The sequence below is a fragment of the Paenibacillus sp. NPDC056933 genome (assembly GCF_042674385.1).
In the GTDB taxonomy this organism is placed as follows: domain Bacteria; phylum Bacillota; class Bacilli; order Paenibacillales; family Paenibacillaceae; genus Paenibacillus.
The window spans coordinates 1798485-1913827 of sequence record NZ_JBHUQN010000001.1; the positions used below are offsets into that span (position 1 = coordinate 1798485).

Annotated in this window: 117 protein-coding genes (2 of these 117 cut by a window edge); 100 read left to right on the top strand and 17 right to left on the bottom strand. The window is 45.1% G+C overall.

Annotated elements, in window-relative coordinates:
* From ACFTRD_RS08240 to ACFTRD_RS08505, 54 genes are all read left to right on the top strand, one after another.
* Window positions 1-626: the 3' portion of a phosphotransferase family protein gene (locus ACFTRD_RS08240; protein ID WP_379378694.1), read on the top strand. The gene continues 154 nt to the left of window position 1, outside the view; only the last 626 of its 780 coding nucleotides appear in the window; the start codon falls outside the window, past its left edge; the stop codon is at window positions 624-626.
* A 191-nt stretch (window positions 627-817) separates the two neighbouring features.
* Entirely contained in the window at window positions 818-1564 is a 747-nt protein-coding gene (locus tag ACFTRD_RS08245; protein WP_379378696.1) for a class I SAM-dependent methyltransferase, read from the top strand.
* A 230-nt stretch (window positions 1565-1794) separates the two neighbouring features.
* Window positions 1795-2280 (top strand): AAA family ATPase, encoded by a 486-nt coding sequence (locus ACFTRD_RS08250; RefSeq protein WP_379378698.1) that lies wholly within the window; start codon window positions 1795-1797, stop codon window positions 2278-2280.
* A gap of 79 nt (window positions 2281-2359) precedes the next feature.
* Window positions 2360-2761 carry a GNAT family N-acetyltransferase gene (locus tag ACFTRD_RS08255; protein WP_379378700.1) on the top strand — a complete coding sequence of 134 codons (402 nt, stop codon included), beginning with the start codon at window positions 2360-2362 and terminating at the stop codon, window positions 2759-2761.
* 143 nt (window positions 2762-2904) lie between these two features.
* Window positions 2905-3990, top strand: a complete 1086-nt coding sequence (locus tag ACFTRD_RS08260) for a CHAP domain-containing protein (RefSeq protein WP_379378702.1) — start codon at window positions 2905-2907, stop codon at window positions 3988-3990.
* Between the two features lie 65 nt (window positions 3991-4055).
* Window positions 4056-4628 (top strand): hypothetical protein, encoded by a 573-nt coding sequence (locus ACFTRD_RS08265; RefSeq protein ID WP_379378704.1) that lies wholly within the window; start codon window positions 4056-4058, stop codon window positions 4626-4628.
* A gap of 119 nt (window positions 4629-4747) precedes the next feature.
* The gene (locus ACFTRD_RS08270) at window positions 4748-5743 is read left to right on the top strand and encodes a serine hydrolase domain-containing protein (RefSeq protein WP_379378706.1); all 996 of its coding nucleotides are present in this window, start codon (window positions 4748-4750) and stop codon (window positions 5741-5743) included.
* 209 nt (window positions 5744-5952) lie between these two features.
* The gene (locus ACFTRD_RS08275) at window positions 5953-6498 is read left to right on the top strand and encodes a GNAT family N-acetyltransferase (protein WP_379378708.1); all 546 of its coding nucleotides are present in this window, start codon (window positions 5953-5955) and stop codon (window positions 6496-6498) included.
* A 250-nt stretch (window positions 6499-6748) separates the two neighbouring features.
* On the top strand, window positions 6749-7273 hold the full coding sequence (locus tag ACFTRD_RS08280; RefSeq protein ID WP_379378710.1) for an HAD-IIIA family hydrolase: 525 nt from the start codon (window positions 6749-6751) through the stop codon (window positions 7271-7273).
* Window positions 7274-7370: 97 nt separating this feature from the next.
* The gene (locus tag ACFTRD_RS08285) at window positions 7371-7937 is read left to right on the top strand and encodes a GNAT family N-acetyltransferase (RefSeq protein ID WP_379378712.1); all 567 of its coding nucleotides are present in this window, start codon (window positions 7371-7373) and stop codon (window positions 7935-7937) included.
* Window positions 7938-7961: 24 nt separating this feature from the next.
* Window positions 7962-8435: a GNAT family N-acetyltransferase gene (locus ACFTRD_RS08290; RefSeq protein ID WP_379378714.1), complete on the top strand. Its 474-nt coding sequence runs from the start codon at window positions 7962-7964 to the stop codon at window positions 8433-8435.
* Window positions 8436-8649: 214 nt separating this feature from the next.
* Window positions 8650-8865 (top strand): class I SAM-dependent methyltransferase, encoded by a 216-nt coding sequence (locus ACFTRD_RS08295; RefSeq protein WP_379378716.1) that lies wholly within the window; start codon window positions 8650-8652, stop codon window positions 8863-8865.
* Window positions 8850-9425 (top strand): class I SAM-dependent methyltransferase, encoded by a 576-nt coding sequence (locus ACFTRD_RS08300; protein WP_379378718.1) that lies wholly within the window; start codon window positions 8850-8852, stop codon window positions 9423-9425. The genes ACFTRD_RS08295 and ACFTRD_RS08300 overlap by 16 nt, the downstream gene beginning before the upstream one ends.
* A gap of 78 nt (window positions 9426-9503) precedes the next feature.
* A complete protein-coding gene (locus ACFTRD_RS08305; RefSeq protein WP_379378720.1) occupies window positions 9504-9989 on the top strand; it encodes an NUDIX hydrolase in 486 nt (161 codons plus the stop codon).
* Between the two features lie 15 nt (window positions 9990-10004).
* Window positions 10005-10427, top strand: a complete 423-nt coding sequence (locus ACFTRD_RS08310) for a GNAT family N-acetyltransferase (protein WP_379378722.1) — start codon at window positions 10005-10007, stop codon at window positions 10425-10427.
* 264 nt (window positions 10428-10691) lie between these two features.
* Window positions 10692-11114 (top strand): DUF1801 domain-containing protein, encoded by a 423-nt coding sequence (locus ACFTRD_RS08315; RefSeq protein WP_379378724.1) that lies wholly within the window; start codon window positions 10692-10694, stop codon window positions 11112-11114.
* Window positions 11115-11148: 34 nt separating this feature from the next.
* A complete protein-coding gene (locus tag ACFTRD_RS08320) occupies window positions 11149-11580 on the top strand; it encodes a GNAT family N-acetyltransferase (protein ID WP_379378726.1) in 432 nt (143 codons plus the stop codon).
* A 75-nt stretch (window positions 11581-11655) separates the two neighbouring features.
* A complete protein-coding gene (locus tag ACFTRD_RS08325) occupies window positions 11656-12534 on the top strand; it encodes a class I SAM-dependent methyltransferase (protein WP_379378728.1) in 879 nt (292 codons plus the stop codon).
* 132 nt (window positions 12535-12666) lie between these two features.
* Entirely contained in the window at window positions 12667-13068 is a 402-nt protein-coding gene (locus ACFTRD_RS08330) for an NUDIX hydrolase (RefSeq protein WP_379378730.1), read from the top strand.
* Between the two features lie 18 nt (window positions 13069-13086).
* Complete coding sequence (locus tag ACFTRD_RS08335; protein ID WP_379378732.1) at window positions 13087-13239, top strand: NUDIX hydrolase; 153 nt, start codon at window positions 13087-13089, stop codon at window positions 13237-13239.
* Window positions 13236-13697: a GNAT family N-acetyltransferase gene (locus ACFTRD_RS08340; RefSeq protein WP_379378734.1), complete on the top strand. Its 462-nt coding sequence runs from the start codon at window positions 13236-13238 to the stop codon at window positions 13695-13697. The genes ACFTRD_RS08335 and ACFTRD_RS08340 overlap by 4 nt, the downstream gene beginning before the upstream one ends.
* Before the next feature lie 58 nt (window positions 13698-13755).
* On the top strand, window positions 13756-14310 hold the full coding sequence (locus ACFTRD_RS08345) for a GNAT family N-acetyltransferase (RefSeq protein WP_379378736.1): 555 nt from the start codon (window positions 13756-13758) through the stop codon (window positions 14308-14310).
* 29 nt (window positions 14311-14339) lie between these two features.
* Complete coding sequence (locus tag ACFTRD_RS08350) at window positions 14340-15212, top strand: hypothetical protein (RefSeq protein ID WP_379378738.1); 873 nt, start codon at window positions 14340-14342, stop codon at window positions 15210-15212.
* Window positions 15213-15268: 56 nt separating this feature from the next.
* Window positions 15269-16075 carry a GNAT family N-acetyltransferase gene (locus ACFTRD_RS08355; protein WP_379378740.1) on the top strand — a complete coding sequence of 269 codons (807 nt, stop codon included), beginning with the start codon at window positions 15269-15271 and terminating at the stop codon, window positions 16073-16075.
* 26 nt (window positions 16076-16101) lie between these two features.
* Entirely contained in the window at window positions 16102-16380 is a 279-nt protein-coding gene (locus ACFTRD_RS08360) for a hypothetical protein (RefSeq protein ID WP_379378742.1), read from the top strand.
* A 12-nt stretch (window positions 16381-16392) separates the two neighbouring features.
* Complete coding sequence (locus ACFTRD_RS08365) at window positions 16393-17190, top strand: phosphotransferase (RefSeq protein ID WP_379378744.1); 798 nt, start codon at window positions 16393-16395, stop codon at window positions 17188-17190.
* Window positions 17181-17687, top strand: coding sequence for a GNAT family N-acetyltransferase (locus ACFTRD_RS08370; protein ID WP_379378746.1), 507 nt, complete (start codon window positions 17181-17183; stop codon window positions 17685-17687). Before ACFTRD_RS08365 ends, ACFTRD_RS08370 begins: the two co-directional genes overlap by 10 nt.
* Window positions 17688-17708: 21 nt before the next feature.
* Window positions 17709-18077: an NIPSNAP family protein gene (locus tag ACFTRD_RS08375; protein ID WP_379378748.1), complete on the top strand. Its 369-nt coding sequence runs from the start codon at window positions 17709-17711 to the stop codon at window positions 18075-18077.
* A gap of 169 nt (window positions 18078-18246) precedes the next feature.
* Window positions 18247-18783 (top strand): GNAT family N-acetyltransferase, encoded by a 537-nt coding sequence (locus ACFTRD_RS08380; protein ID WP_379378750.1) that lies wholly within the window; start codon window positions 18247-18249, stop codon window positions 18781-18783.
* A 403-nt stretch (window positions 18784-19186) separates the two neighbouring features.
* The gene (locus ACFTRD_RS08385; protein WP_379378752.1) at window positions 19187-20251 is read left to right on the top strand and encodes a polysaccharide deacetylase family protein; all 1065 of its coding nucleotides are present in this window, start codon (window positions 19187-19189) and stop codon (window positions 20249-20251) included.
* A gap of 135 nt (window positions 20252-20386) precedes the next feature.
* A complete protein-coding gene (locus tag ACFTRD_RS08390; RefSeq protein ID WP_379378754.1) occupies window positions 20387-20941 on the top strand; it encodes a GNAT family N-acetyltransferase in 555 nt (184 codons plus the stop codon).
* Window positions 20942-21001: 60 nt separating this feature from the next.
* Window positions 21002-21478: a GNAT family N-acetyltransferase gene (locus ACFTRD_RS08395; protein ID WP_379378756.1), complete on the top strand. Its 477-nt coding sequence runs from the start codon at window positions 21002-21004 to the stop codon at window positions 21476-21478.
* Between the two features lie 173 nt (window positions 21479-21651).
* The gene (gene cysK / locus ACFTRD_RS08400; RefSeq protein WP_379378758.1) at window positions 21652-22587 is read left to right on the top strand and encodes a cysteine synthase A; all 936 of its coding nucleotides are present in this window, start codon (window positions 21652-21654) and stop codon (window positions 22585-22587) included.
* Between the two features lie 586 nt (window positions 22588-23173).
* Complete coding sequence (locus ACFTRD_RS08405) at window positions 23174-23710, top strand: alpha/beta hydrolase (RefSeq protein ID WP_379378760.1); 537 nt, start codon at window positions 23174-23176, stop codon at window positions 23708-23710.
* Between the two features lie 18 nt (window positions 23711-23728).
* Window positions 23729-24232, top strand: a complete 504-nt coding sequence (locus ACFTRD_RS08410) for an alpha/beta hydrolase (protein ID WP_379381238.1) — start codon at window positions 23729-23731, stop codon at window positions 24230-24232.
* Window positions 24233-24302: 70 nt separating this feature from the next.
* Window positions 24303-25241, top strand: coding sequence for a GNAT family N-acetyltransferase (locus ACFTRD_RS08415; protein WP_379378762.1), 939 nt, complete (start codon window positions 24303-24305; stop codon window positions 25239-25241).
* Between the two features lie 35 nt (window positions 25242-25276).
* The gene (locus tag ACFTRD_RS08420; protein WP_379378764.1) at window positions 25277-25798 is read left to right on the top strand and encodes a DinB family protein; all 522 of its coding nucleotides are present in this window, start codon (window positions 25277-25279) and stop codon (window positions 25796-25798) included.
* A 58-nt stretch (window positions 25799-25856) separates the two neighbouring features.
* The gene (locus ACFTRD_RS08425) at window positions 25857-27323 is read left to right on the top strand and encodes an amidase family protein (RefSeq protein ID WP_379378765.1); all 1467 of its coding nucleotides are present in this window, start codon (window positions 25857-25859) and stop codon (window positions 27321-27323) included.
* Between the two features lie 319 nt (window positions 27324-27642).
* Window positions 27643-28524 (top strand): helix-turn-helix domain-containing protein, encoded by an 882-nt coding sequence (locus ACFTRD_RS08430; RefSeq protein ID WP_379378767.1) that lies wholly within the window; start codon window positions 27643-27645, stop codon window positions 28522-28524.
* 22 nt (window positions 28525-28546) lie between these two features.
* On the top strand, window positions 28547-29818 hold the full coding sequence (locus tag ACFTRD_RS08435) for an ABC transporter substrate-binding protein (protein WP_379378769.1): 1272 nt from the start codon (window positions 28547-28549) through the stop codon (window positions 29816-29818).
* A 92-nt stretch (window positions 29819-29910) separates the two neighbouring features.
* On the top strand, window positions 29911-30816 hold the full coding sequence (locus ACFTRD_RS08440; RefSeq protein WP_379378771.1) for a carbohydrate ABC transporter permease: 906 nt from the start codon (window positions 29911-29913) through the stop codon (window positions 30814-30816).
* A complete protein-coding gene (locus ACFTRD_RS08445) occupies window positions 30816-31640 on the top strand; it encodes a carbohydrate ABC transporter permease (RefSeq protein ID WP_379378773.1) in 825 nt (274 codons plus the stop codon). The genes ACFTRD_RS08440 and ACFTRD_RS08445 overlap by 1 nt, the downstream gene beginning before the upstream one ends.
* 6 nt (window positions 31641-31646) lie before the next feature.
* The gene (locus tag ACFTRD_RS08450) at window positions 31647-34202 is read left to right on the top strand and encodes a hypothetical protein (RefSeq protein ID WP_379378775.1); all 2556 of its coding nucleotides are present in this window, start codon (window positions 31647-31649) and stop codon (window positions 34200-34202) included.
* A gap of 35 nt (window positions 34203-34237) precedes the next feature.
* Window positions 34238-35305 (top strand): beta-galactosidase BglB, encoded by a 1068-nt coding sequence (gene bglB / locus ACFTRD_RS08455; protein ID WP_379378777.1) that lies wholly within the window; start codon window positions 34238-34240, stop codon window positions 35303-35305.
* A gap of 476 nt (window positions 35306-35781) precedes the next feature.
* Window positions 35782-36639, top strand: coding sequence for an MBL fold metallo-hydrolase (locus tag ACFTRD_RS08460; protein WP_379378779.1), 858 nt, complete (start codon window positions 35782-35784; stop codon window positions 36637-36639).
* 260 nt (window positions 36640-36899) lie between these two features.
* Window positions 36900-37403 carry a DUF1648 domain-containing protein gene (locus tag ACFTRD_RS08465; protein WP_379378781.1) on the top strand — a complete coding sequence of 168 codons (504 nt, stop codon included), beginning with the start codon at window positions 36900-36902 and terminating at the stop codon, window positions 37401-37403.
* A gap of 65 nt (window positions 37404-37468) precedes the next feature.
* Window positions 37469-37912: a GNAT family N-acetyltransferase gene (locus tag ACFTRD_RS08470; protein WP_379378783.1), complete on the top strand. Its 444-nt coding sequence runs from the start codon at window positions 37469-37471 to the stop codon at window positions 37910-37912.
* A gap of 206 nt (window positions 37913-38118) precedes the next feature.
* Window positions 38119-38601 carry a hypothetical protein gene (locus tag ACFTRD_RS08475; protein WP_379378785.1) on the top strand — a complete coding sequence of 161 codons (483 nt, stop codon included), beginning with the start codon at window positions 38119-38121 and terminating at the stop codon, window positions 38599-38601.
* 60 nt (window positions 38602-38661) lie between these two features.
* Entirely contained in the window at window positions 38662-39141 is a 480-nt protein-coding gene (locus ACFTRD_RS08480) for a GNAT family N-acetyltransferase (protein ID WP_379378787.1), read from the top strand.
* 31 nt (window positions 39142-39172) lie between these two features.
* The gene (locus ACFTRD_RS08485) at window positions 39173-39703 is read left to right on the top strand and encodes a DUF6886 family protein (protein WP_379378789.1); all 531 of its coding nucleotides are present in this window, start codon (window positions 39173-39175) and stop codon (window positions 39701-39703) included.
* Window position 39704: 1 nt separating this feature from the next.
* Entirely contained in the window at window positions 39705-40514 is an 810-nt protein-coding gene (locus tag ACFTRD_RS08490; protein WP_379378791.1) for an HAD family hydrolase, read from the top strand.
* Window positions 40515-40686: 172 nt separating this feature from the next.
* Entirely contained in the window at window positions 40687-41235 is a 549-nt protein-coding gene (locus tag ACFTRD_RS08495; RefSeq protein WP_379378793.1) for a glutathione peroxidase, read from the top strand.
* 169 nt (window positions 41236-41404) lie between these two features.
* Window positions 41405-42265: an AraC family transcriptional regulator gene (locus tag ACFTRD_RS08500; RefSeq protein ID WP_379378795.1), complete on the top strand. Its 861-nt coding sequence runs from the start codon at window positions 41405-41407 to the stop codon at window positions 42263-42265.
* A gap of 57 nt (window positions 42266-42322) precedes the next feature.
* Entirely contained in the window at window positions 42323-43111 is a 789-nt protein-coding gene (locus ACFTRD_RS08505; RefSeq protein ID WP_379378797.1) for an acyl-[acyl-carrier-protein] thioesterase, read from the top strand.
* A 91-nt stretch (window positions 43112-43202) separates the two neighbouring features.
* Here ACFTRD_RS08505 and ACFTRD_RS08510 read toward each other — a convergent pair whose 3' ends face one another.
* Window positions 43203-45479, bottom strand: a complete 2277-nt coding sequence (locus ACFTRD_RS08510) for an FAD-dependent oxidoreductase (RefSeq protein WP_379378799.1) — start codon at window positions 45477-45479, stop codon at window positions 43203-43205.
* Window positions 45480-45631: 152 nt separating this feature from the next.
* Here ACFTRD_RS08510 and ACFTRD_RS08515 point away from each other — a divergent pair, with 152 nt between their 5' ends.
* The 10 genes from ACFTRD_RS08515 (at window position 45632) to ACFTRD_RS08560 (ending at window position 57052) form a co-directional block, all read left to right on the top strand.
* Window positions 45632-46399 carry a helix-turn-helix domain-containing protein gene (locus ACFTRD_RS08515; RefSeq protein ID WP_379378801.1) on the top strand — a complete coding sequence of 256 codons (768 nt, stop codon included), beginning with the start codon at window positions 45632-45634 and terminating at the stop codon, window positions 46397-46399.
* 182 nt (window positions 46400-46581) lie between these two features.
* Complete coding sequence (locus ACFTRD_RS08520; RefSeq protein WP_379378803.1) at window positions 46582-48402, top strand: cache domain-containing sensor histidine kinase; 1821 nt, start codon at window positions 46582-46584, stop codon at window positions 48400-48402.
* Between the two features lie 23 nt (window positions 48403-48425).
* The gene (locus ACFTRD_RS08525) at window positions 48426-49277 is read left to right on the top strand and encodes a response regulator transcription factor (RefSeq protein WP_379378805.1); all 852 of its coding nucleotides are present in this window, start codon (window positions 48426-48428) and stop codon (window positions 49275-49277) included.
* A gap of 172 nt (window positions 49278-49449) precedes the next feature.
* On the top strand, window positions 49450-50766 hold the full coding sequence (locus ACFTRD_RS08530; protein WP_379378807.1) for an ABC transporter substrate-binding protein: 1317 nt from the start codon (window positions 49450-49452) through the stop codon (window positions 50764-50766).
* A gap of 214 nt (window positions 50767-50980) precedes the next feature.
* Window positions 50981-51862 (top strand): carbohydrate ABC transporter permease, encoded by an 882-nt coding sequence (locus ACFTRD_RS08535; RefSeq protein ID WP_379378809.1) that lies wholly within the window; start codon window positions 50981-50983, stop codon window positions 51860-51862.
* Window positions 51863-51945: 83 nt separating this feature from the next.
* Window positions 51946-52776, top strand: coding sequence for a carbohydrate ABC transporter permease (locus tag ACFTRD_RS08540; protein WP_379381240.1), 831 nt, complete (start codon window positions 51946-51948; stop codon window positions 52774-52776).
* A 300-nt stretch (window positions 52777-53076) separates the two neighbouring features.
* Window positions 53077-53331 (top strand): hypothetical protein, encoded by a 255-nt coding sequence (locus ACFTRD_RS08545; RefSeq protein ID WP_379378811.1) that lies wholly within the window; start codon window positions 53077-53079, stop codon window positions 53329-53331.
* A 164-nt stretch (window positions 53332-53495) separates the two neighbouring features.
* Window positions 53496-54098, top strand: coding sequence for a nitroreductase family protein (locus ACFTRD_RS08550; protein ID WP_379378813.1), 603 nt, complete (start codon window positions 53496-53498; stop codon window positions 54096-54098).
* Between the two features lie 151 nt (window positions 54099-54249).
* Window positions 54250-55881 carry an S-layer homology domain-containing protein gene (locus ACFTRD_RS08555; protein WP_379378815.1) on the top strand — a complete coding sequence of 544 codons (1632 nt, stop codon included), beginning with the start codon at window positions 54250-54252 and terminating at the stop codon, window positions 55879-55881.
* Window positions 55882-56083: 202 nt separating this feature from the next.
* On the top strand, window positions 56084-57052 hold the full coding sequence (locus ACFTRD_RS08560) for an NAD(P)/FAD-dependent oxidoreductase (RefSeq protein ID WP_379378817.1): 969 nt from the start codon (window positions 56084-56086) through the stop codon (window positions 57050-57052).
* 94 nt (window positions 57053-57146) lie between these two features.
* Here ACFTRD_RS08560 and ACFTRD_RS08565 read toward each other — a convergent pair whose 3' ends face one another.
* Complete coding sequence (locus ACFTRD_RS08565) at window positions 57147-57338, bottom strand: hypothetical protein (RefSeq protein WP_379378819.1); 192 nt, start codon at window positions 57336-57338, stop codon at window positions 57147-57149.
* Between the two features lie 146 nt (window positions 57339-57484).
* Between ACFTRD_RS08565 and ACFTRD_RS08570 the strand changes: the two genes are divergently transcribed.
* The 6 genes from ACFTRD_RS08570 to ACFTRD_RS08595 all read left to right on the top strand — a co-directional run bounded on the left by ACFTRD_RS08570 (window position 57485) and on the right by ACFTRD_RS08595 (window position 62502).
* A complete protein-coding gene (locus ACFTRD_RS08570) occupies window positions 57485-58912 on the top strand; it encodes an FAD-binding oxidoreductase (protein ID WP_379378821.1) in 1428 nt (475 codons plus the stop codon).
* Complete coding sequence (locus ACFTRD_RS08575; protein ID WP_379378823.1) at window positions 58909-59469, top strand: MFS transporter; 561 nt, start codon at window positions 58909-58911, stop codon at window positions 59467-59469. The genes ACFTRD_RS08570 and ACFTRD_RS08575 overlap by 4 nt, the downstream gene beginning before the upstream one ends.
* Window positions 59470-59576: 107 nt before the next feature.
* Window positions 59577-59930, top strand: coding sequence for a DUF3243 domain-containing protein (locus tag ACFTRD_RS08580; RefSeq protein WP_379378825.1), 354 nt, complete (start codon window positions 59577-59579; stop codon window positions 59928-59930).
* Between the two features lie 300 nt (window positions 59931-60230).
* A complete protein-coding gene (locus ACFTRD_RS08585; protein ID WP_379378827.1) occupies window positions 60231-60797 on the top strand; it encodes a hypothetical protein in 567 nt (188 codons plus the stop codon).
* Window positions 60798-60953: 156 nt separating this feature from the next.
* A complete protein-coding gene (gene cyoE / locus ACFTRD_RS08590) occupies window positions 60954-61811 on the top strand; it encodes a heme o synthase (RefSeq protein ID WP_192266652.1) in 858 nt (285 codons plus the stop codon).
* A 208-nt stretch (window positions 61812-62019) separates the two neighbouring features.
* On the top strand, window positions 62020-62502 hold the full coding sequence (locus ACFTRD_RS08595; RefSeq protein WP_379378830.1) for a tetratricopeptide repeat protein: 483 nt from the start codon (window positions 62020-62022) through the stop codon (window positions 62500-62502).
* Window positions 62503-62536: 34 nt separating this feature from the next.
* Here ACFTRD_RS08595 and ACFTRD_RS08600 read toward each other — a convergent pair whose 3' ends face one another.
* Window positions 62537-63412 (bottom strand): LysR family transcriptional regulator, encoded by an 876-nt coding sequence (locus ACFTRD_RS08600; protein WP_379378832.1) that lies wholly within the window; start codon window positions 63410-63412, stop codon window positions 62537-62539.
* 164 nt (window positions 63413-63576) lie between these two features.
* Between ACFTRD_RS08600 and ACFTRD_RS08605 the strand changes: the two genes are divergently transcribed.
* The 3 genes from ACFTRD_RS08605 (at window position 63577) to ACFTRD_RS08615 (ending at window position 68551) form a co-directional block, all read left to right on the top strand.
* Entirely contained in the window at window positions 63577-64524 is a 948-nt protein-coding gene (locus ACFTRD_RS08605; RefSeq protein ID WP_379378834.1) for a DMT family transporter, read from the top strand.
* A 199-nt stretch (window positions 64525-64723) separates the two neighbouring features.
* On the top strand, window positions 64724-65749 hold the full coding sequence (locus tag ACFTRD_RS08610; protein WP_379378836.1) for a LacI family DNA-binding transcriptional regulator: 1026 nt from the start codon (window positions 64724-64726) through the stop codon (window positions 65747-65749).
* Window positions 65750-66004: 255 nt separating this feature from the next.
* Window positions 66005-68551, top strand: a complete 2547-nt coding sequence (locus ACFTRD_RS08615) for a beta-mannosidase (RefSeq protein WP_379378838.1) — start codon at window positions 66005-66007, stop codon at window positions 68549-68551.
* Between the two features lie 113 nt (window positions 68552-68664).
* Here the strand turns inward: ACFTRD_RS08615 and ACFTRD_RS08620 are convergent, their stop codons facing one another.
* Complete coding sequence (locus tag ACFTRD_RS08620) at window positions 68665-70659, bottom strand: beta-galactosidase (protein ID WP_379378840.1); 1995 nt, start codon at window positions 70657-70659, stop codon at window positions 68665-68667.
* Between the two features lie 192 nt (window positions 70660-70851).
* On the opposite strand from ACFTRD_RS08620, the gene ACFTRD_RS08625 reads away from it, so the two are divergent.
* Window positions 70852-71706 carry a helix-turn-helix transcriptional regulator gene (locus tag ACFTRD_RS08625; protein WP_379378842.1) on the top strand — a complete coding sequence of 285 codons (855 nt, stop codon included), beginning with the start codon at window positions 70852-70854 and terminating at the stop codon, window positions 71704-71706.
* A 159-nt stretch (window positions 71707-71865) separates the two neighbouring features.
* Here the strand turns inward: ACFTRD_RS08625 and ACFTRD_RS08630 are convergent, their stop codons facing one another.
* Together ACFTRD_RS08630 and ACFTRD_RS08635 are read right to left on the bottom strand one after the other, a co-directional pair.
* Window positions 71866-72540, bottom strand: coding sequence for a hypothetical protein (locus ACFTRD_RS08630; RefSeq protein WP_379378844.1), 675 nt, complete (start codon window positions 72538-72540; stop codon window positions 71866-71868).
* A gap of 42 nt (window positions 72541-72582) precedes the next feature.
* The gene (locus ACFTRD_RS08635) at window positions 72583-73104 is read right to left on the bottom strand and encodes a zinc metalloprotease (protein WP_379378846.1); all 522 of its coding nucleotides are present in this window, start codon (window positions 73102-73104) and stop codon (window positions 72583-72585) included.
* A gap of 225 nt (window positions 73105-73329) precedes the next feature.
* Between ACFTRD_RS08635 and ACFTRD_RS08640 the strand changes: the two genes are divergently transcribed.
* The 5 genes from ACFTRD_RS08640 (at window position 73330) to ACFTRD_RS08660 (ending at window position 77374) form a co-directional block, all read left to right on the top strand.
* A complete protein-coding gene (locus tag ACFTRD_RS08640; protein ID WP_192266662.1) occupies window positions 73330-74007 on the top strand; it encodes an SOS response-associated peptidase in 678 nt (225 codons plus the stop codon).
* Between the two features lie 182 nt (window positions 74008-74189).
* Window positions 74190-75320, top strand: a complete 1131-nt coding sequence (locus ACFTRD_RS08645) for an NADH-dependent flavin oxidoreductase (RefSeq protein WP_379378849.1) — start codon at window positions 74190-74192, stop codon at window positions 75318-75320.
* Between the two features lie 159 nt (window positions 75321-75479).
* Window positions 75480-76247, top strand: coding sequence for a DeoR/GlpR family DNA-binding transcription regulator (locus ACFTRD_RS08650; RefSeq protein ID WP_379378851.1), 768 nt, complete (start codon window positions 75480-75482; stop codon window positions 76245-76247).
* Window positions 76248-76266: 19 nt separating this feature from the next.
* A complete protein-coding gene (locus ACFTRD_RS08655; protein WP_379378853.1) occupies window positions 76267-76725 on the top strand; it encodes an OsmC family protein in 459 nt (152 codons plus the stop codon).
* A 58-nt stretch (window positions 76726-76783) separates the two neighbouring features.
* A complete protein-coding gene (locus ACFTRD_RS08660; protein WP_379378855.1) occupies window positions 76784-77374 on the top strand; it encodes a DUF2062 domain-containing protein in 591 nt (196 codons plus the stop codon).
* Here ACFTRD_RS08660 and ACFTRD_RS08665 read toward each other — a convergent pair.
* Window positions 77352-78281, bottom strand: coding sequence for an AEC family transporter (locus tag ACFTRD_RS08665; RefSeq protein ID WP_379378857.1), 930 nt, complete (start codon window positions 78279-78281; stop codon window positions 77352-77354). The two genes, ACFTRD_RS08660 and ACFTRD_RS08665, sit on opposite strands and share 23 nt — an antisense overlap.
* A gap of 214 nt (window positions 78282-78495) precedes the next feature.
* On the opposite strand from ACFTRD_RS08665, the gene ACFTRD_RS08670 reads away from it, so the two are divergent.
* The 13 genes from ACFTRD_RS08670 (at window position 78496) to ACFTRD_RS08730 (ending at window position 94461) form a co-directional block, all read left to right on the top strand.
* The gene (locus ACFTRD_RS08670) at window positions 78496-79578 is read left to right on the top strand and encodes a lactonase family protein (protein WP_379378859.1); all 1083 of its coding nucleotides are present in this window, start codon (window positions 78496-78498) and stop codon (window positions 79576-79578) included.
* Between the two features lie 419 nt (window positions 79579-79997).
* Complete coding sequence (gene hxlA, locus ACFTRD_RS08675; protein WP_379378861.1) at window positions 79998-80630, top strand: 3-hexulose-6-phosphate synthase; 633 nt, start codon at window positions 79998-80000, stop codon at window positions 80628-80630.
* A gap of 4 nt (window positions 80631-80634) precedes the next feature.
* Entirely contained in the window at window positions 80635-81198 is a 564-nt protein-coding gene (gene hxlB / locus ACFTRD_RS08680; RefSeq protein ID WP_379378863.1) for a 6-phospho-3-hexuloisomerase, read from the top strand.
* A 285-nt stretch (window positions 81199-81483) separates the two neighbouring features.
* Complete coding sequence (locus ACFTRD_RS08685) at window positions 81484-81846, top strand: winged helix-turn-helix transcriptional regulator (protein ID WP_379378865.1); 363 nt, start codon at window positions 81484-81486, stop codon at window positions 81844-81846.
* 391 nt (window positions 81847-82237) lie between these two features.
* Window positions 82238-84040, top strand: a complete 1803-nt coding sequence (gene pepF / locus ACFTRD_RS08690) for an oligoendopeptidase F (protein ID WP_379378867.1) — start codon at window positions 82238-82240, stop codon at window positions 84038-84040.
* Between the two features lie 107 nt (window positions 84041-84147).
* Entirely contained in the window at window positions 84148-84663 is a 516-nt protein-coding gene (locus ACFTRD_RS08695; protein WP_379378869.1) for a DUF2500 domain-containing protein, read from the top strand.
* A 241-nt stretch (window positions 84664-84904) separates the two neighbouring features.
* On the top strand, window positions 84905-86398 hold the full coding sequence (locus ACFTRD_RS08700) for a rhamnulokinase (protein WP_379378871.1): 1494 nt from the start codon (window positions 84905-84907) through the stop codon (window positions 86396-86398).
* 1 nt (window position 86399) lies between these two features.
* Window positions 86400-87161: a DeoR/GlpR family DNA-binding transcription regulator gene (locus ACFTRD_RS08705; protein WP_379378873.1), complete on the top strand. Its 762-nt coding sequence runs from the start codon at window positions 86400-86402 to the stop codon at window positions 87159-87161.
* A gap of 68 nt (window positions 87162-87229) precedes the next feature.
* Complete coding sequence (locus ACFTRD_RS08710) at window positions 87230-87958, top strand: (Fe-S)-binding protein (protein WP_379378875.1); 729 nt, start codon at window positions 87230-87232, stop codon at window positions 87956-87958.
* Window positions 87955-89469, top strand: coding sequence for a LutB/LldF family L-lactate oxidation iron-sulfur protein (locus tag ACFTRD_RS08715; protein WP_379378877.1), 1515 nt, complete (start codon window positions 87955-87957; stop codon window positions 89467-89469). Before ACFTRD_RS08710 ends, ACFTRD_RS08715 begins: the two co-directional genes overlap by 4 nt.
* On the top strand, window positions 89459-90184 hold the full coding sequence (locus ACFTRD_RS08720) for a LutC/YkgG family protein (protein WP_379378879.1): 726 nt from the start codon (window positions 89459-89461) through the stop codon (window positions 90182-90184). Before ACFTRD_RS08715 ends, ACFTRD_RS08720 begins: the two co-directional genes overlap by 11 nt.
* A 242-nt stretch (window positions 90185-90426) precedes the next feature.
* Window positions 90427-90987 carry a glutathione peroxidase gene (locus ACFTRD_RS08725; RefSeq protein WP_379378881.1) on the top strand — a complete coding sequence of 187 codons (561 nt, stop codon included), beginning with the start codon at window positions 90427-90429 and terminating at the stop codon, window positions 90985-90987.
* 300 nt (window positions 90988-91287) lie between these two features.
* Window positions 91288-94461, top strand: a complete 3174-nt coding sequence (locus tag ACFTRD_RS08730; RefSeq protein WP_379378883.1) for a bifunctional cytochrome P450/NADPH--P450 reductase — start codon at window positions 91288-91290, stop codon at window positions 94459-94461.
* Between the two features lie 183 nt (window positions 94462-94644).
* Here the strand turns inward: ACFTRD_RS08730 and ACFTRD_RS08735 are convergent, their stop codons facing one another.
* Complete coding sequence (locus ACFTRD_RS08735) at window positions 94645-95043, bottom strand: hypothetical protein (protein ID WP_379378885.1); 399 nt, start codon at window positions 95041-95043, stop codon at window positions 94645-94647.
* Between the two features lie 125 nt (window positions 95044-95168).
* Here ACFTRD_RS08735 and ACFTRD_RS08740 point away from each other — a divergent pair, with 125 nt between their 5' ends.
* Window positions 95169-95513 carry a hypothetical protein gene (locus ACFTRD_RS08740; RefSeq protein ID WP_379378887.1) on the top strand — a complete coding sequence of 115 codons (345 nt, stop codon included), beginning with the start codon at window positions 95169-95171 and terminating at the stop codon, window positions 95511-95513.
* Window positions 95514-95651: 138 nt separating this feature from the next.
* Here ACFTRD_RS08740 and ACFTRD_RS08745 read toward each other — a convergent pair whose 3' ends face one another.
* The 7 genes from ACFTRD_RS08745 to ACFTRD_RS08775 form a co-directional block, all read right to left on the bottom strand.
* Window positions 95652-97298, bottom strand: coding sequence for an MGH1-like glycoside hydrolase domain-containing protein (locus ACFTRD_RS08745; protein WP_379378889.1), 1647 nt, complete (start codon window positions 97296-97298; stop codon window positions 95652-95654).
* A gap of 24 nt (window positions 97299-97322) precedes the next feature.
* The gene (locus tag ACFTRD_RS08750) at window positions 97323-98639 is read right to left on the bottom strand and encodes an ABC transporter substrate-binding protein (protein ID WP_379378891.1); all 1317 of its coding nucleotides are present in this window, start codon (window positions 98637-98639) and stop codon (window positions 97323-97325) included.
* Window positions 98640-98718: 79 nt separating this feature from the next.
* Window positions 98719-99558, bottom strand: a complete 840-nt coding sequence (locus ACFTRD_RS08755; protein ID WP_379378893.1) for a carbohydrate ABC transporter permease — start codon at window positions 99556-99558, stop codon at window positions 98719-98721.
* A 5-nt stretch (window positions 99559-99563) separates the two neighbouring features.
* The gene (locus ACFTRD_RS08760) at window positions 99564-100478 is read right to left on the bottom strand and encodes a carbohydrate ABC transporter permease (protein ID WP_379381242.1); all 915 of its coding nucleotides are present in this window, start codon (window positions 100476-100478) and stop codon (window positions 99564-99566) included.
* A 123-nt stretch (window positions 100479-100601) separates the two neighbouring features.
* Window positions 100602-102164: a response regulator gene (locus tag ACFTRD_RS08765; RefSeq protein ID WP_379378895.1), complete on the bottom strand. Its 1563-nt coding sequence runs from the start codon at window positions 102162-102164 to the stop codon at window positions 100602-100604.
* Window positions 102139-103956: a cache domain-containing sensor histidine kinase gene (locus tag ACFTRD_RS08770; RefSeq protein ID WP_379378897.1), complete on the bottom strand. Its 1818-nt coding sequence runs from the start codon at window positions 103954-103956 to the stop codon at window positions 102139-102141. The genes ACFTRD_RS08765 and ACFTRD_RS08770 overlap by 26 nt, the downstream gene beginning before the upstream one ends.
* A gap of 109 nt (window positions 103957-104065) precedes the next feature.
* Window positions 104066-105355 (bottom strand): Gfo/Idh/MocA family oxidoreductase, encoded by a 1290-nt coding sequence (locus tag ACFTRD_RS08775; protein ID WP_379378899.1) that lies wholly within the window; start codon window positions 105353-105355, stop codon window positions 104066-104068.
* 124 nt (window positions 105356-105479) lie between these two features.
* On the opposite strand from ACFTRD_RS08775, the gene ACFTRD_RS08780 reads away from it, so the two are divergent.
* The 3 genes from ACFTRD_RS08780 to ACFTRD_RS08790 all read left to right on the top strand — a co-directional run bounded on the left by ACFTRD_RS08780 (window position 105480) and on the right by ACFTRD_RS08790 (window position 107661).
* Window positions 105480-106364, top strand: a complete 885-nt coding sequence (locus ACFTRD_RS08780) for an AraC family transcriptional regulator (protein ID WP_379378901.1) — start codon at window positions 105480-105482, stop codon at window positions 106362-106364.
* A gap of 254 nt (window positions 106365-106618) precedes the next feature.
* Window positions 106619-107065, top strand: coding sequence for a RidA family protein (locus ACFTRD_RS08785; protein WP_379378903.1), 447 nt, complete (start codon window positions 106619-106621; stop codon window positions 107063-107065).
* A gap of 5 nt (window positions 107066-107070) precedes the next feature.
* Window positions 107071-107661, top strand: coding sequence for a GNAT family N-acetyltransferase (locus tag ACFTRD_RS08790; protein WP_379378905.1), 591 nt, complete (start codon window positions 107071-107073; stop codon window positions 107659-107661).
* Between the two features lie 201 nt (window positions 107662-107862).
* On the opposite strand, the gene ACFTRD_RS08795 is transcribed toward ACFTRD_RS08790, so the two are convergent.
* Both ACFTRD_RS08795 and ACFTRD_RS08800 read right to left on the bottom strand, forming a co-directional pair.
* The gene (locus ACFTRD_RS08795; protein ID WP_379378907.1) at window positions 107863-109707 is read right to left on the bottom strand and encodes an IucA/IucC family protein; all 1845 of its coding nucleotides are present in this window, start codon (window positions 109705-109707) and stop codon (window positions 107863-107865) included.
* Between the two features lie 24 nt (window positions 109708-109731).
* Window positions 109732-111033 (bottom strand): MFS transporter, encoded by a 1302-nt coding sequence (locus ACFTRD_RS08800; protein WP_379378909.1) that lies wholly within the window; start codon window positions 111031-111033, stop codon window positions 109732-109734.
* A 233-nt stretch (window positions 111034-111266) separates the two neighbouring features.
* Between ACFTRD_RS08800 and sbnA the strand changes: the two genes are divergently transcribed.
* The 4 genes in view from sbnA to ACFTRD_RS08820 are tightly spaced (at most 42 nt apart) and all read left to right on the top strand, a layout consistent with a single transcriptional unit that may run on beyond the window.
* The gene (gene sbnA / locus ACFTRD_RS08805) at window positions 111267-112274 is read left to right on the top strand and encodes a 2,3-diaminopropionate biosynthesis protein SbnA (protein ID WP_379378911.1); all 1008 of its coding nucleotides are present in this window, start codon (window positions 111267-111269) and stop codon (window positions 112272-112274) included.
* A gap of 26 nt (window positions 112275-112300) precedes the next feature.
* Complete coding sequence (gene sbnB, locus ACFTRD_RS08810; protein ID WP_379378913.1) at window positions 112301-113320, top strand: 2,3-diaminopropionate biosynthesis protein SbnB; 1020 nt, start codon at window positions 112301-112303, stop codon at window positions 113318-113320.
* Complete coding sequence (locus ACFTRD_RS08815) at window positions 113311-114534, top strand: type III PLP-dependent enzyme (RefSeq protein WP_379378915.1); 1224 nt, start codon at window positions 113311-113313, stop codon at window positions 114532-114534. The genes sbnB and ACFTRD_RS08815 overlap by 10 nt, the downstream gene beginning before the upstream one ends.
* A 42-nt stretch (window positions 114535-114576) precedes the next feature.
* A protein-coding gene (locus ACFTRD_RS08820; RefSeq protein WP_379378917.1) for an IucA/IucC family protein crosses the window boundary here: on the top strand, window positions 114577-115343 show its start. It continues 1111 nt past the right edge of the window; the window shows 767 of its 1878 coding nt (coding positions 1-767); the start codon lies at window positions 114577-114579; its stop codon lies beyond the right edge, outside the window.

A 115343-nucleotide genomic window follows, 5' to 3' on the forward strand; every position in this document is an offset into this window, starting at 1 on the left:
ATGAGTGGTTATCAGAAGAATACAGGGTACTTCAATATCTTTACCATACGGGATTACCAGTGCCGAGAGCATATTTATATCATGTCGAGAATAAATCGAGATGGCTTTTAATGGACTATATTGACGGAATAAGTTTAAGAGAATTTCTATCTAAAGAGCCCGATCTCAAAGATAAAGAAAAAGCTATTTTTAACTTTGGACTTTGTTTAAAGAGAATACATGAATGTTCTTGCCCTAATGAATTAGTGAAAAAGGATCATCCTTGGTTAGATACAATGCTTAATAAAGCAGAATATAATCTAACTCACTTTGCTGTAGACGGATCAGAAGAACGACTTAAACGGTTGAAAGAAGTAAGGCCAAAACCAATTGATAACACTTTGATTCATGGAGATTTTACAATAGATAATGTATTAGTCAATGAATGCAATATAGTGGGAGTTATTGATTGGTCAGGGGCTACGTACGGGGATCCAAGATATGATGTAGCATTGGCCATTAGACCAAAATATAATGCTTTTGAAAATGAAAGAGACAAAGAAATATTTTATAACGCATATGGCAAGTTAAGAATATCTGATGAAGAATATAACTACTTCGAAGATGGAATATACAGCTTCTTTTAGTATCGCTTCGGAGCGTGCTCATCAGATAACACGATGTTCTGGATAGGATCCGGGCTAATTGACCTTGGTCCGATCGAGACTTTTCAAGGAAGTGCATTGCTCAAGGAGTGTTGTCTACAAGATCGATTACGAAGGGGCATTAAATTAACAAATGAGCAGTGAACAAAAATTATATTGAGGAGGTTAACAGGATGAATAAGCAAAGTGTTTATGAAACAAACAGTTCCTATTGGGATACAAAAGGAAATGACTTTTTAAGACCGATCGTGCTTCCTTTTTATGGAGCATTTGTCACAGAAGAAAAATGCCAACTTTTTGGTGATGTCTCAGGAAAAAAGGTTTTAGAGATAGGCTGTGGAGATGGTCAATCTTTGCAATATCAGGGAGAGCGTAAAGCAGCTGAACTTTGGGGGATGGACATATCGGAAAAACAGATTGAAAAGGCAACGCAACATTTGATAACGTGTGGTCTTTCAGCAAAATTGATCTGTTCTCCCATGGAAGAAGAATGTAACATCCCCGTGGATTATTTTGATTTTGTGTATTCGATTTACGCCATAGGCTGGACAACCGACCTTGAAGGTACTTTTTGTCGAATCGCTTCTTATTTGAAAAAGGACGGGATATTTATTTTCAGTTGGTCGCATCCAATTCACAAATGTGTTATTGAAGAAAATAATAGTTTGATTTTTAAAAAGTGTTATTTCGATGAATCCTGGTACTCGGTATCTCCTGATTTTTGTCAAGGCGAGCTAACTTTGTCTGATCGTAAACTATCAACCTATATCAATGCGTTGGCAAAAGCAGGGTTTGTTATTGAACAAATGATTGAAGAAACCGAGAATGAAATCATACAATTGCACGATGAGAATAATGATCTCGTAAAAAGAGCGAAGATGTTTCCTGTAACCTTCGTTATCAAAGCAAGAAAACTTTAAAATGAGCACATTTCGTCGCCAGGTAGTATATGTAAACGGAGATTTTAGGTTAATATTAGTTGCTCGCATTCCACAGTGGAGGCTGAGGTCCTATAGCGGTATCTTTGGAGCTTAGTTCTGCGGGATGAATTTCGAAGAGGAATCTCAACAGATGGCCCATTGGTTTAAAGAATACAGGAATGTTATAGTAATAATTGTAAACTATTTCAAATCGTAAAGGCGGAAATTCAATGAAGAAGTTACCTTTATTTATAGTGACCGGTGCAAGTGGAACAGGAAAAACGACTATTTGTTCTCTGATTCGCAATCTACTTCCCGGCTTTGATGTGTTTGATATGGATATCATTAATAATGTTGATTGGCAAATCGCCAAAGCTAATTGGTTGAGAATTGCTTATAGTATTTCTTTAAGTGGTCGTGGTACGGTTCTATGTGGCACCATGGTTCCTGAAAATATCGAATCAGCAGATCATAAAGATAAGTTTGATAAGATCTTTTATATAAACTTGCATTGTGATGATTTGACACGTGAAGGACGATTGAAGGCAAGAGGATGGGATGAAAGTGCAATTGAAGATCATAGGAAATTTGCCGGATGGTTAATACAGAATGCTGATCAAGCTTTTAATCCCCCAATGCCAACAATTGATACAACAAGTCTTCCACCAGAAGAAATAGCAAAACAAATTCAAAATTGGGTCATTAAGAATTGGTAATTAATATGAGAATGTTTACGTCATAAATAAGGAACATTACATATAATAGATCCAAAAAAATTATCTATGGGAGTTATTCATGGTAACGTTAAAATTACATACAGAGAAACCGATTCTACAATCTGAACTAATGGGTCTTTATCAAGATGCTGGTTGGTGGCCTAACCGAGATGAGAATGGAATATTACAGTTACTTGTAAGTGGCGTTGCAGTAGGAGCTTGGCAAGATGATATGTTAGTTGGTTTCTGTAGGTCTATTTCAGACGGAATATATCGGGCTTATATAGAAGATGTTGTTGTATTAAGTACGTACAGAAATAAAGGAATAGGAGAACTAATGATTAACAGACTTTTAGATGTATTGAAAGATATTGACGTTATAAGTTTGTTTTGTACAGATGATTTGGATGGTTTTTACGAATTGTCAGGATTTAAACGGACAAAGCAAATTGTAATGCATTATAAGAATCAAGGAAGTTAAAAGTCTAGTCAGAGAATAAGCAGGTGACATCATCTAAAATTAAATTCTTACTTCGGGGCTTATGCCCCTTGTCGTTCAATCTGACGAACGCCCAGCTTAAGATAAGAGCATTTAAACCTGCTTTAGTGATAGGAGGCGAAAGTTTGATTTCTGAGAAAAAGCTTAAACGGGTTGAACTTGTTCGTTCTCTTGTTCTTGAAATGCTACCTGCTACACAGAATATCTCCAAGAAAGAGGATGCATTGGTTAATCTTTTCGGGGTTTCTAGCTTCGCTTCTTTGCTTGCCATACGAAGAGAACATAGTTGGGAAATTGCTGCAATCGCGGGGTTGCTCCATGGTTTTTATTTCTATAAAACCGGAATCAAATACTTTCCTGGTCCTAACAGTGCAGATACGGTAAGACCGATTTTGCGCAGTTCCCAAATCTTTACCGACGAAGAGCTATCTGTCATTCTTCGATCGATCTTTTATCAAAACGATAAACATCGAGTCCATGGACCGTATGAAGAAATTATTAAAGACGCGATACTTATACAGATGTATGTTCAGAATCCAGGGAATCATTTTTCTGAAGTTGAGATAAATAGACTACAAAAAGGTTTTGTTGAATTAGGGATTCCAATAGAACAGGTAAAGGTGAAGTGCGAGAGCAATAGAGAAACGATAAACAAAAGTATTATAAATAGACGGCTTAAGTTGGCGGATTTTGCGGAAGCGCTTGCAGGTCGAGGGGTTATAGGAATTCCAGAGAATGAACACTATCGGGAAATATGCAAGTATTGGCCGGACTCGGATATCTATAAAGTACTGGAAGCAAATTGGTGTGCCGCATTCGTCTATCATTGCTGCATGCAGGCTGGCATCATAGTCCCTATTCGATACCCGAATCACAGTTATCGATTAGCTGGGGTTGGCGCGTGGTTGGATTGGGCTCAGCTACCTGAAACGAGTTTTTTATATCAAGATGGATATCATGGTTTTAAACCAAAGCGTGGTGATATTGTCATTTTTGAAAAGCTTCTATCCGATCATTCTCATGATCATATTGGAATTGTTTTGGCATGTGAGGGAAATCGATTATTGGTTGCAGAGGGTAACAGAGACAATGAAAACTTCTCCAGCGTTTGTTACAGGGATAGAGGGCACTGTATTTACGGATATATACGTATAGATGACAGCTATCAATTTCATTTTGATGGGGAATATATACCGATCCTTTCTAAATAATGTTTAGTAAAATAGCTTTAGAAATAATAGTGAGCTTAAATATTGTTTGAAAGGAGTGAATTACAATGAACAATTCTTGGACCATTTGTATTTCAGGAGAATATGACTTGAATTTTCTGATGTTTGTGGCTAGTGCATGTGGATTATTAACAGATGAGTTCGAAGAAGGTGTCTGGCCAAATAGTCAATTTTTAAATGTTGAGCGAACTAATGAAAAATTTAAAGAGCAATGGAAAGAGCTATGGAATCAGAGCATCTATAAAAAGGGCGAGCGGAAAAAGGGAAATCACCAATATTTAATTATAGATCCTCCTGATTTTTCAAAGATTAGAGAAGAGGAATTAAAGGCAGTGCTGATTAATATGTGGCCGTCATTCATTAAATGGTGGAACATGCCTGCTGGCGGTCAAATTGCAATGCATTACTGGGAAGCAAGCCCAGATCTTTTAGCTTTTGTGCAGGAATTCGAAAGTCAAGTCGGAAGAAAAATTAAGCCATTTAGGTTAGACGTCGATTTAGTATATACAGGCTTAAGAGAACCCATTGAAGTAAATGAACAATTTATAATCATGCCCATTAAATTTGAGTATTTATTGAAGCAGGATTGGTGGATAAAGAGGTTTAAGGAGCATTATTGAGTTTTTCGGGTAAGAGGAGAACGTCGTATAACGATCTCATGCTGCGGAGCGGTGAGAGTCCGAGAATATGAGAACGTTATCTTAAATAAATAAAAATAGTGAAGAAGGTGTACTTTCCATTGCTTAACCTTAAAATATCAAAAAATAAATCATTCATTGAACTGAATGATTATGTCTCGCACGTAAAGAATATAATATCTGCTACCGCTGCTGCGACCTTCATTATTCATCATGATCGTATCGTGAATGAATGGTATTCAGGAGTACATGACAATTCTAAAGATAGTCGATTAGTTGATGAGGAATCACAGTTTAATGTTGCTTCAGTTCGAAAGACATTTTTAGGGTTTGCTATTAGTCTTGCATTACATGAGGGTAAGGTCAGAAGCATAGATGATCTTGTTGTGGACTACTTGAATGATTTAGATAGGGAGGCATTAAGCCATATAACAATACGACATTTGTTAACCCACACTCATGGTTTAGGTGATCTGAATAATAGATTGTTTCTCCAGGGGACTGACTGGAAGTACAACAATATTGGTGTTAATCTGCTCATTGAGATTATTCGGAAACTATATAAGATGCCTTTGTCACAATTACTCGAAGAGCGTGTATTCTCGCCTATGGGTTTTAGACAAACTGGATGGAGAAAGGAATATAATGAAAAATTAGTATGGCTTAATGAACAATATAAAGATGATCAAGGCAATTATGCCAACTTATTTATTAGCACAAAGGAACTGGCATACTGGGGATATTTGCATTTGAATAGGGGATCCATAAATGGGAAGCAGATACTCCCTAAAGAAATATTCGAGCAAACGACCACTATTATTAGTCCTCCCCATCTGGAACAGCAATTGCCGAGAAACGGCTTTTTTTGGTTTGTGCAAGATGAACCACGTTCTTTGACAGAATTAGGTGATAAACTTCCATACGGTTCTTTTCAGTCTCTGGGTGCCACTGGCTGTGTATGTCTTGTCATTCCTAAGTGTAAAACTGTAGCAATAAGAATGTATAATCAGACCGGACAAAATCCATTAGGATACGATTATCTTGAGGATATCAGAACATTTGGGAACTTGGTCTGTAAGTACTTAGAAGATCTATAAACCGTGAACTTGGCTTAAATGATGTTAGTTATGAAGTAGTTTCATCCGAACCGACTAATCGTATCGTGGATTGGCATCCAGGGAAATTAAGTGATAATGATAAATTTTTGCTGAATGGGAATATATGTTCTGGTATAATTGGACTGAGAATAGTAAATCTCGTTTATCTAAATTTGATCAGGAATAAAAACAGTGGGGTGAGTGACAAGATGGAACAAAGGAATGCGCTAGAGGTAAGAGTTGAACTTTGGGACGAAGGAGATCTAGGTTTGCTTCGCCAATTAAATTCGCCTGAGATGACAGTACACTTCGGAGGACCAGAGACTGAGGAGAAAATCCTAGCTCGTCATAAGCGCTATTATGAAATCGCCCAAAATGGAACAGGGAAAATGTTTAAGATCCTCTTGCTTCCGCATCTTGAAGTCGTTGGTAGTGTAGGATATTGGAATCAGACTTGGAAAGAAGAATCTGTTTACGAAATAGGGTGGAGTGTTTTGCCGGAATTTCAAGGTAGAGGAATAGCGACAGAAGCAACAGCGAAGGCGATAGCTTCTATCCATTCTGAAAAGAAGAAACATAAATTCATTCACGCTTTTCCTAAAACCAGTAATCCCGCTTCTAATGCCATTTGCCGCAAGCTGGGCTTTTCGTATATTGGTGAGTGTGATTTTGAATACCCGATTGGGACTGTCATAAGATGTAATGACTGGAGGTTGTCAGTTGGGGAAAATGATAATAGATTTGGCTTATCCTAGTGGAGGCACCTATCACCCTGATATCCAACGTCACCGAGGATTCAGTAAAGAAGAGTAAATAATAGTGAGTCCAGCAACAGGGCAGACGAGAAATCATCTTTTTTTTGCTTGAGTTACTTCATATATGTAATAATATGGTTAGTTTGTATTTTATATTTGTTTGATTAAGGGATTTATACGAAATTTATAGATTAGATGTTGATACAGTTTCACTAACTGATTTTTGAGAAAAAAATACAAGGGGGATAAAATGAAGAATATCCAGGCAGTGTTTATTGACCGAGACGGCACCATTGGTGGAACAGGTCATTTTGTTCATCCAAGTGATTTTACACTTTTTGAAGGTGCTCAAAACTCTATAAACAAAATTAAACAAGTTGGATTGAAGGTATTCGCTTTTACTAATCAGCATAGAATTTCACGGAATGAAGCAACATTAGAAGAATTTAGATTGCAATTTGAGGAATATGGGTTCGATGATTCTTTTATTTGTCCTCATAGTGATCATGATAATTGTCATTGTAAGAAGCCCGAGCCTGGTATGCTTCTTGAAGCTGCTAAGAAATATGGATTAGATTTATCTAGGTGTGTAGTGATTGGTGATGTTGGTGATACGGATATGATAGCTGCACATACAGTCGGTGCTATTAAAATATTAGTTAAAACGGGATGGGGTGTACCATCATTGTTGGAATATAGGGATAAATGGAAAACGATTGAACCTGATTTCATAGCCGAAGATATTAATGAAGCTGTAAGATGGATACTAGAGTGAAAACAGGATACAACCCTAGAAGGTTAATTCTTGGATTATGCATTCCTTAAGAGAGACTATAAAGTTCATTAATTACTAACGAAAGAAGGATAACCAGATGATTACAATTCGATTTGTTTCAAATGGGGATATTCCACATATTCAAGCTATAGCTCATGAAACATGGATGTATACTTATAAAGGCATTTACTCTGAAGCTTACATACAAAATTTTCTAAGTAGAGCCTATTCAAATGAGAATTTAAGTCGATCTGTCGAGAGAGATCTTCAAAGTGCTAAACGGAGTTTTTTAATCGCTGAATTTAATGACGAAGTCGTTGGATATGCTCAAACAAGACAAGTAAATGAAGAAGAATACGAATTGCTAAGAATCTATATACGACCTGAATATCATAAAATGGGGATAGGTAAAGAATTCATTCAGAGATTCACTCAAATTTTAAATCCAATCAAGAAAATGTTCGCATGGGTAGGGAAAGAGAATCATATAGGAAGGGCATTTTATGAGAAGAGTGGATTTAAAGAAGTAGAAGAAATGACTGAAACAATAGAAGGGCACAGTAAAACGCAAGTTAAATATGAATTGACAGCGGCAGCGATTGTAATGAATGAGAATGATGAACTAGTGAAAGCCAAGAGATTAAACAAGCAGAACACAAATTAGCTTCAATAACGGAGGATCTATGAAATGGAAATCTCATTATTCAAAGCAGGTGTTAATGAAGCTTCAATTATTCACGAAATGCAAATAAAGGCATTCATGCCTCTATTAAATAAATATAAAGACTATGAAACAAGCCCAGCAAATCAAACGGTGGAACAAATAACAGATCGAATAAATCAAAGCTTTACAGATTATTACCTAATAAAAGAAGCAAATATTCCTGTGGGGGCCATAAGAATAGTAAAAAAAGATAATAAAATCTATCGAGTAAGCCCCGTATTTATTTTACCCGACTACCAAGGGAGAGGGATTGCACAAAAAGTATTTTCAATGATTGAAGGTAGATATAGCGATGCGAAAATATGGGAGTTGGCTACAATCTTAGAAGAGCAGAGGAATTGTTACCTTTATGAAAAATTAGGATATAGACAGAAGGGAGAGGCAAGGCAGATTAACGACAAAATGACAATTGTGCCTTATGAAAAACGCATGATTTAGGTAATCAAGAAAAAATCAAAGACTCTAATCTAGGTCGATGCGCGTGAAGGCTAACAAAATTGTATAACGTAATATTCAAGCTTTGGTCCTGACGCAAGTTTGATCTGAGGGATGGAGATTGGAGAAGTATCTCAATTGAGACCCCTTTTAGGGTTCATAGATACAGAAACGTTATTGGATATTAACCATAATCATAATAAAGGGAGTATGACCAGTGGAGAGTAAAGAGACGTTTAATTGTATTGCTAGTGAATATGAAAAATATAGACCCACCTATCCAGATGAAATGTTTGACCATATTTTTAATTATTCAAATGCATTAAAAGAAGATAAAATCCTTGAAATCGGTTGCGGAACTGGACAAGCAACAAGTGGATTAGTTGATAGAGAATATAAAATATTACATGTATTGAATTGGGGGATAAATTAGCCCAGCTCACTGCAACAAAATTCAAATCCTATACATCTCTTAAAGTGATCAATACATCGTTCGAAGAGTGGGACGGTGAAGGTAGTCCTTTTAAATTAGCAGTTTCGGGTACTGCATTTCATTTTATTGATCCTCAGTTTGGTTATCGCAGGGTGTGGGAGTTACTTGAGGATTCAGGTGCAATTGGTTTCTTCTGGACCATTCATGTGCCAATGTACGATGAGATCCATAATGAAATACGATCTTATTGTAAAGAGTTTGCACCACATTTGGACGATTCAACATTACAAACACCTGAAGAAACCATAAATGAAAGAAAAGCGATCACTGAGGGAACAGGTAATTTTACAAGAATAGAAGTCAAAGAATATAGCCAAATCCTTTCATATACAAGCAGCGATTATATTTTTTTGCTTAATACCAATTCAAAGCATAGACAACTGTCTGAACCGGACAGAAACAATTTGTTAAATAGAATCAAAAATTCTATTGATAGATCAGGTGGATATATTTTCAAAGACCATAGAGTTGCTTTGTTTTTAGGAAAGAAGATGAAGTAACTGAAGTGTTCATTTCGAAATACGACAACGATATGAACACTATAAAGGAAATTTAAACCTTATAAAGGACTGGTTTGGATGTTCTATGTTAACTCAAGAGCTATCATTGAAAGAATTAATAATGAAGCTATCGAAGTCGTTATACAAAGAAGAACAAAGACGGACTCTTCTTTTCAGTTTGAACTTCCTGGAGGTAGAATTGAACCGTTTGAATCGTTGGTCCAAGCTCTGGTAAGAGAGGTTAAAGAAGAAACTGGATTAAATGTGTATGAAATTGAAGGAACTGAAACAAGAATTGATACAACTGGAATTAATCCTGAATTTGAAGTGGAATGTCTTCGACCATTCGCTGCTTATCAAACCATTAAGGGACCAATTGATTCTGTTGGATATTATTTTAGATGTAAGGCAAGTGGAGATCTGCTAGAAGCGGGTGACGAAACAATAGATATTCAATGGATTGATATTAAGGAACTGAATAAATTGTTTATGGAGAATCCATTAGCTTTTTCCGATGTTGATCGTGCTGGAATTAAGTATTACCTGAATCATCAAGGATTTTGATGGGAGATGGGATTGATGGATTTTAATTTTATATATGGAGAATATCTTATCAGTGATAACAAAGAACTTCTGGACATACCCGCAGTAAAGAATTTCTTATCTAGAAGCTATTGGGCCAATGATGAAAAAATTGAGAAGTCCATCCATTCTTCAATATGTTTTGGGATTTATAAAGAAGCAATTCAAGTTGGTTTTGCAAGGGTTGTCACAGATGATGCGACAATGTATTGGCTTTGTGATGTTTTTATTCATGAGGAATATAGAGGCAAAGGACTCGGTAAGAAACTAATTGAAGTGATAACACAATCGGATCGCTTTAGTGATTTAATGGGGTTACTCGGAACATTGGATGCACATGAATTATATGAACAATATCAATTTAATAGAAATAGTGAACGCTTCATGATAAGACTTCCTGATTATTTAAGGGGTAACTAGTCTGAGGAAGAGGGCGTGAAATCTTTGAAGAGAGCTCTTAATTTTCTTTCTTTGATTATTGGATTAGTTTCTATAGGCCTTGGAATAATACCTCTTATTTTTGCCTATCCCTATAGTGATAAACCAAACTCAGGGCCGGCAAGCTTTTGGGAACTGATTCTAATCCTTAGTTACGAACAATGGGTATTGTTTCTGATTGTTGGTCTGATATTAAGTCTTTTCCTTGTGTTAAAGCTACGAAAGACATGAAGGGCGGTGTTACCAATGTACAAACTTAAAACAAAACAAACAGACAACAGTGTCATTGAATTTATTGAAAGTGTTGATAGTCCCAAAAAACGTGAAGACGCGTATCAACTATTGGATATTTTCACTGAAACAACAGGGTACACAGCAAAGATGTGGGGACCGAGTATTATTGGATTCGGCGCCTATCATTATAAATATGAATCTGGTCACGAAGGTGATGCGCCACTGGTTGGCTTTTCTCCTCGAAAAGCAAAAATCAGTTTGTATTTTGCGACAGGTGATACCGAGCGAGAGAATCTGTTAAAAGACTTTGGAAAACATACGACAGGAAAAGCATGTGTATACATCAATAAAGTTGCAGATATCAATCTAGATGTATTACAAGCTTTAATTAACCAATCCATCAAATTCTTGAAAGAAACCTATCCGAGTCATTAATTCCTGTTCACTGTTATTATTGGAGGTTTACGCGATGAAAGAAAAGAACATTGATATAAGATGGGCAAACACAAATGACGCAGATGCTCTTCTAAAGCTTAATGAAGCTTTTAATGGAGTAGGTACATCCATAGAGGAAGTAAAAGATAGCCTTGCTTTATCGGATGAGCTGATTGCTCTAGCTGTTATTGGCGGGCAGGCAGTAGGATTTGCTTGTGCTCAATATTTTAAATCTTTTTGTTATCGAGGTCTCCATGGGGAAATCACCGAAATGTATATTACTGAAGTTGCCCGGAGAAGAGGATTGGCTACGTTGTTAATTGCTTTTATAGAAGATGAACTCCGCGCACGAGGTGTTACCAGTGTGAAGATTCTGACAGGCCAAAGAAATGAAATGGCAATACAGACATACGAAAAATCAAACTATACCAAAACGGAAGAAGTACTGCTTCAAAAGAAACTATGAACCAATAAACGTCTTGCATACATGGACATGATATGAAAACGCCAAATTCTAATGAACACTAGGGAGCATAATCGAATGTCTGAATATTATTGGGATAATCAAATCGAATACCTGAAAAATACGAGATGGCTCTACTACAATGATGATTACCTGCGATTTTTAGTGCAATTTGTTTGGAAGATAGATAAACCTGTAAGCGTTATCGATTATGGGTGTGGTTTTGGTTATTTGGGTCTTAAACTGCTCCCTTTGTTACCAAAAGGGTCAACCTACACTGGAATAGATAAGGGTGAAACATTAATCAATGAAGCTAAGGCGAATTTCTCCCAACTTCCTTTTGATACAGAATTTATTACTTGTGATATAGATGACGTTGTATTGGAGCGGAAGTATGACATTGCATTGAGTCATGCTTTTTTATTGCATATGGATGACTCCGTGAAAATACTCGAAAAGATGATTGAAAGTGTGCTGGATGGGGGAAGAATCATTTGTTTCGAACCTCATTGGATCGGGAATATGGCGAACTATTATATAGAAGGCGTTAAACAAAGTGAAATCATTAAATTAGGCGTTTTACAGAGATTATTTGAACAAGATCATAGTGGTACAGGTAAAGATGGAAATATTGGAATGCGATTGCCCATAATAATGAGTCAATTAGGGTTAGCCAATGTGGAATGTAGAATGAGTGATAAGGTCAACTTTCTAGATCAAAACATGGACTCTGCCAGAAAAAACATTCTCTATCACTCACTGAAAGAAGAAGGCATTGGCCAGGACCCTGGTGATTCAGTAGAGGTAACCAAAAACTTATCAACGCGGGGCTTAACACAAAATGAAGCAAATGCACAGTATGAAGCTGAATTAACATTCTCCAAAGTATTTGATGATGAATCTTGGTTGACTTATGCATCCAGCATGAAGATTTCATTTGGAACTGTGCAAAGGTAGGGTAATGGGAACTGTAAGTTCACGGATTGACTTGGTTATTGCTCGTCGAATTGCATAGGGTCTTTTGTTTAAAGGTAGCCTGTTTTTTACTTGGAAATTATAAAATCTAAAACATGAAAAGGAGGACTTTAAATGAAATTTATTGTGTCTGCAAGTGTGATTGTCCTTAATGAGAACGATGAAATCTTACTTATGAAGGGGCGAAGAGGCTGGGAAATGCCTCAAGGCTGTGTGGAAGAAGGCGAGACCATCACACAAGCAGCTATTCGAGAGGTGAAGGAAGAGACTGGCATTGATATTGAACTTATTAAGTTTTGTGGCCTATATCAGAATACTACGCGGGGAGTATGTAACAATATATTCACTGGAAAACCGATTGGAGGAACTCTAACGACAAGTATTGAAAGTGATGAGGTTGGGTTCTTTACACTAGAACAAGCCGATGAAATGATAACCTGGGGGAATTTTAAGGAGAGAATTCACAAAGCATTGGATGAGAGCACACATCCCATTTTAGTTGAGTTCTCTGAATAACATATGGGTGAAGGTATCTTGAAAGACAACATCGTTGTTGTGGTTAAGGGAGTCATTGAAAATAAAGGCCGGGTATTGATATTAAAACGTTCAGATGCAGATAAAGTTGCCGCAGGAAGTTGGGAAACCGTTGGTGGAACAATTCGGCAAACGAAAGGGATATTTGAATGAATTCAATTGTTATAGAACCAATTGATAAAACGAATTGGGAAGAAGCGATCGCGATATCTTTACTTGAGACGCAAGTAAATCTTGTACCAACGGTCATTGAGTCTTTAGCATATGCCTACGTTAAGCCTTGGGATGCAGCTTTTGATCCATATCTTTTGCGTGAAGGTGATAAGGCTTTTGGTTTTTTCTATTTATCCTACACCCCCGAAAGTATTGATAATTATTGGATTGGAGGATTTCAAATAGATAAGGACTATCAAGGGAAAGGATTAGGAAGCCAATCACTTTATATGATACTTGAATGTATTCAGGAAAAGCATCCACAGTGTCAAAATATCTCACTAACCGTAGAAAAAAGTAATGCTCATGCAAGAGCATTATATGAGAAGATCGGATTTATTGATCAGGAATTGGAAAATCAAGATGGTGAAATGGTATATAAAATAAAATTGAATTAAGTAGATATCAGTCATTTTGAAGGTACAATGATCCATTTTAATAAAAAGGTGGGATAGTATGGTGTACGACGATCTCAATAGAACGATCACCACTGAGAGATTACTGTTAAGATTATTCACAGAATCGGATGCTGAAACCGTTACCAGACTATGTAATGACTACAACATATATAAGAGTACACTCACATTACCTTACCCATATACATTAGATTGTGCATTGTCTTGGATAGAACACCATAACGAAAATTTTAATGCGGATAAATTATATGAATTTGCTATTTGTGATAGGGAAACAGGTGCTTTATACGGGGCAATAGCATTATCTAATCAATATCGTTACGATAACGGTGAATTATCTTATTGGGTGGGCCAGCCGTTTTGGGGAAAAGGGTATGCAACGGAAGCTGCTAAAGCCATGTTAGACTTCGCCTTTGATGTGAAAAAATATCATAAGGTATATGCGCGATACTTTGCTTCTAACCCGGCATCCGGACAAGTAATGCAGAAGATTGGCATGAACAAGGAAGGGGTACTGATGGATCATGTCAGGAAAGAAGACCGTTATGAGGATCTGATCTACTACGGAGTAGTGAGAAATAAAGTGAAAGAATAAATTTCAAACCCAACGCGGAGGAATACATATTGAATATTAAGCCGAGTAAAAAGGTTTTACATTCATGGATAGATTGTTATGTGCCGGAAAAAGATTTGTTTTTCCTATCCAAAGAACATCTTGATTACGGAATTGACTTTATTGATGTACTATTAATGCCAAAAGAGGATTTCTATAACCACAGCACATATAGGCAAGTGAATTATGTGAATGGTTATGAGTACTGGAATATAAAGAATGCTGATTTCGTAATTATTGCTGAAAAAGAATGGATAGAAACCATTCCTGAAGATATGAAACGATTTTTATTAAATGCACAACTACAAATGGGAAGAGGGCTTGTTTTCCCACTTTCATTTGTAGATGATTTGGCGGATATACCTGATAGCTATTTGATGGATGGACATGTTGTCCTTCAACGCTTCATGTGGGAAAAGCTGGACCTTTCATGTAAAGAACAGATCCTTACGACAATGGTTTACGAATGGTGGGATAAAGGGGAATGTGAGCAGCCGCCTGACTCGCTACCTGATTTTCTAATGCCATATGCCAATTCGTTTGCCCATTCCCAAGGTGCAAATTGCCTCGCAGCAGTTGTGTTTGCAATCTCCAAAGGGAAACAAGAGTGGTTTATCTATGAATGGCTGCATCAAAAAACCTTTCTTGAGAAATTAAAACAGTATCATTATGAGGAGTTACAAACTGACGAATTACATCAAGGGGACGTTGTCACGTGGACAGATGAGAATGGGATCATTCAACATGCAGCGTATCACCTGGGAGAAGAGCTATATTTCAATAAAGATGGGCAAACGATATTCAACCCGTGGAAGATACTCTCTAAAGAGCAATTGTATAGGGAGTGGGGGCATCTAACCATTATTAAGTACAGGCAAATGTAATGAAGTATTTTGAGTCAGTTAAAATGAAATTCGCGTACTATTATTGGAGGTAAGATATGTATACACTGATTCCATCCTTAGATTTGATTAAAGAAATTGAACTCTCGGAAATTGATTATATGACAGATCGGATGCTTGCTGTACAGGGTCGGGACAACAATCCGGAAGGCATTGAGATTCAGCAATTTGGAAATGCCATCTGTTTCTACAGTAAGACCATGCCTTGGCCTGCTTTTAATACGGTGAAGGGCTTAACAAATAATGATCTGGAACACATGGATGCTATCACCGATTTTTATAGACAGCGAGATCGAAAGGTTCAGTTCGAAGTCATTCCATCAGTGGTGGATCAGAACTTCTTGAAACGATTAACCGACTTAGGCATGTATGCATCGGGATTTCATTCATCCCTGATCATCAAACCGGAAGAAAAAAAGAATCACTCAGATCATATCCGAATTCAAGAGCTTGAAGAGGATCAATTCGAGTTATATGCAACTATCCATTGCAGGGGGACCGGTTTGTCGGATGACGGTATCCCTTATGTCGCCCAGAATAATAAGGTTCTTTATCATCGTCCAGGGTGGAAGTTTTACATTGCATATGTCGATGATATCCCAGCAGCGGTAAGTGTTCTGTTTATTAAAAATCAAAAGGCATCCTTAACCTTTGCAGCAACATTACCTGAGTTTAGGAAACAAGGTGTACATCAGCAGCTTTTGAATAGAAGAATAACGGAAGCCTTGAATAAGGAGTGTAATCTGGTGGTAGGGCAATGCTCATTTTTATCTCAAAGCCATCGGAATATGGAGCATGTTGGAATGAAGTTGGGATATATCCGAACAACGTGGTCTGAAAGATAAGAACCAGATTGAATAGGAGGCAGCTCATGAACAATACAAATAAAATCCTGGGTGCGGTTCTGATGGTTAGCAGCGTTTTTATTTCAACCCTAGATAGAATTTCGGTGAGAATATCCACAGCCATAGTAGAAGCTGGTTATGCTTCAGGTGGAAAAGCACGTGAGTTAATCCCAGCGAGTGATAATGGTTTTACGGGTATACTCGTATATTTCTTATTTTTCGTCGGATTTGTATTATTGGTTGCTGGGTTCCCAGGGAGTACCAGAAAGGATAAAACCAATAGATACAACCAAAGCCGACCATAGGAGGAGTACATTTTGCCGGAACATGAGGAAGCCCTAAACGGAGGCAATGTGAATAAGGTTGTAAAGGTAGGGAGCACAGTTCGGCGTGACGCTATACCGAATCCATATGTATATGAATTGCTAATGCACCTCGAAAAGGTGGGTTATGCCCATTCTCCCAAATATTTGGGAGTAGATGAGCAGGGCAGAGAGATCCTTTCTTACCTGGATGGTGTGGTTCCGGGAAATGACTATCCAGAAATTGAAGGTTATATGTGGTCTGATGAGACCTTAGACATAGTAGCGAAGCTTTTAAAAAGCTATCATGATGCTACAGTCGAATTTGTGACATCTACGATTTCTTTAAATAACTGCCCAAAGATATTTTCAAAGGAAGAAGTAGTTTGCCATAATGATTTTGCATTATACAACATTGTATTTAAAGATCGACACCCTGTAGGAATCATTGATTTTGACATGGCAGGGCCTGGTCCGCGTCTGTGGGATATCGTTTACAGCTTGTATACCTCTGTCCCACTAGCAGGTTTTTCACCGAGTGAAGTTGAAAGGGAAGTCGTTCCCTATAATAAACAGGATCATGCATCTGAGCGGAAAAGACGTATAGCGTTATTTTTTAATTCTTATGGTATGGATGTGCCGGCAGATTTGAAGGAGTGGGTGATTTCTCGAATTCATTTCATGTGTACCACATTATCTGATCGGGCGGCATCTGGGGAAATTGCTTTTATCAAAATGATTGAAGAGGGTCATTTGACTCACTATGAGAACGAAGTAAAGTTCCTTGAGAAACATTTCGGTGATTGGAGTTAATTGAAATAAAAAAACGAAACGGAACGAGTGATATTATTGTGATCAGATTAATACCCACCACAAGAGAAAACTGGAGAGATGCGTTAAACTTACAAGTTCAAACCAATCAAAATCATTATGTCCCATCAGTAGCTGTGTCTCTGGCAAAAGTGTACATTCGTCCAGACGGTGATGCGTACAAGTATCTGCCATTTTGCATATATAATACGGAGAACATCTTAGTTGGTTTTGTCATGATCACAGTTGATGAAACAACAGCTTGGTCCTATTGGTTAAATGGTTTTATGATCGATGTAAACTATCAAGGTAAGGGATATGGAAAAGCGACTATAGATTCTGTAATTAAATATATTAGAGAGAACTATGTCCATAGCAAGTGTTTGAATTTAACGGTATGTGCAGATAATGAAGGTGCCAGAAAGCTTTATGAAAAAATGGGGTTTTGTGAGACCGGAGACGTATATGATGATGAAATTGTATATCGATTCGTTTTTTAATTTAACGATAGAGGTGCAGTGATGATATATCGGAGGAAAACATATATTGTAGCTTCTTCATTCGTAGAAGAGTTTAATGCTTTATTTAATGATATTCTATTACCTTCACAACTAAAGTATGGAGCCAGACTGATTGGAAGATGGCATACGTCTGTTGACGATGAAACCAGTGAGATTTTTGCGATGTGGGAATACGATACGTTCGAACAGTATGAAGAGATTGAGCAGAAGATCAAGTCTGACAACGAACATGTCATGCGAATACAAGAACGTTTTGATCAAATTGGAAGAAATCGATATAAGGAAGTATTTCGAACAGATATAAAGCAAGAGTTCTTCGCATCGACAGTTGACAGAGAGAAGACAATTTTAAAGACATTATGTAACTAATACGTAAAAAATTAGCCCCTTTTTAGTTCACCAGAATGGAGCCGTATGGGAAAAAATTCTATGATGAATTTTACATAAAAGCCATGTAGAATTCATTAAATTCCACAAGTCCTTTTATATACTTAGTTTGTTTGACACAGCGAACTAAAAGGACTAGGTGGTCGTTAACATGTTGAAAAAACGAGACTTGCACGAATGCCACTCACTGTATGATTTGATGGTGGACCCCGCTGTTTTTCCATACGTTCGTCATAAGTGCCGATCTTACGAAGAATATGTATTTGCAACCAAACAGGTAATCGATGAAGAAGAGCAAAACACATGTATTTCCAGAACGATCCTTAATGAACTTGGACATCCCATTGGAACCATTGATCTATATCACATGGATAATAAGACAGGTTTTCTTGCGACATGGATTGGAGCCCCTTATTTTGGAAAAGGTTACAATCAACGAGCAAAGGAAGCCTTTTTTGCTGAGTTGTTTCTGCAACGTGAAATTGAAACGGTATTTCTTAAAATTCGAAAACAAAACATTCGATCCAAGAAAGCGGTTGGAAAGTTGCCGTATGTCAAATTAGCAAATGATATATACCACGAAGTGTATACTTTGATAAACCATACGGAACAAATTTATGATTTGTATTACGTGGATCGTTCTGACTTTGTGGCAAGTGAAGAGATGAACCAAGTGGTTGCGACATAGCAACTTTTTAAGAAATGGATTTCTGAAAAATGATTTCCCGATCCAAACTCTCGCCCCTTGGTCTGCCAAAAAGGAGAAGAGGCTTCAGGGCTGAGCGATCCATCTCCATAAGGTCAGAGGTATCAAGGGGCATGAATCGCAAAAGAGTGATTTTAGAACATTTTGGATAAAATTCAATTTACTTTAAATCGATCTGTCGTTTATACTGGATTTACTTGGAAAAGATTGCTCTCATCTACGGAAATAGAAAGACGGCATTCACTTTTATGAAAGCGCTTTTTTAAGGGTTTTGAAAAATTAAAAAGAGAGGAGGTCAGATTCCCTAATGTAGCAGAGAGAGTTGAAGCGGTTGGGAGTGACGCGAACAACTATATTGTCATTGAATGAAGAGGAGGTATTTATAATGTTCAAAGCAAAACTAATAAAGGCAGTAATGTCTATTGCACTCTTCGGTACATTCTTTTCCATTCCGGCGGTGCCTGACGCTCTTGCCGCAGATGCAAGCTGTCCGAACGGTTATGTGGGTCTGACCTTCGACGATGGTCCATCCGGCAATACAACAAACATACTTAACGCATTGAAGCAGGCTGGCCTGCGGGCAACCATGTTCAACGTTGGGCAAAACGCGCAAAATAATAAATCTCTGGTTAGTGCACAGGCAGCCGCGGGCATGTGGATCGGCAACCACTCCTATACACATCCCAATATGACGAATTTAAACAGTTCTCAGATGTCATCAGAGATTACGCGGACACAGCAGACGATTCAGTCGGTTACCGGAACCTCCCCTACGTTGTTCAGACCGCCTTACGGAGCGACGAATGCAACCTTAAAATCCGTTGTGAGCCAAAACGGTCTTAAGGAAGTACTGTGGAATGTAGATTCCCAGGACTGGAATGGCGCAAGCGCAGCCCAGATTGTAGCGGCTGTTAACACAATGCAAAGTGGGGATGTCATTCTAATGCATGATCAGTACCAGACGACTCTTCAGGCCATTCCGCAGATTGCACAAAACTTGAAAAATCGTGGCCTTTGCTCCGGCATGATCTCATCGACTACCGGACGAGCGGTTGCGCCTGATGGAGGTACGACCAATCCTCCAAACACCGGAACGAAAGTGGAAGCCGAGAATATGACCAAAGGTGGCCAGTATACCGGAAATATCAGCTCGCCATTTAACGGAGTTGTTTTGTACGCCAATAACGATCTGGTGAAATACACGCAATATTTTGCAAGCGGCACTCATAATTTCTCACTTCGTGGTGCTTCAAGCAATTCCAATATGGCGAGAGTTGACCTGAAGATCGGCGGTCAAACGAAGGGAACCTTTTACTTCGGGGGAAACAGCCCCGCGGTGTATACACTCAATAATGTCAGCCATGGAACCGGAAATCAGGAGATTCAGCTTGTTGTGACAGCCGATGATGGGACATGGGATGTGTATATGGATTACCTGGAAATCAACTAATCATTTTGAGGCCGATTGCTGGATAAAGTAATAAAGTCATCTAACAAGATCCCGTCGGGTTGACCCGGCGGGATTTATGAGATATTGTGACAGTTATTGAACATTTTCCAAATCGGGAAACGATGGGGTGACGTCATGGAGATCAAAAGAATAGAGAATCTATCCCAGGAAGATTGGCTTCAGCTTGGAAGCTTTGGATATCAATCCACTCAAAAATATGAGCTTACCAAAGTAGTGACACAAGGTTCCTTTAGTATGCAATTAACCTTAATCAACTTGGATGACATCTACGTGAAAGAAGAGTTAAACAGTACAGACGATTTGAAACGCTATGCAGAAATCATACAACTGGGTTTTTCTTACGGACTATTTATGGATGGTAGACTAATAGCGCTTGCCATTGCAGAACCACAACATTGGAATAATACGCTGATGATATGGCATCTTCAGGTGAATGCAAAATACATAAGAAAAGGATATGGCAGGCTGCTGATTGATAAAGTGTATGAGCTTGCTCAGGAAAAAGGATTCAGAGCTGTAACGTTAGAAACCCAGAATACCAATGTTCCGGCAATTCATTTTTACTTGCAATGTGGTTATCAGATTGAAGGAATCGATGTATCTCTATATTCTAATAATCCTAGCCAAAATGATGAAATCGCTTTATATATGAGGAAGATGATCAAGTAAGGTAAGGGGTATCATCATGAAATCGCTTAAACTATGATGTTTGTTGAGGAGAGAATACACATGATTACGCTCAGAAAAATAACACTAGATAACAGACGTTCTATATTTAACTTGGAAGTTTCAGAAGAACAGCGACAATATGTTGCTTCAAACCTTTCAAGTGTAGCATCGTGTTATGTCCTGGCAACCAATGGTGGCACCCCATTCCCGCTTGCGATTTACGCAGATGAACAACCCGTAGGTTTTGTTATGATAACTTATGGAATCACGGGTTATGATCTTCCTGTCATTGCTGATAATGGCTATTGTATTTTGCGATTGATGATTGACCAGCAGCACCAGAACTTAGGCTATGGCCGGGAAGCATTAAAGAAAATTTTGGGGTTTATTCGAACTTTTCCAGCTGGTTCTGCACGTTATTGCTGGATTCCATATAGTCCTGATAACTTGGCTGCCAAAAAGCTATATGAGAGCTTTGGATTCCATGAAAATGGTGAAGTGTGCCACGAGGAGCTCATAACTGTATTGGAACTTTAATTTCTATCTTTAGAGAGGGGATTTTATAACACAGGTTTCACGCTCAGTCTATTAACTCTTGCTTCCCTGTGTCATAAAGTAAAAGTTCAACAGTTGTATTTTTTTACCACACATGATAATGTGACTATTAAAACCAACTATTTTAGTTGGGATTATGTTTTGGAGGTATAATCATGACTAATATCGCGAAGAATCTCACAGATCTGATTGGAAATACACCACTATTGAAGCTTTCTAATTTTGCGAAAAAACACCAAGTTGATGCGAGAATCATTGCCAAATTGGAATACTTTAATCCAGCAGGCAGTGTAAAAGATAGAATCGGATATGGAATGATTAAAGACGCTGAAGAGAGAGGGGCAATTAACCAAAATTCAGTGATAATAGAACCGACGAGTGGGAATACAGGTGTGGGACTTGCTTTCGCAGCTGCAGCATTAGGATATAGATTAATCATTACGCTACCTGAGAGTTTCAGTGTTGAACGTAGGAAGCTGTTGATTGCTCTGGGAGCAGAACTAGTCCTTACACCTGCCACAGAAGGAATGTCTGGAGCTATCAAAAAGGCTGAAGAAATTGCGGCTACAATCCCTAACTCATTTATACCTCAACAGTTTAAAAATCCAGCAAATCCACAAGTACATAAGGTAACAACTGCAGAAGAGATTTGGAGAGATACTGAAGGTCAAGTGGATATTTTTATTGGTGGAGTGGGTACAGGTGGAACGATATCTGGGGTTGGAGAAGTACTTAAACAAAGAAAAGAAGATGTGAAAATTATAGCTGTAGAGCCTTCGGATTCCCCGGTACTTTCTGGAGGAACTAAAGGAGTGCATACCATTCAAGGAATTGGCGCCGGTTTTGTTCCCGACAATTTCAATAGATCTGTAGTGGATGAGATCGTCCAGGTGAAAAATGCAGATGCATTTGAAACAGCCCGCTATTTAGCTAAATCTGAAGGATTATTAGTCGGTATTTCATCAGGGGCAGCAGCATATGCCGCTTTACAGATTGCAAAGAGATCAGAATACAAAAATAAAAATATAGTTGTTTTATTCCCGGATACAGGGGAACGATATTTATCTACAGACCTCTATCCAGAAGCATAAGGTGCACGTTATAAGATACCCACACCACACCATTTAATCGCATCGTTCCCGATTCTATGAAGAATATAAACTTTGAGGGTATGCATTCACAAACGTAATACGCAATACTTCCCGGAAATTGACATGGGTTTTGGAGGTAGGTTAAGTGAAGTTTAAGCGAAAAATAGTAGTTGTTTTATCAGTCATTTTATTCGGAATCATCGGGTTATATTTAATATTGAATCAATATATCGTCCTTGATCGAACGAGTGTAGAGTTAGGTAAATAAGACTTCCAATACCCTTGTTGAGGGGAGTGAAATAGAAGCTAACGAATATTTCGTAGTTCATCATAATAGACGAGTGGGAGGACTGCAATTCATCCCAGGAAGAAGTATCTTCAGTATGGGCACAAGTTACAAACGACTCGAGGAAGGTGAACAAAAAACCATTCATTTAAAATATATAAAAGAAACGAATCAATTTTGGATAATGCCTGAAGAGTTAGTTAAACAATGAAGAAGGCTACTCAATGAAGTCATGGCAGCGTATATTCAATTCGATCTGCATACGTTGTAGTGACGTAAAATCGTATAAGGGTGAACGCGATGACAGTTGGAAGAAAGGTTTTTGTTTTTAAGGATGAGTCACGTAATGATCCGATAAGTCAGGAAACCAGGGAAGTGCTCATTAGTATATACTATCCTTCCAATCCCGTGGAACATGAATCAAAGTATATTTCGTTATTTGAACCTAATATCTCTTTAGATGTTGATATGCTCTCTAATATGGGCGTGGATAAGGATTATATTCGTAATCTGGATACAAAAATACATAATGATGAGAGAATTGATATTATTGCTAGAAACTGTCCCATTATTTTTATAGCTCCGGCTTTTGGTGTAGTTAGGGATATGTATTCCTTTTGTGTAGAACATTTAGTGGAGTGCGGATTTGTTGTCATTACCATAGGTGCCACTCATGAATCCATATTTTCAATTTTTCCTGACGGTCGCTTTGTCCAGCAATCCAAAGAGATATCCGAAATAGACAGTGTAGATATTCATTCTTGGAAACAATTATTGAAGCTTAGAGTTGAAGATATGAGTTGGGTTTTGAAAAATTTAGATGAGGTCTTGGATTAAGATAAGGATCTTAGGGCCATAGTCGATGTAAATAAAATGGGGATCATCGGTCATTCATTAGGTGGGGCAGCTGCTTATGAATTGTTGAAAAGAGAAAAGAGAATTAAGGCTAGTATTCTATTAGATCCTAGTTTCCATTTAATGACGACGAGTAAGGAAGAGGGAGTATCTGTTCCGTTATTGGTAGCTCGACAAGAGAAATGCTCGTTTGAAGAACTGGAAAATGAAATCTCTCCAGATCTATTATCTTTGTTACTGAGTGGATATCAGTCTTTGTTTAACTCGAGTGATCTGAATAGTTCATTCATTAAACTAAACGGTGCTCATCATATGACTTTTAGCGATATCCCAATACATTACAACGAAGATGGGATAGAACACAAGCATTCCACTATTAATAAGTATATCTCTGCTTTTCTTGAGGAGCATTTAAAGAAGGAAGAAAATAAATTTCATAAACTGCTGAAAAATAAGATTAATGATGGAATTGATCAAGTAAATAGTAAAGGACATGTTATTTAAGGAGGGTACTTGGAAGGGTTAGATCTTACACGCATTAGAGGTAGATAGCATTGATGAGGAGGAATGACACGTGGAATTCAATCATTGGTCCGAGGAAAGCGGCTCTTACGATTTATCAAATGAATATTCCATTCAAAAGGCTGAGCCCGAAGAATGGGGAGTATATTGTTCTGTCTATTATAATATGGCCTATATTGGATTTTTTAGAGAGGAAAGATTCAATGTTTCGCGGAATAACTCTTTTTGGATTTATAAAGGAGAATCAAAAATCGGTGGGGTAAGGATGGCACCCAATACGTTATATCATCTATTCTTTATTCCCCCATTCAATGAATCATTTGAGGTACTAAAGCTTCTTAAAAGACTACTCATAACATGGTCTGATCCAACTCAACGTATCAAGATATATGAAATTCTCCCCGATCAAGTACATTTATTTACGAGGGCTGGATTCTGGCCAGATGAGTTCAGATGCCGCTGGATGCAGCGCCCTACAGATTATTTCAACGTGCATTGGGATCGTGATCTTATAATTAAGAGCCCCGTAATTATTGAGAATGAAACGGGGGTTAAGCAATACATTAATGAAGATGAAATCGCTCAGTGTGACTTTGACAGCTTTGTAGGCGGTTTCGAAGCCTTGCGCAGAAAGAAGACATCTTTGGAAGATTATATTCCGAACGAAGAAATCCATTATACCAATGATCACTTAACTCAAGCTTCTACACTTGTATATGATAAGGTTACAGGACAGCTCGTAGCCAACTGTCGGCTTTGTTTGCAGGACAATCAAGCAGCAGTATACAGCATCGGAGTCAACCCCGCTTACAGAGGAAAAGGACTTGCTACACGTATGTTGCAAAGAGCCCTGACTGAACTTAAAGACAAATATCCAGTTCTAAGGTTATATGTCATGGAAGGCAATGATGCCGAATCAGTCTATTTTAATCTTGGATTTGTTCCTGGCGTTCAAGAGATACAAACGATGTATATTCCTGCAAATAAATAGTTACCATCCTGGATTGTATGAAGGGAGGAGTTACGATGCTTTACGACATAAAAGGCGAAGCCAATATGTCACCTGTTGTTGGGTTGTTATATGCTGCGGTGAAAGAAAATAGCCAACGACTCCAACGAATTACGGACGGTATGTCGCTAGAAGAAATTGATTATAAAGGACCTAATAACAACTTCAATAGTACCGCTCAATTAATAAAACATATCACCTACGTCGATCTGAATTGGGTTTATCGAATAAATGGCCTACCACTTCCTCAGGCCTTAAAAGAGCAACATGGGCCCATGATTGATGAAAATGGCAGACTTCCGATGGTTCAAAGAATATCTTTGTGTACACTTATGTCGACATATGAAGGTGTCATAACCATGTTAAAGGACGCGTGTGCACAATTAACGGATGATGATTTAGCGAGGATTGTCACTTTTGGACATAAGAATGAGAAGCAGGCGACCATACGCTGGGGCATATGGCATATCGCTGACCACAGTCGTTATCACCAAGCTCACATTAATCAACTTCGAAGATGGTATCATGAAGCTCACTAAAGAACGATGAGAAAGCGATATAGTGAATAATTTTAAGGTACAAAGAAGAGGTGAGGGTATGGGAAATTTATCTGGACTGAACCCTGTTAATGTTGAAGAAAACACGATATTTGAAATACAAGCTGCCATGGAAAAGGGGGAGCTTTGCTCAAGAGACCTGGTTATGTATTACTTGTATCGTATTGCACAATATGACCAAAATGGGCCAAAGATTAATTCCGTGCTGGAAATAAACCCGGATGCGATTTTTATTGCAGAGGCCTTGGATGCTGAAAGGAAATCAGTGGGACCCAGAGGACTTCTACACGGGATTCCGGTTCTGTTGAAAGATAACATAGAAACAAAGGATGGAATGCATACAACGGCAGGAGCACTGGCTTTGGAAACCCATATTAGTTCTAAGGATTCTTTTCTTGTGACTAAACTAAGGGAAGCTGGAGCAATCATACTTGGAAAAACGAATATGACAGAATGGGCAAATGGCATGTCTTCGGAGATGTGGGCAGGGTACAGCGCTAGAGGTGGACAAGTTTTGAATCCTTATGGCGATTTTTTTCCAGGGGGTTCAAGCACAGGTTCCGCTGCTGCGGTTGCTGCTAACTTTACGATGGTTTCCGTAGGAACGGAAACATCTGGTTCCATATTAAGTCCATCCATTCAGAACTCTATTGCTGGTATAAAGCCAACTGTGGGTTTAATAAGTCGTGCTGGAATAATACCGTTCTCACACTCCCAAGACACTGCTGGTCCAATGGCAAGGACTGTTACAGACGCAGCAATCCTATTAGGGATACTTTCAGGAAGAGACGAGGATGATCCGGCTACTTGGAGAAATCCCCAATCTTCTGTAGACTACACCACATGTTTAGACCTCAATGGATTGAAAAATGCAAATATAGGAATCTTCAGAAAAGCCCCCCTTACACGATATCGTGATAACGAAGAATATGATGAAGTTCTATTTGAGAACGCTGTAATCCAGATCAAAGAAGCTGGGGCTAATATTATTGAAGATATAGACATCCCATCGTCTGACCGGAAGTGGGAGTGGAACAAGTTGAATAATGAATTTAAGCATAGCGTGGAACATTATCTGCAAAGTCTTCCATCACATTTACCTGCGCATACCCTCAGTGAATTAGTCGAATGGAACAAGCAAAATGCAGAAAGGGCTTTAAAATATGGGCAAAACCTTCTCGAACATAGAGAACAATTGGATAATCCATTAAATAATTCGAATTACATCTTGGAGTTAATAACGGATCTATATCATTCGCAAAATAATGGCATAGATTATGCTTTACATAACTTTGGACTGGACGCCATTGTTTTCCCTTCTTACGTTGGTGCCGATCTTTGTGCAAGGGCCGGGTATCCATCGATCGCTGTACCTGCAGGATATAAAGAAAGTGGAAGGCCATTTGGAATCACATTTGCAGGTAAAGCCTTTAGTGAATCAGTGCTGATTCGTTTTGCCTTTGCCTTTGAACAGTTAACAGCTCATAGAAAAAAGCCGAACTTATAACTTAAAAGACGTCTAGCAACTAACGTTAAAGTGGAAGAATATATGCAGCTAATCCCTCCAAATTATTAAAAGATGCTTTTCAAAAATGTTTGCTAATGGACCGCGTGATAGCCTAGGGGCTGTACAGCGGTTTTTTTGTTTCCAGCATTTAGTTTGTATGAAATCCGTTTTAATCATTTTCAACAATTGTGATCAAGAATACAGCAATATTGTTCAGATTAGATCGAAATAACTGTGATACAATTCATTGTAAAGCGCTATCATTGTAAATTATTAAACTATATTGCTTTTTATATTCTGAGAAGGGAGATCTTTATTGATGTTAACCATACACACCCCGACGAATATTGCTTTGCAGGAAAATGAAGTTTATGTGCGATCAGAAGCAGATAATTTTCAGGATGAATGGCCTGTTCATACGCATAATGGGTATGAGATTCATTATTTTATCCAAGGAGATGCGACCTTTTTAATCGGTGACCGAATCTATAAGCCGCTGCCTGGAGATATGTTTATATTCAGAGGGGGAGTGCCGCACCGGATTAATCCTTCAAGAGAAATCGTATACAAGCGAAGTTTTGTCAATTTTACGGAATTATTGCTTATGGACATGCTTGATATCAGTCAATTGGATAATCTGATGTCCATATTCCGTCATCCCAATGGATTATTGGTGCATTGGTCCCTGGAGGAGCGTGAATACATCACAGGTATATTTAAGGGGATCAAGGAGGAGATGGATGCGCGAAATACAGGTTATAAAACAATGGTCAAATTGAGCCTTACCCAATTGCTCCTGCGGATTTACCGGAAAACGACCAGTGAGCGATCCGTCAATCATCTTCTATTTTCTTCCCAGAAGCAGACAAGCGTAAGCCGGGTTCTTCATTATTTAAACCAGAATTACACGGAGAATGTTTCTTTGGATGACTTGTCCAAAACACTCCATTTGAACAAATACTACATTTGTCATTCTTTCAAAGAGACGACGGGATATACCATAAGCAATTATGTAATACGCAAAAGGGTAGCAGAAGCCAAAAAATTGTTGCTGTCTACGGATGCACCGATTTTGTCCATATCAGAGACACTGGGCTTTAACACACCTGTATATTTTAGCAGGGCCTTTAAACAATATGTGGGTGTATCGCCACAGTTGTTCCGTAAAAATGAATTGCTTAACGAAGCCAAAAATCATTAATCCCTCTCAAGGAGATGTTGATATGACAAAAAGAACAACGTTTAAGCTTAGCACCAGCGTACTAATGATCATGATGCTCATCGTGCTGACTGCTTGCGGGAATTCAGGTACAAGTGCCAATGGAAAACAAGCAACTCTTGATTTCTTGTGGTTCTCTGACGGGAATGAAGGAGAAGTGATTAAGGAAATTATTAAAGATTACGAGCAGACCCATACCAAGGTTAAAATCAATCTGATTGAGGTGGGCTTCAAGGATATCCAAACCAAATTGAAAACAATGTTATCTGGCGGAAAGCCGCCTGCTCTGAGTCGGGTCACGGATACGGGATCTTTTGCTAATCAGGCCGTTGACCTTACACCCTACGTGGACAATGCTGATCAATTCGAGGATCAATTTATCGACTCTCTCAAACCTTACTATGTTATGAATGACAAACTGGTAGCTGCGCCTATGGATGTCACAGCGAATGGACTTATCTATAACAAAACCTTATTTGATAAAGCAGGAGTCAAGGTACCTACTTCTCCCGATCAGGTATGGACGTGGGAGGAATATATCGCTGCATTAAAAGAGGTTATGGACAAAGGTGGAGCACGATATGGCATGGTATGGGATGTCACTCCGCATAGATGGTCCACTCTTCTGTACCAGAATGGTGGAAGCATCTTAACGGAGGATGGCAGTGCGGCAGCGATTAACAATGAAGCCGGAATCCGTTCTATGGAAATGTTCAAGCAGCTTCATCAAGATGGGATTATGCCTGAGTCGGTATGGCTTGGAGGGGAGAACCCGAACAACCTGTTCCGTTCCGGGACGGTAGCTACCCACTGGGCTGGCAACTGGATGATCAGCAATTACAAGGATATCACCGATTTCGAATGGGGCGTCACTTATATGCCAAAAGGAACACAACGTTCTTCCGTGCCGGGTGGGAAGTTTCTCATGGCATTCAAAGGCAGTGGTTATGAGCAGGAGGCGGCAGAATTTATTGAATATTTAACGTCCAAAGAAGTAAATTCCAAATATAATCAGGAGTCGTTGTTTATGAGTCCACGGAAGGACAGCTCTGTGCTGAATTATGAATTTGGCAAGGAGATGTTTGAGATTTTCTCGGATGAATTGAAGAACAGTTCGCCTCTTGCAGCTAATGACTGGTCTAAGCAAACGCTTATATCCAAAATTTCAACGGATTTGAAAAATAATATTATGGACGTTCTGTCAGACAAGGCAACTCCGCAGGAAGCATTGGATCGGACGGCCAAGCAGATTAATGAAGCTATTGATAGTCAATAAAACGTAAAGCCATATTGTTTATTCACACACGGGGGCTTACCGATTCCTGTTAGGCCTCCCTTTCGATTAACGCATAAGGAAGGGGCAAGCAGATGAGTGAAGGACAACGATCAAACAATAAAACGCTGGCAAGACAGAACAGGAAGCTCGTCATCGCTCCTTATCTGTTTATACTTCCCAACCTCCTGATCTTTGGAATTTTTATCGTCTTTCCCTCTTTATTGGGTCTGTACTATTCTTTCCATGTCTATGATGGATTGAACCCGATGAAGTTCAACGGGCTGGACAATTATATCAAGATTATGAGGGATCAGGAATTTTGGTCAACAATCGGACGAACGGGAATATATGCGGCGATTGTTGTCCCGCTAATTTATGCAGCGGCATTAGGCATTGCTTTGCTTCTTGCACGCGAAATTAGAATGCGCGGTTTCTTCAGGGCCATATTTTACTGGCCGACCATGATTTCTTACATCATCGTAGGTTTGACCTGGAAATGGATTTTTGGGGATTCATTTGGCATTCTGAATCATCTGCTAACGATGGCAGGTGTGGAGCCAGTCGGCTTTCTAACCTCGTCTGCCTGGGCAAATACGGCTGTAATTATCGCCACTGTATGGTCACGTGCGGGCTTTTTCATGGTCATTTTTATCGCGGGCTTGCAGGCCATACCTACAGACTACTATGAGGCTGCCCGCTTGGATGGGGCAACGGGAACCAAGGTGTTTCGCTATATTACCCTCCCACTTTTGAAACCTACAAGCTTACTCGTGGTTATGCTGTGTCTGATTGACGCGTTCAAGGCCTTTCCACTTATGTTTGCGCTTACAGGCGGTGGGCCGGGCAAGGAAACCACGTATATTGTTCAATACATTTATGAGATTGGCTTTAACAGGCAGGAGCTTGGCCTCGCCAGCGCCATGTCAGTGATGCTGTTTATCCTCATTGGAGGATTCTCGGCGCTGCAATTCCGTCTATCGAAAGGAGGGGCTGTCTGATGGTGATGAAGCCTCTGGTCAAAATCGTCATCTACAGTATGTTAAGTGTGGCCGCAGTGTTGTGGCTCCTGCCTGTTCTGTGGGTCGTGATTTCTGCCCTGAAAACGAATAGCGATCTGTACAGCTTTCCTCCCAAGTTGTGGCCGCAGCCAGTGACCTTCGAGCATTTCAAGGAGGCATTCAGAAAAGGTAATTTTGGCTTGTATTTTATGAATAGTACCATCGTAACTCTGAGCTCAACGCTGCTGCTGTTGCTGATCAATTCCATGGCAGGCTTTGCACTCGCAAAGTATCGCTTCCGCGGAAGCTCGATCATATTAATTGCTTTTATCTCAACGCTTATGATTCCGATTGAGGTTATTATGATCCCCATATTCAAAGTACTGAGCGCACTTGGGTTATATAATAGCCTGCTCGCGATTATTATCCCGCCCGCAGCAACCCCGACAGGTGTATTCCTTATGCGGCAGTATTTGCTGACGGTGCCGGACGAGCTGCTGGAAGCTGCCCGGATGGATGGAGCAGGCGAATGGAAAATTTACTGGAGCATTATTCTTCCCATAGCGAAGCCTATTCTGGCAGTACTCGCGATCTTCTCCTTCATGTGGAGATGGGATGATTTTGTATGGCCGCTAATCGCTATTAGTGATCCTTCCAAATATACGATCCAGCTTGCACTCTCTAATTTTATTGGTGAATACAACGTAGATTGGGGCAGCCTCCTGGCCATGTCCGTAATCACGATGCTTCCGGTACTGATTGTTTTTATGGTTTTCCAGCGTTATTTTGTCAGCGGTATGATTACTTCAGGGATGAAAGGATGAGTTTGGATGTCAGACACCACCAGGGGCAAGATGCACACCTTGAATTACAGACCTATGAAATTAGGCCACAACCAAGTCATTAATCATTGGATCATTAGCGGCATATATACGAAGCCTGTTGCATTTGTTCCAACAACGATGGAGGGGGATATTAATGATTGGCTTATCGATGGTTTCTCCATTCATGAGAACCCTTGCAGACAGGAATTTGTCGAAAATAGGAGAACGCAGGCTGTGACCCGGTTTTTTGATCAATGGAGCGAGTTTCCCAGCCCGGGAGACGCCTTCAGTGGAGAAGAGAACGGGATGCCCTGGGCACTGTATTCTCCCTGGAATAATCCACGGGTGGAGAAGTCAGGATTTTGGTTTGTACCGACACATCTGCGCAGCTACGCGGCAACCCGTCTCGTCTCTTCGACCACCCATACGGCCTCATTCCGGATTAAAACCTATGGAAGTCTGACATTGTGGATCAATGGGGAACTGGTGACGGACTTTGCGCCGCTCATTCGTAACAAGGAGCAGGAAATCGTTATTAATGCTGTGCTTGTAGCGGGAGTCAATGAGATCTATGCCTGCTGGGAGGACCTGGCTGAGCGAGATACCATGTATGCTTTTGCAGTAGAATACCTTGGAAACGAAGAATTGGATATTTCTCTGCCGCTTGCTCCTCATTTGGTGGAGCCTGTCCAATCCGCAGAACGAGCCTTAGAGCAGGCTTATTTTCCTACAGATATCTTTAGAGGTGAGCAGATTAAGCTCAAGCTGCCGCTTCCCTTGCCGGACATCGTTAAAGAGGCTGATATTCAATATGGCAATTTTTTTGACGGGACGGAGAACAAAACGATACACATAGCCGAGAGGGAAACGGACCTGGTTTTGGGACATACCAATGAAATCGGCCATCATTACGTATACTTCACGCTGACTATTTCAGTTTCAAACGTAGTACTGACGAAGAAGTTCGGCTGTCAATCCTACGATACCAGCTATGATGAGGCTGCTCAGCAAGCCGCAGATATTGAATCCCGCAAATCCCTGGCTCTGCGATGTATTGCCGAGAAGGGCAGTCCTAACATTCATAAGGCCATCGCCATGCTGAAGACAGAAGGCAATCTGCAAGAAGCGGAGAAGCTTTTGCTTGATGGAGTGGAAGGGATCGAGCAACGGAAGGATTGCAGTGACTTCTATCTGGTGGGACTGTTTCGTCTTTGGAGAGATGAACGGAATAGCGGTTTGTTCAGTGAATCGTTCTGGGATCGGGTAAAAGCAAGTATTCTGGGCTATCGATATTGGATTGATGAACCTGGCGATGATGTAATGTGGTTCTTCAGTGAAAATCACGCCTTGTTGTTCCATACCAATGAGCTGTTAGCGGGACAGCTGTTTGGAGATGAAACGTTCAGCAACAGTGGTGAATCCGGTGAAGTACACCGTCAAAAAGCAGAGCAGAGGCTTGCCTTATGGTTTGAGCGCTTTTTGGATGAAGGATTGGCAGAATGGAATTCCAGTGCATACATTCCTATTGATGCCGTTGGGCTGCTGCATATTTATGAATTTGCCCATAATGAGCAGCTAAGACACCAAGCAAAAAAAGCAATGGACCTGTTATTCTATTATATTACCGTCCAGATGCATCAAGGCGTCTTGTCTACAACGTTCGGCCGCAGCTATGAGAAGGAATTGCTGGGCAGTTATGCTGCGGGAACGACTTCAATGTGCTGGATCGGTTATGGCATCGGTCATGTAAACAATTATTCAATCAGCAATGTTGCCTTGAGTTTATCGGATTACATTCCGCCAACAGCATATCAGGAGCATCTGATACTTACGGAAAATCAGCAATTGGTGTTCGCCAATCAGCAGGGCAAGGGAGGTTACGCCAAGCTCTATCATTATCGGACAGAGGAATACGCTCTATCCTCAATCATTCGCTTTCGTCCAGGCAAGCCAGGTTATCAGGAGCATGTCAATCATCTGTCTCTGTCCCCTGAAGCGCAGATTTGGGTGAATCATCCAGCAGAAATATACAAACATGGGGATGGCCGGCCTTGCTTTTGGGCTGGAAACGGGATTTTGCCTGACGTTGTTCAGCATGAGGGGATCGCTTTGATGATGTTTGATATCCCAGCAGATCAGACTTCGGATTGGACACATGCTTATTTTCCTACGAGCTTTTTCACAGAGTGGGTGCAGCATGAGAACTGGTATTTTGCCCGTCTGAATAAAGGATATGTGGCTCTATATGCGGCCAACGGGACGAGTATGGAGACCAATGGGGTGACAAAAGAGCGTGAGCTTATTTCTCCTGGATTGCGTAACGCCTGGATCATCAGAGCAGGAAACGAACTGCAATTCGGATCATTTAGCCATTTTATAAACCAAGTTCGTTCCTCCAGCCCGCAATTCGACAGTACTTCTCTGACGCTCAGCCTGACCGATTCGATATACGGTTCCATTCAGTGGGGAATGAACAAGCCTTTTCTTATTCAAGGAAAGGAAATTGTACATGACGGATATGGCGTAAGGGGACAGCTGCAGTTACAGGACATCAAACGTTGAATGGTGAGCAATAAATCTAGGGAGTGAAAGCCATAATGCCGAATCAAGAAGTGCTTCTGGAGAAAATAAGCAGGGTATCCGATGCGATGAAATCGATGAAAAATACAAGCATCAACGAACAGTTTCCCATTGGACTAATCGACATCCACCTATGGGAATGGCCGCAAGGTGTCGGCCTTTATGGTCTGCTTCAGCTCTATGAAGCAACGAAGGATGCCGAGGTGCTGGAATTTCTCGAATCATGGTACAATGCAAGGCTGATGGAAGGGTTACCGGAAAAAAATGTGAATACCTGTGCTCCGCTGCTTACTTTGATTTCACTATGCGAACTGACCGGAAGCAAGGAATATGAACGTGTCTGTGAAGAATGGAGCAGCTGGATTATGGACGAACTGTTACGAACCGGAGACGGTGCATTCCAGCATATGATCACAGGAGATGCCAATGATGGCCAAATTCTGATTGACACCCTTTTTATGACGGTATTATTTCTGGCCAAAGCTGGGGTATATTTTAAGAAAACAGCCTATGTGGAGGAAGCCAAGCGGCAATTCCTTGTGCATATTAAATACCTATATAATAAACAAACCGGACTGTTCTATCACGGCTGGGATTTCAACGAAAATCATAACTATGGTGCTGTTCATTGGGGAAGAGGCAATGCATGGTATACGGCGGGGGTTATGGATTTTCTTAATATCATCCCCATTGAAGATGGGCTGAAGGCCTATCTGTTGGATACAGCGACCGCTCAAGTCAGAGCGCTTAGCAAGCTTCAGAGTGAGGATGGGATGTGGCACACCGTACTGGATGATCCGGACTCGTACAAAGAAACCTCCGCAACGGCAGCGATTGGATACGGTATCCTCAAGGGAATCCGGTACGGCTATCTGGACGAGTCCTATCGCCAGACCGGCATGAGGGCCCTTGAAGCGGTGTTGAAGCAAATTGATGATAACGGAGTTGTACGTCAGGTGTCCTACGGAACTCCGGTGGGGCAGGATGCCCAGTTTTATAAAGATATACCGATTAGTCCGATGGGTTATGGACAGGCACTTACGTTATTCATTTTAATTGAGGGATTGCATACATCAGCTTCCTGAATAATAAAAGGCGGGCTTGTGTGGAGAATATGGGCATGAATATGCCTGTGTTCTCCTTTTTTGGATTCCCTTTTTCAAAAGGGAACATCCGGGGATAAAGGCGAAGCGTATACTTTCGAGGCAGTTTTCTTTCACAAAGCTTTTAGCTCCGCTTTTCAGGTTATTTTTGTCCTCTCCGTTCTCGTGTAAATGTTTAGTTCAACTTATATAGATCCATCTATTTTTTTAATGAAGATAATTATATAAGAGGAAAATTATAGAAATGTCCTTACGAATCGGTTAAACTTACATATGGATGATCGAAAGTGTACATAAATAACAAATGTAAAAACAAGATAATTCGGAGTCTATGAGAGGAAAAAAGGAGGTGATTCCATTGGTAAACAAATAAAATGAGAAAATCCAAATGTTGATTTAAAAAAGCATGCAGATTTTCTCTCTTATGGATCAAGAATTTATTATAGAGGAGAATGAACATGCTAAATCAATTAAGTGAATCCATCTATTATCTATCTAACCAAAATGATAAAGAAAGACCGACATTGGGGTTAGTTTGCGGTGATAAATACAGCCTTGTCGTTGACGCTGGAAATTCGGTTCAACATGCAAGGGATTTCTTACATGAGATAGAGAAGTTAAACGTTCCGCCCGTTAAATATGTGGTCATCACTCATGCCCATTGGGATCATTTTTTAGGAATGAATGAATACGGAGCTACGATTATTATGAATAGTCTAACAAACCAAAAGATGAATGATTGGCGGAACTATTCTTACGATGACCGCTCTCTTCAAGAGTATGTGGATTCCAAGAAGATGAACACACTGTGCATGGAAACGATACAACATGAAATACCGGACAGAGACACCTTTAAACTAAATTCGCCAGATCTCATTTTTGAAAAAACACTTCATGTGGATTTGGGAAATAAAGTGTGTATTTTGGAAACCATTCGAAGTACACATACGGATGATTCAACCATTGTATATATTCCGGATGAAAAGGTCATTTTTCTGGGCGACAGTGCTTACAACACAACTACAAATTCGCTATATCATATTAAGCAAGACAAGTTATTACCTATGATTGAGGACATTCAGCAATATGAAGCCGTTCATTTCTTGCTTGGTCATGAGTCGATCTGTGACGTGGAAGAAATGGATACGTTTTGGAGAGAGCTCATCTCAGCCAATGATGCTGTGAAAGGTACATCCATAGAAGAAGCGATCGAGCGATTTGAAACAGCCAATGATCGAACAGCAAATGACAATGAGCTTTTCTTCTTACAGGGATTCGTGAATGATCAGATATTACAATCAAAAGCAACGAAATAAAAGAGTCCGTCGACACAAAAGAAGGATTATTGCCTGTTCACAACCAAGGATGTAATTACAGCATTACCAATACAGAATCGCTGGAGAAGTTCATTCTCTCCGTTCATAAATAAGGGTATAACGAGTAAAAGGCTGCCTGCAAAGGCGCCTTTTTTGCTTATGCTTTCATTCCTCACAGGTGTTCAGAAATCATTGGAAAAAGAGGTTAATCCTTGTTAACATGTAATTATACTACGTATAACCAGAGAAGAGGTGGAAAATTGGAAATCAAAGATCGTCCAAAGATACTCATCCCCAAAACGTTGCTCGAAAAAACTTTAGATATCACAACCATCCTTTTATTTATTATTGGTACGGTATACTGCTTACAACAATGGATGACCTTACCGGATCAGATCCCGATTCATTTTGATATGAAGGGGGAGCCTGATGGCTGGGGAGGAAAATGGGGAGTGTGGCTGCCCTTAGTCATTGGCCTTATATTATGGATTGGGCTTTCGCAACTGGAGAAGTATCCTCATACGTATAATTACCTCAATTTAAATATGGGAAATGCGGAGAGGCAATATAAAAATGCACGGCTCATGATTAATCTGATGAAGACGGAGATATCCGTATTTTTTATGTATATCAGTTGGATGATCATTGAGTTTTCAAGTGCGGACAAAGTTACTCATAATCATTGGTTGCCTATTGTTATATTCATTATCATTTTATTTAGTTCCATAGGTTTCTTTATGTACAGATCATTCAAGCTCAAATAATGTTTAGACTATGTTCTGATTCAAGAAGTGAAGACAAAACTGATGAAATCGTGAGGACGTAAAAAATGAATAACCCTACTGTTAACGATGAATTGAAAATTGTATTTGAAGATCATGAGGAGGATTACCATGCTGTCTGTAGCAATCTGTATCAATACAATTTAAGAGAAACAAATGGTCTGTTAAAGAAACCTGGAAAAAGCATCAATTTGTTTCTAAGGGATAAGACAGGCAAAGCAGTAGGTGGGATCTTCTGTGCTACGTACTGCCATACTTTATATATTGATAACTTTTGGATTGATGAAGAATACAGAGAAAACGGATATGGGAAATCATTAATTATGCAAGCAGAGAGCATTGCTGTTAGTGAGGGCTGCAAACTTTCGCACACAAGTACATTTTCTTATCAGTCTCCTGGATTTTACAAGAAGATGGGTTATGAAGTGTTTGGAATGATAGATGAATACCCGGAAGGAATTATTCAGTATTTCTTGAAGAAAAGATTATAGACTTACATAGGAATCTCAGCAACATTATTTAACATCTACAAAGGAGAAATGATATGACGGTCGTTGGAATCTTGGGGACGATTCATAATCAAGAATTAAGAGAGAAGTATAATAGTTCACTTACCTTGTATGAGGACCTGATTACAGAGTTCAACCCGGATATGATCTGTGGTGAAGTACATCCCCAAAGCTGGGAGAAATATATCATGGATAAACATGATAAGGGATACTGGGGAGAGCCGGCCAGTGAGTATTGGGAGCTTATCTTTCCATTATGCGAAGAACGGAATATCGAGTTTGTGCCTATTGACTGGTTTGAGTTAGATGTCTGGAATGATTTTGATCCCTTTAACGGCTTCTCAGAAGAGCAGCGTAAAGCGTTGGAGAAGATCGATGATGAATGGTTTGCTAAACAAATGAATACACATGACGTTGGATCGATTCCTTTTAATTCGGATGCGTTTGATGAGATGACTAAACAAAAATATGAATGGTTGGATCAGATTAACCCAAAAGCAATTAACTTCAGGTGGATCGTGCGAAATCAAATTATGATTCAACGCGTGAAAAACACTTATCATTCGAATCCAGGTAAGAGAATTCTATGTATTGTGGGAGCAGATCACAATTATATATTCAAAGAGGAACTGATAAATGAACCTATTGAATTAATATATCCCTTACGGTAGTCCAATTACTAAACGATGAACCTTCAGGAGGCGTATGCCATGATCAGATCGTGCAGCAATATGGATACGGATGCAATATATGAGATCATTAATGATGCAGCAAAGGCATACCAGGGTGTAATTCCCGAGGATCGCTATCATGAACCCTATATGTCATTGGAAGAATTGAACCAGGAAATCAGTGATGGCGTCGTGTTTTGGGGCTTTGAAGATCATCATAGATTATGGGGTGTCATGGGAATTCAAGATAAAGGCGATGTTGCTTTAATCAGGCACGCATATGTAAGAACTCACCAACGGGGGAGCGGAATAGGCACAAAGCTGTTGGCTCATCTGGTGGCGTCAACCGATAAACCGATATTAATAGGAACCTGGGATTCCGCAGAATGGGCTATAAAATTTTATTTAAAAAATGGTTTTACCCTAGTTTCATCGGATGAGAAGAAGCAGTTATTAACTCAATACTGGAACGTTCCCGAAAGACAAATTGAGACCTCTGTCGTTTTATGTGACGGGAAGTGGAATGCTGTTGGAATGTAAGAACATTTTTCCGAGGCTTAAGAATCACTAAATGAAGAGAGGTGATTGTATACTTTATCATTTTAGCGAGGTTTCAGATATCCAAGTCTTTATTCCGCGGGAGAAACAAAACAGACCTGATTTTCCAGCAGTGGTGTGGGCCATTGATGAAGAGCATGAATATTCATATTACTTTCCAAGAGATTGCCCGAGAATCGTCTGTAAGAAGACTGACACGATAAGTGATGAGAATAATGAGAAGTTTTTTAAACATTCTAATGCAAATATCATCATTACGGTTGAAAGTTCATGGTATTCGAGGATGAAGAATCAGATCATGTATAGGTATCATTTCGATGACACCAATTTTGAACTCTTTGATCTAACGGCGGGATACTATATTTCTTATCAGGTTACAAAGCCTCTACATATAGACCGAATGGATGGTTTAATAGATAGATTATTTAAGAAAGGAATCGAACTCCGATTTACTCCCAATCTGTACCCTCTAAGAGAAGCGATACTTCAATCAGACTTCAAGGAATTTGGGGTACATAGATTCAGCAATGCAACGGAAGTATAGCGTGAATTTAAGTATTATAGGGGGGATTTCTATAAAATATCCAATAATAGTATTAGATCTGGATGGAACATTGCTCAATGCAGATAAACAAATTTCGAAACGAAATTATGAGGCAATGATGACATGCTCTAAACAAGGGATCAGGTTTATCTATGCTACAGCACGCCCGCCAAGATCAGTAAGGTTGCTTTTACCTGAGGAATTGCTCCATAGCGGTTCTTTTATATATTACAATGGAGGCTATATCCACTGCAATTACACTGGTATTCAACAATGTGAACACATAGACCCTGCGATCACTGCTGAGTTAATAAATTTTGGCATGGAGATTAACAATGAACTGGGTTTAAGCCTTGAAGTGGAGGATCAATGGTTTAGTTTAAAAGAATATGATTATACAACGCTTATGAGAGTTAAAGAAAATCCAACGATAAAATCATTAGAAGAGCTCAAAGGTATTGCTGCAACAAAAATACTTTTTACGGGATTCAAGGATATAGATTTTCTCAGAGAGAAGTTTGCATCCAGATTAAATGTTTTGGTAACTGACGGTGGTAATCTTGTTCAAATCTCATCAATCAAAGCATCCAAAGAAAATGCATTGAGAATTTTATGTAAGGCAATGAAAATAAAACTTGAAGATGTAATGGTTTTTGGTGATGATTTTAATGATATCGGGCTATTTGAAATATGTGGCTGGTCGGTAGCTATGGGCAATGCAATTGAAGAGTTGAAGATTCTCTCGAAAGAAATCACCGATACGAATGATTCTGACGGAGTTGCGAGAGTGTTGGAACGGATGTTGATTTGAATAATTTTAAAATATGGGATGAACGATATCAATCCGATAACGAGATGGATGTACTGATTAACGCTATGGTAGTTATCCGGCTTTTTTACGATACAGAATCTTCTATTTCGTATATAATAGAAATTCATATAAGTCTGTACAACTACATAACATCGCGAGGTGCACCAATCTTATGCCAACCATCTATGACTTTAACGTAACCAAAACGAGTGGAGAACGTTTCCCGCTCTATCAATACGAAGGAAAACCCGTACTCATCGTGAACACAGCGAGCAAATGCAAGTACACGCATCAGTTCGATGACATGCAGAAGCTTTATGACCAATATAAGGAGCAAGGGCTTCAGATCATTGGTTTCCCGTGTAACCAGTTTGCCGAACAGGAACCGGGAAGCAGCGAAGAGGCGGAATCCTTTTGTCAGATTAACTATGGCGTGAAGTTTCCCATGTTCTCCAAAATGGATGTCAATGGGGAAACGGCACATCCGCTGTATGACTTCCTGAAGAAATCAGGCCCTTTTGCAGGCTTTGATGAGACGGATGTGCAAGCAAAGTTGTTGAAGCTGATGGTGGCGGACAAAGCACCGGAGTGGTTGCATGGGGATGCAATCAAGTGGAACTTTACGAAGTTTCTGATTGATGCTAATGGGCATGTGGTAAAACGTTTTGAACCTGTTGACTCGATTGACGAGATCCAGGCGAGTATTGAACAGCTTCTTTAGATATCATTTACTGTAATCATTCTTTTACAATCCCAAAGGGCCATGACATGTACCGTACACGGAGACATGCATGGCCCTCTATATTTTAAAGTCTGCTCCAGTACTATCCGAGCTGATGTGAAACAGGTAAAATGGAAAGAAACCTCTCCAGAACAGGAGGTGCTTGAACATGCCCAGTATGATGCAATTTAGTGCTCCACTGGAATATAGCTACCGCTCTACCAGCACATATGACCCTGGAGTATCGGACGGATTCCATTCGCATCCGCATTACGAGGTGTATTATTTTCATGATGGAGAATGCACTTATCTCATTGGGGATCGAGTATATAATCTTGAACCGGGTGATCTGGTTCTCATGCATGGCATGACCCTTCATCGGCCACACCCACTGCCTGGCAGACCTTATGTGCGAACAACATTGCATTTTGACCCTTCGGCCATCCGCAGCAGTTTGCACCCGGACCGGATCAGTGACTTACTTAAGCCGTTCGAAGAATTAAGAAATTGCCGAATCAATCTGAAGGGGAATATCCGCTCCGAATTCGAAGCCCTGCTGCTGGATCTTCATCAGCTTACGGTAAATCCGGGGGATTTCAAAGAGGAACGGATGAACGTTCGTTTATGTGATCTGTTGTATGTTATCGCCGGGATTTGCCAAGGCAGTGTGAAGGAACACAGCCCTTCTTCCGAGAAGGAGCGACATGTACAGCATATCATTGGTTATGTCGAGACCCATTATATGAAGGATATTGGCCTGGATGATCTGGCAAGTGAGCTTCATCTGTCCAAGCCTTATTTGGCAGGACTTTTCAAAGAAATGACGGGCAGCACCATATTTAAATATGTGTATGATCGTCGCATTAATCAGGCCAAGCTGTTATTCCAGTTCCAGCCGGATATCAGCGTGACAGAAGCCAGCCGGTCGGCAGGGTTCAAACGTTTGTCCCATTTCAGTCGAATGTTCAAACAAAGTGTAGGGTGCACACCTGATCAGTATCGCAGTCGTATACATCGAACGCTTCATTAATGTGGGGTTACGGATCAGAAATTTTACAAGTTGCCCAGCCTGAGGAGGTTTACTCACATGCAATCTGAACAACCATACAAGCTTCATTACCGGATTGGATCAGCCGATGCAGACTACCGATCACAATGTCGTCCATCGGCTTTGCTGGAACATATGCAATTGGCAGCAGACCGCGATTTAGCTGGCATGGGCGTTACCGTGTCGCAGATGCTGGATCAGGGATTAGGTTGGATGTTGTTAACGACAGATGTCACGATATTGCGTCCAGCCCGATTGGAAGAAGAAGTATCCTTGCAGACGTGGCACAAAGAAAATAAAGGCGTGACATGGTTAAGGGATTATATCCTTACAGATACATCAGGAACACATCTGGCTGAGGCTCGCACGGCGTGGGCTTTGGTTGATCTGAAGAAACGCAGGGTCATCAGACCATCCGCTCTGCCTTTTGAAGTGAAATCGCATCCCGATTTATCATTGGGTGAACCGCCTGCCAAAGTGACGGTTCCCTCTGAACTCAGCTTGCAGGAACAATATCGTCTAACTGTACAATACAGTAGCACGGACAGTAATGGGCACATGAACAATGCTCGGTATGCTGACGTATGTTGTGATGCATTAACATTGAATGAACTGGCCGCAGGCATAATTCGTCTGCAAATTTCATATCATCGTGAGATTCGCATGCAGGAGAAGATGATCGTCGAGCGTTCAGCTGTTACGGATGGAGCTGTGTGGGTCCGAGGTAGATTGGCTGCGGAGCATGAAAGTACTATTTTTGAGGCCAAATTGAGTCTTGGGGGTTTCGCGACTCCGCCCGTTGAGGAATTAAATGAATTAACTACCTAAATTTAAATTAGGAGAATGCTGAACGACAATTAAATATAACCCCCTAGAATTCATGGGGAATTCATGGGGGTTATTCCATTGCTTTATGCGTTCAGCTCTTGCCTGTCACTGTTGGCTCCCCATACGCCCGAATCTCATTCAACTCCGCGTACCTGCTGCCATTGGTGGCATCAATGCTTACCTTAAGCGCCTGTGCATACACAGGTGTATCTAAGGAATGAATGACTTTTCTTCTGCGGTTTTCCGTTACGTTTATAATCTCGATCCACTCGCCAGACAGAGCGAGTACCTCGACTCGATAATCGCGCACAAGTTCAGGCATGACGCGGAATGTCGTGTGATGGTGGTGCAAATTAACCAGATCCTCGTTCACATCATCATTGAACGTTAAGTGCAGTTCAGCCAAGGTTTGTGACTCTTCCCATGTCAGTTGCACCCATTCCGGCTTGCCAGACTGCATCGGCTGCGACATCCACTGCTGTGGCCCGCCGAAAGGGCGATGGTAACCGTTGATCGTTTGACCCGCCGAGTAAGCATCGCTAATGGAGAGAGTACGACAGCAGAATGGCTGACGCGCCAACCCTTGCATGGACCACAATACGACAGGCTGATCCGTGGCATGATCCTCCAGATTCGTGGACACGTGGTTTTCTTCTGTTCTGAAGAAGATCAGTACCCCGCTGTGTGCTTCCGTGGAATGGTAGAGGGAGATAGTTTCATTCGCCCGGATGATAATAAAAGCATTCTGCGGTTCTTCCGGGTGCCATTCGAGCGGAAGCTCCACCCACTGTGCATTTCCTTTTGTAACGTTAACAGTCGCCGTAACTTGTAACGTATGCGGGACGTAGTTCTCCTTACGCCCCGTATCCCACAGCTCTACCGTCAGCGCGGTATCGCTGGATGCATCCAGCAGCATCTCCAAGCGGCTGAGCATGGGATGCACAGGCAGCAGCAGGGCGGCGTCCGCACCCAGCGGGTACGTTTCGTCAGGCTGCTCAAGAGCGATGCCCGTCAGCGTGCTGGAGGCTGTAGCCTTGGCACGCCGGGCCAGATCAAGCTCATCGCGGCTACGTACCCCGATGATGGAAGCGTCCTGCCGCAGCAAAGTCTGCTGCAACACCGCCATATGCCTCGCGTGCAGCTCGCGCGGCGACACCCCCATGGCCGCGCAGAGCGCCGCGCCCGTACCTGCGGCTTCGCCGATGACCGCGCATGTGGCCATGACGCGGGTCGTGCCGAAGGCGACATGCGATGCGCTGATGTCGCGTCCGGCCATAAGCATATTCCGCACATTCGCGGAATACAGCGAGCGGAACGGCACGTGATATACGCCATCGGCATGCATATGCTTCGAGCCGCTCGCTTCGGCGTACATGCCCTGCGGGGGATGCAGGTCAATGGACCAGCCGCCAAAGGCAACAGCATCCGGGAACTCCCGCTGGCTGATAATATCGTTCTGGGTGAGCACATAGTCACCCGTGAAGCGGCGGTACTCCCTTTTGCCAGGCAGAGAACCGATCCACTCCAGCGTCATATGGTCTGCATCGAACTTGCCGGAGTTCTTGATATAATCCCAGATGCCGTAGATCACGGACCACAGTTCATCACGGATCAGCTCATTGTCATGAACGGTGTCATGTTCACCGCCCCATTCAATCCACCAGTAATGACAACCGGAATCCCCGCTGCGAATGACCCGGCGAATCGGAATACTAGTTTGCGTGATATCCTTGGCAAAAGAAGGCGGGATATAATGGACAGGTGCACCAGTATCCTTGGTATAGAAGAGAAGTGTGCTGCCCAGCGTGATCTGATCGGCCACCTCAGGTGCCCATTCTTCACCATATTCGCTGCGGGCTTCCCGGCCTAGCGCGAACTTGGCTCCAGCTAGGAAGCCCACCAATCCATCCCCCGTACAGTCCAGATAGATATGACTCTCAAATCGGATTTTGCGCTCAGAACCCATCATCCACCCGGTAACAGAGGTGATCATGCGTTCCTCTCCATCTCCTGTGGCTTCTACTTCATGTACATCGGTATTCAGGTACAAACGGATGTTGGATTCTGCTCGAACGGCTTCGAGAATGATTAAGTCCCAGAGATAAGGATTGCCCTCCGGATTACGATACTGATTCTCTACAAACAGTTCTCCCATGATGCCAGTCTCGCGGGCATAGCGGTTAATCCCGTGGGCGGTAGCGCCGCAGACCCACACGCGTACTTCACTGCTGGAATTACCGCCGAGTACAGGACGATTCTGCACCAGCGCGACCTGTTGGCCCAGACGGGCAGCAGATATGGCAGCGCATACGCCAGCAAGCCCGCCCCCGATGACGGTGATATCCGGTTTAACGAGTTCGTGCTTCATACGAACACCTCTCTCATTGAATATGGATGAGCCTAAGCTAAGATTTCATATTTCATATCTATAATTTCATATTAGTTCTATATATTTACTTTTCAAATGCACTATATTATCATCGAGCATATACTTTATTTCACAACAAGGGCAGGTGTATCATGGACCTCCTTAATCACATCTACTGGAAGAAGAAAGCTGAATTTGATCTGACAGAAGATATCTACGATGCTTGGGTGGTCTTTGCCGTTGAAGAGGGCGTATTTCGGTATGATATAGGTGGACAGACAGGAGAGGCGGGTTTTGCTGATCTGGTGTTATGTCCGCCCCGCGTTCCTTTTCGCAGAGAGACGGTAACCCCACTGACGTTTCACTATATGCAGTTCAGTTGTAACGCCGCAGAGGGTGAGTACCTTCTGCCGCCAATCGGAAAATCGCAGATTAATGATACGAAGCGTCTGGCTTCAACATATGCCTATCTGCGTCAGGCGAGCGAGGACAACGATGAGGCTACAACAGGATGGAAGACCCATCTGATGATGGATTTGTGGCGGCTGTATAATTGGGAGCGTAGACAGAGCAGGCTGATGGAACGGAAGTTCACGGAGGATGCTCTCATGGCTGAAGCGGCAGTTTTGTTGGAGGACTGGGCAGGAGAGGCGGTCAGTCTCCGAGCATTGGCCGAACATTTGGCTTTGAGTCCAGTTCAGCTCACCCGAAGGTTCCGGGAGGCCTTTCAAGAAACACCATCCGATTATCTGAAAGCGATCCGTCTCAAAAAAGCAAAAGCCTTGTTGGCAGATAGCCGTCTGACCCTTACGCAGATTGCGGAGAGATGTGGGTATGAGAACGGATTTTATCTGAGCCGCGTATTTTCATCCACGTTGGGGATTAGCCCCTCGGAATACCGGAGACGACATCAAGTATGAGAAAAGGGTTCCATTCATCCAATCATCCATCCATTTCTTACACGAATAGAACATATCTGTGTAGTTCACATGAATGCAGGCAACGAATATCACAAATCCATGCAAATCATTCGACTCCGGCTGTAAATGGCAGGCAGGTGCTATAATGGGGACATTAATTGTAGGGGAGCGAGCACAAAGGAATGAAGAAGCCACATTGGAAGAGTTGGTTGCCACAGCGGCTCAGGTACCGTCTGTTCGGTGCGTTTGTGGTGTTGATTCTCTTGCCGTTCAGTGCATTGAATGTCTACAATTATCAGCAGATTGAATCGCTGGTCGAGCAGAAAATCAGTGAGCAAAGTCATGAGCAGTTGGTACAGATGTACCGCTCTCTGGAGGACCAGATGAGCATTGCCTTCAAGACACTCATTTTTCTGGAACAGGATTCTGCGGTAAGAAGTGTGTTAACCTCCCCGGACAATCGTACGCCGCTTGAGAACAAGTCGTTGGTGGAAGAAAAGTTCAAGATGATCAACAACAGTTTCTTTCTATATAATCCTTCCGTGTATTTTACCTTGCTGGATTTTCGTGATAGCGTTTACACTTCGTATTTGCCCAAAAAAGCACTGGCGTACGGCCCCTATTTGGAACAATTCCGCGAGCGTCTTGGGGAAATAACTATTTCAAAAGGTGGTGCGGATTCACACCCGCTTCAACCGGAAGAACTTTTTTATCGCTGGGATGCCAGAGATACTAACCCTTTGCTCAGGGAGTTATCCTCCAGCCCGTACCTCTTGTCACTGTATGCATACATGAAAGATAGCGGCGGCAAACGGTACGGACTGGCACGAATTAGCATCGATTATTCCTACTGGTTTCAGACCATGCTGAAGGATTCACAGAGTAACCAGGAGTATTATCTTATTACGGGTAGTGGGGAGACTATTGCCCGTTCATCCCAAACTGCTGCCCTCTCCCCGGAGGTTACGCGTGAAATAGCTCTACATCCGGCAGAGGCTTATCTGACCGATCCAGCTTCGGATACGCTGATTAACTACGTATATATCGAATCACTGGACTGGTATATGGTGAATCGGATACCGCTATCGATCCTCTTTACAGAGATATCCGAACTCAAACAGCGTTACTTTCTGACCTTTTTCGGATTCACAGGAGCATTTGTGCTGATGGCTTTTATGATCTCGGCGACGTTCACGCGCCCTTTGTCGCATCTACAGAAACAGATGAAGGAGGTTGTCCGCAAAAACCTCAAGATTCGTATTCCTGAGGGCCACAGCCGTGGCGAAGTGCTGGAACTGACACGTACGTTTAATACGATGCTGGACGATGCCAATCAGATGATTGCCAGACTCAAGACGGAGGAACGCCAGAAGGAAGCGGTACATTTTCATATGCTCCTGGCTCAGATGAATCCTCACTTTCTCCTGAATACATTGAACACAATGAAATGGAGTGCGATCCGCAGCGGGAATGAGGAGATCTCCGAGATGTGTGTTTCTTTGGGCAAATTACTGGAGGTCAGCCTGAATTCACAGGTCGAATTGGTATACCTGAAGGATGAGATCGAGTTGGTTCAAGCCTACCTTCATATCCAGCGGATTCGTTACCGCGATAGTTTTGAAGTGACTTGTGAATTTGACGATAAGCTGGAATATGCGCTGGTGCCTAAGCTGAGCTTGCAGCCACTGGTGGAGAATGCAATTCACCACGGTGTCGGGCCACTGGAGCAGCTTGGGCAGATCCGTATCAGAATTTATAGGCAAGACACAGGAACACTGATGCTGGAGGTGGCAGACAACGGAATCGGCATGGAGGAATCTCGACGTTTGCAGGTAACCCGGACGCGTCCGGGGATCGGCCTGTCCAACCTCAGGGAACGATTGCGTTTATTGTTCAAAGGTCAAAGTAAACTTGAAGTGATCGATACCAAGCCGGGGACATTAGTTAGGTTCAGCATTCCTTTTTTATTGTCGACGCCTTATGTACAGAAGCGGTCTGACTAGACGACTGGAGAGGGGAATCTGGAATGTGGAAAGTATTGCTTGTAGAGGATGAGGTATTCGTACGAGAGTCGGTGCGAGAGATCATTTCCTGGGAAGAGCTGGGCTTCACGGTTATCGGAGAATCCGGTAACGGGACCGAAGCGCTGGCGATGATCATACGGGATACACCGGATCTGGTGCTGACCGATATTGTCATGCCGGGTATGAATGGTCTTGAATTACTCAAACAGACCCGCCAGGCCGGGTTAAAAACCAAGTTTGTCATGCTCACCTGTATGGGGGAGTTCGAATATGTACGTCGTGCGATGGAATACGGGGCTTCGAATTATATTCTGAAGCTGTCCATGAGTGTGAATTCACTGCGGGATACACTACGTAAAATAAGTGCGGAACTGGGAGCTTCGGCTGAAGCCAGGACAGAGACGGATCATCATGAAGTGCCGCCTTCTACACCGATTCTCACATCAACACCTGATTCGCCTACTTCACTGACGGTCTCTTCTGCGCCCCCGTCTGAGACTGATCTTCCGTTCACACCTGTTCGTGAGCTGGTGGTGAAGCATCCGGAGATTAGCAAAATTATCGAGTACATCGGACAGCATTACGACCAGGATATTACCGTCAAATCCATGTCACGATATGTGATGATGGGAGAGAATTATGTTAGTGCTTTGTTCAAAAAGAAAACCGGCTATACCCTGATTCATTACCTACATGGGGTACGGATGGAGAAAGCGGCTGGATACTTGCGTGAAACGGATCTTCCTGTACAGGAGATTGGTTACCGGGTGGGATTCGGAAGCGATAATTATTTCATTAAAATATTCAAGCGTTGGACCGGTTGCACGCCCAGTCAGTATCGCCACCGCTCGTGACTCACAGGATGAATAGAAGGAATATGTGTACCGAGTGCTTAGGCAAGGAAGGGTAAATCCGTATTTTTGTTCAATTCGAATCATGGATATGTACCTTATGAACCCAGGAAGATCCCTGCTACGATGTAACGGAAGGTACATTCACTTCAATTCAGGGAGGTCATGTGACCAGATGAGAATCAAAAGAGGATTAACCGGATTAATCGTGGGTGCGCTGATGCTGGGCTTGCTTGCCGGCTGTGTTGGTAAAAATGAGACGAACGGTGGAGATAACGGAGGTGGAGCGGCTGCGGGAAAAGTGAAGCTCACGATGTGGGGCGCGGTGCCGCCCGAGAATGGTCCGCAGGAAGTGGTGGATACCTGGAATGCGGAGCATCCTGATATTCAGGTGGAGTATGTGCGGTTTGTGAATGATGATGATGGCAACCTGAAGCTGGACACGGCGCTGTCCACCGGGCAAAACGTTGACCTGTATGTCAACTATACCCTCACGAATCTCGATAAACGTATCAAGGGCGGGACAGCACTGGACTTGGGCGAGTTCACCGACTACAACATTGATGAGAAAATGGGAGAAGATGCGGCTTCGTGGAAAGTGGACGGCAAATATTACGGGATGCCGACCAAGAAAAATGCTGCCTTCTTCGCCTTAAATATGAAAGCGCTTGATCAGGCCGGACTGAGCGTACCAACAGCCTGGACTTGGGATGAAGCCCGTGAATATGCGCTCAAACTGAAAACCGCTGGCTTCAAGTACGGATTGGTTCAGCATACCGCTTCCTATGTGGACCCGCTCGATTCCGTTTTGGTGAAGAACGGCTATGTTAAGGCAGACGGTACGTCCAACCTCGATGATCCACTCGTTACCAAATGGCTGGAGACGTTGAACGGAATGATGAAGGAGGATGCAACTACCCCTCCGCTCGGAGAGCAGCTGACTTCCAAAATGCCGGTGGAAAACATGTTCCTTGGCGGTGAGTCTGCCATGATTAATATCGGCGAATGGCTGATCCGCACATCAAACAATATGACCGAGTTCCCGCGGGATTGGAAAATCGCCTTTGCTCCTGTACCGAGACTGGCTGCACAGGAAGCAGATATGGTGAAGAGCGGGGGACTAGGTGACTTTATTGCTATCAATTCCAAGTCGAAAAATAAAGAAGCCGCGTGGGAGTTTCTGAAATGGTACGCCGATGGGGGAATGATGCCGATGGCTGCGGGTGGGCGTCTTCCTTCCTCGAATGCCGTTGATCAGCAGACTGCCATTGATCATCTGCTCGGTGATTATGCCAATTCTTATGACAAAGAGTCACTGGAATTCGTGTTGTACGGTGACGAGACACCTACGTTTGTCCGCAGCATTGCGCAAGAGGTAGTCGATTTGCGTGCACAGGAGTATGAAAAGTTCTTCCTTGGTAACCAGACTGCCGAAGTTACGGTTCAGAACATGGTCAAACGCCATAATGACTGGCTGAAGCAGAATCAATAGAATGTAATGTAAATGCACTGAGACCGAAGGCCGTCCCCATTGGGGCGGCTTTTTCTATATAAGCAATAGAACGATTCCATGTTGTTTTCCTCCCGAAAGGCACTGCTGAAATACATATATCTGTGATACCAGGTACAGGGTTATGTTCCTTAAATGTTAAAGGACATCTTGTTATGCTTAAATCCAGAACAGATGTTAAGGAGTGGGGGAGCATATGCATAAATCCTGGATGAAACGGCAGAGCAGGCTCGGGTATCTGTTTATTGGGCCCAATATGCTTGGCGTGCTGTTGTTTTTTATTATACCGGCTGTCTATTCGTTCTATCTCATGTTCACCGATTACAAGTTCATGAGCCCGGAGACGAATTTCGTCGGGTTGGATAACATTCGCCGAATGATGAATGATGATCTGTTTGGAGTGGCGCTGCGAAATACATTTGTATTTCTGTTAGCGGTTCCGGTATCGATGGGTTTGGCATTTATCGTGGCTGTGGCGCTCAACAAGTCGGTGTACTGGCAAAAAACACTGCGTGCCCTCTATTTCATGCCCTATATCACCAGCGGCGTTGCCATCGCCTTTGTCTGGATGCTGCTGTTCCAGCCAACATCGGGGCCAATTAATGGTTTCTTGCGCGGAATCGGTATTACGAATCCACCAGGCTGGTTATCGACAACTGAATGGTCTATGTATGCGATTGATATCATCTGGATTTGGTTCATGCTGGGTTACAACATGATTATTTATCTGGCCGCTTTGCAGGAAATCCCGGAGGAATTGGTTGAGGCTGCACGGATAGATGGAGCTCGCCCGTGGCAGACGATATGCCAAGTAATCTGGCCACTTGTGAGCCCGACTACCTTTTTGCTGCTGATTACAGGGCTGATTATGACGATCAAAAACTTTGGCATTATTCAAGCGATTACCCAGGGTGGGCCGGGAAACAGTACAACCGTGCTGTCGCTTTTTATCTACCAGAATGCCTTCAGATATTACGAGATGGGCTACGCTGCTGCCATTAGCTGGGCACTCTTTGCCATCATCATGATCTTCACTGTATTGCAGTGGCTCGGTCAGAAACGCTGGGTTCACTATTAAGGAGGGGAGGGATCGTTATGGAGAAACGAAATGTCGCGAACGCGAAGCCCGCAGTTCCGCATTCACCTAAAGTTAAAGTCCGCATGGAGTCCTTGACCCAGATTCGAAGAATTATATTGACACTTCTGATGTCCGGTTTTGCCCTGCTGATGATTATGCCGTTCATCTGGATGATCAGCACGTCGTTCAAATCTCCTGCGGACGTATTCACCTATCCCATCCAGTGGATACCCTCCAGCCTGAACTGGGAGCATCATATCAAGGTCTGGAGCGGGGCGGACACCTTTGCCACGTATTATCTGAACTCGTTGAAAATATCGCTAATTAGCACGATCGGAGCTGTATTTCTCTCGGCTTTTGCAGCCTATGGCTTCGCACGGATTCAATTCAAAGGTCGGGAGACACTATTCCTGATCTATCTCTCGATGATGATGGTGCCGCCGCAGGTGCTCTTTGTACCGAAGTTTCTGATGTTTGAATGGGTCGGCATATATAATACGCATTGGGCCTTGATCCTGCCTGGAATGTTCACGATCTTTGGCGTGTTTATGCTGCGGCAATTCTTTCTGTCGGTGCCTTCAGAGATCTCGGAAGCGGCGTTCATCGACGGTGCCGGTCACCTGCGCATATTCTTCAGGTTGATTCTGCCCTTGGCAAAGCCTGCACTGGCTACACTGGCGATTATCGATTTCTCCTGGCACTGGAATGACTATGAGAATGCGCTTGTGTTCCTGATCGACAAAGACCTGTACACCGTGCCGCTCGGGCTGCAGAACTTTATTCTGGAGAACAATGTGGACTACAACGGCATGATGGCCGCTGCCACGGCAGGTATTATTCCGATGATTATCGTTTTCCTGGTGGGACAACATTATATCATCCAGGGCGTGGCTGGAAGTGCTGTGAAGGGTTAAAGCTGCGATCCCAGCGATCCCATAATATAACCCTTTTGCTGAAGGATGAGATTTCGCAGCAGAAGGGTTTTCTGTTGAAAAGGAGAATAAATCCATGATCTGAGCTTATCAAATGGATGCCATTCTCATACAAATGAAAGTTATCACATTGCCCGCTTTTCACGTTGTAGGTTCGAGCCGACCAGCTTGTCTGGTTGTTTTTTTTGTTCTTTTTCGTTCAGTTAATCGACATTACTGTGTTTAGAAGATATGCAGAACAGGTAAAGAAAGGGTAATGAAATCAGAGGGAGGCGATCATGAATGAAAGAGCGCACACCGGATCAAAATAACAACGATACCCATCCGAAACGTTTCCATGACAATCCAGAGCAGTATCAAACGGAGAAGGAAAGTTTGCTTGACCTTCATGAAGAAGAACAAACCGTAGACCCGATTCCAATGGAAGATCTGAATATGGAAGCACAGGAAGAGAAGAATAAAGATCAGACCAAAAGTAACTCGTCTACGGAAGAGAAATACCGCGCTGATTATCGCAAAAAGACGAATGAAGGATAAAACCAAGTGGAGTTATGAACAAACTTGTTAACGTGTTTTCATGAATTTATGTCATGAATGTACATTTAGTGAAAATAAAATAGTTTGTTGACTAATGTATGTTACTATATTATAGTTACTATGTTGGCAATGAGGAAAATTACCATTTTGGGAGGCGAATATTAATGTCTACATCTTTTTTTGAAGCGTTGAAAAACAGAAGATCTTATTATGGAATCAGTAAAGAATCCACCATCTCGGATGCTAAAATCCAGGAAATCGTGGAAGAAGCGGTGAAATACACCCCGACTTCATTCAATTCACAAACATCTCGTGCCGTAGTATTGCTCGGTGAACAACATGACAAACTATGGAATCACACGGAAGAAATCTTGCGTGAAGTGGTTGGTAATGCAGAAGCATTCCAATCAACAGCTGAGAAAATGGCCGGATTCCGCAGCGGATACGGTACAGTGCTTTTCTTCGAAGACAACAATGTGATCGCACAGCTTCAACAAAACTTTGCATCGTATGCGGATAACTTCCCGATCTGGGCGAACCAATCCAATGGTATGTTGCAACTGGTCATCTGGACTGCACTGGAGCAAGAAGGTCTGGGTGCTTCCCTGCAGCACTATAACCCGCTGATTGATGAGAAGGTCAAACAGGAATGGAATATTCCGGAGAACTGGAGACTGATCGCTCAAATGCCATTCGGCAAACCAACAGCAACACCAGGCGAGAAAGAATTCCAACCGATTGAACAACGTGTAAAAGTACACAAGTAAGACCATCGCCAGAACCTGAATGTGGCCTCGATTCATAAAAAATTTGAGGTGCAGCGCTTCAGCGGATTTCCCAATATTTAACCACATACGGCCTTGCTTCAATTTGATACGATGATGTAGATCGTACTCCATTGAAGTGAGGCTTTTTGATGTGAATAATAGAATAACGAAACGTACCCGTCGCAAGCTATGGAATGCTGTTTTGTGCGGTGTACTGGCAATAGGATCAATCTCGATCGGTCAATCCACTGCTCAAGCAGCATCGACTCAGCAGGTGTTCCAGGATACAACCACCAGTTATGCCAAGGATGCCATTGCACATCTGGTTAAGGCGGGAATTGCTGCCGGCACCTCCGAGAATAGGTTTGAACCCAAAAAGGCGGTCACTCGTGCTCAATTTGCAACATTTGCCGTGAGATTGCTGGGGTTGAAGCCTGTTAAAAACAACATTAACCCCTATAACGATGTCAGCATGAGCGCATGGTATTACGGCAACGTTGCAGCCATGACCAATCTTTCCATTCTGGAAGGGAAGAGTCAGGGCGTTTTCCAGCCGAATGCCTCCATCACTCGGGAAGAAGTGGCAGCACTGTTGGTGAGAATGTTGAAGCAATCCTCCAAATCAACGAATCTCCTGTCATCCACGTATGGCGATGCAGCTCAGATATCGGACTGGGCGCGTCCTTATGTGCAGACTGTATATCAACTTGGTCTGATGCGCGGCAGTAACGGCAAGTTTCGTCCACATGACCAGGTGACCAGAGAAGAGGCAGCAGTGATGCTGGATGCCATATTACAAAAGAAAACCTGGTCAGGTCAGCTGAAAAGCGAGGATCAGCTCGGTATTCAGCTTGGATGGCAATATAACGCCTCCACTGCTGAGTTCAAGAAACAGATCGAACAGTCCGAAGCAAACACACTGGTTCCCCGCTGGTTTTTCCTGAACAGCAGTATGAAAGTCACGGATCTCACGGACACGTCCCTGTTATCCTGGGCAGCTGCTACAGACAGACAGGTATGGCCGCTGCTTGGCAATCGTTCAAACCCGGATCTTACTCACCAGATGTTAGCCAGTTCAGCTAACCGGGCAGCCGTGATCTCGCAGGTCACATCTTTTGTGAAAACATATAAACTGGGTGGTATTAACGTGGATTTCGAGAACGTACTGCCTGTGGATCGTGAAGGAATGACCGCATTTATCACCTCACTGACAACGTCTCTGCATGCCCTGGGGGCCGTTGTATCTGTGGATGTATCACCCGATCTGGGGACAGACTGGACCGATGCATTTGATTATGCCCAATTGGGTGCCATATCGGATTACATGGTACTGATGGGGTATGAGGAACATTGGAACGGAGATCCGCAAGCGGGGTCTGTGGCCTCTCTTCCCTGGGTTGAAAAGGCTCTGGATACGATGCTCTCTGAGGTGGTTCGTGCCAAAACGATTTTGGCACTGCCTTTGTATACACGTGATTGGTCATCTGTGAATCCGGCAGCCAGTTCATGGGACATTACCCTGGCAGAACAGGGAACACGTGCACGAGCTTCGGGTTCCGTGAGACGGTGGGATACATCTCTGGTCCAATATGTCATTGGATACAACAGTAAAGGTACGCCAAGATATATATGGGCAGAGGACAGTCGTTCCTTATCCGCAAAAGTAATGATGAGCGGAGAGCGTAACATTGCTGGGTTGGCCTACTGGTATATGGGCGGCGAGACGGCAGATGTATGGAATGCCATTTCGAACGCATCACGATTTGAATCATACATTTTCTGAATCCGGAATAATACCTTTTCTTCAACCGACCCAAACGAACCGTTATTTAGACGGATGGTTTGGGTTATTTTATTTTGGTAAAAGCTAAGTGTAACGGATAACGTTTGATTTTGGTTGAACGGTGTAAATGGATAGAAGGAATAGAGGATGGTTAACTGTCCAATAACCTATAAGAGATGGAAGCATAGGAGGGAGATGGAGCATGCGAGAGTATGATTGCATTATCGTAGGAGGAGGACTCGCAGGACTACAGGCAGCCATTCAGATGGGGCGTTACACGGTCCATCGGGTGCTGGTAGTGGATGCAGGGGAAGGCAGATCAACACTGTGCCGAACCTATCATAATATTCTTGGCTTTCCCGACGGTGTATCCGGTGAAGAGCTGCGCTCCAAAGGCAGAATGCAGGCAGAGCGGACCGGCGTGTCATTTGAGAAAGACTATATCATTAAAGCTGGACGCCGGGGCGATCAGATACAACTGTTCGGCTCTTCCGGCTCTGAATATATGGCCAAAACAGTCTTACTGGCAACTGGACTAACGGACAGGATGCCGGCCATTCCGGGATTGAGGCCTACGTTGGGACGAACGGTATATGTGTGCCCGGATTGTGATGGATATGAAATTCAGAATCAGCGAACGATATTGCTGGGTGCAGGCGAAGCGGGTGCAAACATGGCTATGGTTTTGATTCAACGTACCAATGAGTTGTTGTACATTAACCATGAGCAGTCGCCAATCTCCGCTGAGCTTCATCGAAGCATGAAAGAGGCAGGAGTTCGTTACCTTGAGGCGGCCGTCCAAGAAGTGCAACAGATGGAGGATGGCCATATTACGGGTGTACTGACGGAAGATGGACAGATTTATGAGTCGGAACGGGGTTTTATCGCTTTTGGAGGCAATCGTGTGCACTATGAACTGGCAGAGCAGCTTGGAGCGGTCATCGCGGATAATAACCATGTGAAAGCCGATCCGCGCAGCATGCAAGCAGCGCCGAATGTTTGGATTGCAGGGGATTTGGGCCTGCACGCGGAACAAGCTACGGTTGCCATGGGCGAAGGTTCGATTGCCGCGATCTGGATTCACAAGGCATTGCAACAGATGAAAACGGAATACCAAAGTGAAAAAACAAATATAAATGCCCATGGTGAACAGACCCGTTTATCGCTATAAAAATGAAACATATCAAAAGTCCCCCGACCATTGTTACTGGTTGGAGGACTTTTTGCGTTGTATGCAAACACTGCTATCAGACGAATGTTAAAGATTAATTTTTGGTTTTGTCGGGGTCATCGGTCTTCTTTTTGCCTTTGATGGGGTGGGTAATGTTGTCTACGATTTCTCCTACGGCTTCTTCAATCATGTCGGTTGGGCCGGGATTGTCCGGATCCGGGTGCAGAATTGTATTGACACCAGGCTCAAGATCCTTGTTTTTTCGCTCTTTTTTATGTTCATTCATGGAAAATCCCTCCTTATTCAGGTATGTTTAAGGTGTTCCTTAACATATCCAATCTCTTTAATGTGTATGTAAACGATTAACCAATGGGATTAAATTGAAACGTTGAATGTAAGGGAGGAGGAGTTCATCTGTTCAAAAAAACGAGCATGCTCCTGTTACTTTTTGTTTTATGTGTGTGGACATATTGGAGAACGGATAGCGATGATCAGAATCCGTATCTGATTACCGATTATAGCCGCCTTCACCCGGTTAAGGTTGAACGTGTGGTGCAAGGTCATGAAGAGCAGCAGCTCGTTGAACTGCTTCAGGATGCCCGAAAGCGTAATATGACGGTATCCATTGCCGGACAACGTCATAGTCAGGGAGGCCATACCTACTATAAGGATGGCATAGTTATTGATATGACCTCCTATAACAAAGTGTTGGAAGTCAATACCGCTGACAAAAAGGTGCGTGTGCAGGCTGGTGCGACCTGGGCTGACGTACAGCGAGCCATTAATCCATATGGATTGTCCATCAAAAATATGCAGTCCCAGAATATTTTTACGGTAGGCGGGTCCATCAGTGTAAATGCCCATGGTCGGGAGCTTCATCAGGGTTCCTTGATTCAAAGTGTGGATTCTTTTCGTCTCTTGACAGCAGATGGTCAGGTTCGGCACGTGAGCCGCACCGAGAATGCCGAACTTTTCCCGCTTGTGCTTGGAGGTTATGGACTTTTTGGCCTGATTCTGGACGTTACCCTGACATTAACGGATGATGAAGTCTACCGTCTTACGACGGAGCAGGTGCAAGCTAGGGACTACCCATCTTATTTTCAAAAGAATGTCCTTGGAGACCCGATGAAACGAATGCATCTGGCCCGAATTTCAGTTCAGCCCGGTGAAGGCTACTTTCGTGAGATGTACGCACTGAATTATGCGCTTGATCGGGCGGCTTCACTAGAGGATTATAATCATCTGGATGAACGCGAAAGGGGCGTGCTTCCCAGTAAACTCTTGTTCAACCTGAACCGTGAATTCGAGTGGGGCCGGGCGTGGTTTTGGCCTCTGCAACAGCGGTACTTCGAGTCGCAGGATGGCAAGAGGCTTAGCCGAAACAATGCCATGGCTTCAGCGTCGGCTTTCATGGAGTATCATCAGCCGGGCGAAAATGATCTGTTGCAGGAATATTTTATTCCGGTGAATGCCTTCCCGGCATTTGTTCAGGAGATGGGAGAGATTGTTTCCCAGGAGCAATTGGATCTGCTTAACATTACAGTCAGGTATGTGAAACATGATGAAGAGGCTGTGCTTTCATATGCCACGCAAGATATGTTCGGTCTTGTCTGTTTATTTCACGCTTCATTGTCCGAGACAGAACAAGGAAAGTTCAAGAACAGCATGCAGCAATTAATGGATGCCGTCCTTCGATATAACGGAACATATTACCTGCCCTATGCAGGTTATGCGACTTCAGAGCAATTCGAACAGGCCTATCCGCGAATGAATGAGTTTTTTGCAGCTAAAGAAAAATTTGACCCCAATCATCTCTTTATGAACTATTTTATGGAGGAATATGGAGGAAATCATCCATGAATATCAAGTGGCTTGTTCGATCTCAAAGTATCGTTACCCTCGCTTCGGGTATGATTTATCCCTATTATCTGTTGTTTCTCAAAAATCTGGGCAACAGCTTCTCCAAATACGGGCTTGCCTTTGCCGTGTTTACGATTAGCTCGGCAGCTGCTTCGCAATGGCTCGCTTCCCGGATGGATCAACAAGCCAAACAGTGGCTCATCGTAAGTGCAGTGGGGATGGCTGCGGCCATGATTTCATTTCCATGGGTCATATCCTACATTTGGGTCCTTCTGCTGCAAATCATTATGGGGATATGTAATGCGATGCAACGGATGAGTGAACGGGTGCTGCTCGCCGATTATACGGTAGCCGGACAACGGGGCCCAGCTGTCGGCAATTATCATTTTTGGACAGCTGCCGCTTCCGGATTTGCGGTCATTGTAGGCGGTGTGTTGATCGATTGGCTGACGATTGATGTTTTATTCTATCTGAGTGCCATACTGTACATGTGGGGAGCTCTGGCTGTGTGGCGATTACGAAGCAAGCCTGAGGAGCAATCCATGGCTAAAGGATAGAAATGTCTGATTAATCTCCAGCGAGAGGTTTATATTATAAATAACCTGGTATGTTTAAGCATTTTGCTTGAACTCCACAAAGCCCATATCTCAAGGAGGTCTTTCAGATGAATGAACAAAATCATGTCATCCATAAAGATGGCCAAGTTGCAACCGACAAGGTAGATAATGCGATCGAAAAGATTGCACCGGAGGAAAGAGACCATATTTTACAGAACTTTGATGCATTTAAAGGATACCTGGGCAAACGAATTGCAATGGGTGAATCCATTGGACTGGGCGAGGAACAAATGGCCAAAATTGCCGAGAAGGTAGCCGATTATTTGGCAGCCCGGGAAGAGCCGCGTAACCGTGAAGAGAAGTTGCTGCAGGAATTGTGGAATGTTGGTAAAGAGGAAGAACGTCATATGCTGGCTCATATGCTTGTGCGTCTGGCACAAGGTTCATCCCCGAATCACTGAGATTGAGCTAAAGCTAAAAGGTAAGTGAAAAGAGACCCTGGATGCCATGGCATCCAGGGTTTCTTCTTTTTTATATTGCTTTGCTTTTGTTATGATGGTCTGTTTTTGATACGATGCTTCGCACAAGGACTGATGACACCTATTGTAACTATTTTTCATCTGGCTGATACTTTTGCATCGTACACAACCAGTATGATAAGGAGAGTAGAAAACAGGATTAAAATATTTTGGATGAGCGTTTGAAGGGGAAGCCTTCCGGTTAAGGAATACTAACGTTCATAATAAGGAGAGATGCTGCCTATGAAGAACGCGGCGAAACAATGGAAATTACGATTGCTGGGTGCGGCTGTTGCATTGCTTGGCATGATTGTGCTTGCTACATATTTGCTTACACCAGCGAACGCTGAGGAGAGTACGGATTCTGTACAGGTTTCTGCCAAAGGTTCACAGGCTGCCAACTCCGAGATGTTTACAGCTTATGTGGATGACTTACAGCAAGAGAATGGGAAACTGTACCTGGTTGTAGACAAGATTGGCTGGTACCAGGGGACAGAAGCAGACCAAATTTTTGAACAACGCAACCCGAACTCCGGTATAGATGGTGCCCCTGATGGATATTATATTGTTAATGACAGCAAAGAGCAGGAAAAGGTTGAAGTAAGTCCGAATGCTGAAGTACTGATGCAATTGTACGATCATGATGGTACAGTCGAAGGAACTAACATTCAATGGAATGAGCCGGTGACGCTCAGCAAGTTCGAATCATTGTATGATAATACCCATATTCTTGATCTGTCGGTATTCCCGTATCACCTGACTGTGCAGGATGGCAAAGTGATCAAAATAGTGCAGCAGTACATTCCATAAAACGACATTAAATGCAACGTTTAAGCATTCCTCCGGGTCCATTTAACCGTGAGGGATGCTTTTTGTTATGACAAATCCATGAAGAAGATTGTAATTGATGGAAGCTACATGTATCATTATAGGAATGGTGTTTTTACATAGTTCAGGAGGCTTCCCATGCTTAAAGACATGATTGCATTAACGAAACCAGGACTTTTGCGGCTAAATGTTTTTGCGGTGGCGGTAGGGTTCTGGGTCGCTTCAAAATGGGATATCTCATGGATATCCCTCCTCATGGTGTTAATTGGATCAACTCTGGTCATCGCATCAGCTTGTGTGATTAACAACTACTGGGATCGTGAATTGGACCAGAAGATGGAGCGTACCAAAAAACGGATTGATTACATCAACCATCTCAAGCCCAAGTTTGTACTCGGATATGGCCTTGGTCTTGGTGTAGCCGGGGTGGCGATGCTGTACTTCCTGGTTAATCCACTGTCCGCATGGATGGCATTGCTCGGGTGGTTCGCTTATATCGTGATTTACACGATGTGGCTCAAACGCAGTTCGACCTGGAGCACTTCACTTGGCGGAATTGCTGGTGCAATGCCACCTGTAATCGGTTATTGCGCAGTTACTAATCAGATTGACGTGGGTGCCTGGTTGCTCTTTGCGCTGTTATTTCTATGGCAGCCGCCTCACTTCTGGTCTCTCGGGATTCGTAAAGTGGAGGAATATCGTGCAGCAGGTTTCCCCCTTTTACCCGTAGTCAAGGGCGTCAAACGTACCAAGTTTCAGATGATTCCTTACGTTTTTCTGTTGCTTCCTGCTGTATTTCTACTGTATTACTATAACTACGTTGGGCTTGTATTCCTGCTTGTTTCCGGTATTGGAAGCCTCATCTGGTTTGTACACACCCTAAGCGGACTCAAAACACAGGATGACGAAAAATGGGCAAAGGTTAACTTTTTGATCTCTGTCAATTATCTGATGGTTGTATTTATAGTGATGGTAGCGAATACGACCTGGTCATGATCGAATCATTCATTTTGTAATTACTGAAATGGATGATGTCACGGTGGTTGGCTTTCTTACGCAAATTACGAAATGAAAAAGCACGCTGTGGAATACGCTTGGACAACCTCTGGTTATTCCTGCATATTTCCCGGGGTGTTTTTTTTGTTATAATGAATGAACGATTTCTACAAATGGAACAAATGATGAATGAACGGGAAGTGGGAGTATGGGTGATTTGAAGCAGGCTATTCTCTGGCGACAAGAGGGGAAGGTGCAGGAGGCGATCGAGCTGTTGCAGAAACTGGCCTTGCAAGAACCGGAGAATGCACAGGTATGGTATCAGCTGGCTTGGGCGCATGATTCACTTGGATTGGAGCGGGAAGCAGTACCGCATTATGAGAAGGCCTTAAGTCTAGCGCTATCCGGTGAGGACAGGGCGGGTGCCATCCTTGGACTAGGCAGCACGTATCGGACTTTGGGACAATACGAGCAGGCGAAGTCCTGGTTTGAAAAGGGGTTAAGTGAATTCCCGGAGAACCGGGAATTTGAAGTTTTTCTAGCCATGGTGCTCTACAATCTGGGCGAGCACGAGGAGGCAATGAAACGGCTGCTGCTGCAATTGGCAGATACATCAAATGATAAGGGAATAACCGATTACAGCAGAGCCATCCGATTCTACGCAGATCAGCTGGACCGGATATGGGAGTAAACATTGGCATTATACAATTTGTAAGTAACGTCGACTAGAGCGAGAGAAGCAGCCATTCCTGTACCGCTTCAATGAAACGACGCGAAGCAGGGGACAGATTGGTGAGAGACGGGCAGGCAATGCCAATGGTACGATAAGGATCTCCAGTGAGGGGAACGAGAGCGAGATTGTTTATATGGTTTTGCAGAACCATCTCAGGTAAAAGGCTAATACCAAGACCGTTTCGAACCATCGCCATAATGGCTTGGTCCTCTGCAACTTCATAGACCACATTCAGCTTGGCTGCATGCTGCCGAATCAATCGTTCAATTTCGTTGTCACCGCCCCATTTGGGCAGAATAAAGGGCTGTTCCAGCAATACATCAAATGAGACAGAATTCTCCGTAGCAAGTGGATGTTCCAAAGGCAGGATGCACATCATCCTGTCTTTTTGCAATGGAATCGTCTCAAAAGGCGAAGCATCCCCCAGGGACAGAAAGCCGAGATCGATGGCGCCTCCGGCCAGCCAGCCTTCAATTTCGGCATAGTCCCCCTCCCAAAGCTTAATTTCGATTCCGGGATGATGCAGGCGAAATTGCTTCAGGATGCCAGGCAGCCATTGTGTGGATACACTGGCAAATGTGCCGATACGCACGGTTCCAATCTCGGCGCCGCGAATCAACGAAATCTCCTGGTTCATCCGTTCCGTCCAGCGCAGAATTTCACGAGTGAAGCCCAGAATGCGTTCCCCTTCGGCAGTAAGTCGTACACCGGAGCGACCGCGATTCAGCAGCGAAAAACCGCACTCGGTCTCCAGACTGGCGATTGCATGACTGACCGCGGATTGGGTAATATTCAGTGCTTCCGCTGCTTTCGTAAGGCTGCCGTATTCCACTACGGCATTCAAAATTTCGTATTTGACCAATGACATGAAAGATTCCGTTCCTCTCTTCTTTTCATACATGAGTTAATTTCATATTAACTATTATAATTATTCATTTTTATAATGCAAAGAGATCGTTTATACTTGCCAAGGCGAGTTAGTTCGACAGAGCCTCGGATAGATATAATACATAGAATGAAGGTAGAAGCAAGATGAACGGAGTACGTGCACCACAAGGTCAGGCATCAAGAAGAGCGGATTTGCAAATGCTGCTCGCAACGGTAATATGGGGATCATCCTATCTGTTTATGAAATCCGGACTGGAGTCCATGCAGGAACTGAATTTGGTCGCTTTCCGGTTTGGAATTGCCTTTATCGCAGCGGCTGTCCTTTTCCATCAGCGATTGTTCAGAATGGATCGTAGTACGCTTGTCGCAGGGGCAATCATGGGAACAGCGTTATTCGCGGCCTTTGTATTGATCACTTATGGAGTACAGCGCACGACGGCTTCCCAGGCGGGATTCCTAATCAGTTTGGCAGTGATCTTTGTGCCCATTCTGACGACAATTCTGCATCGGCGAATGCCAGACTTGCGGTTAACCCTAAGTATTCTCGTGGCGGTAACCGGGCTTGCATTGCTGACACTTCAACATGAGCTCAGTCTGCATATGGGGGATATCCTTTGCATTCTCGCAGCTTTAATGTACGCGATCTACATTATGATTGCTGGCAAGTATACGCCGAAGCATGATCCGCTAACCCTGGGAACGGTTCAACTGGGCGTTGCAGCCCTGTGGGGGTTGGCTGCTACTTTTATGTTGGAGACACCGCGTCTGCCTGACACACCTCAATCTTGGGCAGCCATTCTGGGTCTTGGTGTACTGTGCAGCGGCATGGGGTACATTTTGCAGACTCTTGCCCAGCGGCATGCTTCACCAACAAGAACGAGTCTGATCTTTTCACTCGAACCGTTGTTTGCCGCAGCATTTGCGTTTACCTTTCAAGGGGAGTCTCTTACACTGCAAGGGTATGCGGGTGCAGCGCTGATGCTTTTTGGTGTTCTAATTACAGAGATCAGAGTTCCTTATCCATGGCTTTCGCGCAGAAAGGGAGCGGCATTACAGACCGAACTGGGAGATCATGGAGCATCGGGCATATAATTTAGAACTAAAGGAAGGGTTCTTCCATCATCTTCATCGTGAAGGTGGTGGATGAACCTTTTTTGTTATGTTATCCAGATGATGTGTTGAATGACGTGGATACTAACCTAACAAAACGGATTTTTTCATAACATGTTTGGTGGGAACTCTTTTTTTATGCTACACTAAATGAAAAATAAAGGAAAAACGGGTGAGAAGGATGGGCAAAAGAGTAACCATGCAGCAAATTGCCGATGCTGCGGGGGTATCCAAATTCGCAGTCTCTCGTGCGTTGACAGGGAAACCCGGTGTCAGTGAACATACCCGGGAGATGATTGTGAGGACGGCAGGACAGCTCGGATATTTCAAAGCTGAACCGAAGCGTTATCTCGTGGAAACTCTTGCAGAACAGGAGTTGAAGCCAGAGCGACAGGGGACGATTTTGATTTTGTTTCCCAATATCCGTTCACAGAATCGCTCCTCTCTATACTGGGGCCCCATATTTGACGGAATATCTGCACGTCTGAATGAGAAGGGCATGGATATCTTAACCTTAACAGAGCCTTCTTCGGATCGCATGTTTTCAGTTCTTAATCCTGAAGCCATCAGCGGGATTATTACCGTTGGCTCCATCTCCACATCCGTATTGCTTGAAATTTATCGACTGCACATACCGCTAGTGATGGTGGATCATGAAGACCCGGCAATTCATGGAGATACGGTGTTTACAGACAACATGAAATGCATGAAGGAACTGGTGATGATGCTTGTTGGAAAGGGCTACAGGCGGTTACAGTTTGCCGGAGAAATTCCTGATGCAGCCAGTTTCAGAGAGCGATGGCTCAGCTATCGTTCGGTACTGGAAGAGATGCAGCTGCAGTCCTCGCAGCAAGCAGATTTGTTGGGACCCGATCTGAACCACATTCGGGAATCTATTATCGCCATGAAGATGGAAGACATCCCCGAAGTGATGGTATGTGCCAATGATCACATGGCTGTCGTTGCGATTGGTGCACTTCAAAGCAGAGGCATTGCAGTCCCGGAACGATGTGCAGTAACCGGGTTCGATAATACGCGTTCAGAAGAACCTATTCTCGCTACAGTTCATATTAACAAGGAGAATCTGGGGATACGGGCAGTGGACCAGTTACTGTGGCGCATGGAACATCCGGACGGACCTTTTGAAAGAAAGCTGATCTATTCGGAATTAATCATCCGTGATGAGTACAATGCTATCTTGCAATGAAGTGAACGAACGTTAATCCGAAATTTCGAGAAGGAAACAGCCGAGTCATATCAAAAGATGTGGTGAAAAGACATGGGGAGATCGGGCTTCATGTCTTTTTTTGTTTAGTGAAAAAGGACTTTAAGAAATAAATTACAAAACAGATTGACTGAATTGTACTTATCATGTTAATTTTGTTTTGTAAGTTATTTATTTTTATCATAACAAAACCTAACAAATTGTTTTTAAACTACTTTAACGATAACGGAGGCTGTCATGAGCAAAGTACAATCGCAGATTTTTCAGAATTGGACGTTCAAGGCTTGTGAGGATCAAGAATGGATGCCGGCTCACGTACCCGGCTGTGTGCATACAGATTTGCTGAAACTGGGTAAAATACCTGACCCTTTCTATGGGACTAACGAAAAGGACATTCAATGGATCGATAAGATAGACTGGGAGTATCGCACTGAATTTGAAATTAATGAAGCACTGCTGTCGCAGGAACATCTGGAGCTGGTCTTTGATGGTCTGGATACGTATGCAGATGTGTACGTGAATGAACAACATGTGTTGTCCGCAGACAATATGTTCCGGGTGTGGAGAGCTAATGTGAAATCGGTTGTAAAGGTAAGTGGCAACGTTCTCCGAATACGTTTTCGGTCTCCGATACAGGAAGATCTGCCGAAGCTGGAGAAGCTCGGATATGCGCTTCCTGCATCGAACGATCAATCTGATGTGGGCGGACTAGGCGACAAAAGAGTAAGTATTTTTGCACGGAAAGCCCCGTATCATTATGGTTGGGACTGGGGTCCGCGTTTTGTGACCAGCGGAATCTGGCGTGAAGCACGTCTGGAAGGCTGGACAGATGTACGAATTAATGATGTGTATATACAGCAAAATGAAGTAACCGCTGCTTCCGCCTCCCTGACTGCGGTCGTGGAAGTAGAGTCTGCGCAACCAATAGAAACGGTTATTCGGGTAGGAACAGATGGACAGAGCTGGGAGCAGGCTGTAACCCTGAAACCGGGCGTCCAGACTGTAGAGGTTCCAATCTCGATTGATGAGCCAAAGCTGTGGTGGAGTCGCGGACTGGGTGACCCGCATATGTATTCTTTCGTTACAGAAGTGATACAGGGTGAGCAGGTTGTGGCTGAGTCCACGGTCAAAACGGGTATACGTTCTATTCGTCTGGTTCGTGATCAAGATGAAGTGGGAGCATCCTTTTATTTTGAACTGAACGGAGTTGCCGTTTTTGCCAAAGGTGCGAACCACATTCCCAATGACAGCTTCATAACCGAAGTGACACGTGAGCGTTATCTGCATGAAATAGTGTCTGCTGCCGAGTCCAACATGAATATGCTTCGTGTATGGGGTGGTGGCTTCTATGAAGAAGACGTGTTTTACGAGTTGTGTGACGAATACGGTTTGCTCGTATGGCAGGACTTTATGTTTGCTTGCAGCATGTATCCTGGAGACGAGGCTTTCCTGAACAGTGTGAAGCATGAGGCAATTGATAATGTAAAACGTCTGCGTAATCATCCAAGCATCGTGCTGTGGTGCGGCAATAACGAGATTGATTCGGCATGGGCACAATACATTGAGGATGGTGGCTGGGGCTGGAAAAAAGATTACAACGCAGAGCAAAGAGAGCGCATTTGGGCGGATTACGAAGCCATTTTCCATGATCTTTTGCCGGAAGTGGTCGCAGCGTATGCCCCAGGTGTAGATTACTGGCCTTCTTCGCCACTCGTATCCCTGTCGGGAGACGAGAAGCAGCATGCTCACCCATCTACGTCAGAGGGGGATATTCACTATTGGGGTGTGTGGCACAATGTGGAGCCATTTGAGAATTACAATGTTCATGTTGGCCGCTTCATGAGTGAGTATGGCTTTCAGTCCTTCCCAGAATATGATTCAGTTCGCAAATATGCGGAGGAAGAGGATTTGGCACTGGAGTCTGAAGTGATGCTGGCGCATCAAAAGAACGGTGCCGGCAATCGTCTGATCAAGCAATATATGGATATGTACATGCATGAACCGAAGGATTTTCCATCCTTCCTCTATATGAGCCAGGTGCTTCAGGCTGAAGCCATGAAAACAGCCATTGAGGCTCACCGTCGCCGCAAACCGTTCTGTATGGGAACGCTCTACTGGCAGATGAACGATTGCTGGCCTGTGGCTTCCTGGGCGGGGATGGATTACTTTGGCCGCTGGAAAGCCTTGCAATATTACGCCAAACGCAGCTTCAGCGATGTCTTGGTATCGGTAGATGGCACGAAGGAAGATGTGATGGATATTTATCTAATCTCGGATCAGCTTGAACCTGTAGAAGGCAAACTCCAATTGCGTCTGATTGGCTTTGATGGCACGGTATACCGTGAAGAAGAACATGAAGTAGCTCTGGCATCCAACTCCGGTCAACAGGTGCTGTCATTGAGCCAGGCCGAATGGCTGGAAGGTCGTGATGCGGCAACAACATTGCTGCGCATTGATCTGAAGCAGGATGGGGCATCCGACATTGTACAAGAGCATTATTTTGCACCATCCAAGGACATTTCACTGCAACCAGCGCAAATTAAGGTAACCGAAGTTACCGAGAACGATGGCGTACATCTGGTGCTGGAAAGTAATGTGCTTGCAAAACAAGTGTGGATTTCTACTGAGGCAGAAGGGGTATTCTCGGACAATTTCTTCGACCTCATTCCTGGCATTCCGGTCAAGGTCAAGTTTACGTCCAGAGCTGGATTACAGGATGCTGATGCCGTATCCAAAGCGGGAGACGTTCAGGTTCGTTCCATGGCTGACTTTATTAAATTGTAATCAAGAAGGACCGGTTTAAATAATGTCATTGGTTTAAGGCCCGGATGCACTTGATGTGCATACCCGGGCCTATTCATTTTTCTTTTTGTTTTAAGGTGAATAGATGTTACTTATTATTGGATCTCCAAGATCTCGATATCATAAGGCCCTAGTTCCAATCGAGGTCCTTTCATAGTTCCATCCAATGCACTGGTGTATGAAGTTTGCAACGGAATGGAGACAGGTTCAGGACTTAAATTCAGGATAAAACGAAACGTTCCATTCGGTCCTGAACGGGTTGTCACCTGGACACCGTCTGGCAAGGATTGAATCTCGGACAGGCCGCTATGTTCAGCGATGGTTTGCAATAACTGGCTAAGATAAGCTTCTTCCGGCTGGGTCGCCACATAATAGACTGCACCTTTACCCCAGGTGTTTTGGGTGACAGCTGCACTTTCGGCATAAAATTGATCTGCATAAACTGCAATTGGCTGTGCGGTGTCCAGTTCCAATACATCAGCCCATTGTGCAGCAGTATACGTGTTGCCTTGTTCATCCCGAATCTGAATTGGGTCACCACCGACGGGATCATATTCGGCAACACGCACACCTGAACAAGCAGATAACATACCTGGAAGTGGCGCCATGACACAGACGTTGTTATCGTTTTTGACACCGGAGCGATGCGTAAGGATCAATATGCCGCCGTCCGCTGCAAAAGCTTGCAAACGTTCTGCTGTGTTCTCGTCCAGCAAATACAGGTGTGGCGCAATGATGATCTTGTATTCGTCCAGCGGTTCCGAAGTATGGATGACATCTGCACTGATGCCTAGTTTGGTCAAGGCACGGTGCCACACCTTCATATTCTCGTAGTAATCCAGACCTTCGGCCTGCGGCTGAATCCGAAGGGCATTTAATTGATCATGCGAATGCAGGATGGCGACTTCGTTCTGCAGCGTGGAGCCATGCAGGCGTTCACCGAGACGATTCACTTCGGTACATAGTTGTTGAAACTCCTTGAACCGTCGCCCTGGGACATTGCTGTGATCAATCAGCCCGTGCCAGAACTGTTCTGCTCCTGTAGTGGCGCTGCGCCAGCGGAAATGTACGACCGCATCCGCTCCACGAGCGATGGTCTGCCACGAGTAAGCACGCAGAAAGCCGGGCTGCGGTGTACGCCACATCGGAAACCAGCATCCCGGAGGTCCGCTCAGCTGCTCCATGATCCAGAAGTTGCGGCGTTTGATGCCACGTGTCAGATCAAGGGACAATGCGCCGCTGTAAGGTGCGGTTTCGGTCTTGTTCGGTGAAGGGTTCGGATAGTAGTCAAAGGAAGCGAAATCCAGCTCTTTGCCGATTTTATATTGATCTGCCTTTTGCGGATAGCTGTGAAAATTGTGGGTGACAAAATGATTGGGACAAATACGCCGAATGATCTCGATTTGGATAGTTTGAAAATCCGCAATGGAATCCGATTGAAAACGGGAGTAGTCCAGCAGAAAAGATGGATTCTGAAACGGGGAGCCGCCATAAGGTGGCTTGACCTGTTCCCAATCGCTGTATTCTCCACTCCAGACAACAGTCCCCCAAGCCTGATTGAGCTGCCCCAGTGTATTGTACCGGGCACGAACCCATTCGCGAAAAGCCTCTGAACAAGCAGCACACTGACAATCCGTGAAACTGAATTCATTATCGGTCTGCCAGCCAATGACGGCCGGATGTCCTGCATATCGCTCGGTGAGCTTCTGTACAATCCGTGCACTGTACGTTCGCATGTTCGGACTGTTATAACAGCGGTGGCCGCGGACTCCTTCATGGTACAGCTGTCCACTTGGCAGCACCGGCAGAATATCAGGACATTTTTCCGTGAGCCAGCGCGGCGGTGTCATCGTGGGTGTGCCGATCACCACCTGAAGACTGTTACGGTAAAGGATATCCAGCGACTGATCAAGCCATGTCCAATCGAATTGTCCATCTGCAGGTTCCATTCGGCTCCAGGCAAATTCGCCCACACGGACAATACGTACACCGCTTTCGGCCATTAAACGGGCATCCTGTTCCCACAGATCAGGGTCCCAATGTTCTGGATAATAATCCACGCCCATTTGAACAGGTCTGTTTTGGTTCATGTATGTTCCTCTCCTTTGGTCTGAAAAATAAGAATTTTCATGCAAGGTCAATCCTGCGGTTAATTGATTTGGCATCATCATCTTGTGAAACAACTTCGAGTCTGTTTCATTTTATAATGGATAATGACAAGGGAATATAATAACATGTTGCGATAAGGTATCATGATCTTGCTATTTTGGGAGGGTGAACACTTGCGAAATCATTGGTTTATGCCGGAGCCCGGTTATGCGGGGTATACATGTTATCCGGTGGCTTATGGAAGATATCTCGATCGGGAGCATGGGGAACATCGTCCACACGGCATACGGGAGTACAATCTGCATCTGGTTTTCAGCGGACAGGGCAAAGTCAGAACCGATCAGGGGAATGTCCGATTAACGGCTGGACAAGGCTTTCTATATGCCCCAGGACAGGTACAGCAATATTATGCCGACCCATCCGATCCCTGGGATGTCAGGTGGATTCATCTGCAAGCCCATGATCTGGAGCGGCTGCTGGGCTTAAGGAATCCAGATAAGGTTTGGCTTTTTTCATTCTCTGGAGAGGACCGTTTCGAGGATTTGCATGAACAATTGTGCCAGCTCGGTGCAGGTTATGAGAGTGTGCTTGAACCCAAATTGTCGGCTGTGCTGTATGAGCTGCTAGCTGAACTAGCGCGGAATTCGGAGTCAATCGAAGGTACGTCATTACTGAGCCATCAGGATACAATCCGCTCAACGGCCGATTATATTCGTCGTCAATGCACACAGCCGCTAAGTCTTGCCGAAATGGCAGATACCGCGGGCTACAGCGTGTATTATTTTAATCGGTTGTTCAAGAGCATCATGGGCGTTCCGCCCGGCAGGTACCTGCTGGATTGCCGCATTCTGGTAGCGAAGAGAATGCTCGTAGATTCGAAATTGTCCGTGAAACAAATTGCTTCTCAGTGCGGATTTACGCACAGCAGTTATTTTATTCGCATGTTTCGGACCTATATCGGGATGACACCACAGCAATTCAGATTATTGTACAGTCCGGGAAGCGGAGGACAAGAGGGTCATAAGTAAAGAACCCAATATATCTATGAATAAGTTTTCACGTACCAAACAGACATAGTCTGCCATCAATAATCAAAAAAAACGTGCTGCCCAGTTTCTACGGAGCGGCACGTTTTTGCTATATGACTGAACAGTAGGAGGGGATAGGTGATGTGATGTCCAATGAGGTTATTTGTTCTGATCTTCGCTTTGTATTTCCTGCAGCTCATCAATACTTAGTGTGAGATCATTCTCGGGATTCGCGCTCACAATCACTTCGGACTTGGATTGCTGCTCACCCGGTTGAGTCGATTTGGCGGCGGGTTTGATCACATACAGGCTTTGCACGGAATTCAGCAGGCTCGCCGGGGTGTCTTCATATGTTTCCAGGAAGAGTACATAATCTTTGGTGGGAATGAATTTGATATTGTCATCGTTAATAATCTCGGTATTGCCCAGTTGTCCGCCAAGCTGTTTCACTTCAATGGTGTCCCCGGCAGCATGAGTTCCTTTGAAAGTTTCAGCAACCTTTATGGTATAAATCGTATAGATTTTATCAAAAGGAACAAGATCTTCACCGCCTGGGTTACTTTGCTCATCCATAGCGCTTTCATTTACTGAAGGGGCTTGTACCATGTCATTCAATGCTTCCACTCGTGTTTGAATGACACTGCCTCTAACGATGGTGTTTGCTCTCTCGGAGAGGTCGCCGATGCTTGAGTAACTTGGAAAGTCCTCGGAAGCAATCATCGTAATTGGTGCATCTTGGGTGGCAGCTGTCTTTGTCGTAGCTGAGGAGCAGCCTAGAGCCGATAAAATGAAAATGGAAGAGGCTAGCATCGTCAATACTCGAATTTTTTTCATGGGCAGGAATCCTCCTTGGATTTAGGGGTTTGAGAATAGCGGTTAGTACTTGGATCTGACGTTGTTGATATCGAAGGTTTGAGGCTGTGTCATTGTGTTCCGGTTACGGGAGTAGAGCATGATGGAAGGGCTGGTGGTGGATGGGTTGTCCCCGAGCCAAATGGAGTGTCCGAGCTCATGAACGAATACGCTTTGAATAAAGTTGGATAAGTTGGTTGCATCAGCCGTAATGGTGGTTGTATTCAATTCAATGCGGAAGCTTACGACCTGACTGCCAGACACCGAGGCGTAGTTGACACCATATGCCGTGTTATTGAAGTTTCCGACAGTAATGGTGTTGGGGGAATTGCTTGTTTTGGTAAACTTTACTTTGGCGCCGGCGTTGTTCCAATTGCTGAGGGATGCATCCATGGGGGTTTGCCATGCGGAGGCATAGTTGTATGTACGAATCGGGATGGTGGAACTTGAGTAGCCGTAGGTTAGAAAAGTTGCCGCATAGATGGTACTGCCGAACATCGCGATGGCCGAAAACAACATGATGCTCATGAGTAACTTCCTTTTCATACTTAAAACCTCCAATAATTGTATTTTTTCTCTATTATAGTAACAAGGAATAAAGCTATTGAAATGAGTCTTAAGTCTTTGTTTTCGTGTTAAAAACAAAGGACTTTGCTGGATTAGACCTTATTTCCATCTGAAAAAGTCGATTGCTGTTCATGGGTATGCATAATTTCCCTGAAATAACAAACAATACATTCAAATTCACGCAGGGAAAGGAAGTGCCTGAGCATGTGCAACCGTTTTTCATTGGCAGCCGATTTGGATGAGGTCAGGGATCATTTCAAGATTGAACGAGTCATGTATTATTACAAAAACCGTTATAATATCAGCCCTACCCAGCACACACCGATTATTTTGCATCAGGACGGAGAGCGGATATTGGACGAATTCCGGTGGGGATTCATTCCGTTCTGGGGACGCGATGCGGTCAACGCCAATCTCATGACGGTGCATGAGAATCCAGCCTACTACAAGCTGGTAGAGACGAAGCGTTGCGTTATCCCATGCAATGGTTTGTATTACTGGCGTCAGGAAGGCAAGAAAAGCTATGCGGTACGTGTGGTTATGCCGGATCGCGGATTGTTTGGCATTGCGGGCTTATACGAGGTATGGAAAGATACGCGCAAACAGCCGCTGCGTACCTGCACGATGCTGATGGCGGGGGCGAACATGGTTACACGGGAGTTTGGCAGCAAAATGCCGGCAATTCTGTCCGAAGAAGAGATCAATACCTGGCTTGATCCGGCCAACACCCGGGTGACTCAGTTGCTTCCACTTTTGAAATCGTACAACAGCACAGAAATGAATCTGTATCCGGTTACTCCGATGGTAGCGAATGATGAGCATGACTGTTATGAATGTGTAGAAGAGATGGATCAGAAGCTGGCATACGTGCGCAGTTTCTAAGCTGAGCAAGCAGTCTGATGAGGCGGAGAGTACAGTACACTCCGTCTTTTTGGGTTGAGCTGGAAAAAAAGTTTAATGAAAAGTTGCAATGTGAGTGAAACGTAACTATAATCATTACAGTAAGTGAACGCACATATTCATATATCTATTAAAAGAGATGTTTAATCAGGAGGGAACCACGAATGAATCCAAAGTTTAACAAGATGTTTGAACACGTTTCACTGCCAAATGGCATTACGTTGAAAAACCGGATCGTGCTCGCTCCCATGACTCATATGTCCTCGAATCCGGATGGCACTGTATCCGACGCGGAACTTGCCTATTATGCACGACGTACCGGTGGAGCTGGTATGTCCGTTACGGCTGTAACTCATGTCACTCCGAACGGGATAGGTTTTCCGGCTCAGTTCGGTAGTTATGACGACAGCTTTATTCCTGGCCTGAAACGTCTGGCCGATACGATGAAGCAGCAAGGTTCCAAAGCCGTACTGCAAATTTTCCATGCAGGTCGTCTCACGCCAGAACAAGCGGTACCAGCGGGTCAAGTCGCTGCTCCAAGCGCTGTTGCCAGTGAGCGTCCGGGATCTCCTGTACCAAGAGAGTTGTCTGATGACGAAATTACGTCCATCATCAAGGACTTTGGGGAAGCAACCCGTCGTGCCATTGAAGCTGGATTTGACGGTGTTGAGATTCACGGTGCGAACGGTTATCTGATCCAGCAGTTCTTCTCTCCGCATTCCAACCGACGTGAAGATCGCTGGGGTGGAAGCATTGAGAAGCGCCTGACATTCCCGCTGGCAGTTGTGAATGAAGTACAGAAAGTGGTAGCAGAACATACAAAACTGCCGTTTATTGTGGGATACCGTTTCTCACCGGAAGAGCCGGAAACACCGGGATTGACCATGGAAGAGACGTATGCACTGGTCGATGCACTGAAAGATAAAAATCTGGATTACCTGCATGTATCCGTCAACGAGTTCTGGTCCAAGCCAAGACGAGGTGAAGCAGACACGCGTTCCAGAATTGAATTTATCCTTGATCGTGTTGGCGGCAAATTGCCTGTCATTGGTGTAGGTTCCATTCATACAGCAGATGAGGCAGCCGAAGCGCTTGAGAGCGGCGTGCCCTTGCTGGCGATTGGCCGTGAGCTGATTATCGAGCCGGATTGGGTCGAGAAAATCGAAAGTGGACGTGAAGAAGATATCGAGACCATTCTGACCAAAGCGGATCAGGAGCGTCTGGTGATCCCTGACGGATTGTGGAATGCCATTATTCACACACCGGGCTGGTTCCCCATGGCTGAGGATAAATAAGACATGATCTTATAGGAAATGGAGGGAGCTTGCGCTTAAAGCAAGCCCCTCTTTTTTGCACCCACTGCACTTTGATGAAATTCTACTTCTGGGAGCGCTGTGGTATGATGAGATGAACAGGATTCATCTTGGATAATCAACGGTTTGGAGTGAATGAAGATGCTCGTGGCTGAACGTTATGAGAAAATAGTGGAATGGGTGGATTCGCAGGGAAGCATGCGCGTAACTGAGCTTAGTGAACGCTGCGGCGTGACGGAAGAGACGATCCGTCGTGATCTGGACAAGCTGGAGCAGGCGGGAAGGCTCAGACGTTCCCATGGCGGCGCTGTCAGCGTAAAATATAAAGAAGAGGGGCAGTCGGAGATCCCTTATCCGGAGCGGGCTGTAACTCATGCAGAAGAGAAACGAAGAATTGCGGACGAAGCGGTGAAAATGGTAGAGCCTGGGGACCGGATTGCGTTGGATGCCAGTACAACGGCATGGTACATGGCTGCAGGACTGCCAAACATACCACTCACCGTGTTAACCAACTCCATAAAAGTCGCGGCGGAGCTGAGCAGCAAGGAACAGATCCGTGTGATCGCCACAGGCGGGCAGCTTGCTTCGAAGTCCTTGTCGTTTGTAGGGCCGCTTGCTGAACGTTCACTTGATGCTTATCATGTGGATAAAGTTTTCTTATCCTGCAAAGGTGTACATTTGACCAAGGGCATCAGTGAGTCGAATGAATTGCAGGCACTGGTGAAGCAGAAGATGATCAGCATAGCCGATGAATTTATTTTGCTGGCGGATTCGAGCAAGTTTGGCGTACAGGCTTTTACAAGAGTGGCGGAACTCAGCAGTGTGGCCAAAGTAATAACTGATCTGGGCTTAGATGAAGAGCAGGTTAGCGCACTGAATGAACACTCCATAGCATGTGTCCGGGTCTAACTAGAAAGGAATGAATATAATGAAACATCCTTTTCATCTGAAAGCTGTTTGGAATGGTGGACGTAACAGTGAAGGGCATATTGATGCAGGCGGGTTAAAAACGGTCATTTCGATTCCACAGGAGATGGGTGGTCCGGGTACCGGAACCAATCCCGATGAGATGCTGCTAGGCGCAGCTTCCACCTGTTATTTGATTACACTGGCAGCAATGCTGGAGCGATCGGATATTACACCGGATGAGCTGACACTGGAGTCCGAAGCGACGGTAGATGTCACCAATAATGTATTTACGTATGAGCGGATCGTACACAGACCCCGCATTGTGCTCAAAGCAGATGTATCTGAGGCAGATTTGACGAAAGCGGAGCGACTGGCATATAAAGCAGAAGAGTCCTGCATGATCTCCAGAGCTGTGGCTGGTAACGTCGCCATCAAGACACAGCCAGTGATTATAAAAGCACGCGTTAACGCGGTGTGATATACTGAAGAATAGGCGGTTTGAGCTGTCATTTGTGTAAGATAAGGGGAAGTTCAGTATGAACCTACAGAAAAACAAAAACTCACGCTTTGCGCGTTTAACACGTGCTTTGAAGCTTAATTTTCTCAAATTATTACGAGCTCCCGGCGGAGCACATAAAGTGTCTACCGGATTTGCTTTAGGATTTGGTCTGGAACTGATCGTCATATCGACAGCATCTCTGGTTTATCTTGTGTTCTATCCAATTGTACGTTTGTCTGGTGGTTCACTGCCAGCAGCCATTGTGGGCAACGTGGTCGGCAAGCTCACATTCCTGCCCATCATATTGATGCCGCTTGCCAAGCAAATTGGTTCCTGGATATTGCCAGCGCACAGCATGGGGCAGGGGCTTGTGCATGAGAGTGCCTTTATGGAGCTGTTTCGCGGCAACTGGTCCGCGCTGAGTGAACTGTTACTGGGTGGTCTGGATATTCTGGCAGGTATGTCCGTCTTTGGAGTCATTCTGGGCGTGATTTCTTACTTTGTCGTCAAATTCTTCTATGTCAGAGCACTCAAACGTCGCTTTGAACGCCGGTTGGAGAAACGCAAGCAGGCAGCGATGTCACTAGCTTCAGCTTCCGTGTTGATCAGGAAGACATCACAATCATAATCGGCAGAATGACCATGGAGGCAGCGGTAGTCCACAGAATACAACGGGACACAAACTGCGGAGAGGCATTGAATTGCTCAGCCAAAATCACTGCGTTAACTGCCGTAGGCATCGATGCCAGAATGAGCAGTACACTGAATAACGTTCCTTCAATCTGAAGTGCGGTCAGAATCAGGTACGAGAGTACAGGTGCCGCGACAAGTCGCACTACAAGTCCGGTCCAGAATGCTTTACGGACGTTGGGTTTCCAAGGTTCGACGGAACCACGCGGTCTTAACATCTGTGCACCGAGAATAGCCAATACGACAGGGGAGTAACCGGCAGCGAGCATGGAGATGCCTCCATCCAGTGCCACAGGCAAGCTCAGATTGGATGCACGCAGGATGATGGCAATGGCAGCAGCATAGATGGACGGCATACGGAAGACGGACAAGATGGCATTTTTCACGGTGAATTCGGATCTGGCAGCAAAAAAGATTCCTACCGTGTTCACAATAATCATCTGTCCGATGACGTACACCGAAGCCTTGTCCAAACCGAGTTGTCCAAAGGCCAGTAACACAAGCGGGAGCCCGTAATTCACACAGTTCGTAAACGTGGAGACAAGGGTGAGGCCCGCTTTTTCGCTTGCGCCAAGCTGGAATATACGGCTCAACAGTTCAGCCAGTGCCCATAGTGCGATTAAATTAATAATAGAAAACCAGAACGTACCGGTTACGTCCGTCCATGTAATCTCGGCATGCAGCAGCGTATCAAAGATGAGCGCAGGACTCAAAATATAGAGGGAAAAGGTCGATAACGGCCGAGTATCCCAATTTTTGAATTGTTTTAACAATATGCCTCCGATCACGGGAAGTGATATGGGCAGAAATACATGATATAACGTGAGCAGAAATGAATTAAACAACCGAATTCAGTCCTTTCTGGATGAAAAACCTATTTTATCATAGCAGAAGTTAATCTTTGTCGGGAATGGATTTTGGTATTGTCCTACGTAGTGGGCGATGTGGATGCCGCTTCGTTGATGGTTGCGCAGGGGCGGTGGATTGCTATTTTGATATGGCAGATTTATTATAGAAGAGGTGCAACGAGATTACATACACATAGAGGAGGAAACTGTAATGAGTGAATCAAAACGCTTGCTCGTATTGGTCGGCTCTTATGCCGAAGCGGAAAATGAGGGCATTTACGCATATGAATTAAATGAGGATACAGGTAACCTCTCCAAGCTTGACGGCATCTCGGGTGTGAAAAATCCAACGTTTGTAAACGTGGATGCTGAAGGCAACAAACTGTATGCGATCGGTGAAACGGCGTCTGCCGAAGGCAATAAAATGTCTGAAGCCGTAGCTCTGAGCATTGATCCTTCTACAGGAAAATTGTCTTTGCTGAATCGTCATAATTCAATCTCGGCTCCACCATGCCATATCCAACGCGACCCATCCGGTCGTTACTTGATCCTGTCCAGCTACCATGGAGGTCTGGTAGGACTGCAAGCCTTGACGGATAACGGAGAAGTTGGAGTGCTTCTGGATGAGAAGAAACATGAAGGCAAAGGTGCGCATCCGGAGCGTCAGGACAAGCCACATGTGCATTCCGCGTTCTTTAGCCCTGATGGCAAATACATGATGGTACAGGATCTGGGTGCGGACAAAATCGCAATCTACTCCATTGATGCAGACAAGAACGAACTCGTACTGCACAGTGAAACCAAAACACATCCGGGTGCAGGACCGCGTCATCTGGCATTCCATCCGAATGGTCAATTTGCTTATGTCATTAACGAAGTGGATTCTTCCATTACGTCTTTCCGTTATGATGCAGCAGCAGGTACATTGACTGAGGTTTCCACCGTGTCCACATTGCCTGATGGCTATGATGGCAGTGAAAACACAACAGCTGAAATCGCTGTATCCAACGACGGACGTTTCGTATACGGTTCGAACCGCGGGCATGACAGCATCGTTGTATTTGCAGTAGATGCTGACAAAGGTCACCTGACACTGGTTGAGCATGTAACTGCTGAGGGTCAACACCCACGTCACTTTGCATTGACTCCGAATGGCAAACTGCTGATTGCAGCTAACCGTGATACCAACAATATCGTTTCCTTTACCGTCGATCAGGAGAGCGGACGTCTGAAATACACAGGTCATAGCACGGGTGTATCGAAGCCAGTATGCGTGAAACCTGTATATCTGTAAATCCAGGATTAGTGATAAATTAGCCTGAGGCTCAAATTGATTACAGGATCAATATGGGATGATCTTGCTGACTTGAAACGTGGAAAGACCCTGCCTTGTATCTTGTGGCAGGGTCTTTTTTGGTTGAGGCAAGCTTAGGAAATCGCGAATGATTACATATGTAGTTTAGCTTGTAACCATACCGTAATCTATTTGTTCTATTTTGCTTCGGATAACAGTGCTTTTTACTCAATAGTATCGTGTGGGTAACTACCTGACTTCAAAGTGCGTACTTCCAGAATGGATAGTCAGGATCTACAATGATTGAGTAGCCATGACAAACATTGCATGCATCTAAGCTGGCTGAACGGTGCAGGCTAAATATTTTAACACCCTTATAAGGACATACTCTTATTCGAACAACAAAGGAGAAATGAATCGTGAAATTGCAATTGGCATTGGACTTGGTAAACATCCCTGAAGGTATTGCACTGGTTAAAGAGGTTGAACAATATATCGATATCGTTGAGATTGGTACGCCAATCGTTATTAATGAAGGACTGCACGCGGTAAAAGCAATGAAAGAAGCATTCCCTAATTTGCAAGTTCTTGCAGACCTCAAAATTATGGACGCTGGTGGTTATGAAATCATGAAAGCAGCTGAAGCTGGTGCGGATCTGATCACTGTGCTTGGGGCAACCAATGACAGTACGATCAAAGGTGCAGTAGCAGAAGCGAAGAAACAAAACAAACAAGTTCTTGTGGACATGATCAACGTGCCTAACCTTGAACAGCGTGCTCGTGAAGTTGATTCGCTTGGCGTAGATTACATCTGTGTACACACAGGTTATGACCTGCAAGCTGAAGGACAAAGCCCGTTCGAAGATCTGCAAACGATCAAACAAGCCGTAAAAAATGCAAAAACAGCTGTAGCTGGTGGCATCAAGCTGGAAACATTGACAGAAGTGATCAAGGCACAACCGGATCTGGTGATTGTGGGTGGCGGTATTACGGGCCAAGCAGACAAAGCCAAAGTAGCAGCCGAGATGCAGCGTCTGGTTCAACAAGGGTAATTGGATGAGCAGCCGACAATATGCAGCTGACATCTTGCAGGAGCTGGAACGTACGCTAAGCCAGATCGACGACTCGGAGATGCAGGCCATGGCGGAACATATTCTGGCTGCCGAACAGGTTTTTGTAGCAGGCGCAGGCCGATCGGGACTGATGGGAAAGGCTTTTGCCATGAGATTGATGCAGATGGGGCTTCGGGTATATGTAGTGGGAGAGACGGTTACGCCGGGGATCAGTCCGAAGGACTTTCTCTTGTTATGCTCCGGCTCAGGAGAGACAGGCAGTCTGGCAGCGATGGCCCACAAGGCGAGTAAAGCAGGTGCTCCTGTGGGTCTAATCACTATTAAACCAGAGTCCACCATCGGACAGCTGTCAAATACCGTGGTTCGTCTTCAGGCCTCCGCCAAAGAGGATACGGCGACCGCCGGAGCGTCCGTGACCATTCAGCCGATGGGCTCCCTGTTCGAACAGGCGCTGCTGCTGAGCATGGATGCACTGGTGCTCACCATGATGGAAATGAAGAGTATGACTGGAGCAGACATGTTTGGGCGTCACGCCAACCTGGAATAGTCCATTTGTCATAGACTTCATGAAATAGAATAGATGGAAGACCGGAATTCCCTTAAACAAGTGGGAGTTCCGGTCTTTTCTGCTATCGTTGCCTGTAGTCTAATTCGGGGTTTGCTTAACATCAGGGTCGTGCTGTAGTAGAATGTATACAAGCTGTAACGAACGAATGAACCCGTTATATGATACAAGGGAGCGGCAAGTTCTCCTGTTGCGGAGTGTTCTTGTGATATGCGTATTGCATTTAAGCGATATAAGATTGATTGGAAGAAAAGGAGGCTCGGAGTCATGGCGGTGGAAGTCAAGGAACGGATTAATTTGAAAGAGATCAACTGTGAGAAAGAATTGACCCTTGCTGTGATTGGCGGCAAATGGAAACTGATTATTTTATGGCATTTGGGTCTGGAAGGCACCAAACGTTTCAGTGAGCTGAAACGCCTAATCCCTCATATTACCCAGAAGATGCTGACCAACCAGTTACGCGAGCTGGAGGAAGACAAGCTCATTGAGCGCAAGGTGTATGCAGAAGTACCTCCTCGTGTGGAATATACGTTGACGGATCACGGCCAGAGCCTGATGCCCGTGCTGCATGCGATGTATAACTGGGGTAAAAACTATGGTGAAAACGTGATCTGGAAAGCTGAAAGTTAAAACGAACCGCTGGGTGTAGGGAATTTTCCATCACTCCGCGGTTTTTCTTTCCCCCTAATTCACTAACAGTTCAACAAAAGTTTTCTTGAAACGTAGAAGGCAGAAATAGCCTGAAGAAGCGAAGCGTTCGCCTAAAAGCTTTCTGGAAGAAAGCTGCATCGGAAGCATATGCTTATCCCCGGATTCCCCCTTTAGAAAAGGGATCAAAAAATCTGGGGATAACAGCGATCGGAAGGTTATTTTGTCGGCGGAGTGACGCGAGCAAACTAAATTTACAACCTGGTTGTGAATCACTTGAACCAAAAGGCTCATTTTAGAAGATGTAAGGTATATAAGCTTCGAATATGCTACGATGAGAGATATTGGAAATGTAAGGAGGATGACATGAAAGATGGAAAAAATACGTACACGCGATGAAGTAAGCCAGGAAACCACTTGGGATCTGCGAGATTTGTTTGGAACGGATACGGAGTGGGAGCAGGAACTCAGATCACTGCCTGAGGCAGCTGCCCATATCGAAACGTTCAAAGGACTTCTGGGCGAAAGCGCCGAGCAATTGCTGGCTTGTCTGGATGCCCGTGAAGCACTTCAGGAACGGATTGGCAAAACAGCTTCATATGCCCGGCTTAAACAGTCGGAGGACAGTACCAACCCTGTGAATATCGAGAATTCAGCCAAGGCGGGAGACATTCTATCGAATCTGTCGTCGTCCTTGTCTTTTGTCAATTCAGAGATCGTTGATCTTCCGGATGGAACGGTTGAGCGTTATATGGAAGAGCTTCCGGGGTTGCAGCCCTACGCCCGCAGTCTGGAACGTTTGATTCAGGAGAAGGCGCATCGCCTTTCGCCCGAGACGGAGAAAGTACTCGCCTCCCTTGGAGAAGTCCTGGATTCTCCCTATCGCATCTATCTGCGGGGGAAACTGGCAGACATGACATTTGACGATGCACTCGATGGCGATGACAACAATCGACCGCTGTCCTGGTCATTCTATGAAAATAATTATGAAATGTCATCAGATACGAAGCTGCGCCGCTCTGCTTATGCCGCCTTCAGCTCCAAGTTGAATGATTACAAAAATACCTTTGCTGAAGGTTACGCAACTGAAGTGAAGAAACAGGTCGTGCTGTCCAGACTGCGTGGATATGATGATGTTACGGACATGCTGCTCAGCCCGCAGCAAGTAAGCAAAGAGATGTACAACAATGTACTGGATATCATCCAGCAGGAACTTGCACCCCACATGCGCAGACTGGCAGCGCTCAAGAAACGTGAGTTGGGTCTGGATAAGCTGATGTTCTGTGATCTGAAAGCCCCACTGGACCCGGAATTCAGTCCTGCTATTACATATGAGGAAGCCTGTACGCTTATTCAGGAAGCCCTTGCCGTGCTGGGACCGGAATATGGCGAAATAGTGGAACGTGCATTTAATGATCGCTGGGTAGATTACGCAGATAATGCGGGTAAATCGACAGGAGCTTTTTGTTCGTCCATATACGGATCTCATTCCTATATCCTGATCTCGTGGGCGAACAATATGCGCGGCGCATTTACGCTTGCTCATGAAGTAGGGCACGCGGGGCATTTCATGCTGGCTGGGAAATACCAGCGACTTACAAATACACGCCCATCCCTTTATTTCATAGAGGCCCCTTCAACGATGAATGAAATGCTGCTGGCAGATCATTTGTTGAAACGTTCAGACAATCCGAGAATGCGTCGTTGGGTCATTTTGCAATTGCTGAATACGTATTACCACAACTTTGTCACGCATCTGCTTGAAGGTGAGTTGCAGCGGCGGGTATATGCATTCGCAACCAAGGATGAACCTATTACGGCAAAGACGTTGAGTCAGCTTAAAGGAGATATTCTCTCCGAGTTCTGGGGTCCTGATCTGGTCGTCGACGAAGGTGCGAAACTGACCTGGATGAGACAGCCTCATTATTATATGGGACTGTACCCTTACACCTATGCAGCAGGTTTGACGGCATCTACCGCGGCCGCACAGTTGATTCGAGAAGAAGGGCAGCCTGCAGTGGATCGTTGGCTTGAAGCACTCAAATCAGGCGGGAGCCTCACGCCGCAAGAACTGATGAAGCTTGCGGGTGTCGACATGTCCGGACCTGAGCCGATTCGTGCTGCTGTCGCCTATGTTGGCAGTCTGGTTGATGAACTTGAACGTCTGTATTCGTAATCAGGTTCATATAGTATAGGGACAAGGCTTGTAGGTTGTCTGTGTGCACCGTCTCCTTGACAGGGGGCGGTGCATCTTAATTTGCAGGGAGAAGGGAACGATGATGAATGACGTCATTGAGCATATCTTCATCGCTGGGCTGGTTAAGCATGGACGGATTCGGTATTTTTGACGACATGAATGATGTGCCGGGATTCGAGGGCAGTCAGAGTGGTTTTTTTTCTGGATTCAATGAGTTTGGTGCAACGAGTGCGTTTGGTTCGATTTTTATTGGCGGTATTTTTCTCATTATTGCAGGTGTTATTGTTTATGCCATTATTTCAGGGGTACGCACATGGTCATCAAACAATGCAGCAGCGTTGCTGACCTTGCATTCGACGATTGTGGCAAAGCGAACGAGAGTTAGCGGGGGATCAGGGGACAGCAGTGCTTCGACATCCTATTACATCACATTTGAGCTCGACAACGGAGAACGGGTAGAACTGAACGTAGGCGGAAATGACTACGGTATGCTCGTGGAAAATGACCGAGGCATGTTAACGTATCAGGGGACAAGGTTTAAGCATTTTGAAAGAGATGTGCAACCCCAGTCTGGTGCGAGCAATAACCGTTTCTATACGTAAAATAACGGAATAGCGGCTCCTCCCAAGTGGAAAGAGTCGTTTTTGTTATAGGCAAAATTAAGAAATCACAGGGTATTCAAACGCTTACAATGGTGATATACTCGTAAAATAAAGTGAAACAGTATAAAACAAAAATAAACAAACAAAAAAATAAAGAATAAATCACAGACTACTGTGAGATGAAATGAAGAAATGTTCGAGAACAAACTAAAGGTATGGGATGAGAGGCTGGTGAAAAGAAGTGAGTGTGCTGGCGTATGATCTGGGGGCTGGCAGCGGGAGAGCGCTGCTGGGTCATCTGAACGATCGGGGAATGGAAGCGATGGAGATCCATCGGTTCAAGAATGAACCGGTAAAAGTCGGAGATCGAATGCATTGGGATATTTTGCGGCTGCATCATGAATTGCTGGAAGGGCTGAACCTGGTTAAACAAAAAGGGGAACAACCTGAAAGTTTGGGGATTGATTCCTGGGGGGTTGATTTTGGACTGCTGGGGAGTAATGGCGAATTGCTGGGCAATCCGTACCATTATCGTGATGTGCAGTTTAACGGCATGATGGATCAGGTCCGCAAGGAATTAACTTCGCAGCGGATTTTCGAACGCACGGGTATTCAATTTCTTAGCTTTAACACCTTGTACCAGTTGGCAACGCTTAAGCGAAGCGCTTCGCCCTTGCTTAACGAAGCAGAGCGTTTTCTTATGATTCCGGATCTGCTTCGTTACTTTCTCACAGGTGAAGCGGTGAATGAGTTTACCAATGCAACTACAACACAGCTGTATAATCCCTCAACAGGTCATTGGGACGGTGAACTGCTCGCACATATCGGCATTTCGGAGAATCTGTTTGGCGAAGCGGTTATGCCAGGTACACGTGTGGGACAGCTACGGAGCAGCATATGCAGTGATGCCGGTCTGTCTGCCATCCCGGTTATCGCGGTTGCAGAGCATGACACAGGTTCAGCGGTCGTCGCTGTTCCGGCAACAGAGCGTTCATTCGCTTATCTGAGCTGTGGAACCTGGTCACTGATGGGCACGGAGATGGATCATCCTGCCATCAGTTCCGAGAGTCTGGCTCTGAACTTTACGAATGAGGGCGGGGCAGGCGGTACGTTCCGGCTGCTCAAGAACATCATGGGTCTGTGGATTTTGCAGGAAAGCATGCGTGAATGGGAACGGAAGGGGCAGGGGATCAGCTACGCGGAATTATTGAGCAAGGCTGAACTTGCACCTGCGTTTGCGAGTTTGTTTGATCCTGATGATGAGCTGTTTATGCCGGCAGGTGATATGACCGCCCGCATACGTCAGTATTGCCGTGATACCGGGCAGGCTGAGCCGAAGGATCAGGGAGCCATTGCCCGATCCATTCTGGAAAGTCTTGCTCTGAAGTATCGTAGAGTACTGGAGTGGACGGAACAGCTGTCCAGACAGACTTTCAATGGATTGCACATGGTCGGGGGAGGCATCCAAAATCGTTTGTTATGTCAGTGGACGGCCAATTCCATTGGCAAACCGGTATGGGCTGGACCGGCAGAAGGCAGTGCGATTGGGAACATGGCTGTACAATGGATGACAAGCGGGGATTTTAAGGATATATGGGAAGCTCGCAAGGTCATCCGCGATTCCTTCCCGGTTACTGATTATGAGCCAAAAGATAGACCCGTCTGGGAAGAGGCTTACGGCAGATTTCTAAGGTTGACTGCTTCCTCAGCATCACAAGCCAGGAATGAGGTGTAACATGCTGGCAGCAGAACGCTATGACCGGATTGTAGAGATGGTTAATATGAAGGGCAGTATGCGGGTATCCGAGCTTAGTGAGCTCTGCCGAGTAACCGAAGAGACCATTCGACGTGATCTGGATCGGCTGGAGCAAGCAGGGCGACTTCGTCGTTCTCATGGTGGAGCGGTCAGCGTGAAGGAAGAGCAGCCAGAGATCCCGTACCGCGTGAGGGAGACAACCCATGCGGAGGAAAAGAAAAGGATTGCTCAGTCAGCCCTTTCGATGATCTGCCCGGGGGATCGAATTCTGCTGGATGCCAGCACAACAGCAGGCTATATGGCTGCAAATATGCCGGATATGCCTTTGACGGTATTGACCAATTCCATACAGGTAGCTACCGAACTGAGCAGTAGGGAGAAAATCGAAGTCATCTCGACCGGGGGCCAGCTGGCCCCTCGTTCGTTATCTTTTGTTGGACCGCTCGCTGAACGTTCGCTGGAAACGTACCATGTTGATAAGTTGTTTCTCTCTTGTAAAGGTGTGCATCTGGATGGCGGTGGAATCAGTGAATCCAATGAGCTTCAGGCCAGGTTGAAGCAGAAAATGGTCGGCATATCCGACCAGGTCATTTTGCTTGCAGACGCCAGTAAATTCGGTGTTCGTGCATTTGCCCGCGTAACCGGGCTGAATGCCGTTCATGCGGTGATCACGGATCAGCCGCTGGAGGGCGAATTAATGGACCGTTTAAACGGTTATGATATCGAGATCACGACCGTTTAAGACCAATAGGGTATTCGATACTTATATGTGTTATAACAACAATTCATCAGTTATGGGAGCGTGTAATCATGAAAGTCTCCTTGTTCATTACCTGCCTCAGCGATGCCATATATCCCCGTGTGGGGGAGGCGATGGTCAGATTGCTCGCCGCTCATGGTGTCCGGCTGGATTTCCCGCCCGTGCAGACTTGTTGCGGACAGCCTTCCTACAATAGCGGGTATTGGGATGAGACACGAGTAGCCGCCAAAACGATTTTGGAGGCCTTTGATGACAGTGATTTTGTCGTCTGTCCTTCGGGCTCCTGTACGTATATGATTCATCATTATCCCGAGCTGTTTGCAGATGAACCCATATGGCTGGAGAAGGCCAAACGCCTGGAGGCGAAAGCCTATGAATTCACTCAGTTTCTCGTTCAGGTGCTTGGGATCACGGATTTGGGTGCGCATTTTCCACATAAGGTTACCTATCACCCCTCCTGTCACGGAAGCCGTTTGTTAGGCGTGAAGGATGAGCCAATGGCCTTACTGTCCGCTGTGAAGGGCTTGGAATTCGTCCCGCTTCCATTTGGAGAGGATTGCTGCGGGTTCGGGGGTACATTTGCCATCAAAATGCCGGATATATCCGGTGCCATGGTCACGGAGAAGGTGGATCACATTAAAGAGACGGAAGCCGAAGTATTGGTAGGATTGGATATGGCCTGTCTGATGAATATTGCGGGCAATCTGCGTTATCGGAATGAACCGGTGCGTGTGATGCATTTGGCGGAACTGCTGTATGAGGGGGTGCAAACAGGATGAGTCAGCCGGGTGTAATGGATGTTACCGTGAAGAAACGTGCAGAACTCGCGTTAAATGATGATTTTCTGCGCAAAGCGGTCAAGTTTACGACAGAACGACTGCGTAATGGCAAAAAATCCGCATCAGAGGAACATGGCAACTGGGAAGAATGGCGGGAGCGTGGACGTCAGATTCGTCTGCATACGATTGCCCATCTGGATTATTATTTGAATGAATTCGTCAACAATGCACGCGCGAACGGTGTGCATATTCATTTTGCCGATACTTCGGTGGAGGCAGCGGCGATTGCATTGGATATTGCGGCTCACAAGCAGGCTTCAACCGTGGTGAAATCCAAATCAATGGTGTCCGAGGAAGTACACCTCAACCATGTGTTGGAGTCCGCAGGCATTGAAGCGATTGAGACCGATCTGGGCGAATATATTATCCAGCTGGCAGGCGAAGCCCCGTCTCATATCGTCATTCCGGCCATTCATAAGAACCGTTATCAGATCGCGGACCTGTTATCGAAGGAAGCAGGCGAAATTCTGGAACCGGACACCACTGTACTTGCCGGATTTGTACGTAAAAAACTTCGCGAGAAGTTTCTCGAAGCAGATATCGGCATGACGGGCTGCAATTTTGCGATTGCGGAGACAGGTTCCATGGTCCTATTTGAAAATGAAGGCAATGCCCGGATGGTGTCGACCGTGCCAAAGACGCAGATTACCTTAATGGGTATGGAGCGTATCATTCCGTCTTGGGCTGATCTGGAAGTAATGGCAACCCTGCTGCCACGATCTGCGACAGGTCAGAAATTGACGATGTACATGTCAGGCATAACCGGTCCTCGTCGATCAGAGGACGGGGACGGGCCGGAAGAAATGCATATTATTATCGTGGACAATGGACGTTCGCTTCAATTGGGGGACCCTGAATTTCAGGAGTTGCTGAACTGTATTCGCTGCGGAGCCTGTCTGAATGCTTGTCCAGTGTACCGCCATATTGGCGGGCATGCTTACGGTGGAACTTACAGCGGACCTATAGGAGCGGTGCTCACGCCTGCCTTAAATGGAAATATCGAGGAATGGAATGACATCGCGGGTGCTTCAAGCCTGTGCGGAGCCTGTTATGAAGCCTGTCCGGTCAAAATTCCGCTGCATGATATGCTCGTATATTTGCGTAGACGCAAGGTAGAAAAGGGCTATGGAAACAAGCTTGAAAGCGCAGGTATGAAAGGTTTTGCGGCGGTTGTATCCAATTCCAAACGGTTCGGTGCGGCTATTCGGCTCGGACAGATCGGTCAGAAAGCCGTTGTACGCAATAACGGAATTTCACTGAAACTTGGGCCTCTCAAGGGCTGGAACAGCTATCGGGTTGCGCCAAGCCTCGCGAAGCGTTCCTTCCGGCAGCAATGGAACAAGCTGGATGAGGAGCTGAATCAGGGTCAGAAAGAGATGGATTCTTCCATTCGGAACCGAATGGAACAGATTCTTCGTGAACGCGAGGGGGGCGGCCAACATGAACACTGAACATCAGGAATGGCTGGAGCAACTGGAGAAGAAGTCTCGTGCGAAACAGGAACACTTTATGAATGACATCGCGTCCAAGTTGAGAAGGCCACGCCAACGCCATGCTCCCACCCAACCTTTTCGCGGTGCACCCGCGTTCTGGAATGATCTGGAGTGGGACATCGATAAGCGAACACAGGCATTCACCGATAATTTTGTGAGTGTAGGTGCTCACATTGCCCGGGTGCGTGACATTAATGAAGCTTCCGACTTTATCGCTACTAAATCTCACGAATTAAGCGCGAAATACATTATACGTCAGAATGAACAGGCACTGACGGATCTTGGATTGGAAGAACAACTTCCTGGTATACACATTTCTGTTTGGAACAGCCAAGCGGAGGAGAACTGGAAGGCCCGGGCAGCTGAGGCCGATATCGGGGTGGTCATGGCGGACTATGCTACAGCATATACGGGTTCCGTTACGGTACTGTCTTCACCGGAGAAGGGACGCTCAGTCAGTCTATTGCCCACCGTACTGATTATTATTATTCCGATGGATAGGCTCTACACCAGACTTGGCGAAACGCTGAACCGATTCGATGAAGCGGGAAGAGAAAATCTCCCGGCAGGCATTCATTTTATTTCAGGTCCCAGTCGTTCTTCTGATATTGAAAATGATTTGACCATTGGGGTACATGGGCCGGGCATTGTATACGGCCTTATTATGGGATGACTGATTTCTCAAAAATGTACAATAATGTCGCTCATACGAACTGCCCGGGAAGCAGCCTCTGTCTGCTGAGGGCAGTTTTCTTTGTGTACGTTTCAGTCTGTATGATCTGTGTACGATATGGATGGTATATAGGCGTTTCCTATAAAAATTATATTTATTATATATTTAACCTATCGTGGAAATGGGCGTATAATCCATTCAGCAGAGATTTTAGATGAAAATGAACAGAGGAGGCGTTATGAATGAGTGTATTTTCTTATCAGGTCCCATATATGGATGGACACGTGAGCGATTTATCTGTGTTTGAGGGGAAAGCACTGCTTATTGTGAATACAGCGAGCAAGTGCAGTTACGCTCGACAATTCACCGAGCTTCAGCAGCTGTATGAACAGTATCGTGATCAGGGGTTGGAGATATTGGCGTTTCCCTGTGATCAGTTTAACCACAAGGAACCGGGCAGTAATGAAGAAATAGCTCATTATTGCAGGAACCATTTTCATATATCTTTCCCGATTTTTGAAAAGCTTGAGGTCATCGGACAATCCACCCATCCTTTGTTTCAGTATCTGGTCGAAGCTGTCCCATTTCAGGGCTATGATATGGAAACGGAAGAAGGCAGATGGATGGAGCAATTCGTCAAGGAGAAACATCCCGAATTATACCGGGGAGACGGGATCAAATGGAATTTCACCAAATTTCTGATTGATCGAACCGGGGAAGTGGTTGGCCGCTATGAGACTACAGTTGCACCGTTAGAGATGGAGTCTGCGATTCAGGATTTGCTGAAGAGGTCCTGGATTTAACGTTTTATTTCGAGAATGTAGTTGTTCGTTAAGTTCTAAAAAAACTCGATATCGCTGGACCAAGAGGGGGCAATTTTCCCTTGCATAAACAATGGCTACCCGATGGTCCTACGACTTTGAGACTGTTGAAGATTAAGACTGGAAATGTTAGGGTAAACGTAAGGTAACGAAGAAACCCATTTTTTTTATTTAAAATTGACCCATATACCATTCTGGTCAGTTGGTTCTAACCTGTTTGTTTTTGGTTATCTGGATTAAATATGAAAATGTGCAGAAAATGAAGGTAGAGGAGTGAGTAGCATGGCGCAAATTTCAGTTCCCCAACCCAAAACGTTTGGTCCTTTAGGCAATTTGCCACAGTTGAATTTTGATGAGCCCGTACAATCTCTGGTGAAACTTGCGGATGAGTACGGACCAATTTTTCGAATGGAGCTTCCGGGTCGAAGCGAGCTCTACATCTCAGGTCACAAACTGGTGGCAGAAGTATCTGACGAATCCCGATTTGACAAGCGTGTCTGGGCACCGCTGGAGAAGGTTCGTGCTTTTGCCGGAGATGGCCTGTTTACGAGCTGGACACAAGAACCCAATTGGAAAAAAGCCCATAATGTATTGCTTCCCAGCTTCAGCCAACGTGCAATGCAGGGATATCACAACAAAATGATTGATCTCGCTGTGCAGCTCGTACAGAAATGGTCACGATTGAACCCCGATGAGACGGTGAATGTACCGGATGATATGACCCGATTGACATTGGATACAATTGGATTATGTGGATTCAACTATCGGTTTAACAGCTTCTACCGGGAAGAACCGCATCCTTTCATAACAAGCATGGTACGTGCATTGGACGAATCCATGAGTTCGTTGCAGCGTTTGCGTTTGCAAGACAAGTTGATGATTACCAAAAAGAAACAGTTTGACCAAGATATCCGTTCGATGTTTTCCCTGGTGGATCATATCATTGCGGAGCGCAAAGAACAGCCCCGGGAAGGGGCAGATGATCTGTTGTCCCATATGCTCAGCGGCAAGGACCCGGAAACCGGTGAAACGCTGGACGATGAGAATATTCGATATCAGATCATTACCTTCCTGATTGCAGGACATGAGACGACGAGCGGCTTGTTGTCCTTTGCCATCTATTATCTGATGAAAAATCCGGACAAGCTCGCCAAGGCCCAAGCCGAAGCAGATCAGATTCTGAAAGATCCGGTTCCGACCTACAATCAGGTTCGTAATCTGAAGTATGTGCGGATGGTGCTGAACGAAGCATTGCGATTGTGGCCTACGGCTCCGGCATTTTCCTTATATGCCAAGGAGGACACGGTTCTGGACGGGAAATATCCTTTGAAAAAAGGAGACAGTGTCAGTGTGCTCATTCCCAAGCTGCATCGGGACCGCGAAGCTTGGGGCGAAGATGTGGAGGAATTCCGTCCAGAACGGTTCGAAGATCCGAGCAAGGTTCCGCATGATGCCTATAAACCATTTGGTAATGGCCAGCGGGCATGCATTGGTCAGCAGTTCGCCCTTCAGGAAGCAACACTTGTGCTGGGCATGGTCCTGAAGCATTTTGATTTTATCGATCATGCGGACTATCAGTTGAAAGTAAAAGAAACGTTGACACTCAAACCTGATAACTTCACGATCCGTGTTCGTGCACGCGGGGGTCAGCCGGTCATGGCTGTTCCGGGTGCTGCCGTGGAGGAGCCGACTCCAGTTACTAAAAGACAAGAGCCAGATACAGCCAATGCTCATCACACCCCGATGCTTGTCCTGTATGGGTCCAATCTCGGGACTGCGGAAGGCATTGCGCGTGAGATCGCAGATACCGCCAGATATCAGGGCTTCCGCAGCGAGGTAGCTGCCCTGGATGATCGTGTAGGCAAGCTGCCGAAAGAAGGTGGCGTCATCATCGTTAGTGCATCCTACAACGGCCAGCCGCCAAGCAATGCGAGGAATTTCGTGGAATGGATCGAACATGCGGATGCAGGCGAATTCGAAGGCGTGCGTTTCTCCGTACTGGGATGTGGGGATCACAATTGGGCCAGCACATATCAGCGCATTCCGCGTTTGATTGATGAACAGCTGGCTGCCAAAGGAGCAGAGCGGTTATCGCCTATCGGAGAAAGTGATGCCAGCGGTGACTTTGAGAAACAGGTTGGCGATTGGACCGAGCAACTATGGCCGGATCTGGCACGAGCGATGGGAATCAAGCTGAATGAAAGTTCAGGTAGTGAACGCAGTTCCTTGTCTGTGCAGTTTGTCAGCGGACTGGCGGTAACACCGCTCGCGGATACGTATGATGCACATGTTGCTGAAGTGCTTGAGAATCGGGAACTTCACGATGCGGGCAGCGAACGCAGCACACGCCATCTGGAGATCAAACTTCCTGAAGGCATGACATATAAGGAAGGCGATCATTTAGGCATTTTACCGCAAAATCCGCCTGAGCTCGTGGAACGGGTATTAAAACGATACGGATTCGCGGGTACGGAGCATTTGGTTCTGGATGCATCCGGTCGCAGCGCAGCCCATCTGCCACTGCATCAACCTGTTAATCTGGTTGATCTGCTAAGTCACAGTGTGGAGCTTCAGGAAGCAGCAACTCGGGCCCAACTGAGGGAACTGGCGGCGTACACCGTATGCCCGCCGCATAAGAAGGAGCTTGAAGCACTTCTTGATGAATCGGTATACATGGAAGAAGTCCGTAATAAGCGCATATCGATGCTGGATTACCTGGTGAAATATGAGGCATGCGAACTGCCATTCGAACGGTTTTTGGAGCTGTTGCCGTCTCTGAAAGCCCGTTATTACTCGGTTTCCAGTTCGCCGCGAGTACAGCCTGAGCAGGCCAGTATTACCGTTAGCGTGGTACGTGCTCCAGCCTGGAGCGGCCAGGGAGAATATAAAGGCATAGCGTCGAACTATTTGGCAAACCTGAAGCCGGGTGAAGAGGTAGTCATGTTCATACGGACACCTGAGTCCGGGTTCGAACTGCCAGAGAAAGCAGAGGTTCCGATCATTATGGTTGGTCCGGGTACGGGCGTGGCTCCATTCCGGGGTTTTCTGCAGGCAAGACGTGTAATGAAGCAACAAGGTCAGCAGGTTGGTGAAGCCCATCTGTATTTTGGATGTCGCAACCCGGAACATGATTATTTGTATAAAAACGAACTTGAAACCGCTCAGCATGAGGGTCTTGTTCAGCTTCATACCGCCTTCTCCCGTGTGGAGGGGGAAGAGAAGTGTTATGTACAACATCTGATGAGAGATGATGCACGTCAATTGATTCCTATACTTGAGCAGGGAGGACATCTGTATATCTGCGGGGATGGCAGCAAGATGGCCCCTGATGTTGAAGCAACGCTCAAGAAGGCTTATGCTGACATTAACGGCAACTCGCTGGATCAAGCCGAAGAATGGCTTGAACGTTTGCAGCAGGATGGTCGTTACGCGAAGGATGTATGGACAGGTATCTAATTAACGATGTAATGCTGAATTCATTAGCAAGTAAAGGCGATGCGGTGAGACACAGAGAAGCTTCTGTATTCTCACCGCTTTTTGTCATAAGCACGATAGTTAAGCAGACCAGGGGATGTTTGGGGTATAATTCGGAAGGGAAGGGTTAATAAAGGTTTTGGACGGGACCGATGTCCATGCAAGCTATTTCTTTTTATGGTTAGTTGGGCGATAAATCGATTCGACTTGTGTGAGAGGGAAGAGAATACGGGAGGAGAATCTACCTTTTCCCTGCAATTCAAGGTAATCCACTCCTACACCGACAAGGCGTATATTGTTAAATGCATTCCGGGAAGGGAAAATGGTACGAATGCCCACCCGTATGCCTCGTCGTGTTCGAGGGATATCGAATACACGAATGGAATTTAGACTAAGTGGAATGAATAATTGCCGATTCACTTTGATGAAATTGCGTGGGTATACTTTGCTGATTATTCCCGGCTCCAAACCGGACAGCGGGGCATTCAATTCGGCCAGATGTCCCTGTAATTCGCTCAGGCGCTGTTGTAGTGTTTTTCCTGTATGAAGCTGGTGCCAGTTCATAAGTACTCCTCCGTTCGCCATTTATACCTACTATATGAATGGACGAGATCAAGAGGTGAGCAAAATGGCGCCCATGTTCATTACGTATAACCTGTTTACAACTTATGATATAGGGAGTGATCCGATTGATCGTGGAAATGTATAAAGACCTCGTTCGGGATGAGCGTGGCAATTATTATATCGCAGTACTGATGGAAGGAGATGAGCTTACGCTCGTCAATGCATTTGTTGAAGCTTCGTTTACACCGGAACTTATATATAACGAAGAATTTCGGAATAAACATCAAGAGATGGAAGGCGGCTTCGTAGGCAAAATTGCAATGGACCTGCTTCGGCATGATGTGGTCATGGGGTTGAAACAAATCGACCGAAAGCTGCTGGAACTGTCTGAGGTTGAGCAGAACTACACGGTAAACTATATTGATACGATTGAATTCTACCGCCACCCTGCATGGGAACGTAAGGCATAGCAGGTGATTCGTTCGGGTCAGCGAAAGGTCGTAGTTGCCAATCAACATAGGTAATTCTTCTTACCGATAGATCTTCAGGGTATGAAATAAAAAAGCGCAAGTGCGAGGGTTCTTTCCCGGCAGCTTGCGCTTTTTGTGCTAACGATAGGAGGGATAGATCATACCGATATCCCGCTCTGTTTTTAACACTCCGTCTGAATATCTTTGCATTTCATTTCCTTTGATTCGGATTGGAATGGTCTCTCCCAGATACGTGAGTTCCCCTTCAATGGTGCGCATGCTCATTCCGATGATGCCATTCAAATGTCCACCCCGATCCGTAATTAACCGGATTCCTGCTGGCCCTTCCATATGAATCTTACCATCCTGATAAACCGTTACCCGTTCTGGCGTGTTCACCAATTCAAAATGCAGGTCATTCACCGTGCGACTATACGCCGTATGACCAGCGACTTCTTCGCCATGATCCATGTCGATCGGGAGAAGACCGGTAAACCACAGTTGGTCCGACCCAACCGGCATGATACCGCATAACCGTTCCACATAATCCAGCAGGCAAAGAATGGAGGGGGAGTAGGTTTCGGTAAAACCCTCCTCCCCGGTCCATGGGCTTAAAGCCTGCGCAAAACGCTTTGCTTTGGATAAGGAAGACAAGATGGGTTGCAGTACCCAGGTCAATTCCACATAACGATGGTGAAATTCAAATGCATGTGGTGCACGAATCAGACTCAGGAAGTTGGACGCTCCACCCCAGCTGTTATAAGAAGAAAATGGATCGAACCGTGGATCATCCATCGATATGGAGGTAAACGGGTATTTGGCAAAAAACTTGCTTGTATTCAGCAAATATCGTCGCAGCATGTTATCAAACAACTCACGGTCGCCCACCTCGCAGGCCATCACACGCAGAAGCACATCTGACTTTACCCTGACCAATTGGTCATTGCGATCCCGATCGTAGAAGAACATGTCTTCTTCGTCATAACAGTAACGGAAGAGACTTTCCAGACTGGCTTCGGCTTTTGCTTTCCAATCGGTATCGGACTCCCCAAGCTCCTCCGCCATACGGGATAAGTACACGCGCTGGCAATAAATATTGGCGGTCAAGTCTGGTGCCAAAAAAGGCAGAACCGGAGAGTCCGGATGGTACGATGCGGCATCATTCAAATAAGGCGTATCCGGAACATGCCAGAAGCGTGGGGACAGATCATGCCCGGTATCAAAGGTGCTAAAAGCCTCCACACAGCCGGTCCCTCGGGTATTGCGATACGTTGCAATCCATTCGTCATAGCGTACCATGGATTTGTACATGGTCTTCAGGAAGGCTCGGTTCTTTCCATGAAGCTGGTAGTGATTCCATACGCTTCGTGCCAATGGTGTAACGAGCTGAATCTGGCGGAAGGAAGGGCCGTTCTCCGTTAGCTTATAAGGCAGCAATCCATCTTCTCTTTGGTTTTGGGCAAAAGCAAGGTAGGTTGTTTCCGATACGGAAGGAATTAGAGGTGACAGCAGCTCCGCATTAATGGTGCCGGTACTCTCCAGCCAGCAGCCCAGATAAATGCCACCTTCCTGAAGAATGGGCTCACTGCCATTCAGGGGCACAATGCAAGTGAGTAACTTCTCCAATGCGGAATAATAAGTCGCTTCCAGTCGTCCGCCGGATGCGGCGAATCGAATACCCGACGCCTGCCATTCCTGTATTAACTTTTGATCTTCCGGTTTACCTGGCTGCACATGATCATGGATCGAGACCTGGCGCAGCTTGTTCAGCAGGGCTTCTGTCATGTCGACCTCCTTTGTTGCAGTTATTTATTGATTGGATTCAAAGATTCGAACGGTGCCATTATAGAAGTCAGTCACAGCTTGCTCCACACTTTTTCGGCCAAAGCCGATTTCCTGGTTGGTTGTCTGGGCCAGCTTGGAGAATTCAGCGAATCCCGGAGGATTATAGCTCACGTCAAAAGGTTCCGTTTTTGTAGCTTCAGATACAAAGCTGGTGTAATTATATACAATCTCTTCAACAGGTCCCGCTTCTTGCTGAAGCAGATTGCGGTTGGCTTCCGTAACGGGCACGCCGCGGTCATTGCCGAGAATGTTGGCTGCGTCCGAATCATTAATCCAGAAATCCATCAGGATCGCGACTTCTTTTGCATGTTTGGTATTCGCATAACCGGACAACCCCTGACTGGATTCAAATACAACCCCAGTTCCTTTTGGACCCCTTGGTACAGGCAAAAGAATTAACTTATCTTCCGTGAGGCTCTGGAAAGCAGCCAGTTGATTCGAAGGAAGCAGGCTCATAGCCGCCTTGCCCGTAATAAGCAAGGATTTACTGGTGTCATCTGGTGGATTGGAAACCTGCAGCTCAGGCGTAACCACTCCTCCGGATTGGGAAGCCTGCTCCCAGTAGGTGAACCATTCCAAAATGTCTTCTTGTGCAAATCCGAGCGTGCCATTCTTCATATCATATAGCTGTTTACCGCGTTGTTTCAAAAAGATGTCCATACCGTCAACCGTGAAGTTATAGGTTCCATAATAGCCCTTGCCGAGTTTGTCGGACAGCTCTTTGCTGATCGCAGCATAATCTTCCCAGGTCCAATCCGAAGCTGGCAAAGGAATCCCCGCTTGATCGAACAGTGCCTGATTAACGACAATGCCCCGTGCATTCGCACCAGCGGAAATATGCTGCAGCTTTCCATCAAGACGCCCATACTCAACCATGGTGGCATCCATGCCGTCCAGATTCAGTTCATTACCGACATAAGGGTCCAGGTTCAAAAGAACGTCCTTCTTGGCGTAATCAACCACATTACCCCCAAGAAAGAAAATATCCGGTGCCGTGCCTGACGCCAGCTGTGTATTCAACTTGTCGAAATATCCGGATGAAGGCGCAAATTCACCTACAATTTTAATATTTGGATGTTTCTCCTGAAAAACCTTCAGGGCTTCATTCGTAATTTCTGCCCGTTTTTGATCGCCCCACCACATCATGCGCAGTTCGACTTGTCCGCCTTCAGTGGTCTCCGTTCCTGTCTGCTCATCAGCACCGGTATGATCCGTTCCAGAGCAGGCAGTTACCAATAACAGGAGTGAAGCTATAACAGTGATCATGAATCGTTTGAACATGAGAAATCCCCCTGACGATGGATAATGAAAAACATAATATCTGTTGTACGTTTATTGCGTCTGTACGGTATTTTCGTAATCACTTCAGGCCAGTCGTTGCAATCCCCTCAAGAAAATAACGCTGGAATACCAAAAAGATGATGGTTACAGGCAGCAGAGACAGCGTGGACATGGCGAGCAGTGCGCCCCAATCGGATTGTCCCGATGGATCGAACAATGAACGAATCCCTAACTGTACGGTAAAAAGATCAATTTTGCTCAAGTAGATCATCTGGCTAAAAAAGTCATCCCAACTCCAGATGAAGGTAAAAATCGCTGTTGTAATCAGGGCAGGAACGAGAAGAGGAACCACGATTCTGAAAAAAATCTGCGATTGCCCACAACCATCAATGGTTGCGCTCTCGTCCAGCTCCCGTGGGATTCCACGGATGAATTGAACCATAAGCAGAATGAAGAAGGAGTCCTGTGCCAACCACTTAGGCAGAATGAGCGGGAAATACGTATTAATCCAATGCAGCTCGTTATACAGAATGTACTGAGGTACCAGGGTTACATGGTAAGGAAGCATGATTGTGACCAGCATAATGCTGAACCACAGGCCTTTGAACTTGAACTTCAATCTGGAAAAGGCGTAGGCTGCAAGGGAGCAAGAAATCACATTTCCCAACACACTCATGACGGAGATCAGCGCCGAGTTGCCGAAGAAGCGGCCAAACGACACACCTTGCAAACCTTTCCAGCCATTCACAAAATGATCAAGGGTGAAGCTGGTAGGAATCAGGCTGCTATTGGTGAAGATGAGATGATTCGGTTTAAACGAACTGAGAATTAACCATAACACCGGATACAACATCAGCAGACCGAAGAGGATAATCGCGGCATGCCTCCCGGCTTGAACCAAACGTCGCTTAAATGGCATGTGCACTATCTCCCTTCCTGATTGTCGCCGTAGAACACCCAGAATTTCGAGGTGAGAAAGACAATTGCGGTGAATACCCCGATAATGACCAGCATGATCCACGCCAGGGCTGAAGCATAACCCATATCAAAGAACGAGAAGCCTTTCAGATACAGGTACAAGGTATAGAACATGGTGGCGTCGAGCGGGCCTCCGCGTCCATCCCCGATAACATAAGCGGGTGTAAAGGCTTGAAACGAATTGATCATGCTCATGATCAGGTTGAAAAAAATAACAGGAGAGAGCATCGGGAGTGTGATGCCAAAGAATTGGCGTACCTTTCCGGCCCCGTCTACGTCTGAAGCTTCATATAAATCGGCTGGAATTTGCTTTAGGCCAGCCAGGAAAATAACCATGGCCGAACCAAATTGCCATACAGAGAGTGTGATGATCGTATAGACCACATAATCGGGATGGGCAATCCAGGCGGGTCCGGTGATTCCGAACCAGCTCAGAAACTGATTGACCAAGCCACTTCCTTCGAAAATCTGACGCCAGACGATCGCAATAGCGACGCTGCCTCCCAGTAGGGAAGGGATGTAATACACGGTCCGGTATAAGCCGAGCCCACGAATCCCTTTGTTCAGCGCCATTGCGACTAGCAGGGCAAAGGCAAGCCTAAGAGGAACGGATAGAAATACATAATAAAACGTTAGCCCCAAAGATCTGCGAAAGGTATCGTCTTCGGTAAAAATCTGGACATAGTTGCTGAGCCCCGTCCACGTTGGTGATGATAACAAATTAAATTTTGTCAAGGACAGGTAGAGCGACGCAACCATCGGTCCGAGTGTCAGACAGAAAAGTCCGATGAGCCAGGGCAGCAGAAACAAATAGGCTGTTACATTCTGCTGGCCGTATAACGGCTTGGACAGCTTTCTCATCATAGGCCTCCCTTCAGGATTGGATGTGAATTCGTGATCATCCCAAATTTGAATCCGCTTACAATAAATGCGGCGATTCTCTTGGTAAATTCATCATACCGGGGAGGCGGAGGAGCCGGAATCTCATTTCTTCGGATCATGATTATCAATTTTTTCGGAATGCAGCAAACGATAATCCGAAGGACTTATGTTAAACATTTTTTTGAATTTTGAACTAAAATAACTTGGGGAACGGAAGCCTGTCAGCTCTGTAACATCCCAAACGGTTAAATGGGTTTCCTTAAGTAAACGTATGGCATGTTTCATTCGCACTTCGGTTACATATTGAATAAAAGAAATGCCGGCAGCTTCCTTAAACATCTCTGAAAAATAGGTGGAGCTGTAGTTATATTGCTCAGCTAACGAAGTTAATGTCAGTTCCAGCATATAATTTTCCTCAATAAATCTTTTGGCCGATTCAATGACCGTATCTTCTCCAACCTCGGATGGTTGCTGTTGATTCACGAAATCTTCTGCCCAATGCATCAACAGCAGTTCTGCCTGCTCTGGAGTCTTTAGCCAAAGCATCCATTCGGAGGAAATCCACGAGGATTCCTGTTCGAACAATAATGAAATTTGGAAAAGGCTTCGGATCATATGAGAGGTGGATATCCGAAATGAGTCAGCAAGCTCCTTTCGAATCACACTGCGGAAGGAATCCAGCTCTCCTCGAATAAGGCAGCGATGCAGCATACGATTGGTTTCCTCAGACAGTAATGGACTATGATCTACTACGGGCACATGATCCTGTGCATCTTTGCGTCCAGCAGAGTTCCAAGCCAGGAGGGAATGAATATAGCCTTCTTTCCAGCGTTCAAGGCCAGACACGGGCAATCCCAATCCAACTTGTACATCCATTGTTAAGACAGAACGGGTCTGTGCTGTGATCTGCTGAGCAAATTCGTGCTGAATACTTTCCAATGTAATGAAATGCATGATTCCGGGGTGGGCTCCGTCATGGAATACTTGAACGTTATCTGGGTAGGACTGGGCCATTTCGTGACAAAGCAGCTCAAAGGGAAAGTGGAGCGTTTCGGGAACACGCCCCACTGAGGCAGTCTGCATACCGGAGTCTCGCAAGCCGGCGGTGATGAAACTGACGCTGTGATCCTGCCAGGAGTCCAGATGAAACAGCCGCATTCGCTCTGGCAGTGAAGAGGGTGGGAGGCGATGCCCCCTAACAAGGTCAAGCAGGAAACGTTGCTTCATTTCTTTGTAATACTGGGAGAGACGCCATTGCATCCTTTCGGAATCGCCATGCAGCTGTTTCTGTTTATCCAACTCCTCTTTGATTTTATTTAATGTGGTTTTCAGTTCATCCCGGGTCACAGGTTTCAGCAAATAGTCCATGGCCTGGCTGCGCACACCTGCTCTGGCATAGTTGAAATCTTCATATCCGGTGATGATGATAATCTGAATGGAGGGATTAATGCTCCGGCAAACGTCCAGTAATTGGACGCCATCCATGACTGGCATATTCATGTCTGTAACTAACAAGTCAATATGTCCAGCTTTCAGAAGCTCTTCTGCTTCAATGCCGTTTGCCGCTTCACCTGAAATGACAAAGCCTAGGTCTTGCCAGTTCACTTTCAATTTCAGTCCTTCACGAACCTCGATCTCGTCATCTGCGATCAATACGTTGTACATCGTATTCCTCCTGTGCGGGTAGAATCAGTTCAATACAAGTGCCGTAACGTTCTCCGTTCTCGATCTGAATTGCAAACAGGCTTCCGTAATGCAAGCGGCAGCGGGCAACCACGTTTCCGAGTCCAATGTGCCAGCTTTGGCTTCGCAATAGGGGTTCCAGCTGAAATGCTTCAACAGGATCGTGGAGTTTCTGGATGATTTCGGCTGGAATCCCGGGTCCATTGTCTGAAATGTTGAAATGCAGGCAGTTATTCTGTCTGGAGATCCGGATGTGTACCTCGGCTGTCGTCCGATGCTGGAAGCTGTATTTGACGGCATTCTCAATAAGCGGCTGAAGAATAAATTTGATAATGACCAGGGAATTCATCCTGCCTTCCTGTGTCAGAGTAATGTCCAGCTTATGACCGAAACGGGTTTGTAGAATGGAGATATAGTGGCGGATATAAGCCAGTTCCTCTGCAAGCTGTACCCTGTCGTCACTTGTATTCATGGAGAATCGCATCATTTTGCCCAGATCCTCAATGACCTGAACGGTATCATCTGTTCGGCGCTGCATGGCGAGACTGCTGACCAGTTCCAGTGTGTTAAACATAAAATGGGGATTAATCTGCATGAGCAGCGCTTTATACTCTGCTTGCTGACGGAGCAGCTTCAGCTCGAATTCGTTCTGGATGTGCTGTCGCAATCGGCTGATCATGTAGCGGAAAGTGGAGATGACATAACTGACCTCGCTTTTTACATTTTTGTCCGGAGGCAGAAGGGACTCTGCCTGATCGAATGCGCCGCGCTGTACCTGTCTCATGGCCAGTACAAGTCGAGTTAGAGGTTTGGTGACGCCATAAGAGAGCCAGGCAGCGGCAAACAAAGAGACGAGGATTAGAACAATTGTGACCACCAGAATGGTACTCTGAAGCTTGTGAAGAGAGGAATACAGCTCTTTTTCCGGTGCCAGACCAGCCAGCATCCAGCCCGTACGCCCCAACTTTTTGTATACCAGAATGTCACGCTGTCCTTCATCGTTGTTCAGGTACACCACACCCGATTTGAGCGAATTGTTCCGAATGTGATCGATTTCTGCTAAAGCTCCGGCACCAAGCTGATTGGTCTGCTGGGAAAGAATAGGGCTTCCTTGTTCGCCCAGTAGAAACATAGTGCTGCTCTCGGCCAGATGGATTCGATTAAGCGGTTCGAGAAAGTAAGATTCGCTGACATTAATTTTCATTACATTCTGGGCTGTAGCATGGTGAAAGGTCCCGAGGGGCATCAGCAGACTAACTACCGGGTTGCCATGATCCCTTATGTTTTCATGTTGATCGGTATGTGCCGGCAGCCAGTGATTTCCAGAGATGAAGAAGTTTTTGTACCATGATTCCTGCAAAAAGACAGGGTCAGTCGCTACTTGATTCTCACTGCCAATCCGCAGGCCATTTCGTCGATAGATGGATACATCGGAGATACTGGTGTAGCTGTTCGTAGCCTGGGTCAGAAAACGGCTCATCGCCAGATTGACAAGCATCTTTTCCCCTTCAGGAAGGTTGGGGTCACTCATCACGTTATCCCAGTTCTTGGCGATATCGCTGTTGAAAACAAGAGAGGCTGCATCATAGATCTGCATTTGAACCATATCGACATAGGAGCCGTATTCCTCCATCTTCTCAAGAGCAGAGGATTCAATGTAAGAACGGATCACGGTACGTGACTCCTTAAAGAGTAGGAAGGAGAGCGTGCCAAAACAGAGCACGAAGAGCACAACGATAAAGGCGATCAAACGGCTTTTTAATGAGAAAAACATGGGTACCTCCTTAAGCGAATAGACGTCAGCGACCGTTGTCCAAATGGAAAAAAGACTGCGTAATAAACGCAGCCTTTGATTTAAGTGTGGTTGGAGCGGTCTTGCGTTCCTAGAAACGAACCAGGTTGTTGATGCGAACAGGTAAACCAGTTGCGATGGCGCGGTTGGCTGCAATTCCGGTGAGGATGGATCTCGCTCCATCCAATTGGTTGGCAGCACGGTGGTATGGATCTTCCGCTGGCTCTCCAAACAGATCATTCAGAAGTACAGGATCGCCACCGCCATGGCCGCCTTCTTTTTCCTCGACCTGAACCTCGTACGGGGCATCAAACATAGGAAGGACACGCAGTGTTTTCCCAATCAATGCACCTTCAAGATTTTTGTCACCCAGCGAGTTAACATAGGATTGCTCCACAATGTTCATTTCGATCCGGCCTTTGGTACCGTTAATGGCGATGCGATAACCTTCCCACGGCTGGTATGCAACAAGTGAATAGGTCAAAATGGCTTTGTTCTGATACCGGACAAGAACGCCCATCGTATCCTCAATGTTGATGCCATCTCCGAATACGCTTTGATCCCGCTGGTAGCCGTCTTCCGGCTCAGCATCCAGATACATGGCTTTGAGATGTGCATCCGAATCCAGATGCAGGGCAAAAGGGTCCTCTTGCGCAAGCGGGTTGCCGGTTGCACGAGTGTAAAACTGCGTTATGCCTCGTTCCTCCGCGTTCTCTCGACCATAATACATGAGATCGCCGAATGCGAAAACGGTCTCAGGCTGCGAACCGATCCAAAAATTGACCAAGTCAAAGTGATGGGTGGATTTGTGTACGAGCAGTCCGCCACTATTGCGCTTGTCCCGGTGCCACCGGCGGAAGTAATCTGCACCGTGACGGGTATTCAGCAACCATTCAAAGTGGACCGAAGTCACTTTCCCGATGGTGTCATTCTGAATCAGTTCCCGTATCTTGGTATGGTGCGGCGCGTAACGGTAGTTAAAGGTGACGCGTATATTTTGACCAGTCCGCTTGACAGCATCTAGAATATCCTGACATTTGTGCTCATCGATGGTCATCGGCTTCTCGGTCACAACATCACAACCAAGCTCCATTGCCCGAATGATGTATTTATGGTGGGTGCGGTCAATGCTGGTAACAATGACGAAGTCCGGCTTCTCGTTCTCAATCATCTGGTCGAACTGATCTGCAGTATAGGTAGGGATCTCATTGTATTTATATTTTTCCCTCAGCAGCTGATTGGCGTAATTCATGCGGGTCTGGTTAATATCACAAAAAGCTGCGAGTTCGGATGTTTCTCTGAAATTTTGGGCTAATGCTCCATAGAAAAATTCAGCACGGCCGCCTGTTCCGACCAATACGTAGCGTTTTTTGTTACCCATTCTATCGCCTCCTTGAATATAGATCTAGAGTATAACAAGGGAGAACTTCTTTCGCCGCTTTTTGTGCGTAATCGCTTTCAAATACCGCTTATTTTGCTATAATTCAAGCAAAGGGGGCAGCTGCATGACACAGACATTTCGGGCAGATTACAATGATCCCACCGGATATTTGAATATTGAATATGATCGTCGCATTGGTTATTTCTCCATGACCGATGACCATCTGCACGACCATTACGAGCTGTACTACCTGCTATCAGGTGAGCGCATATACTTCATCAAGGACCGAACCTACCGGGTCAAAGCCGGAGATTTCGTATTCATCGACCGAAATACCGTTCATAAAACGATGGAGAGTGGTAGACCTGACCATGATCGGATTGTTCTGTATATCAAGCCGGAGCTGTTCACCCAATTGGCCATCTCACCTGAGCTCGCTGAGGGGCTAAAGGAGCCATTCGGCTGGGATAATCCCATTTTGAGCCTTCCTTCACAGGTAAGTGAAACTGCGGGCCGAATGGTCAGTGAAATGATTGATGAGATGGTCCATACCAGAGCTGGAAGCAGTCTGCTGCTGCGTCACCGATCCGTTGAATTACTGCTGTTTGCTTATCGTAATCAACATTTGGGCACTATGCACTCGGCTGATAGTGAGCCGGTTCTGCACCCCAAGGCACAGGCGGTGGTACGTTATCTCAACGATAACTATCAGCAGGCTATTTCGTTGCCCGAGGTTGCTGCATTGTTTCGAATCAGCCCTCATTATCTCAGTCGTTTGTTCAGACAAACCACTGGTTTCACGTTCAGCGATTACCTCAATCTGCTTCGGGTGAAGGAGGCGCAGCGCTTGCTGCGTGAAACCGAGGATTCCATAACGGAGATCGCCCTGCGAGCGGGATTCAGCAATTTTTCACATTTCGGGAAAATGTTCAAGCGGACGGTTCAGGTGTCACCGAGGACATATCGGCAGGAGTATAGAGAAACAGGCTCGATGGGAGTGCTGAAATAGGGTGGACTGCTATATAGAAATAGGTATAGGTACCGTTCAAACCGAAGTATGACTTGTTCGTTCTCCGATCGCAACCTTCGATTACACCATCATCTTCTCGCGTTCATGGCTTATCGAGAATCAAACGATTGCATTTCAGCCGATTTTGCATCTTGCCGTTCAAGAGGAACGGGCGTATATTAAGATTTAACTAAATTAGGAATAAATTGATACCTTAGCTTGTAAGGCTATTTTTGTACATAAGGGGGAAGCCGATGATACAGACCAGATTAGACAAATTGGGCATTGAGTTACCTCAGGCAAGTGCGCCTGCAGCGAAGTATGCCAATGCGGTGATTGTTAACGGAATCATGTATGTGTCCGGTAAAGGGCCCGATACGCGAGAGCGTGGCAAACTCGGAGAAGAGTTTACAACAGAGCAGGGATATGATTTTGCCCGAAATGCTGCCATCGAGGTATTGGCTGTCGTTCAGGAAGTGCTAGGTTCGCTCGATCGGGTGAAGCGGGTGGTCAAGGTACAGGGGTTCATCAATGCTACGGCCTCGTATGAGGAGCACCATAAAGTGTTAAACGGTTTTTCAGATCTGATGCTGGATGTGTTCGGAGAACAGGGTGTGCACGCCCGTTCGGTATTTGGTGCTGTATCCGTGAGGGATAACTTGCCGCTTATCATTGACTCCATATTCCAGGTGGAGGAGTAGATTGCATGACCAATTCGGCTTCAATTAATCCGTTAATGCTGTCTTTTCCCGAAAGCTTTGATACACCGCGATTGACCATTCGTGCCCCGAGGTGGGGAGATGGAGCGGCAGTGAATGAGGCAATCCGGGAAAGTGCGGAACAATTGCGTTTGTGGCTGCCTTTTGCCGAGAACATACCTTCATTGGAGGAATCAGAAGCGATTGTTCGCAAAGCCAGGCTGCAATTTCTGGAGCGTACCGACATGATGCTTCATTTACGTGACAGATTTACGGATGAATTCGTAGGCAGCAGCGGACTGCATCGAATAGACTGGAATGCACGCTGTTTCGAGATCGGTTACTGGATCAGAACTTCGCGTGCCGGTGAGGGTCTCATGACAGAAGCAGTCAGAAGCATTGAGCACTTTGCAATAACTTATCTGGAGGCGAACCGTCTGGAAATTCGCTGCGATGCACGTAATGTACGAAGTGCCAAGGTGGCTGAGCGGGCAGGGTATACGCTGGAAGGAATATTGCGGAAGATGCGTTGTGACAGTACAGGTACGCTGGTGGATCTGATGGTGTTTGCCAAGGTAAGAGGCAATGAGTTTGAATGAAATAAAATAGTTTTGATTTGAAGTGAAACAAAGAATGAATCGGGAAATGGTCCGAAACATGAATAGAGAGAAGGAAACGGCTCTTGAAGAGCAAGCGTATGTTGTTCTCCAAGGCCGTTTTTTGGTATGCGAATAATTGGAGACTTAGAAATAATGCTGAATGAATTGTTGAATGAATTGGTGCAGGGTAGCGAAATCTCCTTACCTCATTGGATTGGGAATGTTAACGTATAACGGCGTTTCACCACGCTGATGGAACCGGCTGAGAAAGTTGGCTTTGGCGGGTAAAGTCTCGGCGTTCAACAGATCGCAAATGACGTCGTTAATATGCGAGGACTCGGTTGTCTTTTTTTGAAGCTCCTCTAATGTATGTCTCACCACTTTCCAGTAAGGCTGCTCCATTTGACCTGTATAATATGCCAGGCGCTGCACCACATGACTAAGGTGATTGACAAAAAAATAATATTTCAACCGATAACGTGATTCTTCCTCGGTATACAGGACAGGACTGTTGGCAGCAACTACCTGATCGATCCAACCTTGCTGTTCCGCTACGGTTCGATTGACACTGATGCCCTCCAGATCCCTAACCACAAAAGCGGCAGGCATGCCATCTTCAAGACGCAGCATGGAATTCTGTACATGAGCTTCCAGACTAATGCCGGTCTCGGCATACAGTTCCACAAGTGGAACCATGGATATCCCCAGATATTGACGAAGCCATGCATACCAGTCTGTTTGCACCCGCACATCATGTACACGATCTGGCGACGAAGATGATTCGAGGCTTTCCTGGACAGCCCGGAATAACAGCGGTTCGGTTTCTCCGGGAAGCACTTCCATGAGAGAGGCCACGACATAAGGCGCCCCTGAAGCAGAGCGGCTTGACTCGGGTGCTTCACGCAGAATCATGGAGAATCCCGAGATCAGCGCGTCCTGAGTGGACGAAGGTATCTCCGGTACCTTTAAGCTCCGGTAGCCTTTTTCCAGCAAAATTTGAAATTTCTCTGACGTCCAGCGATCCTGAATCTGTTGTACAATCCTGGATGCATCCAGCGTGCGCAGCAACTGTTCTTCATTGTTCTCGCGAATAAAGTTTGTAATTCGAATATGAAGAGACAGCTTGTAGAAACAGCTATCCTTCGGATTCCAAACCGTGCGCACCGATGAGGTAGGATACACGGCAGGTCCGGTAGATCCCAGATCAATTAAATTGCCTTGCTGTAATAAGGACTTTACAGGTTCAAGTGTCCGCAAATAGGCAGCCTGCCAGGGATGACAAGGGAGGAGGACGTAATGTCTGCATTCTGGAGGGAGGTGCGTCAAGGCCGCTTCGCTCATCTCAGCAGGGACCCAGGGTGCTTCGGTGCCATAATCCACGGTATCCAGCCAGTCCTCCAACACAAGTTCAGGTGCTGCGGCAAAACAATTAAGAGCAAAGTTAACGCCAAATTCTGGGGAATAGGCGTGCGAATCCCAAGAACTGAAACCCTCCAGACTTTTCGGAGTTGGATGAAACGGATGACCGCATAACAGTGACTGTTCCAGATAGCGAAAATCCAATGTTACAGGAGATGATGAATTCAGCGCATGCTCCAGATAGGAGGTCATATGCTCCAAACTGTTGTAAACCATCTGTTCCAGCTCTGTTCGTTTCAACATGCGGACTTCAAGATTGGGTTCCACGGATGATATTTCATCGAGTAACAGCGTCGTTATTTGTTCAAAAGAAAGCTCTCTCCAGCCATCGGGCTGTGCCTCTTCTGATTCTGCGATGTGAAACTTGTCGCCATAGACATGATGTCCAGCGGCGGAACGATGAAGCAGATTGCCAAATATCCTCTGATTTGTTCGCGGAAGCTTAATAACCAGCGAAAGATCTGGATTGGTGGCAAGCCGAATGTAAGGATCATGCTGCCCGGTCTCTCGTAGATAGGCGTTCAACATACGGCTTAGCGTTTCCTGACGTGCAAGCCGGCTTGGGGAAATTGCAGAAGGATACGAAGTCTGCAGGGATCGATCGATGGTGACATTATCCTTGGTCATGATTGATTATCATCCTTTCACAATTTATTGGAGCGGCAGTTGTATGGGAGCTTTCCGCTTATGAATCGCTGGGCGGCGCACAGCAAGCGAAGCGATGAGCATGACTGTTCCCATGACAAGGAATACGGCTGGAATTCCCCAGATACCCCCGATCAGGACTCCGATGGACGGTCCGGCAATCTGACCAGCCATTAACATGCTGTTGGTCGCTCCGATGCGCACCCCACGATTCTGATCAGTGGAGGATTTCAGCACATTGAGCATAACCGTCTGCAATAGGGCACTGTAGAAGAACCCTTGCAGAAAACGTACAACGAGCAGCCAGGCCACCCCGAGTGGCAGTGTATGTGCAAGCAGGCACAAGCCGCATAACAAGCCAGCCAATCGGAGATTGCGTTCGGGTGCGTATCGGTCGTTTCGCTTACCCCACCACGATGCGCCAACCATTTCCCCAACCGATGACATCGCGAGCAGAACCCCGACCGTAAGCGCAGCGGCACCTGAGGAAGGGACAATTTCACGAATAAAGGGGGTGAACATCGTAAACGTTGCAAAATCCACGAGCTTGAAAATAATGCCTGCGATGACTAACCTTCTTGCAATGGGATGGGTAATCAGCGAAACGAAGGCATGCATAATTCCGCTTTTGTCCCTGTTTTTTTCATGGTTATTCAACATAGCCACCGAAGGCTGGTGCTGTTCCACAGGAGATACTTGATTTTTGTTCTTGGCCGTACGAGTCCGATGCGTCGTCGCGCCCGTTAATACCAACGAGGCAAGCACAGCAAAACTCAACGTCAACGAGGCCGTAATGAACAATAGCGGACGACTTCCCCATGTGTTTACACATATGCTTCCAAGCAGTGGTCCCACGAGCAGGCCTGCTGCCGATGCCCGCTCTAACTGTCCAAGCGCAGATCCCTGCTTTTGTTCAGGGGCATGGGTTCCCACAAATGCACTGCTCGCATCGGATATGCCACCGAAAGCCCCCTGACAGAGACGGAACAAAAAGAATTGAAAGGGCGTCTGGGCAATGCCCATGAGAAACATGCTAAGGGCCAGTCCAACCAGCGCTCTGACAACCATCCATTTACGACTCCAGCGATCCCCGATCTTACCCCAAAAAGGGGTCAGAAGAGCATAGGACAAAGCAGGTGCAGATACGGAAAGACCTGTCCACATCAGCACTTCTTCTGTTGCTCCTGCGTTCAGATGCTCCATGTAGTACGGTATAAAAGGGCTGATTCCTGTCAGCCCGGCACTGGAAAGAAAGCGTCCACCCCACAAAATGCGGACGCTCTGTTTCCATGCCAATTGAGACAGCATGTGTTCACTTCACCACCTTGATTTTGGCAATTTGAAACCAATTGCTGATCAGATTATCAAGAATGATTCTCAATGTCAATCTTATTTTTTTCAAAAACCTTCCAAAAAAATTTAGTGTTGACAGGAAAAAAAAGGATATGCATAATAGGCCCTGTGTCCAATTTTGAAAATGATAATCATTATCAATAAGGCACTAGTGGACAACAATATGCCCAGAAAGCTGGTGTAAACGCATGGAACAAAGTACCCTGCAAATTAAGGATCGCTCGCTTAAAGTTGCGGATTCCATTATCGATTGTATCGGTCAAACCCCACTGGTTCGCTTGAATTCCCTGTTCGGATCTTCAGGAGCTTCGGTGTATGCCAAGCTGGAAATGATGAATCCCGGCGGCAGCATGAAAGACCGACCTGCGCGATACATTATCGAGCAGGGTCTGCGAGACGGAACGATCAAACCGGATACGCATCTCATCGAGAGCACTTCAGGAAATCTGGGAATTGGTCTCGCATTAACCGCCAAGCGATATGGACTGAAATTCACCTGTGTGGTTGATCCGAAAATCACATCGACGAATCTGAGGATGATCACCTACCTCGGGGCACAGGTTGACATGGTGACTGAACCTGACGAACACGGAAGTTATTTGCAATCCCGCATTCGCAGGGTCAAGGAACTAGCCAGTCAAGACCCGGCAGGTTACTGGATCAACCAGTATGCCAACCCTTTGAACTGGCAAGCTCACTATCATGGTGCAGGTCAGGAGATTGTGGAGCAGATGGATGGACAAATAGACGTACTGGTGTGCGCAGTGAGTACGACTGGAAGCATTCTGGGCATATCCCGCCGCGTGAAAGAAGCGAATCCGCATGCGCAGATCGTGGCCGTTGATGCCGTCGGCTCGATTATTTTTGGCACACCATCCCGTCAGCGTGAATTGCCGGGCATCGGTGCCAACCGGGTCCCTGAATTATTCAGCCCGAACGAGATTGACCAGGTGATTCATGTGGATGATCGGGAATCCGTGCTGGGCTGTCAGAAACTGCTGGAACGGGAAGGCATTTTTGCAGGAGGTTCTTCCGGATCACTGGTTGCTGCACTGGAGAAGCTGGTTCCCACTTTGCGGCCTTCAACCAAGGTAGTCACAGTCTTTGCAGATCGTGGAGAACGTTATCTGGATAGTGTGTATGACGAGCAATGGGTCAATCAATTACCGCCAAGCCAATTGATCAAGAATATATAAAATTTATCTCGGAGGAGAGATCGGATATGAGTACCGTTCAGGGTCACAGCCTTTTGTATATGAGTAAACAGGATATTATAGATCTGGGAGGGCTGTATTCAGAGCCCTATGTCAAGGCAGTAACCCGAGCACTGGAGCTTCATGCCAAGCGGGATATCGTGCAGCCGTTGAAGCCTTATCTTCGGGTTAACGAGGAGAGCGGTCATATTGCCGATCGCATTATTGCGATGCCTGCGTATGTGGGTGGCGATGTAGCGATCAGTGGTCTCAAGTGGATTGGGAGCAAACATGATAATCCAGCCAAGCGTCATAAGGAACGTGCAAGCGCTCTTATTATCCTGAATGATCCGGAAAGCAACTATCCTGTGGCGGTGATGGAAGGCAGCGTAATTAGCGGAATGCGCACGGCTGCGGTCACAGCCATCGGGGCAAGATATTTAGCCAAAGAAGGCTTCTGTACGGTGAGCGTGATCGGCTGCGGAGTGATCGCCAGAATGCAAATTACTTCGCTGCTTGAACAATTTGACTCCATTCGGACCATCCATCTGTATGACCTGAATGCTGACACCGCTCGCCTGCTTGCGGATGAAATTCGTTCCCGTTTTGATCAGGTTGAAGTGCTGGTGGAAGATTCGTCAGAACAAGCAGTGCGACAAGCGGAAGTACTCGTAACGGCTACGGTAGCCTCATCGCCGCATATTCCGTATGAATGGATTGCCAAAGGTACATTTGTCAGCAACATCTCGATTATGGATTTGCACAAGGATGTATTTACGCAGGCAGACAAAGTGCTCGTGGACGATTGGGATCAATCCAACCGGGAGAAAAAGATTATTAATCAGCTGGTGCTGGAAGGAAAATTCTCTCGTGAGCAGCTTCACGCCGAACTCGGCGAGATCCTGATTGGCGAAAAGCCAGGACGTGAACATGAGGATGAGATTATTGTGCTGAACCCGATGGGGATGGCGATTGAGGATATTTCCAGTGCGGCAGAGATGTATGCAAGAGCTGTTGAGCAAGGAAAGGGTACACGCTTATGGCTGTAGAGCTGAAAACAGGGCATATCCCTCAAGCTGCAAGAGTGCGTGAGCACCTATTGGCACTAAAAGAACAGCTGACAGAACCAGTATGTGCCTACATCCGGGATGTAACAGCACTCGTGGCTCATGTGCGTCAGCGTGTACAATCCATGCCGGAATCCAGTGAGTTGTTCTACGCCATCAAAGCCAACTCGGAAGAAGAGGTACTTCGAGCGCTGGCACCTGTAGTTCATGGCTTTGAAGTGGCATCTCTGGGCGAGATCGTAAAGGTGAGACAAGTCTCTGCCGATATTCCGATTCTGTTTGGTGGACCAGGCAAGACCGAAGCCGAGCTCCGGGGAGCGATAGAGCATAAAGTGCAGCTTATTCATGTGGAGAGCATGCATGAGCTGAACAAGCTGAACGAGATTGCCAGTCAAAATGACGTTCGGGTATCCGTATTGTTACGGATAAACCTGAAGGGTCCACTGCCGCAGGCGACACTCGCGATGGGTGGTCGTCCGACCCAGTTCGGGATCGACGAGGTCGTGCTGCCACAAGTCATGAATCAGCTGCGGCATTTGCCACATATTCAGGTCGAAGGGTTTCATTTTCACTCCCTCTCGAACAATCTGGATGCGGAGCAGCATGTGAAACTGGTGGAGTATTATTGCACAATCGCACGGGATTGGGCGAGGCAATATGGATTCACGTTGCGGTATTTGAATGCCGGGGGTGGAATTGGCGTGAACTATGCCCATCTGGAGCAACAGTTTGACTGGAACATATTTGTGAATGGGATCGCACCGGTATTGCAAAAGGAACTGCCCTCGGAAACGACATTGTTGTTCGAATGCGGGCGTTATCTCACTGCATCAAGCGGGTATTATGCAACGGAGGTGCTGGACATTAAAACCAACCATGGCAAAACATATGTCATCGTTCGCGGTGGTACGCATCATTTCCGCCTGCCCGTTTCCTGGCAGCATAGTCATCCGTTCGAGGTGATTAAGGTGGAGAAATGGACGCATCCGTATGACAGACCCGAGGTGAAGGAAGCCGCTTTTACAGTGGCAGGCCAGTTATGTACTCCGAAAGATATTTTGGCAAGTGATGTTACATCAGGCAGGGTTCGGGCAGGAGACATCTTGCTGTTCCACTTCGCGGGCGCTTACGGGTGGGCGATCTCGCATCATGACTTCTTGAGTCATCCGCATCCGTATCACATATATTTGCACTAGCACGTGGGAAGAAGGAAGCAGCACATTCATGGGAGGTGTCATATGAACGGTCTTACAGCATCGTTGGTCAAGTCCGAAGAGTGGATATGGGTGCGGCGACGTATCTTCAGGCAATTGGTGGAGTCATTTCTGTATGAGCAAATATTAAGTGAACCGGTGATCAGGCATCATGCGGAGGCAGAGTATACGCTGCGAGGGGAGACAGAGACAGGAGAGAAGGTGGAATACACCTTTTGGGCTGTACGAAAAGAGAGCTTTGACCGCATTCGGTTGTCAGATAAACCAATTATGCGGATAACTTCGGGAAAACGAGCGGAAGCGGACTCCATTCCTCGTTTTTTACTGGAGATTGCAGCGCATATTCCCACATCCGAAGCTCAGCTGGGGCAATTCATGGATGAGCTTCAGCAAACCCATCTGAAGGATACGCTGTCCGTGCGATGGCGTGCTGGTCAGACCGAACCTCAGGTATCGGAATATGACGAATGGGAGTCTGCCCTGATTGAAGGGCATCCGTATCATCCTTGTTACAAATCCAGAGTTGGATTCACGCTCTCTGACAATGAAGCTTATGGACCGGAGTTCAGACCCGAATTCAAGCTGGTCTGGATTGCGATTAAACAGGATGCAGCCCAAATATCCATATCATCTTCACTGGATACATATGCTGCGTTTATTCATAACGAGCTGGGGCAGGAACAGCAGACATTCAGGACGATTTTGCAGGAAACTATCCCGACTGCGGATTTGGAATTGAACTCTGTTGCCAATGCCGAGGTGAAGGTGAATACGAATGGGGATGCAAGTGT

Excerpts from the sequence above, each read along its gene's own strand:
- ACFTRD_RS08245 (WP_379378696.1), top strand. The coding sequence starts at position 818 with ATGAATAAGCAAAGTGTTTATGAAACAAACAGTTCCTATTGGGATACA.
- ACFTRD_RS08250 (WP_379378698.1), top strand. The coding sequence starts at position 1,795 with ATGAAGAAGTTACCTTTATTTATAGTGACCGGTGCAAGTGGAACAGGA.
- ACFTRD_RS08255 (WP_379378700.1), top strand. The coding sequence starts at position 2,360 with ATGGTAACGTTAAAATTACATACAGAGAAACCGATTCTACAATCTGAA.
- ACFTRD_RS08265 (WP_379378704.1), top strand. The coding sequence starts at position 4,056 with ATGAACAATTCTTGGACCATTTGTATTTCAGGAGAATATGACTTGAAT.
- ACFTRD_RS08275 (WP_379378708.1), top strand. The coding sequence starts at position 5,953 with ATGGAACAAAGGAATGCGCTAGAGGTAAGAGTTGAACTTTGGGACGAA.
- ACFTRD_RS08280 (WP_379378710.1), top strand. The coding sequence starts at position 6,749 with ATGAAGAATATCCAGGCAGTGTTTATTGACCGAGACGGCACCATTGGT.
- ACFTRD_RS08285 (WP_379378712.1), top strand. The coding sequence starts at position 7,371 with ATGATTACAATTCGATTTGTTTCAAATGGGGATATTCCACATATTCAA.
- ACFTRD_RS08290 (WP_379378714.1), top strand. The coding sequence starts at position 7,962 with ATGGAAATCTCATTATTCAAAGCAGGTGTTAATGAAGCTTCAATTATT.
- ACFTRD_RS08305 (WP_379378720.1), top strand. The coding sequence starts at position 9,504 with ATGTTCTATGTTAACTCAAGAGCTATCATTGAAAGAATTAATAATGAA.
- ACFTRD_RS08310 (WP_379378722.1), top strand. The coding sequence starts at position 10,005 with ATGGATTTTAATTTTATATATGGAGAATATCTTATCAGTGATAACAAA.
- ACFTRD_RS08315 (WP_379378724.1), top strand. The coding sequence starts at position 10,692 with ATGTACAAACTTAAAACAAAACAAACAGACAACAGTGTCATTGAATTT.
- ACFTRD_RS08320 (WP_379378726.1), top strand. The coding sequence starts at position 11,149 with ATGAAAGAAAAGAACATTGATATAAGATGGGCAAACACAAATGACGCA.
- ACFTRD_RS08325 (WP_379378728.1), top strand. The coding sequence starts at position 11,656 with ATGTCTGAATATTATTGGGATAATCAAATCGAATACCTGAAAAATACG.
- ACFTRD_RS08330 (WP_379378730.1), top strand. The coding sequence starts at position 12,667 with ATGAAATTTATTGTGTCTGCAAGTGTGATTGTCCTTAATGAGAACGAT.
- ACFTRD_RS08340 (WP_379378734.1), top strand. The coding sequence starts at position 13,236 with ATGAATTCAATTGTTATAGAACCAATTGATAAAACGAATTGGGAAGAA.
- ACFTRD_RS08345 (WP_379378736.1), top strand. The coding sequence starts at position 13,756 with ATGGTGTACGACGATCTCAATAGAACGATCACCACTGAGAGATTACTG.
- ACFTRD_RS08355 (WP_379378740.1), top strand. The coding sequence starts at position 15,269 with ATGTATACACTGATTCCATCCTTAGATTTGATTAAAGAAATTGAACTC.
- ACFTRD_RS08360 (WP_379378742.1), top strand. The coding sequence starts at position 16,102 with ATGAACAATACAAATAAAATCCTGGGTGCGGTTCTGATGGTTAGCAGC.
- ACFTRD_RS08375 (WP_379378748.1), top strand. The coding sequence starts at position 17,709 with ATGATATATCGGAGGAAAACATATATTGTAGCTTCTTCATTCGTAGAA.
- ACFTRD_RS08380 (WP_379378750.1), top strand. The coding sequence starts at position 18,247 with ATGTTGAAAAAACGAGACTTGCACGAATGCCACTCACTGTATGATTTG.
- ACFTRD_RS08385 (WP_379378752.1), top strand. The coding sequence starts at position 19,187 with ATGTTCAAAGCAAAACTAATAAAGGCAGTAATGTCTATTGCACTCTTC.
- ACFTRD_RS08390 (WP_379378754.1), top strand. The coding sequence starts at position 20,387 with ATGGAGATCAAAAGAATAGAGAATCTATCCCAGGAAGATTGGCTTCAG.
- ACFTRD_RS08395 (WP_379378756.1), top strand. The coding sequence starts at position 21,002 with ATGATTACGCTCAGAAAAATAACACTAGATAACAGACGTTCTATATTT.
- cysK (WP_379378758.1), top strand. The coding sequence starts at position 21,652 with ATGACTAATATCGCGAAGAATCTCACAGATCTGATTGGAAATACACCA.
- ACFTRD_RS08405 (WP_379378760.1), top strand. The coding sequence starts at position 23,174 with ATGACAGTTGGAAGAAAGGTTTTTGTTTTTAAGGATGAGTCACGTAAT.
- ACFTRD_RS08420 (WP_379378764.1), top strand. The coding sequence starts at position 25,277 with ATGCTTTACGACATAAAAGGCGAAGCCAATATGTCACCTGTTGTTGGG.
- ACFTRD_RS08425 (WP_379378765.1), top strand. The coding sequence starts at position 25,857 with ATGGGAAATTTATCTGGACTGAACCCTGTTAATGTTGAAGAAAACACG.
- ACFTRD_RS08430 (WP_379378767.1), top strand. The coding sequence starts at position 27,643 with ATGTTAACCATACACACCCCGACGAATATTGCTTTGCAGGAAAATGAA.
- ACFTRD_RS08435 (WP_379378769.1), top strand. The coding sequence starts at position 28,547 with ATGACAAAAAGAACAACGTTTAAGCTTAGCACCAGCGTACTAATGATC.
- ACFTRD_RS08440 (WP_379378771.1), top strand. The coding sequence starts at position 29,911 with ATGAGTGAAGGACAACGATCAAACAATAAAACGCTGGCAAGACAGAAC.
- ACFTRD_RS08445 (WP_379378773.1), top strand. The coding sequence starts at position 30,816 with ATGGTGATGAAGCCTCTGGTCAAAATCGTCATCTACAGTATGTTAAGT.
- ACFTRD_RS08450 (WP_379378775.1), top strand. The coding sequence starts at position 31,647 with ATGTCAGACACCACCAGGGGCAAGATGCACACCTTGAATTACAGACCT.
- bglB (WP_379378777.1), top strand. The coding sequence starts at position 34,238 with ATGCCGAATCAAGAAGTGCTTCTGGAGAAAATAAGCAGGGTATCCGAT.
- ACFTRD_RS08460 (WP_379378779.1), top strand. The coding sequence starts at position 35,782 with ATGCTAAATCAATTAAGTGAATCCATCTATTATCTATCTAACCAAAAT.
- ACFTRD_RS08470 (WP_379378783.1), top strand. The coding sequence starts at position 37,469 with ATGAATAACCCTACTGTTAACGATGAATTGAAAATTGTATTTGAAGAT.
- ACFTRD_RS08475 (WP_379378785.1), top strand. The coding sequence starts at position 38,119 with ATGGATAAACATGATAAGGGATACTGGGGAGAGCCGGCCAGTGAGTAT.
- ACFTRD_RS08480 (WP_379378787.1), top strand. The coding sequence starts at position 38,662 with ATGGATACGGATGCAATATATGAGATCATTAATGATGCAGCAAAGGCA.
- ACFTRD_RS08485 (WP_379378789.1), top strand. The coding sequence starts at position 39,173 with ATGAAGAGAGGTGATTGTATACTTTATCATTTTAGCGAGGTTTCAGAT.
- ACFTRD_RS08495 (WP_379378793.1), top strand. The coding sequence starts at position 40,687 with ATGCCAACCATCTATGACTTTAACGTAACCAAAACGAGTGGAGAACGT.
- ACFTRD_RS08500 (WP_379378795.1), top strand. The coding sequence starts at position 41,405 with ATGCCCAGTATGATGCAATTTAGTGCTCCACTGGAATATAGCTACCGC.
- ACFTRD_RS08505 (WP_379378797.1), top strand. The coding sequence starts at position 42,323 with ATGCAATCTGAACAACCATACAAGCTTCATTACCGGATTGGATCAGCC.
- ACFTRD_RS08510 (WP_379378799.1), bottom strand. The coding sequence starts at position 45,479 with ATGAAGCACGAACTCGTTAAACCGGATATCACCGTCATCGGGGGCGGG.
- ACFTRD_RS08515 (WP_379378801.1), top strand. The coding sequence starts at position 45,632 with ATGGACCTCCTTAATCACATCTACTGGAAGAAGAAAGCTGAATTTGAT.
- ACFTRD_RS08520 (WP_379378803.1), top strand. The coding sequence starts at position 46,582 with ATGAAGAAGCCACATTGGAAGAGTTGGTTGCCACAGCGGCTCAGGTAC.
- ACFTRD_RS08525 (WP_379378805.1), top strand. The coding sequence starts at position 48,426 with ATGTGGAAAGTATTGCTTGTAGAGGATGAGGTATTCGTACGAGAGTCG.
- ACFTRD_RS08530 (WP_379378807.1), top strand. The coding sequence starts at position 49,450 with ATGAGAATCAAAAGAGGATTAACCGGATTAATCGTGGGTGCGCTGATG.
- ACFTRD_RS08535 (WP_379378809.1), top strand. The coding sequence starts at position 50,981 with ATGCATAAATCCTGGATGAAACGGCAGAGCAGGCTCGGGTATCTGTTT.
- ACFTRD_RS08540 (WP_379381240.1), top strand. The coding sequence starts at position 51,946 with ATGGAGTCCTTGACCCAGATTCGAAGAATTATATTGACACTTCTGATG.
- ACFTRD_RS08545 (WP_379378811.1), top strand. The coding sequence starts at position 53,077 with ATGAAAGAGCGCACACCGGATCAAAATAACAACGATACCCATCCGAAA.
- ACFTRD_RS08550 (WP_379378813.1), top strand. The coding sequence starts at position 53,496 with ATGTCTACATCTTTTTTTGAAGCGTTGAAAAACAGAAGATCTTATTAT.
- ACFTRD_RS08560 (WP_379378817.1), top strand. The coding sequence starts at position 56,084 with ATGCGAGAGTATGATTGCATTATCGTAGGAGGAGGACTCGCAGGACTA.
- ACFTRD_RS08565 (WP_379378819.1), bottom strand. The coding sequence starts at position 57,338 with ATGAATGAACATAAAAAAGAGCGAAAAAACAAGGATCTTGAGCCTGGT.
- ACFTRD_RS08570 (WP_379378821.1), top strand. The coding sequence starts at position 57,485 with ATGCTCCTGTTACTTTTTGTTTTATGTGTGTGGACATATTGGAGAACG.
- ACFTRD_RS08575 (WP_379378823.1), top strand. The coding sequence starts at position 58,909 with ATGAATATCAAGTGGCTTGTTCGATCTCAAAGTATCGTTACCCTCGCT.
- ACFTRD_RS08580 (WP_379378825.1), top strand. The coding sequence starts at position 59,577 with ATGAATGAACAAAATCATGTCATCCATAAAGATGGCCAAGTTGCAACC.
- ACFTRD_RS08585 (WP_379378827.1), top strand. The coding sequence starts at position 60,231 with ATGAAGAACGCGGCGAAACAATGGAAATTACGATTGCTGGGTGCGGCT.
- cyoE (WP_192266652.1), top strand. The coding sequence starts at position 60,954 with ATGCTTAAAGACATGATTGCATTAACGAAACCAGGACTTTTGCGGCTA.
- ACFTRD_RS08595 (WP_379378830.1), top strand. The coding sequence starts at position 62,020 with ATGGGTGATTTGAAGCAGGCTATTCTCTGGCGACAAGAGGGGAAGGTG.
- ACFTRD_RS08600 (WP_379378832.1), bottom strand. The coding sequence starts at position 63,412 with ATGTCATTGGTCAAATACGAAATTTTGAATGCCGTAGTGGAATACGGC.
- ACFTRD_RS08605 (WP_379378834.1), top strand. The coding sequence starts at position 63,577 with ATGAACGGAGTACGTGCACCACAAGGTCAGGCATCAAGAAGAGCGGAT.
- ACFTRD_RS08610 (WP_379378836.1), top strand. The coding sequence starts at position 64,724 with ATGGGCAAAAGAGTAACCATGCAGCAAATTGCCGATGCTGCGGGGGTA.
- ACFTRD_RS08615 (WP_379378838.1), top strand. The coding sequence starts at position 66,005 with ATGAGCAAAGTACAATCGCAGATTTTTCAGAATTGGACGTTCAAGGCT.
- ACFTRD_RS08620 (WP_379378840.1), bottom strand. The coding sequence starts at position 70,659 with ATGAACCAAAACAGACCTGTTCAAATGGGCGTGGATTATTATCCAGAA.
- ACFTRD_RS08630 (WP_379378844.1), bottom strand. The coding sequence starts at position 72,540 with ATGAAAAAAATTCGAGTATTGACGATGCTAGCCTCTTCCATTTTCATT.
- ACFTRD_RS08635 (WP_379378846.1), bottom strand. The coding sequence starts at position 73,104 with ATGAAAAGGAAGTTACTCATGAGCATCATGTTGTTTTCGGCCATCGCG.
- ACFTRD_RS08640 (WP_192266662.1), top strand. The coding sequence starts at position 73,330 with ATGTGCAACCGTTTTTCATTGGCAGCCGATTTGGATGAGGTCAGGGAT.
- ACFTRD_RS08645 (WP_379378849.1), top strand. The coding sequence starts at position 74,190 with ATGAATCCAAAGTTTAACAAGATGTTTGAACACGTTTCACTGCCAAAT.
- ACFTRD_RS08650 (WP_379378851.1), top strand. The coding sequence starts at position 75,480 with ATGCTCGTGGCTGAACGTTATGAGAAAATAGTGGAATGGGTGGATTCG.
- ACFTRD_RS08655 (WP_379378853.1), top strand. The coding sequence starts at position 76,267 with ATGAAACATCCTTTTCATCTGAAAGCTGTTTGGAATGGTGGACGTAAC.
- ACFTRD_RS08660 (WP_379378855.1), top strand. The coding sequence starts at position 76,784 with ATGAACCTACAGAAAAACAAAAACTCACGCTTTGCGCGTTTAACACGT.
- ACFTRD_RS08670 (WP_379378859.1), top strand. The coding sequence starts at position 78,496 with ATGAGTGAATCAAAACGCTTGCTCGTATTGGTCGGCTCTTATGCCGAA.
- hxlB (WP_379378863.1), top strand. The coding sequence starts at position 80,635 with ATGAGCAGCCGACAATATGCAGCTGACATCTTGCAGGAGCTGGAACGT.
- ACFTRD_RS08685 (WP_379378865.1), top strand. The coding sequence starts at position 81,484 with ATGGCGGTGGAAGTCAAGGAACGGATTAATTTGAAAGAGATCAACTGT.
- pepF (WP_379378867.1), top strand. The coding sequence starts at position 82,238 with ATGGAAAAAATACGTACACGCGATGAAGTAAGCCAGGAAACCACTTGG.
- ACFTRD_RS08695 (WP_379378869.1), top strand. The coding sequence starts at position 84,148 with ATGACGTCATTGAGCATATCTTCATCGCTGGGCTGGTTAAGCATGGAC.
- ACFTRD_RS08705 (WP_379378873.1), top strand. The coding sequence starts at position 86,400 with ATGCTGGCAGCAGAACGCTATGACCGGATTGTAGAGATGGTTAATATG.
- ACFTRD_RS08710 (WP_379378875.1), top strand. The coding sequence starts at position 87,230 with ATGAAAGTCTCCTTGTTCATTACCTGCCTCAGCGATGCCATATATCCC.
- ACFTRD_RS08715 (WP_379378877.1), top strand. The coding sequence starts at position 87,955 with ATGAGTCAGCCGGGTGTAATGGATGTTACCGTGAAGAAACGTGCAGAA.
- ACFTRD_RS08720 (WP_379378879.1), top strand. The coding sequence starts at position 89,459 with ATGAACACTGAACATCAGGAATGGCTGGAGCAACTGGAGAAGAAGTCT.
- ACFTRD_RS08725 (WP_379378881.1), top strand. The coding sequence starts at position 90,427 with ATGAGTGTATTTTCTTATCAGGTCCCATATATGGATGGACACGTGAGC.
- ACFTRD_RS08730 (WP_379378883.1), top strand. The coding sequence starts at position 91,288 with ATGGCGCAAATTTCAGTTCCCCAACCCAAAACGTTTGGTCCTTTAGGC.
- ACFTRD_RS08735 (WP_379378885.1), bottom strand. The coding sequence starts at position 95,043 with ATGAACTGGCACCAGCTTCATACAGGAAAAACACTACAACAGCGCCTG.
- ACFTRD_RS08745 (WP_379378889.1), bottom strand. The coding sequence starts at position 97,298 with ATGACAGAAGCCCTGCTGAACAAGCTGCGCCAGGTCTCGATCCATGAT.
- ACFTRD_RS08750 (WP_379378891.1), bottom strand. The coding sequence starts at position 98,639 with ATGTTCAAACGATTCATGATCACTGTTATAGCTTCACTCCTGTTATTG.
- ACFTRD_RS08755 (WP_379378893.1), bottom strand. The coding sequence starts at position 99,558 with ATGCCATTTAAGCGACGTTTGGTTCAAGCCGGGAGGCATGCCGCGATT.
- ACFTRD_RS08760 (WP_379381242.1), bottom strand. The coding sequence starts at position 100,478 with ATGAGAAAGCTGTCCAAGCCGTTATACGGCCAGCAGAATGTAACAGCC.
- ACFTRD_RS08765 (WP_379378895.1), bottom strand. The coding sequence starts at position 102,164 with ATGTACAACGTATTGATCGCAGATGACGAGATCGAGGTTCGTGAAGGA.
- ACFTRD_RS08770 (WP_379378897.1), bottom strand. The coding sequence starts at position 103,956 with ATGTTTTTCTCATTAAAAAGCCGTTTGATCGCCTTTATCGTTGTGCTC.
- ACFTRD_RS08775 (WP_379378899.1), bottom strand. The coding sequence starts at position 105,355 with ATGGGTAACAAAAAACGCTACGTATTGGTCGGAACAGGCGGCCGTGCT.
- ACFTRD_RS08780 (WP_379378901.1), top strand. The coding sequence starts at position 105,480 with ATGACACAGACATTTCGGGCAGATTACAATGATCCCACCGGATATTTG.
- ACFTRD_RS08785 (WP_379378903.1), top strand. The coding sequence starts at position 106,619 with ATGATACAGACCAGATTAGACAAATTGGGCATTGAGTTACCTCAGGCA.
- ACFTRD_RS08790 (WP_379378905.1), top strand. The coding sequence starts at position 107,071 with ATGACCAATTCGGCTTCAATTAATCCGTTAATGCTGTCTTTTCCCGAA.
- ACFTRD_RS08795 (WP_379378907.1), bottom strand. The coding sequence starts at position 109,707 with ATGACCAAGGATAATGTCACCATCGATCGATCCCTGCAGACTTCGTAT.
- ACFTRD_RS08800 (WP_379378909.1), bottom strand. The coding sequence starts at position 111,033 with ATGCTGTCTCAATTGGCATGGAAACAGAGCGTCCGCATTTTGTGGGGT.
- sbnA (WP_379378911.1), top strand. The coding sequence starts at position 111,267 with ATGGAACAAAGTACCCTGCAAATTAAGGATCGCTCGCTTAAAGTTGCG.
- sbnB (WP_379378913.1), top strand. The coding sequence starts at position 112,301 with ATGAGTACCGTTCAGGGTCACAGCCTTTTGTATATGAGTAAACAGGAT.
- ACFTRD_RS08815 (WP_379378915.1), top strand. The coding sequence starts at position 113,311 with ATGGCTGTAGAGCTGAAAACAGGGCATATCCCTCAAGCTGCAAGAGTG.